Here is a 112388-nt window from a genome sequence, read left to right on the forward strand (position 1 = left end):
ATACGGGAGTCCTTGACATGGGGCCGCATAAGAAAAGCCCCCGGACAACTCCGTCCGAGGGCTTTTTTTCTTCTGGCCGGGCCGCCTAGAGCGGTTTGAGCTCGGTCAGGACGGGCTCGTCGTGATGGTCGCAGTCGTGGTGGTCGCAGGTGATCTGGTTGTCCTTGAGTTCGCCGGAAAGCCATTTCTCCAGGACTTTTTCGATGGGGCCTGAGCAGCCGCGGACCACTTCAATGCCTGCGTTTTTGAGGATGTTCAGTGCGCCCTGGCCCATATTGCCGGCGAGCATGACTTTGACGCCACGCTCGGCCAGGACCGGGGCTATGTCGGACTTGCAGCCGCATCCCTGGGGGGAATCCATGCGTTCGCTGAAAGTGATTCGATTGTCCTCTACCGTCACCAGGGTGTAGTGGTCGCAATGGCCGAAATGGTCGTCGATGAGGCCTTCGCGGGTGGGCAGTGCGATGATCATAAATCTCTCCTGAATGATAGGGTCTGAATACAAGAAAATAATACGGGATCTTTTGTTGTAAAGAGGTGCCGCCTATTTTCTGCGCTCCAGGAAAAATCGCTTGAGCAGGGCCGAGCATTCCTCGCCCATGACGCCTTCCACGGTCCACAGCCGGTGATTGGCGAACGGCAGCGAGCCCCCTTGCATGTTGGAGACCAGGGCCCCGGCGCGTTCGTCCCGGGCCGCGAAGACCACCCCGGCCACTCGGGCATGGAGAAGCGCCCCCGTGCACATCAGGCACGGTTCGAGGGTCACGGCCATGATCGTGTTGGGCAACCGGTAGTTGCTCATGACGCGGGCCGCCTCGCGTAGGCAGAGGATTTCCGCGTGGCCGGTTGGATCATGCGATGCGATGGGCCGGTTGTGGGCGGCCGTGAGCAGAGTGCCTGTAGGCGTGAACAGGGCCGCGCCGATGGGGGCCTCGCCCTCCCGGGCCGCCGTGCATGCTTCGCCGAAGGCCACATCCATGAGATCGCGCCAGGTGGTTCCGGCGGGTGGAGAGGGCGCGATGGGAAGGGCCATGGCCGAGGGTTATCGATCCTTGAGGTAGCGTACCCCGGCTTCGAGCATGGTCAGGCCAAGGGGGATGTCCGGGTCGGTGCCCCGTGTCCAGGACGGATGGTTGGTCTTGTGGTTGTACGCCTCGGGATGAGGCATGAGGCCGAGGATGCGTCCGGAGGGGTCGGTCAGCCCGGCGATGCCCAGCGACGATCCGTTGGGATTGTATGGATATTCCTGGGTGACCTCGCGGGTCTCGGGATGGACGTACTGGACCGCGATGAGATTTTCATCCTGCAAGGCCTGAAAGGTGTCCGCGTCCATGGGAATGATCTTGCCCTCGCCATGACGGATGGGCACGTCGAGAAAGTCGATGCCCTTGGTAAACACGCAAGGCGAGGCCGGATTGGTTTTGAGTCGTACCCAGCGATCTTCAAATCGGCCGGAATCGTTGTAGGACAGGGAGACCTGCCGTTCAAAGTAGCGTCCGCCGATGCCCGGAAGCAGACCGAGTTTGCACAGGAGCTGGAAGCCGTTGCAGATGCCGAGGATAATGCCGCCCTTGTCGAAAAATCCCTTCAACTGATCGAGCACGGGTTTGCCGCCCGCGTCGTTGGACCAGCGCCAGCGCAAGGCCGCTGCCTGGGCCGCGCCCAGATCGTCGCCGTCGAGAAAACCGCCGGGGCAGAGGAAATAGTTATAGTCGTCCATGCGGACATGGCCCGCTGCGAGGTCGGAAAAATAAATGATATCGGCCTGATCCGCACCAGCTTCCCGCAGGGCGTAGGCGGATTCCTTTTCACAGTTGGTGCCGTATCCGGTGATGACAAGTGCGTTGACGCGGGCCATGAAAATCTCCTCTTCGTATTGACTTTGTCGCAGTACCCTGCAAAATTTGGAAAGCAGCGGCGTGCTGGGCAGGAACATACGTGTCCGGCGCACGACAGTCAACATGGCCGGGGGACGACGCCGGCTATGATATATCCTTATAATCCAAGCTTAACGAAGGGGCTTCCTGACGTATGAAAACCAAGTTCATATTTATTACCGGTGGTGTTCTTTCCTCCCTGGGCAAGGGCCTGGCCGCGGCATCTATTGGAGCGCTTCTCCAAGCCCGCGGCCTCAAAGCCACCATCCAAAAACTCGATCCCTACATCAATGTGGATCCTGGGACCATGAACCCCTTTCAGCATGGTGAGGTGTACGTTACCGACGACGGTGCCGAGACCGATCTCGACCTCGGCCATTACGAGCGCTACCTGGGCAAGGCCCTGAGCCAGCAGAACAACTACACCTCCGGTTCCATCTATAACTCCGTCATCCAGAAGGAACGGCGCGGCGACTACCTGGGCGGCNGGCCCTGAGCCAGCAGAACAACTACACCTCCGGTTCCATCTATAACTCCGTCATCCAGAAGGAACGGCGCGGCGACTACCTGGGCGGCACCGTACAGGTCATCCCGCACATCACCGACGCCATCAAGGAAGCGGTCATCAACCTGCCCAACGGCGAGGACGTGGCCCTGATCGAGATCGGCGGCACGGTGGGCGACATCGAGGGCCAGCCGTTCCTGGAGGCCATCCGCCAGCTCAAGAACGACCTGGGCAAGGAAAACGTCCTGTTCATCCACCTGACCCTGGTGCCGTACATCAAAGCCGCGGGCGAATTGAAGACCAAACCGACCCAGCATTCGGTCAAGGAACTGCGCTCTGTGGGCATCCAGCCCGACATCATCATCGCTCGTTCCGAAGTGCAGTTGCCCGAGGACCTCAAGAAGAAAATCGCCCTGTTCTGCGACGTGGATCAGGATGCCGTGTTCACCGGCGTGGACGTGGACAATATTTACAAGGTCCCCCTGGAGTTCTACAATGAGGGCGTTGACCAAAAGATCGCCATCCTGCTCAAGCTGCCGGCCAAGAACGCCGAGCTCGCCCCCTGGGAGAATCTCGTTTACGCCCTGGACCACCCCGGGGGCGTGGTCAAGATAGGTATCGTCGGCAAGTACGTGGACCTGACCGAGGCCTACAAAAGCTTGCACGAGGCGTTGATTCACGGCGGCGTGGCCAATGAGGTCAAGGTGGAGCTGGAATACGTCAATTCCGAGAAGGTCACCCCGGCCAACGTGGAAAAGAAACTCAAGGGGCTGGACGGCATCCTGGTGCCCGGCGGGTTCGGCTCACGCGGCATCGAGGGCAAGATCCTGTCCATCAAGTATGCCCGTGAAAACAAAATCCCCTTTTTCGGCATCTGTCTGGGCATGCAGTGCGCCTGCATCGAGTTCGCCCGCAATGTCATCGGCCTGGAAGGGGCCAATTCCGAGGAATTCGACAAGGTCACCCCGCACAACATCATTTACCTGATGAAGGAGTGGTTCGATTTTCGGACCAAGAAGACCGAGACCCGCTGCGAGGACTCCGAGAAGGGCGGCACCATGCGGCTCGGCTCCTACCCGTGCAAACTCAAGAAGGACACCAAGGCCTTCGAGGCCTACAAGGTCGTGAACATCGACGAGCGGCATCGCCATCGTTTCGAATACAATAACAAGTACATCGAGCAGTTCGAGCAGAACGGCATGGTCCTGTCCGGCACCGCTCCGGACGAATCTCTGGTGGAAATCGTGGAGTTGCCCGGCCATCCCTGGTTCCTGGGCTGCCAGTTCCACCCGGAATTCAAGTCCAATCCCATGCACCCGCACCCGCTGTTCCGGGAGTTCATCAAGGCCGCCAAGGACGAAAAGGCCAAGAAGTAGCAGCCCATGGCAGATCTTTATCAACTCAGCAGGTCCGGCCCGTTCATTCTGGCCGGCCCCTGCGCCATTGAAAGCCGGGAGACCGCGCTTGCGACCGCCGACGTGCTCGCCGGACTGGCCGCAAAGCTGAACATCCCCATCGTCTATAAGAGTTCCTTCGACAAGGCCAACCGGACTTCGCTGACCAGTTTTCGGGGCCCCGGCCTGGAAAAGGGGCTCGAAATACTGGCCGAGGTCAAGTGCACTTCGGGGTTGCCCGTGGTCACGGATATTCACCACCCCGAACAGGCCGCGCCCGTGGCCGAGGTGGCCGACGTCCTCCAGATTCCGGCCTTCCTCTGCCGCCAGACCGACCTGCTGGTGGCCGCCGCAGAAACGGGCAGGGTGGTCAACGTCAAGAAAGGGCAGTTTCTCGCCCCCTGGGACATGAAAAACGTGGTCGACAAACTGCGTTCGGCGGGCAGTGAGCGCATCTGGCTGACCGAGCGCGGCTCCACCTACGGCTACAACAACCTGGTGGTGGACATGCGCTCCATTCCGCAGATGCGGGCTTTCGGCGTGCCGGTAATCATGGATGCGACCCATTCGGTGCAGTTGCCCGGCGGACTGGGCGGCGCTTCGGGCGGGCAGCGGGAATACGTCCCGGTCCTGGCCGCCGCCGCCGTGGCCGCGGGCGCGGACGGCGTCTTCATGGAGGTTCATCCCGACCCCGACAAGGCGCTGTGCGACGGTCCCAATTCCCTGCCTTTGGCCAAAGTGGAAGAGCTGCTCCGGCGGCTTCTGGCCCTCTGGGAGATCAGCCGTGGCTGATGCGACTGCGCTGGCGCGGAAGATCAAACTGCTGGTGCTCGACGTGGACGGCGTGCTCACCGACGGCGGCCTGTACTATGGCGACGAGGGGCTCCTCGTGAAGCGGTTCAATGTGCAGGACGGGCTCGGCATCAAGGTGGCCCAGGCAATGGGCCTTGAGGTCGGAGTCATCACGGGGCTGAATCAGAAACCGGTGGAGAACCGCGTTCGGGAACTGGGCATCCAGCATTATTACGCAGGGCATCACCGCAAGGTGCCGTTGTTCGAAGAGATGTGCGAAAAGGCGGGGGTCGATCCCCAGGAGGCCGCCTACATGGGCGACGACTGGATCGACCTGGCCGTAATGCGCCGCGCCGGGCTGGCCCTGTGCGTGCCCAACGCGGTGCCCGAGGTGATCGAGGCCGCGGATTGGATATCCGCCCGGCAAGGCGGACACGGCGCGGTCCGTGAAGCTATCGCCTTCATCCTGGAGGCCCGCGGCCTCAAGGAGCAGGCTCTGCAACACTGGGTGGACTAGATGAAAGGGCGCCCGGCTCTGATTCTTCTCGTCATTTTCGCCCTGGGGTTGCTTATCGGCCTGGGGGTGAATTCCCTTTTCTTTTCCGAGCCCATTCTGGAGGAAACCGGTACAGCCGAGCGGCCAAGGGCGTCGCGCGAGGAGATGTTCGCCGACGCCGACGTCTCGGCCGAGGACATCGAACTCGTCCAGGGCAAGCAGGGGGCCATGGCCTGGAAGTTGTTAGCCCGGAGTGCCAAGTACAACCAGGAACTCGGCATCATCGCCATGGATTTCCCCCAACTGACCGCCTTTTTCGGCGAGGATCGCCGGGAGGTCTACGTCCAGGCGGACCGTGGCGAGGTGGATCAGGAAAACGACAATCTGTCGTTGTACGACGGTGTCAGCGGGCGATTCGGCAACTTGGCCCTGGACGCCCAACATCTTGATTATGTGGGCGCAATAGGTAAGGTGTACCTCAAGGGCGGCGTCACTATGCGCCGACCGGACATGATTGTTCAGGCCAAGGCCATGGAACTCGACTTAGCCACGAACCAATTGGTGGCCGCGGGCGGCGTGGAAGCGTTGTTGGCCCCGGAAGGACTGGGAAGGAATCCTTTGCATGAAAACAAGGAATAAGACGTTGCGGAAAACGGTTCGACGTATGGGAATGCTGCTGCTGCTGGCCCTGTTGCTGGTTCCGGTCAGAGCCCTGGCCCAGGACTGGGGCGAAGTGCGCGAGGCCACGGTCAACCTCAACGTGCGCAAGGCGCCCAATCCAGGGGCCGCGCATGTGGTCACCCTGGCCAAGGGCCAGCGGGTGCGCACCGACTTCCCCGAAAACGGCTGGGTGGCCGTCTTCGAGTTGAGCGAAAAGGATCGCGACCCGGCCAAGGCCGTCGGGTACGCCAACGCGAAATTCCTCAAGGCTGTTGAGATGAAGAAGGCCGCGTCCACGCCCACTCCGGCGGCCCCCAAGATCGATTCCGGAGAAGGGCAGGTCACGGGTGCTGTGGCTGAAACACCGCCGCCCGCCCCCATTCCGGTGGGCATGGATCCGAACCGTCTGCCGGTGAAGATCACTTCCGATCGCATGACCTACAATGAAACCGGCAAGGTCATTTCCTTCGTGGGTAACGTGGTCGCTACCCATGGCGAACTGACCCTCTGGGCCGACAGGCTTTCGGCCTTTCTCGCGTCCAGCTCCGACAAGAAATTTTCCGCCGATAGCGTTGACCGCATCGTGGCCGAAGGCAAAGTCCGGGCACGGAAGGGGACCACCGAAGGAACCTGCGGCAAGCTGACCTACTTGGTGGGGCCGCAACTCCTCAAGATGGAGCAGAATCCCAAACTCCAGGATGGCCCCAACTCCTTGACCGGCGAAGTCATCAATTTCCACATCAAAGACGATCGATCCGAGGTCATCGGCGGCGAACAGCGCGTCAAGGCCGTCTTCATGACTCCCGGCAATCTCAAGGTGCAGTAGATGGCGGAAGGTCTGCGCGCAACGAACCTGTCCAAGCGGTACGGACAGAAAGAGGTCGTCCACGGCATCAACATAGAGGTCAACACGCGCGAGGTGGTCGGCCTGCTCGGTCCCAATGGCGCGGGCAAGACGACCACGTTCTACATGCTCGTGGGCATTGTTCAGCCCAACACCGGCGAGGTGTCGCTGAACGGCCAGCCGCTCACGGACAAGCCCCTGCACGAGCGCGCCCGCCTCGGCGTCAGCTATCTGCCCCAGGAAAGCTCCATCTTCAAAAAGCTTACCGTGCGCCAGAATCTCCAGATCATCCTGGAGCAGACCAACCTGACTTCACGGCAGCAGCGGGCCCGGGCCGAGGAACTCATGGAGATGTTCACCATCACCAAGCTGGCGGACCAGGCGGCCATGTTCCTGTCCGGCGGCGAGCGGCGCAGGCTTGAGATCGCCCGGGCGCTCATCCTCGATCCGCAGTTCATTCTTCTGGACGAACCGTTCGCGGGCATCGACCCCATTGCGGTCATCGACATCCAGGAAATAATCTCCGTGCTCAAGTCCATGGAGATCGGCATCCTCATTTCCGACCACAATGTCCGGGAGACCCTGAACATTTGCGATCGTGCCTACCTTGTCTACGAAGGGACGGTCATTCTGGAGGGAGCCCCGTCTGAAATCGTCACATCCAGCCGCGCCCGGCAGATCTATCTGGGCGAAGATTTTCATCTCTGATCTCCTTGCCCTTATCTTTTTTTCGCTTTCCCGATTTACACCGTACCCAAAGGTTGGTACACTTTTTTCATACCATCAATGTGCCCTGTGTATTTACAATAGAAACAGGATGTTATCACTATTGTGTTGCATCCTTAAATTCTCTGTGGCATAGTTGGTTTGAAAAAAATGGTGGGCGGGCGAAAAAAATTTTCGTTATCCAGCAGCCGATAAATACAACTTCAAGCGAGTGACGAATCATGGGATTGGAACTTCGGCAACAGCTCAAGCTCTCTCAGCAACTGGTCATGACGCCCCAGTTGCAGCAGGCCATCAAGCTGCTGCAGTTATCGCGTCTTGAACTACTGGAGACGGTGCAGCAGGAATTGTTGGAGAATCCCTTTCTTGATGAGACCGAAACCGACACCGAGGTCCCAGACAAAGCGGAGGCCCTGACCGAATCCCAGGCCGAGGAGGAGTTGGTCCGCAACGCCGACTGGGAAAACTATCTCGGCGAATTTTCCTCCACCTCCAAGCAGGCCATGTCCCGCGACATGGAAATGCCGGAAGAGGGTATGTCCTTCGAGGCGCGGCTGGCCTCCAAGCCTTCCTTGGAAGGGCATCTCAACTGGCAGATGCGTCTGTCCAGCTTTTCGGAGCAGGAATTGGCCATCGGGGACGTCATCATCGGCAATCTCGATTCAAACGGCTACCTGCAGGCGTCCATGGCGGAGTTGGGTGCCATGGTCCAGGCCTCCGAGGAGGAGATCGAATCCGTCCTGTTGCGCATCCAGCATTTGGACCCTGTGGGCGTGGGTGCCCGCAGCCCGCAGGAATGCCTGCTGGTCCAGATGGAAGTCCTGGGCTACGACGACCCGACTCTGGTCTCCCTGGTGCGCGACCATCTGGAGGATCTGGAAAAGAATCGCTACAAGCCGTTGGCGCGCAAATTCAAAATCTCCATGGACGAGCTCAAGGCATACCTGGACCTGCTCCAGACGCTCGATCCCATGCCCGGCGCCAATTTCTCCAGCACCGAGCCGCATTACGTCAGCCCGGACGTGTTCGTCTACAAGTACGGCGAGGACTTCGTCATCATCCTCAACGAGGACGGCATGCCCCGGTTGCAGATGAATACCTTCTACGTGGATTCCATGAAGGGCGCGGCCGACAAGGAGAAGGAATATTTTCAGGAAAAGATGCGTTCCGCCGCATGGTTGATGAAAAGTCTGTACCAGCGGCAGCGAACCCTGTATAAAGTGGTTGAAAGCATCGTCGGTTTTCAAAGAGCCTTCTTCGAAGAAGGCGTGACAAAGCTCAAACCCTTGATCCTCAAGGAGGTAGCGGAAGATATCGAAATGCACGAATCCACCGTGAGCCGGATCACGACGAACAAGTATGTTTCGACTCCCCACGGCATTTTCGAGCTGAAGTTTTTCTTCAACTCGGCCTTGGATCTGAACGACGGTTCCCAGGTGGGCTCGGAGAGCGTCAAGGCGCTCATCAAGCAAATGATCGCAGACGAAGACACGAAGAAACCGCTCAGTGACGAGCGCATCGGCGAGATCCTCCAGGAAAAACTGGAAGTGAATATCGCCCGGCGTACGGTCGCCAAGTACCGCTCGGCCATGGGCATTCCTTCATCTTCAAAACGCAAGCAGTACTTCTAGAACTGTTTGGCACTCTCAACCAGGAGGCGGCGTATGAACATCAGCTTCACTTTCAAGAACTTCGAGCCTTCCGATCACCTCAAGGGGTATGCGGAAAAGCGTTTTGAAAAGGTAGCAAAATACGTTTCCGATGCGGAGGCAGATCTCCAAGTCAATCTGCTGGTCGATAAGTTCCGCCACAAGGCGGACGTGATCCTGAACTCGGATCGCATTCATATCTCGGCCTATGAAGACTCGGAAGACATGTATTCCACCATTGACATGGTCCTGGACAAGCTGGAAGCCCAGCTCCGCAAGATGCGGGAAAAGATGAAGAACCGCCCCAGACAGGCGCGTCCGAATAAAATGGTGCAGATGAACTACCTGTCCTATGAGGACCTCGCTGCCGGTTCATCCCCCACCATCGTAGGCACCGATGCATACGAGCCCAAGCCCATGTCCGTGGACGAGGCCGCCATGCAGCTCGATGCCCTTGACAATGAATTCCTGGTCTTCCGCAATGCGGAAACCGAAGGCGTTAACGTAATATACAAGAGGAAGAACGGCGATTACGGCCTGATCGACCCTGGTAACTAAGCATGAAACTCAGTGATTACCTGGCGAAGGAGCTGATCCTTCCCGAACTCGCGTCCGAGACCAAATCGGACGTTCTGCAAGAACTCGTCGCCCCCTTGGGCGAACAATATCCAGAGATGGACACGGACCATGCGGTCCGTGTCCTTCTCGATCGTGAACGGCTCGGCTCCACTGGCATTGGGGACGGTATCGCCATTCCCCACGGCAAGCTCGAAGACCTGGAAAAGGTCATCGTGGTCGTGGGCCGCAGCCACAAGGGTGTGGAATTCGAGGCCCTGGACCATAGTCCCTGCACCATCTTTTTTTTGGTGCTGGCCCCGGAGCAGGTAGCGGGCATGCACCTGCGCGTCCTGGCGCAGATCTCCCGTCTTCTCAAGGACGAGGAATTCCGCAAGGCGTTTCTGGCGGCCGAAGACCTTGAGGCCCTCTGGGCCCTGCTCAAGAGCGTATAACCCCGGGACGGACACCGTTGACCGCGACCAATCCTTTTCCCGTGGTGATCGTCACCGGGCTCTCCGGGTCCGGCAAGAGCACCGCCCTCAAGGTCTTTGAAGATCTGGGCTTCTTCTGTATCGACGGACTGCCGTCCGAGATATCGCCCAAGCTGGCCGACCTCATCCTCAAATTCGATACCAAGTATCGCGGCCTGGCGCTGGGCATGGACCTGCGCCAGTTCGAGTTCGTGGACGGATGGGGACAGGCCCTGAAGGGGTTCGCCGAGCTCGGCATAACCCCGCAGGTCCTCTTTCTTGAAGCCAAGATGAGCGAACTGGTCCGGCGTTATGCGACCACCCGCCGGCCGCATCCGCTGGAGAGCCGCAACCTGGGCCTGGAAGCGGCGTTGGAAATGGAAAAAAAGCTGCTGGAGCCGGTCCGTTCCGGCGCGGCCCTGGTCCTGGACACCACGGACTACTCCATCCACGACCTGCGCCGGGTCATTCAGGCGAAGTGGTCATCCCTGGAAACGGTGGGTATGGGCATGCGGGTGCACATCATCACCTTCGGCTTCAAGTACGGCGTGCCGTCCGAGGCGGATCTGGTCTTCGATCTCCGTTTTCTGCCCAATCCTTATTTCGACAAATCCCTGCGGTCCTTGTCCGGCCTGGACAAGGCCGTGTCCACCTACGTCCTGGACAATCCCACGGGGCAAGGGTTCATTCAACGTTTCAAAGATTTTCTGCTTTATATCCTGCCGCTTTACGCTGAAGAAGGACGCTACAGGATCACCCTGGCCTTAGGCTGCACCGGCGGCCGGCATCGGTCGGTTTCCGTGGCCGAGTCGGTGCTGGCAACCCTGAAGGAAAAAGGGTATACGGTTTCGATCGAACATCGACATATGGAACTCGGTTAGACATGGTTGCAAAGACTGACAAAAAAGACGGCGTGATCGGCGTGGTGCTGGTTACCCACGGCAGCTTCGGCGAGACCCTGCTCGGGGCGGCCGAGATGGTTCTGGGCCCCCAGGACAATTGTCTGGCCGTGGGCATCGACGTGAACAAGGGCGTGGACGAAGCCCTGGAAGGCGTGCGCAAGGCGATCCAGTCCGTGGAGCAGGGCAAGGGCGTCCTGGCCCTGACCGATCTGTTCGGCGGTTCGCCCACGACCATGTCCCTTTCCCTGATGAAGTCGGAAAACCTTGAAGTCATCACCGGCGTCAACCTGCCCATGCTCGTGGCCACCCTGCAATCCCGTTCCCTGAAACTCCACGACCTGGCCGAAAAGGCCATGGAAGCAGGGCAGCAAGGGATCAAGGTCGCTGGGGCTATGCTGCGCAAGAAAGCGAAAAAGTAGGGACCGCGCCGTGACGTTTGTTCGTATAGACAACCGCTTGATTCACGGCCAGATCATTGAGACGTGGCTGCCCTATACCGGCGCCAAGACGGTCATCGTGGCCAACGACGAATTGGCTCACGACATCCTCCAGCAGGAAATCATGTCCCTGGCCATCCCCCAGGCGGTGAAGAGTTCCTTCGTTACCGTGGACGAGGTGCCCTCGGCCATTGCCCGACTCGGCTCCAACGTCGGCGACGACGGGGCCATCATTCTTTTTTCCAACTGCGCCGATGCCCGCCGGGCCTTTGATTCCGGCTTCGGCTTCCATGTGCTTAACGTCGGCAACATCCACTACAGCCCGGGCAAGCGACAGATATCCCCAAGCGTGGCCTTGTCCGACGAGGACGAGACCTGCCTGCGTCAGTTGAACCGCCAGGGCGTGGAACTCGATTTCCGCTGCGTGCCCAACGACCCCGTACAGGTGAGGTTCTAGGCCATGCTCATGCAACACTCCCTCGCTTGGTTCGCCCTGGTCGCTTTTTTTTTGCCCTCTTTTCCCAATTCCGTTCGTCGCTGACCATCGGTCTGCTTGAACGGCCCCTGGTGGTCGGCTTCTTCTGGGGCGCAGCCACCGGTGAATACACCACCAGCCTGTATATCGCCATATTCTTCGAACTGTTTTGGCTCGACCTCATCCCGGCCGGTACGTATATTCCACCACAACTCACGGCGGCCACCTTTGCGGCCCTGACCCTGACCACATGGTTCGGCCTCGAGCAGCCGTCCAGGATCATGCTCGTGCTTTTCGCCAGTATGCCGCTGGCCTGGATCGGCACCAAGGTGGAAGGGTGGCTCCGCGAGCGGGAGCAGGGCAGTTACAACGCACTGCTCAACTGGGCGCGCAATCCCGATTCCAAGCATCTGCCCGGTGCCCTGGTCCTGCGCTCCATGGCGCGCGGGCTGGTCATGAGCTGGGTGACTTTTCTAGCGGCGGTCCTCATTCTCAAGGAAGCGTTCGAGCTTTTTTTCGCCCTGTACCCATCCCTCTTCACTCATCTGGATGTAACCTGGGCCCACCTTTGGGTGGCCGCCTCCCTGGGCGGACTCATGGCCCTGCGCCTGAAGCGGGCCTACGTCATCCTGGCCACGGGCATCATCCTTGTTGCCTTGTTCCTGCTTCTGCCCAATCTGTGGGCGTGATCCCGTCCCATCCCCCGACGCTTTTTCCCATTTGTCAGGCTTGTCCTTTCTTTGCGATCATATTCACATGGTTGGTGAGGACTCGGCCGCGTTCAAACATTTCCACCGGGCGAAACGGCAGGGTGGGAAATCCGCCGGAAGGCCTTGTGCCCCATGGTTTGCGGGAGGATTGTGCCGTTCCCGCAACGGACGCAAATCTTTTCGCGCTTTTCTCACTTTGGCTGCGCTTTTAGCTTGGCAGTTTGGAGTGTTTGTGATATCTGTCACATTCTGTTTTTGATGCTCAATTTCCTTATACAGGATAATTCAATTTAGGAGGACTTAATATGGCTATTTTGGTTGTTGGACACAAGAACCCTGACACCGACACCGTCGCTTCCGCGATTGGTGCCGCCGACCTGTACAGCAAACGTGGTATGGAAGCCAAGGCCGTGACTCAGGGAGAGATCGCTCCCGAGACCGCCTTCGTGCTCGAAAAGTTCGGTTTCGCCGCTCCTGAGATCGTCACCGACGCCACCGATCAGAAGATCATCCTGGTGGACCACACCGACATTTCCCAGACCATCGACAATCTGGACAAGGGTGAGCTTCTTGCCGTCGTTGATCACCACAAGCTGGGTGACATCACCACCGCCGGTCCGCTGGAGATGTGGGTCTGGCCCGTGGGCTGTTCCGCCACCGTGTTGAAGTCCATGTACGACTTCTACAATGTCGAGATTCCGGCCAATATCGCCGGTATCCTGCGGTGCGCCATCCTGAGCGACACCGTCATGTTCAAGTCCGTCACCTGTACCGATGCCGACAAGGCCGCCGTCGAAGCCCTGGCCAAGATTGCCGGTGTCAATGACATCATGGCCCTGGGCATGGAGATGTTCAAGGTCAAGTCCGCCGTTGACGGCACCTCCGCCAGCGAGCTGGTTTTCCGCGACTACAAGGACTTCGACATGTCCGGCAACAAGGTTGGCATCGGCCAGTTGGAAGTCGTGGATCTGTCCATGCTGGACGCCCACAAGGATGCTCTGCAGGCCGAGATTGAGAAGGTCAAGGCCGATGGCCGTCATTCCGTCTTCCTGCTCTTGACCGATATCATGAAGGAAGGCTCCGAGATGCTCATAGCCTCCGACGATCCGGCTGTGGTCGAAAAGGCCTTCGGTATCGCCACCAAGGGCGAGCCCGTCTGGCTGGAAGGCGTCATGAGCCGCAAAAAGCAGGTCGCCCCCAACTTCATCAAGGCCTTCGAAGGCTAGTAGCTCAAGACTACTGTTAGTGCGCAAAGTCGGGCCCGCCAGCATTGTGCTGGCGGGCCTTTGCTTTTGGCCGATACCCCGTAGCGACCGTCCGGACGGATCGCGGGGGCGATTGCCGTGCCGGGCCGGAGATGGGTTGAATCACGCCCGACAAAGCACGCCTTAGCTGAGGGAGGGGGCTCTCGATCCCGCCGCACCTGGGCTTTCAACATCTTGATTTTCATTCATAAGCCCTAAAAAAAAGGACGGCTTGTGGCCGTCCCTTTCGAGGAGATGACGATAAAAGGCCCCGGCATATGCCGGGGCCTTTTTAAATATCACAAAAGACCGGCGGTTTTCAGCACGGCTTTCAATTTGGGTTTGTTCTCGTCCTGCAAGGGAACTATAGGCAGGCGGAACTCCGCATCCTTGAAGATGCCCATCATGGCCAGGGCGGTCTTGACCGGGATGGGATTGGTCTCCAGGAACATGGCCCGATTGACCGGGGCCAGCTTGAGATTCAGTTCCAGGGCCTTTTCATGATCCTTGTCGAAGAACGCCTTGCACATGGCGCTCATGGCCTTGGGCATGATGTTGGAGGTGACGGAGATCACGCCGACGCCGCCCACGGCGAGCAGGGGCAGGGCCGTGAAATCGTCTCCGGACAACAGCTTGAAATCGCGACCGCAGAATTCCACGACCTCGGCGCACTGGCAGAGGTTGCCGGTGGCCTCCTTTACGGCGATGGCTTCGGGAACCGCGTCCTTGATCATCTTCAGCGTGGAGGGCAGACAGTTCAGGCCGGTCCGTCCGGGCACGTTGTAGATGACCATGGGCATGGACGTCGCGTCAGCGATGGCCTTGAAGTGGGCCACCAAGCCGCCGGGAGTCGGTTTGTTGTAGTAGGGCGTGATTTGCAGGGTGGCGTCGGCTCCGGCGTCCCGGGCCATCTTGGTCAGTTCGATGGCCTCTCTGGTGGAGTTGGACCCGGCACCGGCGATGACGGGCACGCGGCCTTTGGTCTGATCCACGCAAATTTTAATGACCCGTCCCTGTTCTTCATGGGACATGGTCGCAGCTTCGCCGGTAGTGCCGCAGGGCACCAGCCCGTCGATACCCTGCTCGATCTGCCATTCAATGAAATCGCGGTAGGTCGATTCATCAACCTCGCCATCCTTGAAGGGCGTCGAGAGAGCGGTGAAGGCTCCTCGTAATTCCATCGTCATCTCCTCCTAGAGTATAGCTAGCCATCCGAAAAAAATGTCCATTTTATTGAAACAGGGCATCTATCTCCGGATTATCCTTGATCGCGTCATTCATGCCTATGGAAGACGATGTATAATTCTTCGTTTCTTCCCAGGCAAATAAATTTTCACGTTTTGGCCATTCCAGAATGTTGACCTCGACCAGACTGCGGCCCTTGTCGTAGGGCCTGGCCCAGAGGCAGCGTCCGTCGGCCTGGACGCGTCCGTTGATGCCTGACCCGCCACCGCTACCCAGAAGTATGTCCGGGACCTGGGCCGGATTCGACTTGAGATAGTCGCTTTCGGCCACCCAGCCCCAGTCGCACAGGCCGATGAGCAAATCCACCTTGGCCCGCTCCGTCTTGATCTGCCGGGAAATCCGGTCGATCTGTTCCGGCGATGGCCCGTCGGCCCCATCGGGCAGGGACGGGTAGCGCAGGAAGCCGACCTTGCGGCCGCCCGGGATGTCCCGCACGGTGAACGGTTCTTCCTCGGCCATTTTCTGCCATGGCCAGCGGGGCACGTCATCCTCGGCCAAGGCTTTGCCTTCCCGCGCCGAGAGCAGTCCCACGTCGTAGTGCAAGGCGTTGTAGGCCTTGCTCAGGGCGACCATGGTCGTGGCCAGTCCTGGGTTGCCGTTCGGACGCAAAAATTCCCAGGCGCCGGAGACCAGCAGCCGGGGAGCGTCCGTTTGACGGGCGTTCATAAAATACGTGGCCCGACGGGCCACCCCTCCGAGGGTTTTGCCGCCTCAGGTCGGGCATGGCCGCACCGTGCCATACGTATTTGCCGAGTAAAGGATGGTCAAAACAGAACCCTGCGCGCGGGCGTCGCCGCACACAAGGAACAGGACCGCCAGAAACAGGCAGTATGAGAGTCGTCGCATCCTACTGGTTGATGTATTCCTTCAACTCTTTGCCAGGACGGAAGAAGGGAAGTTTCTTGGGTCGAACCTGGACAACCGTCCCGGTCTTGGGATTGCGTCCGGTGTACCCTTCGTAATCTTTGATCTTGAAGCTGCCAAAACCGCGAATTTCCACTCGGTCGCCTTTGAGCAGGGCTTCCTTGACGGAGTCCACGAAGGCGCCGACCACTTTGGTGGCCTCGTCAACGTGCATTTTCTTCTGTTCGGACAGAGCCTTGATCAATTCGCTCTTGTTCATGATGTTCCCCCTGAAACATATGTTTCCCGCAGGTTCCGAAATTGGCCCTGGGAGGTAACAAAAAAATATTCAGTCCATAAATTCTTACTAACTATGCCGAAAAATGGCTCTTTTCGTCAACCATTATTTCTCGAATTTCATTCCGAAGGAAAATCTTTCAAAATGGGACGGCCGCCGATGCGTTCGCGGTTGTCCTCGCGGTAGCGGACGAGCTTCTTGGCAATGCCGACAATATCCTTGCTGGCCGTGGCTTGCGGGGCGAATTTGAGGAGCGGCGTCTGGCGGCGGACCGACTCGACCAGGGTGCGGTCCTGGTGCACGAAGCCAAGGTAACGCAACTCGATGTTCAGGAAATTCAAGCAGGCCGCATTGAGGCGTTCGAAGGTCTGCTTGGCCTCTTTGGCGCTGGTGGCCTGGTTGATCAGGACCAGGAAATCCTTGATGTCATGCTGGGTGGTCAGGACCTTGATCATGGCGTAGCTGTCGGTCAGGGAAGTGGGCTCCGGGGTGACCACCACCACGCGCAATTGGGTCAGGGAGGCCAGGGAAAGGACCGTATGACTGATGCCCGCCCCGAGATCAAGCATGAGAAAGTCATATTTCCCGGCGATGTCGATGAGCTTCTTGAACAGGATGTCCTGCAGGTCTTCGTCCATCTCCACCAGTTCGGGCACGCCGCTGGTGGCCGGGAGCATGTCGAAGCCGTCCTCGATGGACACCAGGACGTCCTCCGTCTCCACGCCGGTCTGCAACAGGTCGTGCAGGTTGCGGTCAGGGGAGATGCCGAGCAGCACGTCGAGATTGGCCAGCCCAAGGTCGCAGTCCATGAGCATGGACGTGATGTGCATGGCATGCAGGGCATAGCCGAGGTTGAGCACGATATTGGTCTTGCCGACTCCGCCCTTGCCGCTCATGATCGAGAGACTGAGTGTATTGTTGTGATTCATTGTCCGTCTCCGTTATTTCCCGCCGAACAGGAACTGTTTTTCGTTGGCGTGCACCAGGGTCTCGTTGGGGACGTTGTCTGCGAAGGGGAGGCTGGATACCTTGATCTGATTTTTGCCTGCGGCCTTGGCTTCGTAGAGTGCGCTGTCGGCCAGTTCGATCAGTTCCTTGTCCGAAATTTTCACGCTCCCCTTGTAGCAGGTCAGGCCGACGGAACAGGTGACGTGAAAGGTCCCGTTTCCGTCCGGGGCGGTGAATTCTATCTGTCTGAATTCCTGAAGCAGCCTGTTCAGGAGCCGCTGAGCCTTGACCAGGCCGGATCCCGCCATGATCAGGGCGAATTCCTCGCCGCCGAAGCGGGCCGCCAGGTCATAGCGCCGGGTGGTCGCCTTCAGGTGTCCGGCAAAGGTGCTCAGCACCTCGTCCCCCTTCTGGTGCCCGTAGGTGTCGTTGACCCGCTTGAAGTCGTCCAGATCGAAGATGGCTAGGGAGAGGGGGGAGCGGGCGCGCTTGGAACGCTCAATCTCGATGTCCAGGATGCGGTCGAAGGCCCGACGGTTGGCCAGCCCGGTGAGCGGGTCGTGGTCGGTTTGGTAGGCCAGCCGCTCCAGGGTTTCCTGGAACCGCTTCAACTGTGGATAGGCGCCGCCGTCGATGGGCAGGGAGAGCCATTGCCCGAGGTCGCGTCGGGCGGCAATGGATTCCCACTCCTCGCAGGAGATCCCATGGATAAGCCGGAAGACCCAGACCGATCGGTCCATTTTTTCTCCGGCCTCCCGGGTGTAGGCGCACAGCTCCTCCTGAAGGGCGGAGAGTTCCGAGGCCAATTCGTTCGCGGGGAATTTAATTTTTTTGTCCGTGGGCATGGATGAATAATAGGTAGTTTCGAATCATTTCGTCCAGATCGCCGTCCAGGAATGCGTCTACGTTGCCGCTTTCGCTGTTGGATCGGTGGTCCTTGACCAAACGATACGGTTGTAGGGTATAGGTCCGTATCTGGCTGCCCCAGGCAATGGCGTCCTTGGCCTGGTAGTCCTGCCTACGGCTCTCTTCGATCTTCTTCAGTTCCCGCTCATACAGCCGCGCCTTGACCAAGCGCAGGGCCGTGGCCTTGTTGCGGTGCTGGGACTTTTCGTTCTGGCACTGGGCCACGATGCCGGTGGGAATGTGGGTAATGCGCACGGCCGAACTGGTCTTGTTCACGGACTGGCCGCCGGGGCCGCTGGACCGGAAGGTATCGATCCGCAGATCTTCGTCCTTGACCTCGATCTCGATGTCCTCGTCCATGTCCGGATAGACGTCCACCGAAGCGAACGAAGTGTGCCGTCGGCCCGAGGAATCGAAGGGTGAGATGCGGATGAGCCGGTGCACGCCGGTTTCGCCCTTGAGCAGGCCGTAGGCGAACAGCCCCTCGATTTGCAGGGTCACGGACTTCAGTCCCGCTTCCTCGCCCGCCTGATAGTCCAGTTGGGTGACTTTGAACCCCTTGCGCTCGGCGTAGCGGTTGTACATGCGGAGCAGCATCTCGGCCCAGTCCTGGGATTCGACGCCGCCCGCCCCGGGGTGGATTTCAAGGATGGCGTTGCTCTTGTCGTGCTCAAAGGCGAACATGGTCGCCAGCTCGGTTCCGGCCAGCCTCTCGCGGAGCAGTCGCACCTGGGCGTCGAGGGCGGACAGGGATTCCTCTTCCCCGGGATCCTCCTGGGCCAGCTCAAGCCAGGCATCCAGGTCGTCCTTGGCCTCGGACAGGCCGTCGTACATCTCAAGCTTGGTGGCAAGCTGGCTCTTTTCCTTGAGCAGCGGAGTCAGGGCCTCGGGATTGTCCCAGGCCCCGGGCTTGGAGAGTTCCTTTTCTATCTCGTCGAGGCGCGTTTTGGTCTCGGCGTAGTCAAAGACGCCCCCAGAGAGATTCGTATTGGTCGAGGAGGTCCGCCGAAGCGGCTTTGAGTTCGGGATATTCCAGCATTATTGAGCTATTCCTTTATTTCGTCGGGATGCATACAGGATGAAGCCGAAGGCGGCCGCGGTCATCACGTAGATGAACGATTCAAGCCAGTCACAGATGCGATGATACACGGTATCGACCGTAAGAGCAGCGATTTTCATGCTCAGGCTCTCGGCCCGGAACTGGCTGGACACGGCGGCTCGGCGGCCCACCGGATCAATGAAGGCGGAAATGCCCGTGTTGGTGCAGCGGACCAGCCAGCGGCCCTGTTCCACGGCCCGCATGGTTGCCAGGTCGAGGTGCTGCCCCGGCGCGGAGGTGTTGCCGAACCAGGCGTCGTTGCTGATGTTCACCAGCACGTTGGCGCCGCGTTCCACCTGTTGCTGAGCAAGTTCCGGAAAGATGGCTTCATAACAGATGAGCATGCCCAACGCAACGCCGTTCAGCTTGAGTGGCCGGTTGTCCACGCCCGGCTTGAAGTCGCCCGCGGCCTGGACCAGTTTCTTGAAGGGCACCCATTCCTCGAAGGGCATGTATTCGCCGAAGGGCACCAGATGCTCCTTGTCGTAGGACTGGAGGGTCAACCCCATGGAGTCCATGAGCCAGGCCCGGTTATGGAGCACGTAGGCATTGGTCTTCATGTCGGTCACGCGGTAGGCGGGCGAGCCGGTGATGATCGGGGTGTCGGTCTTGCGGGCCAAGGTCTCCAGAGCCTTGCGGTAGGGAGACTGGTCCTGGAGATAGAAAGGCATGGCCGTTTCGGGCCAGATGACCACCTTGGGATGGTTTGCGGCGATGGCTGTGGCGCTCAGTTCGGCGTATTTCCGGACGGTCGCCATTTGGTAGGAGGGGTCCCATTTCTGGCCCTGGTCCACGTTGCCCTGGACCAGGGTGACCATGTAATCGGGCTTGCCCGTGTCGAAGGTTGCGGCGCGGTAAAGGCCGAAGCCGGTGATCATTGCGGCCAGCGTCACGGCCAGGACCAGGGCGCCGCGATAGGTCGCGCAGAGTAGCAGCGCCACGGCCAGGGCCGCGAACAGTCCGGACAGGCCGAAGGCCCCAATGACCGACGCGCCCTGTACGGCAAAGGGCCAGTCGGCAAAGGCCGAGGACAGGTTCATCCACGGGAAGCCCGAGAACAGGGTCTCCATGAGCATTTCCATGCTCGCCCAGGCGAACCCGGCCAACAGGCAGAGGGGGATGCCGTCGATGCCCTTGCCCGCAATGTGCATGGCATAGGAAAACAGGCCGAAATACAGACCGATGAATGCGGCCAGCAGCACCGGGCAGGGCAGGGCGATGAACCACGGCAGTCCGCCGTATATCTGCACCGGGATGACCATCCAGTAGAAGCAGCCCGTGGCCGCCAGGGTCCCGGCCAGCCAACCGAAGCGGAAGGCCTTGCCGCCGGACACGGCGCGCAGGCCGATCCAGGCCAGCCCCAGGGGGAAGGCAAGCGCCGCCGGAGGGAAGTGAAGGAGCGGGTTGGCGAACCCGATCCAGGCCCCCAGCGTTGCGAGAAGTACCAGCTTGAGCACGCCTACGCGATCCCCAGGGGTTCGACCTTGATGGTCCAGATCTGGCGCTCGTCGGCCTCCATGACCGTGAACCGCCAGCCCGAGAACGTGTACAGTGTCCCCTGATCCGGGATGCGCCCGGCCAAGTCGGCCAGGAAACCGCCGATGGAGTCCACCTCGTCGCTTTCCAGGGTCAGGCCGAACTTGCGGTTGACGTCTTCCAGCGGGGCGCGCCCCGAGACGATAAAGGTGCCGTCGGAATAATCCTGGATTTCGTCTGGGCGTTGCTCGTCGTATTCGTCCGAGATTTCGCCGACGATCTCTTCGAGAACGTCCTCCATGGTAACCATGCCCGAGGTCCCGCCGTATTCGTCCTGGACGACGGCCATATGCAGCTTTTCTTTTTTGAAATAGGCCAGGACCTCGTCCAGCGGCTTGTCCTCGGCAACAAAGAAGGCCGGCCGCAGGAGTTCCACCACGGGCCGGTCAATCTGGCCGTTGAGCAACGGCTCCAGGAGATCCTTGGCGTGGACCAGGCCGAAGATATGGTCCTTGTTGTCCTGATAGATGGGAATGCGCGAGTGGGCGCCCTGATTGACGATGAGCTCGGCCACATCCTTGACGGTGCTGGAGGCGTCGGCGCAGACCATGTCCGTGCGCGGGACCATGATCTCCTCCACGAGCTTCTGGTCAAGGCCGAGCACGTTCAGGAGCATGGAGACTTCATGACTTTCCAGCTCGCCGTCGGCTTTGGCTTCGAGGATGTGCTCCTCTATCTGATGGTCGTTGTTGCCGAATAGTTTTTTAAAAATATGGCGGAATCGACTGTCGGGTTCTTCGTCCAAGACCAGGCTCCTTGGGAGGGGTTCAGAAACATTGCGCTGGGGCGCGGGCCTTTCGTGCGAATGTCGCAGCGATGTTCATATATTTAGACAGACTGTGACACCCTGTCAACATACGAAGAAGAAAGGACTGTTACGATAAGCCGAGTTTCTTGAGATGGATCTCCAGACAGGACAGGGCCGCCGGGGTGACCCCGGAAATACGGCCCGCCTGGCCCAGGGTCCGGGGCTGAATGCGGGACAGCTTCTCGACCACTTCGCGGGTCAGGCCGGAGACTTTGGCATAGTCCAGGTCCTCGGGCAGGACCCGATCCTCCAGGGATTTGAACTTGGCCACCAGCTCGGCCTGCTTGACCAGGTAGCCTTCATAGCGCACTTGCACCTCGGCTTCGCGCAGGACGTCCTCGTCCAGCTCCGCCAGTTCCGGGTGAAACACGGCCAGTCGGTCGATGTCCATCTGTGGTTGGCGGAGCAGAGAGGCCAGCTCCACGGCCTTGCCCGGCACTGACGCCCCAATGCGCTCCAGGATCTCGCGAGTGGCGGCATCCGGGCGGATGCGGATGGAATGCATGGCCCCAAGCACCGCTTGAAGTTTTTCCCGTTTGGCGGAGAACAGCCGCCACTGATCGTCGTCCACCAGACCCATTTCGCGACCGGCCGGGGTCAGCCGTTCGTCCGCATTGCCTTCGCGCAGGAGCAGCCGGTGCTCGGCGCGGGAGGTGAACATGCGGTAAGGTTCCTCGGTTCCTTTGGTCACCAGGTCATCCACCAGCACGGCCATGTACGCCTGATCGCGGGAAGGCAGGAACGGTTCGCGTCCCTTCAGCTTGCAGGCCGCGTTCAAAGCGGCCCACAGTCCCTGGGCCGCGGCTTCCTCGTAGCCCGAGGTGCCGTTGATCTGGCCCGCACAGTACAGGCCGGGCACGGCCTTGGTTTCCAAGGTGGGCCGGAGCTGGGTGGGCGGAATAAAATCGTATTCGATGGCGTAGCCCGGTCGGACAATCTGGGCGTTTTCGAGCCCCCGGATGGCCCGGATCATCTTTTTCTGCACATCAAAGGGCAGACTGGTGGGAATGCCGCTGGGATACATCTCCGGGCTGTCCAACCCCTCGGGCTCCACGAATATTTGGTGGCGGTCCTTTTCCGGGAATCGGGCCACTTTGTCCTCGATGGACGGGCAGTAGCGCGCGCCGGTGCCTTCGATGATTCCGGTGAACATGGGCGAGCGGTCGAACCCCGAACGGATGGCTTCGTGGGCTTGCTCGTTGGTGTAGGTCAGCCAGCAGGACACCTGGGGCAGGGGCACGGTCCGATTACGAAAGCTGAACGGTACGGGATGGGCATCGCCGGGCTGTTCCTGCATGGCCGAGAAGTCGATGGAATCGCGCAGCAGGCGCGGAGTGGTGCCGGTCTTGAGACGGCCCAGCTTGAATCCCAGCTCACGGAGGTTCGCGGACAGGGAGTTGGCCGCCGGATCGCCCATGCGCCCGCCGCTGAAGTGCTCCAGGCCGATGTGCATGAGCCCGCGCAGGAAGGTCCCCGTGGTCAGGAGGACGGCCCGGGCCGGGAAGACTTCGCCCAGTTCGGTGCGCAGGCCGGAAACCATGCCGTTTTCCACCTGCACGGCCGCGCCCATGTCCTGGAAGACCCAGAGGTTCTTCTGGTTGAACACGGAACGCTGGACCGCCCGCATGTACCGAGCGCGGTCGATCTGGGCGCGGCTGGAACGGACCGCAGGCCCCTTGCGGGTATTCAGGATGCGGAACTGGATGCCCGCCGCATCGGCCCACAAGCCCATCATGCCGCCCAGAGCGTCGATCTCCTTGACCATATGGCCCTTGGCCAGGCCACCGATGGCCGGGTTGCAGGAGAGATGCCCGATGCGGTCCACGTTGATGGTCAGCAACAGGGTCGCAAGGCCCAACCGGGCCGAGGCCATGGCGGCCTCGCAACCGGCATGGCCCGCGCCGACCACGATGAGGTCGAACTCGGCCGGGAAGGGATCCTTGCGCTGCATGGTCCGACTACTTGGTCATGAGCATGTCGGCGATGACTTTGGCGTCGCCGATGGTGCTCTTGATGGAGGCCCACTCGTTGGGCTGGTGCGCGTTGTGGTTCAGGGTGGACCAGACCACGGCGTTGTAGCCCTTCCGCCGCAGGAACGCGGCCACGGTGCCGCCGCCCACGCCCACGGTACGGGGATTGTTATTATAGATCTTGCGCACGGAGGCCATGGTCCGGACCGCGATCTCGCTGTCCGCCGGAGTGACCGGGGCGGCCTGTTCCAGCATAACCGGTTCGCACTCGACGGCCACACCGTATTTGGACGCGACCTCGGCGCCGATGGCCTTGATGGCCTCGAGCACCTCGCCCAGTTCGTACTGGGGCATGACCCGGCAGTCCACGTAGAACACGTCTCGGCCGGGGATGGTGTTCACGTTGGCCACGTTGGCTTCGCGCATGGTCGGCTGGAAGGTGGAGCGGGGCGGATCGAACAGGGCGTCCTCGGCCGGATACAGGTCCTCCAGTTCCTTGATGCGCAGGATGAACTCGGCGGACGGAAACATGGTGTTGATGCCCTGGTCCGGGGTGGAGGCATGGCACTGCTTGCCGATAACCGTAACCTTGAGCCAGAACATGGACTTCTCGGCCACCTCGACCATCTCGGAGCGGGGTTCGCCGGAATCCGGCACCAGGAAAAGGTCGTCCTTGCGGAAAAGGGACTCGTGCTCGCGGACGATGTAGTCCAGGCCGAAGCCGGAACCGGTCTCCTCGTCGGACACGAGGATCAGGCCGTAGTTCAGCTCCGGGGTGATCTTCAGGTCGAGCAGGGCCCGGGCGGTCAGCAGGGACGAAACCATGCCCTGTTGGTTGTCCTCCACGCCCCGGCCGATCAGGATGTCGCCGTTGCGCTGTACCTCGTAGGGATCGGAGTTCCACAGTCCGAGATCTCCCGGGGGGACGATGTCCATATGGGAGATGACCCACAGGGTTTTTCCCGTATTCTTGCCGGGGATGAGGGCTGCGATGTTGGGCCGGTAGCCGCAGGGCACGTCGGGGTCGGGAGCGTTGAATTCGAGAATGTCGCCGATGCCGATGGCTTGAAGGTGGGTGAGCAGAAAATCGGCCTTGGCCTTTTCACCCGTGCCCCCGTTGCGGGGGCCAAGAGCCGGAATGGCGGTGAGTTTGGTTTGTAGCTCGACGACCGCCTCGGTCTGGCGATCCAGTTCGGAAAAGAGCTTGTCCATGGGACCTCCGATGTCGTTTTCTTAGAAACTAGTCCAAAAACCGGATCTTACAAACAAAAAAAAGGCGGGGACATGCCCCGCCTTTCCTGCTTGCAATGGTCTAGCGACCGCGCGCGGCGCGCTTGGAAGCCTTCAGCGGGTTGACCTTGACCTTGCCGGTCTTGTCCACCTCGGCGCGCACGTGCGTGGCGAAATTGCACACGCCGGTAGCCCATTTGCGGGCGGGCTGGGCGTAGGTCGGGCAGTACTGCGTGTCCTCGAAGGAAACGCTCCGCTCACAACCTTCACATTTTTCCACGACGGGTTCCAGAATGACGCCCTTGTAGCTCAGACCCTCGTCGGTCTTGACGGCGCCGTCCAGGGTAACGATTCCTTTTTTCTTGGTCATGTAGTGCCTTCCTCCTAAAAATAATGCGGCTCACGGGATGCCAGCGGCATACGGATTTTCATATTGGTGCAAGAGCAGACTTCGATATGCACCCAGGGTGGGTGTTGTCAAGTTATTTGCGGTTCTTTTTCATTTTCCGGAAGCGCGTCGAACCCATTTTGCGGCCCGGTCGGCCTCGCGGCGCAACCCCTGGACGTCCAAGGTTCGAAATTCACCGTATAGGTAAAGCACCTCGCCCGCCACCATGGTCATGCAGACTTCCATGCCCGTGGCCGCGTAGACCGCATGGGACACGTGATTGAAGACCGGCATGAGGTTGGGCGAGGAAAGGTCCAGGGCGATCATGTCCGCCGGGCGTCCGGCTTCGATGCGGCCCAGTTCGGGCCAGCCCAGGCAGCTGGCTGAATTGCGGGTCGCCATGTCCAGGGCGGTCTGGGCGTTCACGGCCGAAGCGTCGCCATGACGGACCTTGCCGACCAACGCGGCCAGCCCCATGTCGCGAAACATGTTCAATTGATTGTTGCTTGACGCGCCATCCGTGCCCAGGCCCACGTTGACGCCAGCATCGAGCAGGGACTGCACCGGAGACATGCCCGAGCACAGCTTCAGGTTGGACGCCGGGTTGTGGACCACATTGGTTCCCGATGCGGCGAGTTGGGCGATCTCCATCTCCTCCACGTCCACGCAGTGGTGCAGGGTGACGCGCGGGGAGAGCAATCCGCAGGAGCGCAGGATCTCCACCGGGCGCATGCCGTACTTGCCCAGGCAGACAGAAGTCTCGGTGGGCGATTCGGCCAGGTGCGTCTGCCATGGAATATCCAGTGATTCAGCAAGCTCATAGCTTGTTTCGAGCAGCTTGGGCGGTACGGTGAAGGCCGCATGCGGGGTGACCGCCGTGCGCACCAGCGGGTCGTCGGCGAAACGCTCCTCCAGCCTGCGAATGGTGTCCCAACAGGCCTCGGCCGTTGGGAAGAAGGGAGAGGGAAAGGCGAAGAAGCCTTCCCCCAGGACCGCCCGCAGGCCGCAGGCTGAGGCGGCCTCGCCGGTGACGTGCTCGTGGAAATAGCCGTTCAGGAAGGCCGTGCACCCGGTGCGGATGAGTTCCGCGCAGCCGAGCCGCGCGCCGATGCCGAGCAACTCCTCGTCCAGTTGCGCCTCCACGGGCCAAATGTGATCCTGAAGCCAATCCATGAGCGGCAGGTCGTCGGCAAAGCCGCGCAACAGGGTCATGGGCAGGTGGGTATGGCCGTTGACCAGACCGGGCATGAGCATCCTGCCCGCCATGTCCAGCCGCTGCGCGGGCTCATAACGGGCGTCGAGGTCGGCGTAGTCGCCCACCTCAAGCACCAGTCCGCCACCCACGGCCACCCCGGCGTCGGTCAGGATGCGCCGGTCGTCATCCTGGGTGATCACCGCGTCGGCCCGGACCAGCAGGTCGCAGGGCAGGGGCGCGGCGTTGTCGAAAAGGGATTCGGCCATGGATTAATCCAACCCTTTGACGACTTCGATCAGCAGGGAAGTGACCTTTTCCACGTTACGCTTGAAGACTTCGAGAATCTCTTCCCAGGTCACCGGGGCCTCGTCGGTCTTCCAACAGTCGTAATCCGTGCTCATGGCCACGGCCGCGTAGGGAATGCCCGCCTCGTTGGCCAGGAGGCACTCCGGGGCCACGCTCATGTTGATGACGTCCGCGCCCCACATGCGAAACATGTTGGACTCTGCCCTGGTTGAAAAGCGCGACCCCTCGATGGTGACGACCGTGCCTGTTTTGTGGTGGGCCAAGCCGAGTTTGCCGCAGGCCGCGTTGAGCAGCCCGCGCAGAGTCGCGTCGAACGGATCGGCCATGGCCGTGTGCACCGCGCCGTGAGGTTCGAATTCGTCGAAGAACGAGACCTGCCTGCGCCGGGTGAAGTCGATGAACTGGTCCAGGATGACCAGGTGCCCCCGGCCGATCTCTTCACGCAGGGAGCCGCAGGCCGTGGTGGCCAGGATGCGGGTACAACCGATGTCCTTGAGGGCCTTGATGTTGGCCCGGTAGTTGACGAAGGTAGGCGGAATGGTGTGTTCGCGGCCGTGCCGGGCCAGCAGGACCACCTCGCGTCCCGCGATGGTTCCTTCCTTGAGGAGGGCGGACGGCTTGCCGTAAGGGGTGCCCATTTCCACGTCACGGGCGTCCTGCAACAGATCAGGGTCGTCCAGGCCGCTCCCGCCGATGATGCCGATCTTACTCATGGCTGTTCTCCGCTAGTCTATTTCAAGAAGGAAATCGTGCTTCACGCCTGCCGCGCGCATGACCTCGTCGCCATCCAGAAAGGAGAGCTGGATGACAAAGCCCGCGCCCACAATCTCGCCGCCGGCCTCGCGGATCAGCTTGACCATGCCCTCGGCCGTGCCACCCGTGGCCAGCAGGTCGTCGATCATCAGAACCTTGTCGCCCGTCTCGACGGCGTCCACGTGCATGCACAGGGTGTCGGAACCGTATTCCAGGTCGTAGGTTACGCAACGATTCTTGTACGGAAGCTTGCCAGGCTTGCGGATGGGTATGAAGGGGATGTCCATCTCCAGCGCCAAGGGTGCGCCGAAGATAAATCCCCGGGCATCGGCGGCCACGATCTTGTCCGCGCCGCAGTCCTTGTACTTCTCGTGCAGCTGGTCGATGACATAGCGGAAGGCCTTGGGCGTGCTCAATATGGGCGTGATGTCGTAAAAGGTAATACCTTTTTTAGGATAGTCCGGGATGTCCCGCACGTAATGGCGTAGGTTCATGGATCCTCCTCATGGAATGAATACCGGGGATTCATACGTTTTCCGGGGAGAAGGTGTCAATGCTGTTGCCACCCGGACCGGGTTCCGTTATCCCCTGGTCAACGGAGAACACGCATGGCGCATCAAGACCAGCCGCACAGGGCCAAGAAAAGCCTGGGTCAGAATTTTCTGACCGACCAGAACATCTGCCGCAAGATCGTGGACGCCCTCGCGCCCTCGCCTGATGATACTATTATAGAAATAGGTCCAGGCCGGGGGGCGTTGACCGAGTACCTGGTCGAGACCGGGGCGAAGCTGCGCGTGGTGGAGATGGACGACTACCTGGCCGACCGACTCGAAGCACGCTGGCCGGGACTGGACGTGATCCGGGCCGACGCGCTCAAATTCCCCTGGATGGACCTGAACGGAGCGGGGCCGTGCAAGATCATCGGGAACCTCCCGTACAATGTGGGGTCCAAGCTCATTTGGGACATTGTCAGCCAAGTGACGACCCTGGAGCGGGCCGTATTCATGGTCCAGCACGAGGTGGCTTTGCGCCTGACCGCCGAGCCCGGCGTCAAAGCATACGGCGGGCTGACCGCCTGGGTGCGAAATTTCAGTGATACACGCTATCTCTTCAAGGTGCCGCCCACGGTTTTCCGGCCACAGCCCAAAGTCGATTCCGCCGTGGTCCGTTTCGACCCGCTTCCGGAGAATGCCCGGCCCGAAGACCCGGACCGGCTGGCCGGGCTGGTCAAGCTGCTCTTCCAGCAGCGGCGCAAGCAGATATCGACCATCCTGAAGAAACGCATGACCCCGGCGGTGGAGCTGTGGTTTCAGGAAGAGGGCGTCAGTCCGGCGTTGCGGCCGGAAAATCTTACTCCGGCACAATTTCGTGCGCTTTCTTTAATATATTAGTCCATATTTTCACAAAGATATTTAAAATCCCAAGTTCATAACCGATTAAAAGAAGGGTTCGACTCCCGAAATCCAGATGGCGAAAAGCCTCGGAAGCGCCATATGGCGTAGGTTTTTTCGCTTTTTTAGGTGCTCGGGCTGGACACGGCGCAAAAGTTCATTTAAAGGCCAAGAGGTGAGTTGGTGACGGAAACAAAGTGCAAGCGCATTTTGTGCTCTGGCTGCACTTTAACAAATACCATCAGGTAATTATTTCACCGAGGAGGAAGGACTGATGACGAAGGCTGAATTGGTTGTCAAAATCGCGGAAAAGGCCAATCTGACCAAAGCGAATGCCGAACGCGCCCTGAATGCGTTCCTTGAGACCGTGGAAAGCACCCTGGTCTCCGACGGAAAGCTCACTCTGACCGGGTTCGGCACTTTCATGGTGGAACTCCGCAAAGCCCGCGTCGGCCGCAACCCCCGCACCGGCCTCGAGCTCAAAATCCCCGAGACCAAGGTTGTCAAATTCCGCCCCGGCAAGATCCTCAAGGACGCCGTCAAATAAGTTGGAGAGAATACCATGATTCACGGTGAAACCGTTCACAGCCCGCTGCCCATGGATCTTCCTTGGTGGATGCCCGACCATTTTGTCTTTTTCGGCGTCCTGTACATCGTTCTCGGCGTCATTGTCGCCGCATTGACGGTTACGGTCCTGCAGTCCCTGCGCGACGCGAAAAAGGCTGAGCACTAGTCGGTTGAATAGCATCGTATCGAAAGGGCCTGTCCGGGTACTGCCGGACGGGCCTTTTTTCGCTCCCCCTGGTCTTTTCGTTTTTCGGCCACATTAGGGGTTGCCTTTTGGTTTTTTTGCATATATGTAGTGTCTCTTATTTCGCTGGCCCGCCAAAGAGCGGGCGGTTCACCGAGGAGGTGATTTTCATTGCCCGGAGTGTACTTTGATGACAACGACAATTTCGACGTTTCTCTGCGTCGCTTCAAAAAGCAGGTGGAGAAGGCCGGAATTCTGTCCGAGCTGAAGAAACGCCAGCATTACGAGAAGCCCAGCGTGCAGAAGAAGAAGAAGAAAGCTGCCGCCAAGAAAAGGCTTGCAAAAAAGATGCGTAAAATACGCAGCATGTAAATTATGAGTCTGTCAAAGCAAATAGACAAAGACTACATAGAGGCCTATAAGGCCAAAGCTACGGTAAAAGTGGCCGTCTTGAGACATCTCAAGACGGCCATTAAAAACCGTATGGTCGAGGACAAAAGCCAGGACCTGTCCGACGAGATCGTCCTTGATCTCATCGCCAAGCAGGTCAAGCAGCGCAAGGACTCCTTCGACCAGTACTCCAAGGCGGGCAGGGACGACCTGGCCCGGGTCGAAGCCGACGAGCTGACCGCCCTTGAAGTCTATCTCCCCAAACCGTTGTCTGACGAAGAGCTTTCCTCGGCCATCGACAAGGCCATCGCCGACGTCGGGGCCTCCTCCATGGCGGACATGGGCAAGGTCATGCAGGCCGTGCTCGGCGCGCATCAGGGGCAGGTTGACGGCAAGAAGGCCAGCGGCCTGGTCAGGGCCAAGCTTTCCTAACTCTCCAACCCCCCGGCTCACCCATGGAGTCCAGAACATTCCAGGTATTGGAGTTCCCCAAGATCCTTGGGGCCTTATCCGGTTTCGCCGTGTCGGAACCCGGGGCTTCCGCGTGTCTTGCCATCCACCCCTATGACACCCTCACGGCCGTGCGCCGCGCCGGTACCCTGTTCGACCAGGGAGCGGCCTGGGTGGGCGAATCCGGTTTCTCCATGCGCGCCTTTCCCGAAGTGGGCGGCATCTTTCCGCATCTGGATAGCGAACTGGCCGTGCTCGACCAGGATGCGCTCTTCGCCCTGAAGGTTATTCTGGATTTGGCCCGCGACGTCCGCGATTCCCTCGCAGGCTTTGAAGAACGCGGCTGGGACGTGCTCCGAGCCGAGCTTTTCGCCTACGACTGGCCGCAACGGACCGTTTCCGGCATCACCCGCTGCCTGGACGCCGAGGGACAGATCAGGGACGAAAGTTCCCCGGACTTGCAAGCCGTGCGCCAGGAAATTCGGGCCATCCACCAGCGCTGCACCAAGCGGGTCAAGGACTTCATCCTCCAGGAAAACCTGGGCGCAGCCATGCAGGACGAATTCATGACCGTCTCGTCCGACCGTTACGTGCTGCCCATCAAAGCGAATTTCAAGAACAAGACCAAGGGCATCATCCACGACTATTCGCAGACCGGCGAAACCTGCTACTTCGAACCGATTTTCCTGGTGGAGACCAACAACAAGCTCCAGGAACTCAAGCGAGAGGAGCGGGCCGAGGAATATAAGGTCCTGCAATACCTGACCTCCCTGGTACGCCAGGAACAAGATGCGATCCACGGGGCCTATGACGGGCTGGTCACCCTGGACGTGCTCTCGGCCAAAGTCCGCCTGGCCGCCGCCTATGGAGGCCGAACCATCGAAGTGGCGGAGGAGGGGGCGCCCAAGCTCCTCAAGGCCCGCCATCCGCTTCTGGCCCTGTCGGACGAGTCGGTCCATGCCGTGAACATTGAGCTGTTGGACGGCCAGCGGGCCATGATCGTCAGCGGCGGCAACGCGGGCGGCAAGACCGTCTGCCTCAAGACCGTGGGACTCATCGGCCTGATGGCTTTTTCCGGCCTGCCGGTCCCGGCCGCCGAAGGCAGCCGCCTGCCCCTGTGGGACGACATCTTCGTCATCATGGGCGACGAGCAGTCTCTGGAGGAGAATGTTTCCACCTTTACCGCCCAGATCAAATATTTGCGGCGGGTCTGGGATAAGGTGGACGATCGCTCCCTGTTCATCCTCGACGAATTCGGTGCGGGCACGGACCCCACCCAGGGTGCGGCCCTGGCCCAGGCGGTCATCGACTCCTTGCTGGAAAAAGGGGCCACCGCTTTCACGGCCACACATTTCCCCGCGCTCAAAGCCTACGCCATGGCCACCAAAGGCGTGCGTGCGGCCAGCGTGCTCTTTGATCCGAGCACCAAGAAGCCGCTGTTCCGGCTGGCCTACGATCAGGTGGGCGCGTCCATCGCCCTGGATGTGGCCCGAGAACACGGCTTGCCCTCCGTCATTCTGGAACGAGCTGAAAAATATCTCCTGTTGGACGGTTCGGACACCTCCGCCGTACTGGACCGCCTCAATGCCATGGCCGTGAAGAAAGAGGCCGAACTGGACGCCATCGAGGAGGAGCGCACCCGTATTGAAAAGAAGCGGGCCACTCTCGAAAAGAAGTTCGAGAAGGAGCGCACCAAGATTCTCAAGGACGTTCAGTCCAAGGCCCAGGAAGTGGTCAAGCAGTGGAAGACCGAGCGTATCGGCCAGAAAGAGGCGCGCAAGAAGCTTCATCAGGCGCGGTTGCGCATCGAGGACATCGTCCCGGAACGCAAAAAAGACTCCACCTTTTCCTTCTCAGATATTGTCCCGGGCGGAAAAGTATCGTATCCGGCATGGAACAAGTCGGGTACCGTGCTGGAAATCAATGAGAAAAAGAAGCAGGCCAAGGTGGACATCGGCGGCGTGGCCATGTGGGTCAAGGCCGAACATCTCGGCCCGGCCAACACCGTCCCCGGCGGGCAGTCCAAGCCTGCCGCGACCAAGGCTCCGGTCCCGAGCGACCTCGTGGTCGAGGTGGACCTGCGCGGACATCGGGCCGATGAGGCCCTGAGCGAATTGGAACGGGCCCTGGACAGCGCCCTGCGCAAAGGCGCGGGCAGGATGGAGATCGTGCATGGCCGGGGAACCGGAGCGCTCAGGCGCGAGGTGCACGAGTTCCTCAAGTATTATCCGGCGGTGGAGAGTTTCACCCTGGCCCCGGAAGACCGGGGCGGGGATGGTATGACCGAGGTAACGCTCAAGTAGCGGCTTTGCCGGAGGCTTTTGGTGGATAGAAGTGGTATCGAGGCCGTCAAGGCCCGGATCAATATCTCGGATGTAGTACGCCGGTATGTTGACCTGAAACCGGTTTCCGGCCGGTGGATGGGGGCATGCCCCTTCCATCAGGAGACCAAGCCTTCCATGTCCGTAAACGACGAGGAAGGGTTCTTCTATTGTTTCGGCTGTCAGGCCTCGGGTGACGTCATTGATTTTTACGGACGCATCAACGGGCTGGATTTCAAGGAATCCCTGGAACAGTTGGCCGCGGAATGCGGGGTGGAGTTGAGCCATGTGCCGCCCGACCCGCATGCCGCTGAACGCAAGGCCCGGAAGCAGGTGCTTCTGGACATGCACGACGAGGCCAACCTGTTCTTTCAGCGCAATCTGTCCCTGGCCTCCGGTGACCTGTGCCGCCGTTATCTGACCGATCGGGGCATGACCCCGGAGATGATCGCCAAATTCGGCCTGGGATATTCCCCGGAAGACTGGCATGGCCTGGACAATTTTCTGCGCACCAAGGGGCGGAATCCCGAGGACGGGGTCGAAGCCGGCCTTTTGTCGAAAAACGAAAAGAACAATATTTACGACCGTTTTCGGGGGAGATTGATTTTTCCCATCCAAAATTTGTCCGGTCGGGTCATTGCTTTTGGCGGCAGAATAATTACTGAAGGAGAACCCAAGTATCTGAACAGCTCGGATACGCCGATATACAAGAAGGGCGACCACTTGTATGGGCTCAATCTGGCCCGGTCCACCATGACCCGCACCAAGCGGGCCATTCTGACCGAAGGATACATGGATGTCATATCGCTCCACCAGTTTGGCTACACCGACTCCTGTGGTGTTCTGGGCACGGCCCTGACGGCCGATCAGGTGAAGCGGCTGGCCGGTTTCTGTTCGCGCGTCGATCTGGTCTTCGACGGCGACGGAGCGGGACGCAAGGCGGCCATGAAGTCCAGCAGGATGATCCTGCTTCAGGGCGTGGCCTGCCGGGCGATTCTCCTGCCCGACGGCGAGGACGTGGACAGTCTGCTCCAGACCAGGGGAGCGGAAGGGTTCGAGGCGTGCATGAGCACGGCTCCGGACGGTTTGACGTTTTGCATGAACACCCTGCGGGAGGAATACGCCCCCAGGGATATTATGGCTTGGGCCAAGAGTTTTTTGTCGGAATTGGCCGACGCGTCCTTGCGGGCGTACTACCTGCCCCGGTTGGCGACCGGGCTCGGCTTGTCGGAGGCTGACTTCAGGCGCGACGCGGGTGCGACAGCACCGCAACAGCGCAATCCACGGCATCAACCTCGACAAAAGCAACGAGTCGAACAGCAACCGGCCATGGGGGTCGGCAAGGATTTTGCGGATGATCGGTATTTTTTACGGTTTTCGATCCAGTATCCGGACTACGTGACGGAGCTGGCCAAAAGGGGAATGACCCAGGTTCTTCGTACCGAATGGGCGAGGGCACTGTGGGAGAAGCTCGAAAGAACGCAGCAAGGCCACGTCGCAAGCCTGCTGAACGAACAGGAAAAAGGCTTCTACTTCCGGTGCCGCGAAGAACTGCATGAGAACGTCCTCTCCGGCCGGGAACTGCAGGAAGAATGGAATCATATTTGTCACGCGATCGCGCTTGAGCAGCAAAAGCTGGACAAGCGCCAGCTCACAGAGGCCATACGCCAGGCACAGCAGAGCGGGGACACTGAACGGGCCATGCAGTTGCTGGCCCTGAAGGACTCCCGCAGGAGGGATGATGAGCAACATTAAGGAAATCCAACAGATCAAAGCTCTTATCGCCGAAGGTAAGAAAAAGGGATTCCTGACATACGAAGAGTTGAGCAAGGCGCTGCCTTCCGACTACAACAGCCCGGATCAACTTGAGGAAATCCACGCCATTTTCGACCAGATGGATATCGCCCTGGTGGATTCTGACGATTCCGATAAGAAGCTGACCGAGGATGACGACGACAAGGAATTGGAGTTCGACGACAACGACGATGATTCCACGGAGTACGCCTCGCGCAGCACCGACCCCGTGCGCATGTACCTGCGCGAGATGGGCGCCGTGCCGCTTCTCGACCGTGAGGGCGAGGTGGTCATCGCCAAGAAGATTGAAAACGGCGAAATGGACGTCCTCTACTCGTTGGTGGAAGTCCCCGTGGCCGTGGAAGAGCTTATTTCCGTGGGCGAGGATCTGGAAGACGGCCGCATCAAGCTCAAGGACGTGGTCAAGACCATTGAGGAAGACGATCCGTCCGAAGACGAGATGAACCAGCGCCAGCGGGTCATTTTCCTGCTTGCCGAGGTCAAGAAGCTCTACAACAAGAAAAAGAAAATCTACGACAAGCTCGATTACTGCGCCTGCCTGGACAAGCGCGTATACGGCGTGCAGCAGGAAATCCTCAGTTACAAGGAGGAGATCGTCACCCGGCTGCGTGACATCAAGCTCGAAAAGACCCTGATCGACCGCATCATTGAGACGGTCAACGACTACGTGCGCCAAATGCACAACTGCCAGCGGGACCTGTCCGCCTATGTCCTGTCCGTGGGCAAGACCAAGGCCGAGATCGAAGAGCTCTTCAAACAGGTGGACGACCGGACCCTCAACCCGGTGGCCGCCTCAACCGAGCTCAACATGACCGTGGAGGAGTTCTTCTCATTCAAGGAGATGCTCGCGGGCAAGCTGGAGATCATGCACCGGCTTCAGGACAAGTGCCGCCATTCCGTGCATGACCTCGAAGAGGTTCTCTGGCGCATCAAGTCCGGCAACCGAACCGCCATGCAGGCCAAGCAGGAACTCATCCGCGCCAACTTGCGTCTGGTGGTCTCCATCGCCAAGAAGTACACGAACCGCGGCCTGCAATTCCTGGATCTGATCCAGGAAGGCAACATCGGCCTGATGAAGGCCGTGGACAAGTTTGAATACCAGCGCGGCTACAAGTTCTCGACCTACGCAACGTGGTGGATTCGCCAAGCCATCACCCGCGCCATCGCGGACCAGGCCCGGACCATCCGCATCCCGGTGCATATGATCGAGACCATCAACAAGCTCATCCGCACCTCGCGCTACCTGGTGCAGGAACTCGGCCGCGACCCGTCGCCCGAAGAGATCGCCGAGCGCATGGACTATCCGCTGGAGAAGGTCAAGAAGGTCTTGAAAATCGCCAAGGAGCCCATTTCCCTCGAAACCCCCATCGGCGACGAGGAAGATTCCAGCCTGGGCGATTTCATCGAGGACAAGAAGGCTACCGCTCCCGCCGAAGAGGTGGTTTCCACCAAGCTCGGCGAGCAGATAGCCTCGGTCCTGTCCGACCTGACTCCGCGCGAGGAGCAGGTTCTGCGCAAGCGGTTCGGCATCGGCGAGAAATCCGACCACACCCTTGAGGAAGTGGGCAAGCTCTTCAACGTCACCCGTGAACGCATCCGCCAGATCGAGGCCAAGGCGTTGCGCAAGCTTCGCCATCCCGTGCGCAGCGCGCTGCTTAGGTCCTACTTCGAGAACTAAACTCCAAGGGCCGGGAAGCACATCGCTTCCCGGCCCTTTTTTTTGCCATGGAACATCCACTCGGCGTCTTCATCATCCCCGCCCTGGCCGTCATCCTCGACGCGTGGCTCGGCGACCCGGCCGCCTGGCCGCATCCGGTCCGACTCATCGGCAAGGGGCTCGACCTCTACGAATCTGCCGCCCGAAAAATCGATATTAATCTTCGCTTGGCGGGTTGGCTGGCCGTACTCCTGTTCGCCTGGGCCGCCTGGTTCATCGTGACGAAACTCACGGCCATCCCATATCTCGGCCCACTTCTGGCTGTGTACTTCGCTTACGCGGGACTGGCTCTGGGCTGCCTGTTGCGTGACGCCCGCAAGGTGGTCGAACGTCTCGACGCCGGGGATCTGCCGGGAGCACGCACGGCCCTGTCCATGCTCGTCAGCCGCGAAACCGCAGGGCTCGACGCACCCGCCATCCGCCGCTCCCTGGCCGAAACGGTCAGCGAAAATCTCAATGATGGCTTCACCGCGCCGCTGTTCTATCTCGCGCTCTTCGGCCCCGGCGGCATGTGGGCCTACAAGACCGTATCCACCATGGACTCCATGTGGGGCTACCGAACGGACCGCTATGTTGCGCTGGGGCAGGGCGGGGCCAGAACCGACGACCTTCTGGCCTGGCTCCCGGCCCGGTTGACCGCCTTGTTTTTGTTTGTCGCAGCCAGGCGGCTCGGCTTGAAGTCAACCACGGCCCGGGCCCGCTTTCGCGCGGATGCTCGCAAGATGGAAAGTCCCAACGCGGGCTGGCCCATGGCCGCCGCGGCATGGCTCATGGAAGGGCGGATGGGCGGCCCCACCATCTATTTCGGGAAAGTGAAGGACAAGCCCGTGCTCGGGCCGGAAGGAACGTCGTGGGATCGCGCAAAGCTCCACCGGTTATTTCGCCTGGTGCGCGGCACCGGCACTCTGGCGGCCTGTGCGCTCATCCCCCTGCTGGGATTGGTTCGGCTCGCCCTGTAGGCGTTTTGGGCATGTCGAAAAAAAGGGCTTCGCGTGAAGCCCTTTTTTTGTCTTATTTCTCGCCCAACTCTATGCTTCGATAATAGGATTCGAAGACGCCGTCGATGATGTCGCCTTTCATGGCCTGCCGGTCAAAGTGCATGAGCGCGCGGATGGTCGTGCCACCGGGAGAGGTGACCATTTCGCGCAGTTCGGACACCGAGTGTTCGCTCTGGTCGGCCATGACAGCCGAGCCGAGGAAGAGGCCCTTGACCATCTCCACGCTTTGCGGTCGGGTCAGCCCCAAGGCCACGCCGGATTCGATCATGGCTTCCATGAAGTAGAACACATAGGCCGGGCCGGAGCCGATGACCCCGGTAAAGGCGTCGAAGAGCTTCTCCGGCAGTACATGCACCTGGCCGATGGAGGCGAACAGCTCCGGAACCAGCGCCTTGATCTCGTCGGTCAGATTGTGGTTATCCAGGCAGATCGCCGACACGCCATGCCCCACCAGGGCCGGAGTGTTGGGCATGATGCGCACCACGGGGCAGCAGTCCTTGGTCCAGTCCTCGTAGGTGGACAGGGGAATGCCCGCGCAGATGGCGACGAGGCATTTGGTGCTGTCCAGCGAGGGCGTCAGTTCCTTGACCACGGGTTCGGCGTGCTGCGGCTTGACGGCCAGGACAATGTAGTCGCACGCCTTGGCGAGGTCGGTCGCGCTCTCGTGAATGATGAGCCCGTGTTCCCTGTTCAGCCGTTCCAAGTTGGCCTTGTTGAAGTCCATCCCGTGCAGCTCGATGTCGTCGCGCGAGGCCAGACCATTGGCAATGGCCGCCCCCATGTTCCCTACGCCTATGAACCCGATTTTCTTAGTCATTATCCCACCAGCTCGTCGTCGTTGAAGAAGTATGCCACCTCGGTCTTGGCGGTTTCAGGACCGTCGGAACCGTGGCAGGAGTTGTTCTGGATGTTCTGGCCGTAGGTGGCCCGGATGGTGCCGGGAGCGGCCTCGGCCGGGTTGGTCGCGCCCATGAGCGCGCGGTATTTCTCGATGGCGTTTTCGCCTTCGAGGCAGGAGACCACTACCGGTCCGGAAATCATGTAGTCCACCAGCTCACCGAAGAAGGGACGCTCCTTATGCACCGCGTAAAAGCCCTCGGCCTTGGCGCGATCCATGTGGATCATCTTCATGCCTTTGATCTTGAGGCCGGAGTCGGTGATCATTTTCAGGATCTCGGCGATGAGACCGCGCTCGACCGCATCGGGCTTGATGATGGAAAAGGTTCGTTCGATTGCCATGGAAGCCTCCGTTTGTCTGTTACTGTCCTTATACTTGTCGGCAAAGATTTGCCAGCATCAGGATTGCGGCCCGCACCGGCCTCAACCCAACAACATGCGGTCGGAAACCCCTTCGTCCCCACGCAGGCGCGAGAAGCGTTCCAGGAGATCTTCGACCTTGAGATTCCTTTTCTCCCCGCCCTCTATGTCCAAAACCACCTGGCCGCGATGGAACATGATCAGCCGGTTGCCCAGGGCGATGGCCTGCTTCATGTTGTGAGTGACCATGAGGGTGGTCAGGTTGAGCGAGCTGACGATTTCCTCGGTCAGGTCCAGAACCATGCCCGCAGTCTTGGGGTCCAGGGCGGCAGTATGTTCGTCGAGCAACAGCAGCCTGGGGCGGACCAGGGTGGCCATGAGCATGGTCAGCGCTTGGCGTTGGCCGCCGGAAAGCAGCCCCGTGTGGGTCTTGAGGCGATTTTCCAGGCCGAGCCCGAGGATGGCGAGTTTTTCCCGAAAATAGTCGCGGTCCTTGCTCTTGACGCCCCAGGACAGCCCCCGGACCATGCCGCGCTTGTTGGCCATGGCCAGATTCTGTTCGATGGTCGCCCCGGCGCAAGTCCCGAGCAGAGGGTCCTGGAAGACCCTGCCGATCAACGAGGCTCGCTTGTGTTCCGGCCACTTGGTGATGTCCAGCTCGTCGAGCACGATGCGCCCGGAATCCACCGGGAAGGAACCGGCCAGGGCGTTCAGGAAGGTGGACTTGCCCGCGCCGTTGGAACCGATGATGGTGATGAAATCGCCGTCCTTGACCTCAAGATCCACGCCGTTCAGAGCGGTGACCTCGTTGACGTCGCCTCGATTGAAGGCCTTGGTGATGTGGGAGATGGAAATCATTTGGACCTCCCGGCCAGGAACTGGCGCTTCATCTTGGGCATGACCAGGGCGAAGACCACCAGGATGGCGGTGATCAGGTTCAGGTCGCTGGGAGTGATGGCGAAGGAGCCGAGCTTGAGGCCCAGGGCCAGGCCGATGGCGATACGGTAGAGCACCGAGCCGAGCAGGGCAGCGATGAGCGCACGGGTGATGGTCTTGTCCCCGAACACGGTCTCGCCGATGATGACCGAGGCCAGGCCCGCCACGATGGACCCCACACCCATGTTTACGTCCGCCGCACCTTGATTCTGGGCCACCAGAGCGCCGGAGGCGGCGACCAGGGCGTTGGACAGCCCCACGCCGAAGATAATGATGTTGTCGGTGTTCACGCCTTGGCTGGTGATCATCTGCGCGTTATCGCCCGTGGCCAGAAAGGCCAGGCCGAGTTCGGTGTGCAGGAACCAGATAAGCACGAAGACGACGGCGAAGCAGATCAGCCCGAAGAGCAGGGGAGTGGAATGCTGGGGCAGCATCCCGGTAAAACCGTTGAACCAATCCACCACGGTATCCTGCCCGAGCAGGGCCATGTTCGGCCGTCCCATGATGCGCAGGTTGATGGAGTAGAGCGCGATCATGGTCAGGATGGAGGCGAGCAGGTGGAGAATTTTGAATTTCGTGTTCAGGACGCCGGTGACCATGCCCGCCAGGAATCCGGCCCCCGCGGCCATGAAAATGGACAGGAGCGGAGAGTAGCCCGAGGTGATGGCCACGGCCGAAACTGCGGCGCCCAGCGGCAGACTGCCGTCCACGGTGAGGTCCGGAAAATCGAGCACCCGAAAGGTCAGGTATACGCCGATGACCATGAGGCCGTAGGCGAAACCCTGCTCGATGGCGCCGAAGAATGCGTAGAGAGTCATAAACAATCCTAGTGGTTGCCGGGCCGGAACGTCGCGGACGGGCACGGTGGAAAATAAAAAAGGCGCGTTGTTGAAGCAACGCGCCTTGTATCTTTTCTGAGCCCGATTGGCAAATGCGTTTCGTGTCTAGCGAATGACCTTGACCGCCCGATCGACGACCGATTGGGGCAGGGTTACCCCCATGGCCTGCGCGGCCTTGAGGTTGACGTGCAGGTTGAGGTCGTTGAGAAATTCCACGGGCATGTCGCCGGGCTTTGCGCCGTCCACCAGAATGCGGGCGACCATGTCGCCGGTTTGCAGCCCCATCTTGTAGTAGTCCACGGCCACGGCCGCGATAGCGCCGCGGGCCACGGAGTCCACGTCGGCGACGATGAGCGGCAGCCGGTTGTCCTCGCAAACCTTGACGGCGGACTCGATGGCCGAAACCACGGTGTTGTCCGTGCCCACGTAGATTACGTCACAGCGGCCCACCAGGCTCTTGGCGGCCTGGTACACGCCGCTGGAGTTGGAGATGGTCGCTTCTTCCACGTTGATGCCTAACTTGGCGGCCTCTTCCTTGAGGGCCTTCAGGTTGGGCACGGAATTGGGTTCGCCGGAGTTGTAGATGATGCCGATGGTCTTGACGTTCGGTACGATCTCGCGGATCAGGGCCACCTGTTTGTCCAAGGGGCTGAAGTCGGACATGCCGGTGATATTCCTGCCGCCGGAGTTCTTGAGATCCTTGACCAGTCCGGCGGTGACGGGGTCGGTCACGCCGGTAAAAACGATGGGCCGGTCATGGATCTTCTGGGCGCAGGCCTGGGCGCCGGGGGTGGCGATGGCCACGATCACATCGGGCTGTTCGCCGATGATCTGGCTGACGATCTGGGTATTATTGGCCATGTTGTTCTGTGCGTTGTGCACGTTGTAGGTGAAGTCAATGCCCTTTTCCTTAAGTCGGTCGGCCACGCCGTCACGCATGGCGTCCAGGGCGGGATGCTCCACGATCTGAGTCACGGAGACCACGTACTTCTTGCCGGCGAAGGCGGTGGAGGCGACCAGCAGGACGGCCACCATGAGCAACAGTATTTTTTTCATCGGGAAACTCCTCCTCGAAGTGCTTTTCAAGGAGGAACTTTGACCGCCTGACGGGCTTTTCGTCAAGGTATTTCCCTTTGGGGAGCCAGGGGGAGGGGCCCAAGAAAAGGGCCGCTCGCGGCGGCCCTTGAAACTCGTCGGAACCAGAAGGATCAGAAACGGATTTCCTCTTCCTTGATGACCTTGAAGGACTTGTTGCCCTTGACCCGGCCGGGAAGGCCCTGGAATTTGCGCACGCCTTCGACTTCGGCTTCGAGAAGCTCGTCCTCGTCGGTGTCGAGCAGGATGATGTCGCCCTCCTGGAGATAAAGCAACTGGCGGCCGGAGATGCTGGTCCGGCCCAGGCGAATGACCATTTCCACGGGCGTCTCCATGAGCCGCTCCTTGAAGCGGTTGATCCAGACGTGGTCCACTTCCAGGCGCTCAGATTGAAAGGAGGCGTGCAATTTCGAGCGGATGGGCTCCATTGTGGCATAGGGCAGGCAGACGATGAGCGAGCCGATGGCGTTTTCCAACTCCACTTCGAAGGTGACAACGATGACCACGTCCGAAGGCGGTACGATGGCCGCGAACTGAGGGTTCACCTCGGTACGGACCAACTCGACGTGGACCTCATGCACCGGCTTCCATGATTCCTCCATGTTGGCCAGGGCGATTTTGACCACGCGCTCGACAATGGCTTGTTCGATAGGCGTGAAGTCGCGGCCCTCGACCTTGGGCTGACTGCCCGCGCCGCCGAAAAAGTTTTCGACCAGGGCGAAAACCAGGCGGGAATCGACCACGAGCAGGGCGTTGCCGCGCAGGGGGTCCATCTTGAAGATGGAGATGGAGGTCGGCACCGGCAGGGAACGCATGAAATCGCCGAACTTGGACATGTCGATGGAGATGGGGTTGATGTCCACCCGCTTGCGCATGGTGTTGGCCAGGGCGTTGGTGCACAGGCGCGCGAAACGGTCGTTGACGATTTCGAGCACGGGCATGCGGCCGCGAATGATCCTGTCCTGATTGGCCAGGTCAAAGGAGACCACACCGGTATCGTCCTCCGGTATCTCGGTCTCGGTCTCGACATCCCCGCCGGAAAGGCCCCGGAGCAGGGCATCAACTTCATCTTGTTCGAGGATTTTGCTCATCTGGAGAAAGCCCCATGTTCGCCGATCTTACGGCCCGTTTGACCGGCACGCGCCGGAAAATTGAACGTCATTGGAACAATTAGCAAAAAACGGGCCGTACCGTGAATTTCCTATCGACGGATTTCTCAAATTCCTTATGTCCCTGCATATCGCTTCGCCCCCTTCCTGGCAACGAAATCGCGCTTTTTTCGGCCCATTTTGCACGAGATTGTTTAGATAAAGACATGATTTAGTCAAATAGCAATATTCGCATGTTTCAATATTCCAGTGAATTAAAGCAGATGGAGTCTCTCGGAACGGGCATTGCCCCAACGTGTCGAAAACCGTACGCGGAAGGGAGGGAAGCGTCTTCGGCAACGGGAGATACGCGGGCGTGGCCTATTCCGGAGACAATTTCGACAGGGTGATAACCTGGATGGCCGGATTCCGGCTGTCCTGCCAGGCCCTCAACGCCTCCAGGGTCTGGCGGTAGGGATGGCCGATGGCGATGGCCCGACCCTGTCGTTGGGCCACCCGCTCGGTCTTGCGCAACTGGAGCAGAATGGCGTTCACATCCTTGACGTTGTCCAGAAAGGTGTCCCGCTCGTAGAAGGGGATGCCCACGTCCTTGGCTGTAGCACGGCCCACGCTCTTGCCCGAGGTAAGGCTGTCCAGGAAAAACAGGCCATGGCGCTTGAACTCGGTCAGGGCGACCTTCATGCCCGCCTTGTCGGCCGTGAATCGCGAGCCCATGTGGTTGTTCACCCCAATGGCTTCGGGGATGCAGGCGAGGTTTTCCTCCACACGCTGCCGGACCTGGTCCGCGGTCATGGACGCGAACAGGGCGTCGTCCCCGGGTTTGACTTGAGGGTAGCCCATGGGTTCCATGGGAAAGTGGACGAGCAGGTCGTGTTGCGTCCGGGTTATCAACTTTACGCACTCGCGGGTGTGGCTGGCGTGGGGCCAGACCGCGAAGGTCAAGGGCAGGTCGAGTCCGGCCAGCCCTTTGAGCACACCGTAATTCTCGCCTACGTCGTCGATGACCACCACCAGCTTGGGCCCTTTGGCCTCGGGCCGGGCGAGGATTTGCGGCGTGGCTTCGAGGAGCAGCCTGTGGGTGCGCCTGCCGTTGATTTCAATGACCGCCTCGGTATCGCCGTTGTCCAGCAGGACCGCCTCGGGCAGACGGTCGAAGAGGCGCTTGCGCAGAGTGACCAGGAAATGATTACGGTCTTTGACCTTGGGGAATTGGAGGACCTGATAGTGGTAGCCGCTGTCCTCGAAGCGGCGCATTTCCACATCCACGAGGTCGAGGTCATGCATCTTGAGGCCCAGGTCCCGCATGGTCTCGATGATGGCGAGGTCGGCTTGCTTGACCTTGTCTTCCATATCCGAGGTGGCTTCCTCGAAGACCTTGTCGCGCCGGGGCTCCTCGCGGCGTGCCTCGGCCACGGGCGTGATCACCTGGGGCGGCGGAGTCTCCTTGGTCAGGAGCATCCAGCCAAGCCCGGCCAAGGCCAGGAAAGCGAGGGTAAAGAGCAGAATGAGAGGACCGGGCCGATAGATCCTCTTCAAGAATCCATCGAGCCCGGTCTGTTCTTCAACATTGTTGTCTGGAGCGCGGTCATCCATGGGCGCGGCCCGGTCTGCCTACTGAAGTTCCTTCATGCGGGGCAGGCTCTTGACCAGCTCCAGGGACATCCGCAACTGGTTGTCGCGGGCAAGCATGTCCTTGGCCTTTTCGGCATCTTCGTCCTGCTTGCGCTTGGCGGTCTTCTGGCCGTTTTCCAGGTGGCCGCTCAGGTCCTTCTCGCGGACCGTGAACCGATCACGCATGGCCATTTCGTCTTCCCGGGGCGCCTCAAAGGGAATGCGCAGGTCGGGCTCGATGCCCTTGGCCTGAATGGAGCGGCCGCTGGGGGTGTAATAGAGCGAAGTGGTCAGCTTGATGCCCGAACCGTCGGACAGTGGGATGATCTGCTGGACCGACCCCTTGCCGAAGGAGCGTTCGCCAACGATGAGCGAACGCTTGCGGTCCTGCAGGGCGCCGGCCACGATCTCCGAGGCCGAGGCCGACCCTGCGTTGATCAGAGTGACCATGGGCACCTGGACGTCGTCGGCGCTCTTGGAAGCGAAGAAATCCTTGCGGTCAGCGGGATTCCGGCCCTGGATGTAGACGATGGTGCCGTCCGCCAGGAAGGTGTCCGCTACGGAGACAGCCTGATTCAACAAGCCTCCGGGATTGTTGCGCAGGTCGAAGACGATGCCCTTGAGCTCGTGCGATTTGCGGTACAGATCGATGGCCTCGCGCAGGTTCTTGGTAGAGGACTCCTGGAACTTGGTCAGGCGCAGGTACAGATAGCCGTCTTCCAAGGACTGGGTCTTGACGTTGACGATGGGAATGGTCCCGCGAACGATGGCCACTTCCTGAGGCTTGTTGGAATCCTTGTGCAGGATGAGCAGGGAGACGGAGGTGCCCTTTTCGCCGCGAATAAGCTTGACCGCGTCCATGAGGGTCATGTCCTGGGTGGACTCGCCGTCGATTTCAAGGATGAAGTCGCCCGCCAGCAGGCCCGCCTTGTAGGCCGGGGTATCCTCGATGGGCGAGACGACCACGATGCGCCCCTGGTCCATGCTGATCTCGATGCCGATACCGCTGAACTTGCCGGCGGTGTCCACCTGCATGTCCTTGAAGTCCTCGGGCGAGAGATAGGTGGAGTGGGGGTCAAGCTCTTCCAGCATGCCCTTGATGGAATTATCGATGAGCTCCTTCTTGGTCACGGGCTTGACGTAGTTGCTTTCAACCAGGTCGAGCACCTGCGAGAAGGTCTTGAGTGCTTCAAATTGATCGCCCTTGGCCGCAATGGTCTGGCCCGGAGCGACGGTCAGGGTAAAAAGAAGCAGAAAAGTGACTATCCAAAGCGTAACACGCATGAATGCCTCCCGAATAACGGAGTCCTAATGTGTTGGGTTAACGACAATTCATCTCAGGGCTGTTAACCAAGTTTCTGGGTTAATTGGTTTTTGATGAAAACGCAATTCAAAATACAGCCCGGGCCCGTCCAGCTTGGGGAAATACCCCACAGTGCCGAGCGGCTCATTCTTCTCAACTTCCTGCCCGTTGCGCACAAATGTATCCGACAAGTATGCGTAAAGGCTATAATAATTGTAACCGTGGTAGATGATGACCACATGCCCGAAGCCACGTAACGTATCGTTGTGGACCACCTTGCCCCAAAAAATCGACTGTACCGTACTTCCGTCCGCCGCACCGATGGCCAGTCCGCGTTCCGGAGGACTGGCCTTGAGGTTGAAACCCGCGACCACGCGCCCCCGGACCGGCCAGGGCAGGGCGCGTTTATACAGGGCGAACCGCTTGGTCTTCTGGGACTGCAACTGGTATTTGAGATTCTCGATGGAGGCCAGGATGTCGGTCAGCTCGGTCTCGGCGTTTTCCTTTTGGCGATTGATCTTCCTGAGGTTCCGGCGCAGCGCGTACTGGTTGTTCAGGAGCCGGTCCTTGCTGCCGTTCACCTGAGCCAACTGCTTTTCGGCCTCTTCGGCCAGTTGACGCTGGTTCTCCAGGTTCAGGGCTATCTTCCGCGAATTGGCCCGGGCTTCGTCCAGCTTGCGGCTGGTGGCCGCATAGATATCCGCCAGCCAGTGAAAACGCCGGTCGAACGTGGCCCAGTCCTCCACGCCCTCAAAACGGGAGCGGACGTTCTGGAGATGCACCGGCCACAGGGTGCGCATGAGCCCGGACAACTCCATGGTGATGCGCTCCTTCTCCTTTTCCAGGGTGAAATGGTCCTGCTGGGCCTGACGCTCGTTCTCACGGATGTCGGCGAGGACTTTTTCCTGCTCCCGGATACGTCCTTTGAGCATCGTGACGTCGTGTTCGATGTCTGACAGCCGGGTGGAGATCCGGCCTGCCTTCTTTGTCAGTTCGCGGACCTTCCGCTCGTTCTCGTCCGCCTTCTGATGTTCCTTTTGCAGCGATTCGCTCAGGACCTCGTCCTGGGCCTGGGCACGAGCCAAGACCGGGAGCAGCAGAAGGCAACAGGCTGTCAGGACAAGAAATTTATGCATGCCGTTCTATTGTTCAAGGAAAGGTTGAAGGGGGCAATCATCGCACAGGCCCGCTTTTTTCCGGCACCAGTTCGCCCCAACTCGGACGATGAGGGCATGGTATTCGTTATACAGTGCCACATCCGCAGGCAGAGCGTCCATGAAAATGGCTTGCAGGCCATGGTAGTCGATGTCTTCCCAAGCCAGCCCGTGGCGGCCCATGAGCCGGGCCGTGTAGGTATCCACCACGAAGGTCGGGAAGTCCAGGGCGTAGAGCAGGATGCAGTCACCGGTTTCGGGCCCGATGCCGTTGATGGAGAGCACTTGGGGCCGCAGCTCGGCCAGATTGCGGTTCTTGAGGGAGAGTAGATCAAACTCCGCCTCGTCCTTGAGAAATTGCAGGAAATTGTGAATCCGCTTGGCTTTGATGTTGTAGTACCCGGCGGGACGGATGAGTTCGGCCAGTGCGGACAGAGGCAGCCCATGCAGGACTTCGGCGTCGAGCACGCTCGCGTCCTTGAGGTTGGAAAGGGCCTTTTCCACGTTCTTCCAGTTGGTGTTCTGGGTCAGAATGGCGCCGATGGCGATTTCGAACGGGGTCTCGCCCGGCCACCAACGGCTGGAGCCGAGCACCGCCAGCATGGCGCCGTACATGTCCATCAAGGTGCCGGACAGGGACATGCTAATCTCCCAGATCTTTCCAGACCAGGCAGATCCATTCGCCCTCGACGAAACGCCGGGGCTCGCCCAGGCCGCGCCTGCCGTAGGCCTCGGCCACGGCGTCCGACTGTTTGTCGGCCAGGATGCCGGACAGGACCAAGGTGCCGCCGGGCGCAACGCGGGCCAAGATATCCCCGGCCATCTCGATAAGCGGACCGGACAGGATATTGGCCACCACCAGGTTGAATGTCCGGCCAGGCTCCACGCAGTCGATGGAGCCTACGGCCAGGCGCATGGATTCGCTAACGCCGTTGGCGGCGAGATTTTCCACGGCGCAAACCACGGCCTGGGGGTCGATATCCAGCCCCACGCCGGTCAGGCCGAGCTTGGACAGGCCGATGCCGAGAATACCGGATCCGGTGCCCAGGTCCAGGAAGGTGTCGCCCTCGGCGATGGTCCCGGCCTTGGCCAGCCTGCCGATGGTCGCCAGGCAAAGCGATGTAGTAGGGTGATGCCCGGTGCCGAAAGCCATCTTGGGCTCAATGACGATATGGGTGGTTCCGTTCTTCTCCTCGTCGTTCAGCCACGGCGGGTAGATGCGAAAAGACTCACCGCAGTTGACCGGGACGAAGAAATCCTTCCAGGTCATGGCCCAATTCTCGGATTCCTGTTCCGACCAGGTCACATCCGCCTCGGGGAAGCGGGCCTGGAATTCCTTGACCATTTCATGCCCCAGAGGGTGGTCCTCCAGATACAGGGTAAATTTGCGACCGTTTCCGGCGGGCGTTTCCTCCCACCCGTGAGGGACTTTGGACGCGATGAAAACACCGGCCTCGTCGGCGGCCTGTTCGGGAATGGTGAATTGGATCTTGAGCAGGGTGGGCATGGGAGCGTCCTTTTTGGAATATGACAAGGCCGGGAACGTGCCCCGGCCTTGAATGGTTGCGTCATCAATAAGCCAAACTAGAATACCTTGTCGATGAACGAGCCTTTGCCCGTGTACCGGAAGTCGTAAAGGGTGGTCCGCTCGGCCTGCCCGGCCGCCTCGGATTTGACTTCGGCCAAGGTCTTGACCTCGTCGGTCGTCCGTTCGGCGGGGGAAACCCGTTTCGGTTCCTCTTCGCGGCCGGACGTATACTCCGGCGTGGACCCTATGGGGGCGACGGCGCTCATGACACGATACCTCACGTCACAGAATACGCTTTCGCCTCCGGGCGGTCAAGCCGACCTCCTCCGACTAGCCCTTCATCGAAGCCAGGACTTCGTCCAGGGCCTGCACAAAGGCCAGGATGTCGTCCTCGGTGACAGTCAGGGGCGGCACCAGCCGCAGGACCGTGCCCTGGGCCAGGTTACAAACCACCTTGTGCTCCAGCAGCCCCTTCCAGATCTCCGGGCCGTTCTTGGCCAGTTCGATGCCGAAGAGCAGGCCCAGGCCACGCGTTCCGGCGATGGTCTCGGGATGCTTCTTCTGAAGTTCGAGGACCCGTTCCCTGGTGAACTCGCCCATCTTCCGGGCGCGGTCGGCCATATTTTCCCCGAGCATGATGTCGATGACTTTGGCGGCCACGGCCGAGACCACGGCTCCGCCGCCGAAGGTGGTGGCGTGAGAGCCGGGCGTGAAGCCCCGGGCCACTTCGTCGGAGCACAAGACCGCACCCATGGGCAGGCCGTTGGCCAGCGCCTTGGCCGAGGTGAAGATGTCCGGGACAAGGCCGTAGTGCTGGTGCGCCCAGAACCGACCCGTGCGGCAGACGCCGGTCTGGACCTCGTCCACGATCAGCAGAATGCCGTTTTCCTTGCACAGCGCCGCAATGTCGTTGGCATATTCGGAGGGCAGGGGGCGTACGCCGCCCTCGCCCTGGACCATTTCGATCATGATCGCGGCGGTGTGGGCGTTGATGGCCCCACGCAGGGCGTTGACGTTGCCGAAAGGCACGGTCACGAATCCCTCGGGCAGAGGCGCGAACCCGTCCTTGATGGGACCGTACTGGCCGGTGGCGGTCAGCGTGGACAGGGTCCGTCCGTGAAAGGATTTCTCCAGGGTGATGATTTCGTAACGGTCCTCGTTCCGAATAGTGCGCATATATTTGCGGGCCAGCTTGATGGCCCCTTCGTTGGCCTCGGCCCCGGAGTTGCAGAAGAAAACCTTGCCCGCCGCACAGGTGGACAGCAGCTTCTCCGCCAGATCAAGCTGGGGTTCCTGGTAGAAGAGGTTGGAGACGTGGACCATCTTGCGGGCCTGCTCGGCCATGACCTCGGCCAGGTCTTCACGGCTGTGGCCCAGGGAGCACACGGCGATGCCCGCCAGGAAGTCGAGGTATTCGTTGCCGTCAAGGTCGTACAGGCGGCAATCCTTGGCCCGGGAAATCGCCAGGGGGTAGCGGCCGTAGGTCTGGCACAACAATTGCGATTCCCGTTCTTTTATGGCTTCGAATTTTGTAGACATATTCATTCTCTCTATTAGTGTTTCCCGGTGGACCCGAATCCTCCCGCGCCGCGCGCGGTGGAGCCCAATTCGTCCACGGGGGTGATTATCGCTTGAAATACGGGCATGAAGACGAGTTGTGCAATGCGCTGTCCGCGCCTTATTCGTCGTACTTCGCCAGAGGTATTGAGCAGTGAGACCTTGATCTCCCCGCGATAGTCCGGATCGATGACGCCGACGCCCTGGCTGACGGTCAGCCCTTCCTTGGTGCCCAGGCCGCTGCGCGAAAAGACGTATCCGGCCACGCTGGGCTCACGGATCTCGATGGCCACGCCCGCCGGGACGGCAACCTTTTCGCCGGGACCGATTTCGATCTCCTGGGCGTCGATGCAGGCTCTCAGGTCCAGCCCCGCCGAATGTTCGGTGGCGTAGGCCAGTTCGTTTTCTTGCCAAACCTCATGCAGGAACTTCACGTTCACGTCGATCTTGTTCATGGTGCGTCTCTATCCTTGTGTTGAACGAATGGTTGTTTATGTTCGCTTCAAAAGCAACTGTCAATAAATGGTCTTTGGCCCGCGCCGCATAAGGGCAAAGGAGAGGCGAGGCCTCCCGGCATGGCCGTCCGGCGGTATCCGCGCCCTCGGGGTAATAAAAAGGGCGCCGTTCCTCCGGAACGACGCCCTGACGGTTCGTCGAAACAACGGACGGATCAGCAGAGTCCTTCCCAGCAGAGCTCCAGGTGTTTTTCCTCGATTCGTCGAGTGGCCAGGCTGACGCCCACGGCCAGGACCAGGGAAACGGGCAGGGCGACCACGTTGGGATCGACCCATTGCATAAGCCACACCCAGGAGCCGGGCACGGCGTCGGCCACCAGGGTGGCCTTGCCGAACAGGGCCTGGCACAGCCCGATGAAGCCTGCTTCCTTAAGGTGGATGAAGAGCAGCCAGAACATGGAGAAGCAGAATCCGCCGACCATGGAAATCTTGGCGCCGGTCTTGGTCATGCCCTTCCAATACAGGCCGAGCACGTAGATGGGCAGAAACGAAGCCGCGCACAAGCCGAAGAAAAAGGCGGTGGCCCGGGCGATGACTCCGCCGGGCAGCAGCCAGGCCCAGACCAGGGTGGCGGCGATGGCCACGGTCACGCCAAGGCGATTGAGCTTCATGGACGAGCCGTTGTCGCCCACATTGACGTATTGTTCCAGGAAATCACGGGAAAGGGAGGTGCCGCCCACGTGGTATTGGGAGCTCATGGTGGACATGGCTGCCGCAAACATGGCCACGAGGAACAGGCCGGAGAACCAGCCGGGCATGACCTTGTCGATGTACAGGGGAATGATGCTGTCGAAATTGCCCCCGGCCATGGCGATGGCGATCTTGCCGAATTTCTGGAAGAAGACCACGTTGGACAGAGCTCCGGCGACAAAGGCCACGCCGGTCATGAGCAGGATGAAAACGCCGCCGATGGCCACGGCCCGGTTAAGCTCGCGGTCCGAAGGCACGGTCATGTAGCGGATGGCCAATTGCGGCTGCGCCAGTACGCCGATGCCCACGCCGTAAATGATGGTCGTGTACACGGTCAGACCGATGGGCGACTGGACATGCGGCCCGGTGGTCCAACCGGTCAGGCCGCCCTGGACCAGTTTGGCCGGAATCATGGCGGCCATGTTCGTCAGCGCCTGATGCGCCTGGGGCACTCCTCCGAGCATGGCATAGGTGGTGACGATGAGGATGAGCATCATAACGGCCATGATGGTCCCCTGAAAAGCATCGGTGTACATGACCGCTTTGAGCCCTCCGGTGATCACGTACAGGGCCACGATGGCGGTAACTACAAGCAGCCAGACGCCGTAGGAAATGGCCGGGAAGGCCACTTCGAGCATGCGGCAGATGCCGATCAGCACGGCCGCCGCATAGACCGGGATGAACACGAAGATGACCACGCCCGAGAACTGCTGGATGAATCTGGAGCCGTAGCGCCTGCCCAGGAATTCGGGAAAGGTATGCGAATCGAGCGCCAACCCCATACGTCGGGTGCGCTTTCCGAAAAAGACCATGGCCACGAAAATGCCCACAAAGATGGTCAGGAAGGTCAGCCAAAGCAAGGACATGCCAAACATGCCCGAGACGCCGCCGAAACCGACGATGGCCGAGGTGGAGACAAAGGTCGCCCCGTAGGACATGGCCAGGACGAACGGGTTCATGGCCCGTCCGGCAAGCATGTAATCCGTGGATTCCCGGGTTTTGAGCCAGGCCCGGTAGCCGAGGTAGAATATGACGCCGAGATAAAGGAGAACGCCGATGATCTTGCCGGTCATGACGCCCCTCCGCCGTTTTTGTCGGTTCCCCTGTTATTCCAATTCACAATTCCGTAAACGACACACAGAACCGTCGCCGCAACGGACAGCCAGAAGGCCAGCGCGATCTCTACACTCCCCAGTCCAAGCATCATGATGTCGCCCCTTGATTGCGGGCCGGAAGCGCGCCTTTGGCCAAACAAAAGGGCCGCAGACTTGTCGCCTGCGGCCCTGGTTGTGGATGAAACTACTGATCAGCTACACGCACACCTCGAAACCGCAGGCGCTTCTAAAAAAGCGAAAGCTAAAAAAGGAACGGGTGCGGTTGAGGTATGATTGCATATATTTTTCCTAGCCGCCAATCCGGTAAAAGTCAAGGGGGGCGGGGGAAGAGGGCGGGGCAGGGCGGCCAAAGGGGTGGGGTGGGACGATCAATACGTTTGACGTCTTGGTTGAGACGATTTCCAAATATATACATTACATGTAAATTCAGACAGTTAAAACTATCCTTGACAGGGAATGGAGTGATGTGTTTTGGTGACTCCCCTTTGCTATTCGGTATTATTGCCTGAATTGTGAAAGTTTCGGAGACATGCTCCGAGCGGTCTGTCCGCAAGATGACTTTTTTGGCAACTAACGAGAGAGGATACCTGTCTTGCTTTTTCAGCCCATCAACAAGAATTACCATGAGTTCTGTATTCAACGGGACCCGGAGCTGTGCATTAACTGCAAGGTCTGCGTCCGCCAGTGTTCATACGAGGCTCACTATTGGGATGAAGCCCGGCAAAAAGTCATGCACGACAATTCCAAGTGCATCGGCTGTCACCGTTGCGAGGCCCTGTGCCCCACCGCGGCCCTGAACATCATCAAGAAGCCGTCGGATTTCAGGACGAACAGCCTGTGGCGTCCTGTGTTCCTGCAAAACATCTACAAACAGGCGGACACCGGCGGCGTACTCCTGGCGGGCATGGGTTCCCCGGTGGATATCCCGGTCTACTGGGACCGCATGCTGCTTGATGCCAGCCAGGTGACCAACCCGTCCATCGACCCCTTACGCGAGCCCATGGAGCTGAAGACTTTCCTGGGCGCCAAGCCGCGCAAAGTGGAGATAGAAACGGACCGGAAGACCGGCAGGACGACCCTCAAAACCAAACTGACCCCGCAGCTCGAACTGGACGTGCCGATCATGTTCGCGGCCATGAGCTTTGGGGCCATCAACTTCAATCTCCACCGGGCCATGGCCCGTGCGGCCACCGAGTGCGGAACCTATTACAACACCGGCGAAGGCGGCCTGCACAAGACCTTATATAAATACGGCGAGCACACCATCGTCCAGGTGGCCTCGGGGCGCTTCGGCGTGCACCGTGACTACCTCCGGGCGGGCGCGGCCATTGAAATCAAGGTGGGGCAGGGCGCCAAGCCCGGCATCGGCGGGCACCTGCCCGGCGGCAAGGTCAACGACAAGGTTTCCGAGACCCGCATGATCCCCATCGGGTCCGACGCCATCTCCCCGGCCCCGCACCATGACATCTACTCCATCGAGGATCTGCTTCAGCTCATCTACGCCCTGAAGGAAGCCTCGGAATACAAGGCCCCGGTCTCGGTAAAGATCGCGGCCGTGCACAATGTCGCCGCCATCGCCTCGGGCATCGCCCGGGCGGGTGCCGACATCATCACCATCGACGGCATGCGCGGCGGCACGGGCGCGGCCCCGGCCATGATCCGCGACAACGTGGGCATCCCCATTGAGCTGGCCCTGGCCCAAGTGGATCAGAGGCTGCGCGACGAGGGCATCCGCAACAAGGTCTCGGTGGTGGCGGCTGGCGGCATCCGCTGTTCCGGCGACGTCATCAAGGCCATCGCGCTGGGCGCGGACGCCGTGTATATCGGCACGGCCACACTCATCGCCGTGGGCTGCACCATCTGCGGCCGCTGCTACACCGGCAAATGCCCATGGGGTATCGCCACCAACGACCCCAAGCTGTCCAAGCGCCAAAACCCGGACATCGCGGCCAGGAAGCTGGCCAACCTGATCCGTGCCTGGGGGCACGAGATCGAGGAGATGCTCGGCGGCATGGGGCTCAACTCCATCGAGTCCCTGCGCGGCAACCGTGACAAGCTCAGGGGCGTCGGCCTTTCCGACACCGAACTCGACATCCTCGGCATCAAGCATGCCGGGCGTTAAGCGGAGGACGTCATGAAGAGAGTCTATCCGGACAAGGAATACTGTATCGGCTGCCACCTCTGCGAAGTGGCCTGCATCACCGCCCACTCCAGATCCAAGGACGCGATCATCGCCTTTCGCGAGGAACGGACCAAGGACGGACTGACCGCCTGCAAAAAGGTCTTTGAAAAGGGCGACATCTGCGTAGCCATCTCCTGCCGTCATTGCGACGAACCGTCCTGTGTGGCCGCCTGCATCTCCGGCGGCCTGCATAAGGACCCGGAGACGGGCCGCACCGTCTATGATCGCGACAAATGCGTGGGCTGCTGGTCTTGCCTGATGGCCTGTCCTTACGGAGCCATAAAGCGGCACCCGACCGAGAACAAGATCGTCAAGTGCGACCTGTGCGAAGGGCGCGAGGGCGGACCGGCCTGCGTGGCCGCGTGCCCGAACCAGGCCCTGAAATTCGAGGAAAGATAGGGAGCGACCATGAAATATGTCATCATCGGCAACGGCATCGCCTCCATCGGAGCCATCGAGGGCATCCGCAAGGTCGATACTGAAAACGAGATCCTGATCATCGGGGCCGAGGACGCCCCGGCTTACGGCCGCCCGCTCATTTCCTACCTGCTGGCGGGCAAGATCGGCCCGGACCGCCTTGCGCTTCGACCCCGGGAATTCTACGAGAAAAGCAATGTCTCCCTGATGCTCGGCACCAAGGTCACGGCCATCGACGCCGGGGCCAAGACCGTGACCACGGACAAGGGCGACACCGTGGAATTCGAAAACCTGCTTATCGCTACCGGCGGCATTCCGTTCACCCCGCCCATTCCGGGCTCCGACGGCGCCGACGTGTACAACTTTACCAACTTGGCCCACGCCCATACGCTCATCTCCAAGGCCAAGGAGATAAAGCGGGCGGTGGTCATCGGCGGCGGGCTCATCGGGCTGAAGGCCGGCGAGTCCCTGTTCGACCGGGGTGTGGACGTGACCATCCTGGAGCTTTCGCCGCGCATCCTGAGTCTGGCCTTTGACGAAAACGCGGCCTCTCTGGCGAGCTCCCGCCTGGCCGAGGTCGGCCTGAACGTGCGTTGCGGCGTGTCCGCCAAGGAGATCCAACGCGATCAGGAGGGCAACCTCAAGGGAGTGCATCTGACCGACGGCGATTTCCTGCAATGCGACGTGGTGGTCATCGCCATCGGCGTGGTGCCCAACTACAACCTGGCCAAGGAAGCCGGGATCGCCGTGGACCGGGGCATCAAGGTGGACGAGCACATGCGCACCGGCGCGGACGGCGTGTTCGCGGCGGGCGACGTGGCCCAGGCCAAGGACCTCCTGTTCGGCGAGGACCGCGTCATCCCCATCTGGACCAACGCCTACAACCAGGGGTTCTGCGCGGGCAAGAACATGGCGGGCAAAGCCACTCCGTTCACCGGCTCCCTGTCCATGAACTCCATTTCCTTCTACGGCCTGCCGACCATCTCCGTGGGCACGGTCAATCCGCCCGAGGGCGACGACACCTACGATGTGGCCGTCTCCCTGGACGAAAAGAAGAAAAGCTACCGTAAGCTCGTCTTCCACAACGACCGTCTGGTCGGCTACGTGCTGGTGGGCGACATTGACATGGCGGGCATGTACACCGCCTTCGTCAAGTTCCAGTTGGCCGTGCCCGAGGACGCCAAGAAGCAAATCCTGGCCGGAGCGCCCGACGTGCTCATGTGGCCGGACGATTTCTTCAAGGAAACCTGGAACCCCGGCGTAGTCGAGCCCGATTAAAGGATTAGGCAATGAAAGCACCTGAAAGATATTACGATTTCCAGAAGGATATCTCCGGCTGCGGGATATTCGGCGTCATCAACAAGAAGCGGGGCCTGATCCCGGGCGACATTCCCATCCAGGCCATGACCTGCATGCATGACCGGGGCAACGGCCTGGGCGGCGGCTTCGCGGCCTACGGCATCTATCCCGAACACGCCGAAAAATACTGCTTCCACATGATGTGCGACGACGACGCGGCCATCAAGGGCTCCGAGGAAATGATCAAGCAGTACTTCGACCTGCATTTCTACGAACCCATTCCCACCCGGCGGACCCTGGCCATCCCGCGCCCTCCCAAGTTCAACCGCTATTTCGTGACCGTGCCCGAAAAACCGGAAAACGAGTTCCGCGAATTGCCGGAAGAGGATTACGTGGTGGCCGTGGTCATGAAGATCAACACCACCGTGGGCGGGGCCTTTGTGGTTTCTTCGGGCAAAAATATGGGCGCCTTCAAGGGCGTGGGCTTTCCCGAGGACATCGCCGACTTCTTCCGCCTGGAGGAATACAGCGCCTACATCTGGACCGGCCACAACCGCTTTCCGACCAACACCCCGGGCTGGTGGGGCGGGGCGCATCCGTTCACCATCCTGAACTGGTCCATCGTACATAACGGCGAGATATCCTCTTACGGAATCAACCGCCGTTACCTGTGCGAACACGACTATCTCTGCACCATGATGACCGACACCGAAGTCGTGGCCTACGAGTTGGACATGCTTATTCGCAAGCACGGCCTGTCCTGGGAACTGGCCGCCAAGGTCTTCGCCCCGCCGTTCTGGGACGAGATCAAGCACATGGATGCGGAGGACAGGGAACTTTACACCACCTTGCGCGCCACTTACGGCCCGGCCATGCTCAACGGTCCCTTCGCCATTCTGGTGGCCGACAACACCCGGCTCATGGGCCTCAACGATCGCATCAAGCTCCGGCCTCTGCTGGTGGCCGAAAAGGACGACATGGTCTTCATGTCGAGCGAGGAATCGGCCGTGCGTGACGTTTGTCCCGAACTGGACCGAGTCTGGATGCCCAAGGCGGGCGAACCCGTCATCGTGGATCTGGAGGATTAGATGGCAGCCAAGAGAAAACAGAAGACCCTCACGGCAGGGCGGACATACTACAGGCAGTTCAACGAAGAGATTCGAGCCCTGGTCAGGGAAGGCGTGACTGACTTCACCATCAAGGAATGCAACGGCCAGCGTTACCTGGCCACCGCGCTCGACGGCGATTTCAACTTCGACATCTACGGAGTTCCCGGCCAGGACCTGGGCGCGTTCATGCGCGGCCCGCACATCCGGGTGCACAACAACGCCCAGGACGGCGTGGGCAACACCATGGACAACGGCCGGATCATCATCGAGGGCATGGCGGGCGACGTCATCGGTTACGCCATGCGCGGGGGCGAAATCTTCATCAAGGGCGACGTGGGATACCGCGTTGGCATCCACATGAAGGCCTACCTCGAACACCAGCCCAGGATCGTAGTCGGCGGCAAGGCGGGCGACTTCCTCGGTGAATACATGGCCGGTGGAATTATTTTGCTCTTGGGTATGTTTTCTGATAAGCCTGATGCGCCCGTTGCGGGACGAAGTCTTGGAACGGGCATGCATGGTGGCGTGATCTATGTCCGCGGCCCCGTTCCCGAAGACCAGCTTGGTCCCGGACTTACGGCCACCCCCGTGGACGCCGACGACCTCAACGTCATTGAAGGTCTGGTCAATGAATACGCCAAGGAATTGAAGCTGGACAGCAAGGCGATTTTAAGCGAGAACTTCGTGAAAATTCGTCCGTTTTCGCACAGGCCGTACGGTAACCTGTACGTCCCTTGCTAGACGGCGGGGAAGATACAACACTCATTACCTCTGGAGGAACCAATGTTCTTCGATTCCGTAGCCTACGCCATGGCTCCGCCCGCGGGCGGCGATGGTGGCGCCGCAGGCGGCCTCGGCGGCATCCTGGGCGGCCCGCTGCCCATGCTGATCCTGATGTTCGCCATCTTCTACTTCCTGCTCATTCGTCCGCAGCAGAAGAAGCAAAAGGCCCATCGGGCCATGCTCGACGCTCTCAAGAAGGGTGACAAGGTCTGGACCAATGGCGGCATCCTCGGAACCATTACCGATATCGATGGCGACAATATGACCATCGAGATCGCTTCCGGCGTCCACGTCGTCATCAAGCGCGGCTTTGTCGCCGACAAGGACGGCGGCGCGGTGCCCGCAACGGACAAAAAGAAGAAGTAGGTTCTTGCGCCAGTACCTGAGACTTCCGTGCGGATCGGACCACACCCGTAAGGTGGCCCGATCCGCGCTTGCGTTTGTCGCCGATTCTCTCAGGTGGGTAGCAACTAGTTTGTATTACAGGGAGATTTCATGCAAAGTTTGCGTTTGAGAGCCGCCATCGCTCTCTTAGTCGTGCTCCTGGGGCTGGCATTCATGCTGCCGTCCCTGCCCGGCGTCAAGGATTCGTCCCTCGGCAATATCCTGCCGGGCAATGGGATCAACCTCGGCCTCGACCTCAAGGGCGGCATCTATCTGACCCTCGGCGTGGACATGAAGACGGCCATGGACAACAACCTGGCCCGCCTCGGCGACGACCTCAAGGCGTCCGCCCGCGAGCAGGACGTCTATATCCTGCGCCCGACCGTCCTGAACGAGAGCGCCATCACGGTCACGCTGATCAAGGCCGAGCAGAAGGACGCGTTCGAAAGCGTCATTAAGGATTACACCCCATTCGCCATCGAACAGGCCACGCCGCTCGACGGCGACAAGGTCAAGTATGTCTTGTCCGTACCGCCCAAGTACCGTAGCGAGATCGAAAAGCTGACCATGGACCAGGCCATCAAGACCATCCGCAACAGGATCGACCAATTCGGCGTGGCCGAGCCGGATATCCGCAAGCAGCAGGACAATCGCATCCAGGTCCAACTGCCCGGCTTGGAAGACCCCGAACGGGCCATCAAGATCATCGGCCAGACCGCGCACCTCGAATTCAAGATGGTTGACGATTCCGCCGATCTGAAAAAAGCCCAGCAGGGCATCCTGGCCCCCGGTCGCGAAATGTCCGTGCTCCTGCACCGTCAAGCCAACGGCTCTTATGCCGAATCGCCCATTGTCCTCAAAAGGGACGCGGTCCTGACCGGCGAATACGTGTCCGATGCCCAGGTCCGCCTGGACCAGTGGAACAACGCCTATGTCGCACTGACTTTCAATGCGCGCGGAGCCAAGATCTTTACCGATCTGACCGCCGAAAACGTCAACAAGCGCATGGCCATCGTCCTGGACGGCAAGGTCTATTCTGCACCGGTAATCCGGGAACGCATCTCGGGCGGCAAGGCTTCCATCACCGGCAACTTCACCCGAGAAGAAGCCCGCGACCTGGCGGTCGTGCTTCGCGCCGGTTCCCTGCCCGCGCCCGTGACGATCCTCGAACAGCGCTCCGTGGGCCCGTCCCTGGGGCAGGAGTCCATCGACAGCGGCGTCATGTCCGCCATGGTGGGCATGGCCCTCGTTCTCCTCTGCATGGTTGTCTACTACGGCTTCGGCGGCGTGGTGGCCGACATCGTCCTTCTCCTGAACATCATGCTCATCATGGGCGGCCTGGCCGCGTTCGGCGCGACCCTGACCCTGCCGGGCATAGCGGGCATCATCCTGACCATTGGTATGGCCGTTGACGCCAACGTCATCATCTACGAGCGCATCCGCGAGGAACTCAGGCGCGGCCTGTCCGCCAAACAGTCCGTGGCGGAAGGATATGGCAGGGCCACCCTGACCATCCTCGACGCCAACGTGACCACGGTCATTGCGGCCATCATCCTGTACCAGTTCGGTACCGGCCCCATCCGCGGCTTCGCCGTCACGCTGACGCTCGGTATCATCACCTCCATGTTCACCGCCATCTTCGTGTCGCGCATCCTGTTCGACCTGTACCTGAAAAACCGCGCCGACAACGCCAAGCTGAGCGTCTAGGGGGACGATAATGGGACTTCAAATAATTAAACCCAATACTAATCTTGACTTCATCGGCATCAGGAAAGTCGCCTTCATTCTGTCGGCGATCCTCATCCTGGCCGGCCTGGGCTCGCTGCTGATCAAGGGCGGCCCCAAATACGGCATCGACTTCGCGGGCGGCATGATCGTCCAGGTGAAGATCGACAAGGCCACCGATGTAAACGCCATCAAGGACGCCGTGGACGAACTCAAGCTGCCCGGCCTGATTGTCCAGTCCCTCGGCCTTGAGGGAGACCACGAATACCTGATCCGCACCTCCTCCTCGGCCATATCCTCCGAAGAGGTCCGGGCCAAGATCAACACGGCCCTGAGCGATAATCTCGGCACGAGCTTCGAAATTCAGCGGCTGGAAATGGTCGGCCCCAAGGTCGGTGCGGACCTCCGCTCCCAAGCCCTTGAGGCCCTGTTCTACGCGGTCCTGCTCATCGCCGTGTACATCTCCGGGCGCTTCGAACAGCGCTGGACCGCAGCCGCGGTCATGGCCGCTGGCCTGGCGGGCGGCGTGTACGGCATCGGCCTGCTCGGCCTGGACATGGGGTGGCTCATCCTGGTCGCCCTGGTCATCACGGTCGGCCTGTGCTGGTACCTTAAACTCAACTACGCCCTGGGCGCGGTGGCGGCCCTCATACACGACGTGATCATCACGGTCGGCCTGTTCTCCATCATGAACAAGGAATTTGACCTGACCATCATCGCCGCGTTGTTGACCATCGTCGGTTATTCGCTCAACGACACCATCATCGTCTTTGACCGCATCCGCGAAAACACCATCGCCAAACAGGGCAAGATGTCCTTTGGCAGCATCATCAACCTGTCCGTCAACCAAACCCTGTCGCGCACCATCATGACCTCGGCCACCACGCTTCTCGTCGTGCTCTGCCTGTTTGTCATGGGCGGCTCGGTCATCCACGACTTCGCCCTGGCGCTGCTCATCGGCATCACCGTGGGTACCTATTCCTCCATCTTCGTGGCCAGCCCCGTCCTCTACGGATTCGGCCCCAGCGAACATCCGGAGGCGGAAGCCGAAGCCTAACCGGCGCGTCATACGCAAATCAAAAGAGGAGGGCCGCACGGTCCTCCTCTTTTTTTGTTCCGTCGAGGCGTTAGCCATGGCTTCCATTGCGGCTGCGAACATATCGGTTTACTTCATGGGACGGAGAAACACAGATGAAAGATTTAAAGAACACAGCCCACGGGACCCACGGTGTATACGAGCGCAATGCCTCGCAATTCGACCAGGACCGAATCAAGACGTTGTTCGAACGGAGCTGGCTGGAAAAATTCGAGGGCTTGCTGTCTGAAAACGCTTCCATCCTGGATGTCGGTTGCGGGACGGGCGAGCCGATCGCGCGATATTTCATCGAGAAAGGATACGAGCTGACCGGCGTGGATTACGCGCAAGCCATGATCAGGCTGGTCAAGCGGCGCTTTCCGGAACAACATTGGCACCTGGCCGACATGCGTAACCTGGACCTGGGACGAGAATTCGACGGCCTGCTGGGTTGGCACAGCTTCTTTCATTTGACTCGCGAGGAACAACGGGCGGTGCTTCCTCTCTTTGCCCGTCACCTCACCCCAGGCGGAGTGATGATGCTCACCGTCGGCCCGGAAGAGGGGGAGTGTAGCGGGCACATCGCCGGAGAAGACGTCTATCATGCCAGCTTGTCGCCGGAAGAATACCAAACCGTACTGGACGGCCTGGATTTCGAGATTATGGATTTCGTTGTGGAAGACCCTGAATGCGGTTTCGCAACCATTCTCCTGGCACGGAAAAGGATCTGAAGCTTCCACTAAGCCCCGGTTTCCTTTACTCAGCCCCAGAAAAAAGCCCCTTCGGCGCAAGGCCAAAGGGGCTTTTCATTGTCATGCGGCCAGACTTAGGCAAGCTGGCTGATGAGGTATTCCTTGATCTCGTTGATGGACTTTTCGCCGTCAAGTTCAACGTACTTGAAATTGGCGTCCTTGAGATTCTTGAAGTAGTTGCAGGCGGCCATGGTGCCGGTTTTGTCGTCATAGTAGATGTCGTGGCGCTTGTTGATGGCGGCCTCGTCCTGGTCATCCTCGCGGGCGGACAGGGCGCCGCCGCAGACGCGGCACTTGTCGCCGTCAGGGGCGATGGCCGGGATGCCGACGTTGTTGGGATGGTTCGGATTGTTGGCACAGAGGCGACGCCCCATGATGCGGGCTTTGGCGATCTCGCGGGGCAGCTTGATCTCGATGACGTAATCGAGATTCACGCCGTCCTTCTGCAGGGCTTCCCAAAGTTTTTCGCCCTGCACCAGGGAGCGGGGGAAGCCGTCCAGGAGCCAGCCGTTTTTGGAATTGGACAGCACGTCCAGAACCATGGGGATGGTGATATCATCAGGAACCAATTCGCCCTTGTTGATGTATTCCTTGGCCTTCATGCCCAGTTCGGTGCCGCCGCCGATGTGCTTGCGGAAGATGGCGCCGGACTCAATGTGGTCCAGTTTGTACTTGTCCTTGGCGATGTCGCCCTGGGTGCCTTTACCGGAGCCGTTGGGGCCGAAAATCAGAATATTCATAATTCCTCCTGATGATAGAAAAGCGAAATGCCGACTGGCCATTCCGATACATTGTGCAAAAGATCACATGCTCTTATACCGGGGAGACCCGGAAGTCAATGCTTGGCGGTGAAAACCACGCCCGATGCGGCGATGCGCGCGGTCTTTCGGCCGGGGAACTGGAAGTCCGCTCCTACGCGGCGTTCCTGCCAGGCGCTGTCGAGTTTGAAGAGGGTATCGGCCAGGGCCTGGCCGCTTCCGAGACGGTCCAGACAGGCCTTGTAGAGATGCAACCGCTGGGCTTTGTGCAGGGCTTCAAGACGGGAATTATCCAGGATTTCACAAGCCCCGGATTCAAGTTCGGCCCAAAAATCCCGCTCCACGCGGCCAATGCGCCACAGCCTGGCCACGGACTGCCAAAAGGCCGGATTTTCCTTTTCGATGAGCGGCAAAATTTCGTTGCGGACACGATTGCGGGTCATGGCCGGGTCGGCGTTGGACGCATCTTCGCGCCAGACGATCCCCAGGCTGCTCACAAAGGCCGCGAGCGTGGATTTGGGCAGGAGCAGCAGGGGGCGGACCAAAGCGCGTCCGGGGTCGTATCCGGCCATGCCGGACAGGCCGGGCCAACCTGTGCCGCGGATCAGCCGCATGAGCACGTCCTCGCTCAGATCGTCCAACTGGTGGCCCAGGGCGACAAAGTCCCATCCGCCGGATTCACGCAATTGCGCATAGAGCTTGTAGCGGGCTTCGCGCCCGGCCTCCTCGATCCCCAGGCCGCGCTCTTCGGCCAAACGGGCCACGTCGCGGGACTCGACCGTGCAGTCGATGCCGAGCCGTTCGCACAGGGAGCGGGCAAAGGCGGCATCTCCGCCGGATTCCGGACGCAACCCGTGGTCCAGATGCACGGCCCCCACGGTAAAGTCACCCCGTTGGGAGAGATAGTGCAGAAGCAACAGCAGGCAGGTGGAGTCCACGCCGCCGGAAAGCCCCACCAGAACGCGGCGTCCGGTCAGGTCGATTCTCAGTTCCTCTTCGACGAAACGGCCCGCGTAGAGGCAGAAATGCGCCCATTTGGGCAGAAGGTCCTGCAGGGTTTGCGGAATGTCGGCGGGCAGGGCGGGCATGCTATACCGAGACTTCCAGCTCCTCAATGAACTGGTCGAGATATTCGATCATGTGCCGGCGCTGGGGGGAAGTGGCGTAGGACACGCAGGAACAGCGGATCTTGTTGCGCGCGCGGACGAGCAATTCCATGCGCAGACTATTCCGGTCGGGAGATTCCACGGCCTCCAGAGCCATGAAGTAGGGGCCGCATTCGGCAAGGTGCTCCTTTTGTTCGGGCTGAAGCAGGTCCTCGGGCAGGGGCAGATAGTAGATGCCCTCGATGGAGCCGCTCAAACCGAGTTCGTCAAAGGCGTTGATGACGGTTTGGTAATCCTTGTCGGTCAGGTCGTCTACAAGATAGGTGCGCATTATTGTTCCTTTTTCGATACTTCGATGTACTGCTCGATGTCCTCGGGCGCGCAGGTGGCCGACTTGCGGTCCAGATGCGCGTTTTTCGGCACGGATTCCTCGTCCAGGTTGAATATGCGCCGGGCCAGGTCGATGAATCGTTCGGCGGACCCTTCTTCCTGAGTGCGCCGCTTGAGGAAACAGATGGGCTCGTGCAGGGATTTGTGAGCGATGGACAGGACCAGCCGTTCCAGGGCGTTGTGGGTCCGCTCGTCCACCGGGCCGATCTTTTTGAGCGTCTTGGCCAACTCGCGCATGGCCACATCCTCGGATTTGCCGACCAAATCCACAATGGTCGGCTGAATATTCAGGGAATTAAGCCAGTTGCCAAATGTTTCGGTCTCAAGATCTACCACGGCTCGGGCCTTGGTGGCTTCGCCCTGGCGCTGGGCCATGTTCTCGTCCACCACTTCCTTGAGGTCGTCGATGTCGTAGAGATAGACGTTGTCCAGGGCGTTGACGTCCGGGTCGATGTCGCGCGGCACGGCGATGTCGATGAAGAACATGGGCTTGTTCTTGCGTTTGCGCAGCACGGCCTTGACGTCCTTGGCCTTGATCACGGCCACGGGCGATCCGGTGGAGGAAATGACGATATCCACCTCGTGCAGCCGGTCCGGCATGGCTTCGATCTGGATCGGTTCGCCACCCAGGCTCTCGGCCAGCTCCTTGGCCCGGGACAGGGTCCGGTTGGCGATGATGATCTCTTTGACGCCGTTGCGGAGCAGGTGCGTGGCGGCCAGTTCGGCCATCTCGCCCGCACCGACAAGCATAGCCCTGGTGGGCTTGAGGTCGCCGAAGATCTTACGCGCCAGTTCCACGGCGGCGTAACTGATGGACACCGCGCTGGAGGCGATGGCCGTCTCGGTGCGGATACGCTTGGCCACGGAAAAAGACTTGTGCAGCAGGCGGTTGACGATGGTCTTGGCCGTGCCCTTGTCCACGGCGGAACGGTAGGCGTCCTTGAGCTGGCCGAGAATCTGCGGCTCGCCCATGACCATGGAGTCCAAGGACGAGGCCACGGAGAAAATGTGCCGGACCGCTTCCAAGTCCGCGTACCGGTAGATATTCTCCGTGAGCAATTCGACGGAGCCGCCGCAGGCCATGGCCCAATACTCGGCAACGGCGTCCATGACCGCGGGCACGGGAATCTTCTTGGCCACGGCCACGATTTCCACCCGGTTGCAGGTGGACAGCGCCAGACATTCCTGCACGGGACAGTGGGCCATGAGGCCCTGTTCGAAATTCTCGATGTCGGTCAGGGCGAATTTTTCGCGCACATCCACGCCCGCAGTGCGGTGGTTGAGACCTATGAGGATTATCTGCTTGTTCATGGCATGGCCTTGAAGGTGATGGTGTGGTGAATGAGGGAAACGCACATCCCGGCAAAGACCCAAAGGGCCAGGATGGCGGGCTTGCGTCCACGCCAGCCGAGCACCACACGCTGGTGGAAGAGAAAGGCGAAGAGGAACCAGACCGCCAGGGAGCCGATCTTCATGATATCCCAGGCGAACGGCTTGAACGGCGCGATCAGGTACCAACTGAAGGTGGAAAAGAGGCCCAGGGTGTAGAGCGGGAAGCCGATAAGCACGGCCCAACGATTGACTGTGTCGAACTTGTCCAGGGACGGAATGCTCTGCCCCATGGCCTTCAGCCCTTCCTTGGTCTTGAGCTTGCGGTTGTAGTAGAGAAAGGCCACTCCCGCGCCAAAGGCCATGATCAGCGCGCCCAGCGTCAGGACCAGGGAGCCGATGTGCAGGCCGAAGAACAGGGCGGTCAACTGTGGGGGCATGATCACTCGAATACCGCCCAGGGCCAGGGAAGCCACGAAGAGCAGCAGGGCGAAGGGCAGGGCGGTGATGGCCAGGTATTCCAGGCGCAGCCGCCACCACAGGAAGAAATACAGGGCCAGGGCACACCAGCCGATGATGTTGAAATAAAAGGTGCCGCCGCTCAGGGCCGCAGGGTCACGGCTCAAGGTCAGTCCCAGGTCCACGGTGTTGAAGGTGAAGCCCAAGACGGCCAGCCAGATGGCGGTACGCTTGAGCCTGTCGTTTTCCGTGAACACGGAGGTCAGAAACAGCACGGTGCCGAGCGCGTAGAGCGCGATGATCACGATATGAAGCGTTTCAAACAAGCCCATCAAGCAACTCCGGGATGTTGTCGTGCAACGGTTCGGGCAACGATTCTTTAAGAATTTCCGTGGCCGCGTCAAGGTCGCGCGTTTTGAAGGCGTCGAGCAGGGCGGAGTTGACCAGGGTCCGGAAGACCATAGTATTATCGGCGGTGGTCGAGCCGAGGGAGAGCATGAGCGGTCGAATGCGTCCCATGGCAGCCAGGAGACCGGCGTACTCGTCACCGAAACTTTCCTGCAATTCCTTGCGAATGCGTTTGGCCATGGCCGGGCTGCGGCCCGCCGTGGAAATGGCCACGGTCAGGTCCCCGCGCTTGACCGTGGCGGGCACGATGAAGCTGCATTTCTCGGGCTGGTCCACGATGTTGCACAAAACGCCCCGGTCGCGGCACAGGTTGCTGATGCGCCAGTTGACGTCTTCGGACGAGGTGCAGGCGATGACCAGAAACTGGCCGTCCAGGTCGTCGTCCGCAAACTCGCGGCAAAGGAATCTCACATTGGGCAGCGCCAGGAGGGGAGCCATGTCCGGGTCCGCCTCGCGGGTATCGATGATGGTCACGCTACCGGCCCCGGAATCAATCAGGGACTGGATCTTGCGCTTGCCGACCTCGCCCGCGCCGACCACCAGACAACCCTTGTTTTCCAAGTTCACGAAGATGGGATAATATCGCATGGGTCTTGATAACCAATGCGCGCAAACAAGTAAAATGAGAAATTGCTCGGTTCTTGCAAGAATCACTGGAATTACGCTAGGGTTTTGACACGCGCGACACAACATGAAAAATTACCTCGTCATACAACTGGCCCGATTCGGGGACCTCATCCAGACCAAGCGGCTGTTGGCGACCCTTGCGGCCCGCCCGGAAAGCGCCGTCCACCTGTGCCTGGACGTCTCCCTGGCCCCCCTGGCGCGACTGGTCTATCCCGACGTCATCCTGCATCCGATCACGGCCCATGGCACGGGGCTGGATTCCCATGCGGCGGCGCTCAAGATGCTCGTGGACAACCGGCGCGCCTTTGCCGAATTGGCGGCCATCGACTTCACGTCCGTCTACAACCTCAATTTTTCCGGCCTGAACTTTCGCCTGGCCGCCCTGTTCGACCCGGAACGGGTGGCGGGGTACGCCTGGCGCAGCGGCCAGGAAATCACCGGCCCTTGGCCTGCCATGGCCATGCGCTGGTCCGGGTTCCGCCGACTGGGCATGAACCTGGTGGACTTCTGGGGCGCATACTGCCCGGACATGCTCCCGCCGAAACAGGTCAACCCCGAGGCGGCGCCCAAGGGCGGCGGCATCGGCGTAGTCCTGGCCGGACGCGAATCCCGGCGTTCCCTACCCGCGCCGTTGCTGGCCGGGATTACCGCCACCCTGGCCGGGGCGCGCAAGGCCCGGTCCATAACGCTTCTCGGCGGACTGGCCGAACGCGCGGCAGGGCAGGCCGTGTTCAAGGAATTGCCCGCGAACTTGCAATCCGCGACCCGGAACCTGGCCGGACAAACCGACTGGGCCCAGCTTGTGGAAACCGTCAACACCCTGGATTTGCTGATCACCCCGGACACCGGGACCATGCACCTGGCCGCCCACCTGGGCACGCCCGTGGCCGCTTTTTTCCTGTCCTCGGCATGGTGCTTCGAAACTGGCCCCTACGGGCTCGGCCACACGGTCTACCAGGCCGTGACCGATTGCCTGCCATGCCTGGAGACCGCGCCCTGCCCGGAAGACGTCAAATGCCTGGACGGCTTCGCGGCCCCGGGGTTCCGACGATTTCTGGTCACGGGCAAGACCGAGCACGCCCCGGAAGGCGTCCTGGCCCTACGTTCGGAATTCGACGATCTGGGCCAGACCTATGCGCCCTTTGCCGGAATCGATACGGACGCACGGCAAAGGGCCGTGCTACGTAATTTCCTTTTGCACCATCTGCGCGGCGGACAACCGCGCTTCGATGAAATGGAATCGGCCTTTGCCCGCCAACTGTACCGGGAAAAGGACTGGATGACCGCGGACAAGCCCTGCAAGGCACAAGGATAGCTTTCATGAACACGTTGCGTATTCTCGTCATCCTGCCGCTGTATGGCGGCTCCCTGCCCATCGGCCGGTACGCGGCCTCGGCCCTGCGCCAGGAAGGGCATCTGACCGAGGTTTTCGAGGCCCCGGAGTTCTACTCGGCCTACAACGCCCTGAACGACCTCAAGGTGACCACGGATCGATTGGATTATTTACAGAATTCCTTTCTGAACGTGATCGCCCAATCCATCCTGGCCAAGGTTGAAACCTTCGAACCGGACCTGGTTTTGGCCATGGCCCAGGCCCCGTTGACCCAACAGGCCCTGAAGCGGCTCAGACGCGATGGAGTGACCACGGCCATGTGGTTTGTGGAGGATCACGACCTGTTCACCTATTGGAAAGCATTCGCGCCCCTGTACGATGTCTTTGCCGTGATCCAGAAAGGAACGTTTTTCGAAAATCTTGAGGCCATCGGCCAGTCCAATGCCCTATATCTCCCCTTGGCCGCCCAGCCCGACTTCCACAAGCCCGTAGAGTTGAGCTCGGTGGAACGGCGCAAGTTCGGCTCCGAGATTTCGTTCATGGGCGCGGGTTACCCCAACCGACGCAAGGCCTTCCGAGAGCTGATCAATTCCGATTTCAAGATATGGGGCACGGAGTGGGAAGGCGACCACGTGCTGGAACCACTGGTCCAACTCAAGGGAGCACGCGTAACTCCTGAAGAATGCGTGAAAATATTCAACGCCACCAAGATCAATCTCAATCTCCATTCCTCGATCCAGGCCGACGAGTTGGTCACCTTGGGCGACTTCGTCAACCCGCGCACCTTCGAGTTGGCCGCCTGCGGGGCGTTCCAGTTGGTGGACCGACGCGGCCTCATGGGCGAAGCCTTTGCGGAAGATGAATTGGCGACCTTTGCATCCATGGAGGAGCTTGTCGAAAAAATCGCGTATTTCTCCTCGCGCACCGAGGAACGGCAAGCCTTCGCCGACCGGGCGCGGGCGCGGGTGCTTGCCGACCACACCTATGCGCAACGCATGCGCACGCTCCTTGCGTTCACCGCCGAACGCATCCCTGGCTGGCCCAAACGGCACGAAGACTCCCCGATCTTTGCCGAGGATTATCCGGCGGAACTTCAGGCGGACATCCATGCCCTCCTGGGTCGGCTCGGCCTGCCTGGGGACGTGTCCTTCGAAGACCTGGTCTGGGCGGTCCGGCAGCAGCGGGGCAGGCTGGATGACCTGGACACGGCCGTTCTCTTCTTGGATGAATGGCGGAAACTATATCGCAAACAAGCTTGAGGAAGTTCAAGCTCTCCATGAAGGAAAAGCCGGGTGAATTTCCAACCCGGCTTTTTATTTGAAAAAACTATCGTTGTTTCTTGAACTGACGCAACCATGCGTTGAGCCGGGATTCCTCGCCCTGATCCTTGGCATGGTAAAACTTGCGTCCCGTCAGTTCGCTCGGCAGGTAGTCCTGGTCCGCCCAGCCCCGGGGGAAATTATGCGGGTAGAGATAGCCCCGGCCATACCCCCATTCGCGTTGCAGGGAGCTGGTGGCGTTGCGCAGGTGCAGCGGTACCGGCTTGGGACCGTTCTCGCGGACCTCCTTCTGGGCCGTGCGATAGGCAGCATAGGTGGAATTGCTTTTGGGGGCCAGGGCGAGATACACGGCGGTCTGGGCCATGGGGATGAACCCCTCGGGCATGCCGATGGCCTCCACGGCCTGATGACAAGCCATGGCCTGATTCAGGGCGAAGGGATCACCGAGCCCTATGTCCTCCGAGGCCGAGATGATCAGCCGTCGGGTAATGAAGCGCGGGTCCTCGCCGCTTTCCAAAAGGCAGGCCAGGTAGTAGAGGGCCGCATCCGGGTCCGACCCCCGGATGGATTTGATCATGGCGGAGACCAGCTCATAATGCGAATCCCCGTCGCGATCTCCCCGGACTACGATTTCCGGAAGGGATTCGCGCAAGCATTCCGGGCAGCGCTTCTCCTTGGGCAATTCGGCAGTGTATTCCAATAAATTCAACAAAGTCCGTGCATCACCACCGGCCATGGCCGCGAGCATTCGGTGGCTTTCCTCCTCCAGTTCCACGCCGAGTTCCTTGGCGCCGCGATGGGATACGCCCATCAGCTCCTCGCGGCTGAGTTGGCGTAACCGCAGAACATGCAACCGGGACAGGAGTTGCCGGGTGACGCTGAAAGAGGGATTCTCCGTGGTGGTGGCCAGCAGGATGATCTCGCCGCTTTCCAGGATGGGCAGGAAAAAGTCCTGTTGAGCCTTGGAAAAACGATGCAGCTCGTCAAGAATGAGAACTTCCTGGCCGGGCAGGAGCTTGCGCAGAGCGGCGAGGCCCGCCTCGGGCGCGCTGACGCGCAGGTACTTTTTGCCCGTCAACTGGGCCAGCAGCAAGGCCAGGGTGGACTTGCCGCAGCCCGGCGGGCCGAAAAGCAGAAGACTGGGCATACGCTTGGACTGGGCAAAGGCCTCGATCCGGTTGCGGATGTGCCCTTGGCCCACGAAATCGTCCATGGTAACGGGACGAATTCTGTCGGCAAGCGGTTGGCTTTCTTCAATTTCAAGTTTCATGACTGATCCTGTGCGCCAAACATGGCGAGACTCAAGCAATACACGGCGGCGGTCTCCCAGCGCAGAATGGAGGGGCCGAGGGTCACCGGAACGAACCCGGCCTTGAGCAGCTTGTCCGCTTCCATGGCATCAAAGCCGCCTTCGGGCCCGATTACTACAAGAGTGTCCCCCTTGGAAAGCATGTCGGGCGAAAGGGAGGTTGTGGCCGTTTCGGCCTCCCAAGCCAGATAACGACGGTCAAATTTCCCGGCCAGGGAAACGAGCCCGTCCACGCCGCCGGAAACGGTGTCCAACGAAGGTAGTCGGACGGCCCCGCATTGCTTGGCCGCCTGGACGAACTTTTCGGTCCAGGTCGATTTGGGATCGTCGGGGAGGGCTCCCTGGCTGCGCACGGCCTGCCAGAAGAGGATTCCGCGCCCCTGCAACTCCACGGTTTTTTCGAGAAGATAATCCCGCCGCTTGGACTTGCCCCAACCAATGGCCAGGGTCAGGCCGCCTTCGGGTTCCCGGTGTTCCGCCAATTCCACGGCTACAAGATCCGCCCGGTTCCGGGCGATGGCGCGCACCGTGAACAGCCCATCGCGCCCCTGCCCGTCGAAGAGCCGGACAGTCTGCGCCGTCTCCGTGCGCAGGATAGTGCCCATGTGCCGAGCCTCGGGACCGCTTAGAACGACATCGTCGCCGATGGCGGCGGGCCATTGTTCCGGGGGCAGAAAAAAAGTGTTCAATCGCGCCATGGGCAAATCCGAAAAAAAAGGCCGGAGGCGAGCCCCCGGCCTTTGGAGCTAAAGTTCGTTCGCTATGAGATCATCATACGTTTCCCGCTTACGGGCGACAATGACCTTGTCGCCGTCCACGAGCAGTTCACAGGCCCGGGGCCTGGAATTATAGTTGGAGGACATGGTGAAGCCGTAGGCCCCGGCGGAATAAACAACCAGCCGCTCGCCCCGCTTGACTTCGGGCAACTCCCGGTCGCGGGCCAGGAAGTCCCCGGATTCGCAGATGGGGCCGACCACATCGACGACCTTGGACTCGCGACCCTGGGGCTCCACCTCGGCGATGCGGTGGTAGGAACCATACAGACTCGGGCGGATCAGGTCATTCATGGCCGCGTCCACAATGAGAAAGTTCTTGGTCGGATTGGACTTGGTGTAGACCACCTCGGTGACCAGGATACCCGCGTTGCCCGCGATGACCCGGCCCGGCTCCAGGATAACCTTCAACGGCAGGCCTCGGAGCTTCTCGCTCAATGCCTTTCCGAATTCGGCGGGGTGGGGCGGTTCCTCCTCGTTGTAGGGAATACCCAGGCCGCCGCCCAAGTCCAGGTACCGAATCTCGATGCCCAGGTCCCTGAGCTTGGCGTAGAAGGCCAGGAGCTTATCCAGGGCTTCGAGGAACGGGTCGAGGCTGGTCAACTGGGAACCGATGTGGCAGTCCATGCCAACGGGCTTGACGTGCTGGAGCTCGGCGGCCCGCTTGTAGGCCTCCAGGGACAGATCGATGTCCAGGCCGAATTTGTTCTTCTGCATGCCTGTGGAAATGTACGGGTGGGTCTGGGGGTCCACGTCCGGATTGATGCGGAAGCCGACGCACGCGGTGGTGCCCATTTCCCCGGCCACCTGGTCGATGCGTTCCAGCTCGGCCAGAGACTCCACGTTAAACATGAGGATGCGCGCTTCCAGGGCCTCGCGGATCTCGGAATCCCGCTTGCCCACGCCGGAATAGACGATGCGACTCGGGTCCACACCCGCGTGCAGGGCACGGTAGAGTTCGCCGCCGGAAACGATGTCCATGCCCGCGCCTTCCCGGGCCAGCATCTTGAGCACGGCCAGATTGGAGTTGGCCTTGACCGAAAAGCAGGTCAGATGGTCCACGGTGTCGAAGGCGGAGTCAAAGGCGTGAAAATGCCGCTTGAAGGTCGCTGCGGAGTAGATATAGAGTGGGGTGCCATATTGCTTGGCCAAGTCGGCGACGTTCACCTCTTCGGCAAACAATACGCCGTCCCGATGTTGAAAATGATGCATGTTATTCGATCTCCTGATAAAGATGTATGGGGATCAATACGCCGTCTGAAACGATATCATCCAATACTTTTCCGATATAAAACGGATCACGCGGCTCAAGGCTCGGCCATGTACACGTCGGTGTACTGCAGGCCCATGGTCGGGATCTCGCTCTTGCCGGACACTTTAAAGCGGTATTCCACACCCGGCTCAAGACCGCAAATGCTCAATTTCAGGATATTGCCCGCGAGATCGAACCCTTCCTGACCGCGGGTGAAATGTTGTGCCTTGCGCGGCACGAACGGGCAACCGGCGCACCCCTGGCCCTCGCCGTCGCCCACGGCTTCATAGAGCACGCTGGCCCGCCACAGGCGGTCCACCGAGCCGTTCACAGCCACTTGCAGGACCAGGCAATCATCAACGCGCTCACCGTCCATGAGTTTCAGGGTAAAACGATTCTCGCTTCGAGAGGCCTCGGGCCATTGTTTGTGGCCCAACGCACACCCGGCCAGCAGGCTCAGGCAGAGGAGCAGGGCGGTGGTGGAGACGACGGTTTTGCGCATGGCTCAGTCCTTGATCATGTCCTTCCATTGATTGAGGAGCATCAGCGCCTGAATGGGCGTCATGCCGTCCACATCCAGGTCCGTAAGTTGAGTGATTATCGGATGCTCGCACAGCTCGCGGTCCACTTTGATGGGCGGCGCGCCGAAGCCGGGCAGCAGGGTCTGGGACGCCCGGTCCACGGCCCCTTTTGCCTGGTTATCCTGCGATTTTTCTTCCAATTCCGCAAGGATTTCCCGGGCACGCTCCACCACTGGGCGGGGCACACCGGCCAACCGCGCCACTTCGATGCCGTAGCTGCGATCGGCCGGACCGGGGACAAGCCTGCGTAAAAAAACGATATCCCCTTTCCACTCCTTGACCGCGATATTCAGATTGCGCAACCCCTCGATCTTGCCTTCCAGGGAGGTCAGTTCGTGGTAGTGGGTGGCAAACAGCGTGCGCACCGAACCGCCCGCGCGGGTGGACAACTCCTCGACCACGGCCCAGGCCAGCGACAGGCCGTCATAGGTGCTGGTGCCGCGCCCGATCTCGTCAAGAATAACCAGGCTGCGCTTGGTGGCCTGGCGAAGAATGCGGGCGGTTTCGGTCATTTCGACCATGAAGGTGGAATGCCCCTGGGCCAGGTTGTCCGAGGCCCCTACCCTGGAAAAAACGCGATCCGCCAGACCGATACGCGCGCTGCGGGCTGGGACGAAGGAGCCGATTTGGGCCATGATGGCCATTATGGCCACCTGTCGGAGCACCGTGGACTTGCCCGCCATGTTCGGGCCGGTGATGAGCAGGATACGACGGGACTGATCCATGCGCAGATCGCCGGGAATATAGTTGGCCGCGCCCATGGCCGCCTCGACCACGGGATGACGGCCCTGCTCGATCTCGATTTCAAGGCCGTCGTGCAGGGTGGGGCGGGTCCACTCGTTGACCCGAGCGGCTTCGGCCAATCCCTGCCAATAATCCAGGGAAGCTATCACGTCGGCCATGAACAGGAACCGCGACCGGGCACGGGCCAGCTGTTCCCGCAATTCCTGAAAAAGTTTATATTCCAAGCTCTTGCGCTCTTCGGACGCGGAAATGATCCGGTCTTCCAACTCCTTGAGCTCGGGCGTGATGTAGCGTTCGCTGTTAACGAGCGTCTGGCGGCGTATGAAATGCTCCGGAACTTGTCCCTTGTAGGCCTTGGAGACTTCGAAATAATACCCGAAGACCTTGTTGAAGCCGAGCTTGAGCTTGGGGATGTCGTTTTTGGCCAACTCGGCCTGATGCAACGCCTTCAGTCGATCTTCGCCGTGCTCGTTAAGCTCGATGAGTTCGTCAAGTACCGGATCATACCCCTTGCGGAACAGGCCGCCGTCCGTGATCACGGGAGGAGGGCTGTCCAGCAGGGCCTTGTCAAGCAGAGCGCAAAGGTCATCCATAGCGTCCCACTTGGAGATGATGCGCTTCAGTTCGGGAGCCGCATCCAGATTTTCCTCGGCCAAAAGCGAGTCTATCCGGGGCAGCATGGACAGACTGCGGCGCAAGGCGATGAAATCCTTGGGGTTGGCCCGACCCAAGAAGATACGTGTGGACAACCGCTCAAGGTCGTAGATCGAATCCAAGGCATGGCGGACGTCGCCGCGCAAGCGATCGCGTTCAAACAGAAAGGCCACGCACTCCTGGGTCTTCTCAATGGGCGCCAAGTTACGCCAAGGCTGACGCAAGCGCGCCTCAAGCAGACGGCCGCCCATGGGCGTCATGGTCCGGTCCACGACCTGCCACAGGGTGCCAAGCCCGGCCCTGCCGTCAAGACGCCGAAAAATTTCAAGATTGCGCTCTGTTACCTCGTCCAGCAGGAGATGCTTGCCGAGATTGAGCGGCTTGAACTCGCCCAAGTGGCCAAATTGCCCCATCTGGGTCTGATCCAGATAGGTGAGCAGCGCCCCGCACGACCGGATCAGTTCGTCCTTGCCCGCCAGACCAAGGCTATCCAGATCGGCGGCGTGCTGGGCCTCCAGGATACGATTGCGCGCCCCGGCCAAGTCGAAGAAAACGCCGGGGGCCACGGATGTGACCTGGCCCGACAGGTCGCCAAATTGTGGCGGGACCTTGACGCCCTGGGGCAGGAGCAGTTCGCTTGGGTTGATCTTGACCATCCATTGCCACAGCTCGGGTTCCTTGCGGCTGAAAAGCCCGGACCATTGACCCGTGGAAAAGTCAAGCCAGGCGATGCCGCCCGCATCCTTGGCGCTGTCCCAGTAGAGTGCGCCAAGATAGTTATTGGCCTTGGACTTCAGGTTGGAGTCCTCGACCACGGTGCCGGGCGTGAGCACGCGGGTTACGTCGCGCTTGACCAACCCCTTGGCTTCCTTGGGATCTTCGACCTGATCACAGATGGCGATCTTGTAGCCTTTGTCGAGCAGCTGACTGAGGTACGGCTCTACCGAATGATGGGGCATGCCGCACATGGGAATGGGATTTTCGTCGTTGGGATTGCGGCTTGTCAGGGCGATCTGGACCGCCCGTGAGACGATCTCCGCATCCTCGAAAAAGAGTTCGTAGAAATCCCCCATACGGAAGAAAAGCAGGCAGCCTGGGTGTTCCTCCTTGAAACGGAGGTACTGCTCAAGCATGGGAGTCAGTTTTCTTTGTACCACGAGAACGTCGATATCGGATTATTCGGTGATGTCGGTCCGGAAGGCGATGGAATGCCAGCTATGACAGCGCGGGCAATTGAAGAAGAGCTGATCGCGCTTCAGGCCGCAGTGCCGGCAGAAGAACCGCCGCACCCGCCGGGCCCGGCCGATGAAAAAGGAAAGCTGTTCCTTGAAGAAGGGCGTCAGGGTCTGGTCCGCCCGGGACAGGTCGAAAAGTTCCAACCGGGCCTGCCAGAAGTCGGCGTCGAGCATGAGCGCCTTTTCGAACCAGGACCGGGCGTCGTCCGTGTTCTCCACGCGCAACAATAGCATGGCCCCGTAATAGAGCAGCAAAACGTCCGGCTCCTGGGTCTCGATGATGGGCACGACCACCTCGACGACTTTTTCGTCCGGACAGGTTCTGGACCACGCGGTCTCCTCGCCGAAGGCGTTGATCCGGGCCTTCTCAGCCTGGTTGAGCGCCAAAAGCAACCCTTCGAACAGGACGAAACGCAATTCCGGGGCTACCCGTTCCAGGGCTTGCGCCAGGACGTCGCCGATCTTGTTTGCATTGCCAGCCTTGTAGGCCTGTTTCATCTGCTCCAGCCATGCCTCCACCGCGCCGGGATAGGCCCGGATGGCGTGGCGCAGGGCTCTGTTTCCCTGGGAGGCATTGCCTTCGACGAAACAATCCCTGGCCAGCCGGACCAGGAAATGCGCCTGAGGCAAAGGCAGGTCGAGTTGCCCATAGGACTCGGCGGCTTTTTCGAAGTCGCCGCGTTCGGCCGTGAGCCGGGCCATTTCCCTATGGATGGAAATGGGGTCCTGTCCCAGGGAGCGGGCCTCGTGGAAGGCCTTTTCCGCCCGGTCCAGAAAGCCTGCCCGGCGGAAGTCCCGGCCCAGTTCGAACCAGGCGCGGGCCTTGAACTCACGGTCCAGGCCCGGCCTGACGATAAGGCTGTTTCTGATCTGAATGGCGCGTTCGATCTCGCCCTGGGATCGGTAGAGGCTGCCGAGCGCGAGGTAAATTTCAACCGCTTCCGGGTCATTCTGGACGACCTTGCTGAGTTCCTCGATGGCCGCGCGGGTATCCTGCACGGGCAAAGACTCGCCGTTGTTCACGGCGCTGGCTTTGTCGCGAAGGGAGCTCGGCGTCTTTTTGCGGTTGAATATGTTCCAGCCCATGACGATTCCTAGGCGTTATCCTCTTCCTTGGTCTCGGGAGAGACGTAGGAGGGCTCTTCGCTGATGGGCAGATTGCGCAGGGAATTGAGTTCCTGTTCCAGGCTGGCCATGCGGGTGCGGCATTCCTTGAGCTTGGCGGCACCACGGAACTTGTCGATGGCGAAATAGATCATGGTCAGCAGGGAGCCGGCCACGAACGCGGCCAGGATCAGGACGCCGAAGGGCAGGGGGATGGAGTGCAGAGTGGCCACGTAGGGAATATCGAGGACCAGCGTCAGTCCCTGAAGCAGAACGTCGTTGTTCTGGCTGAAGAACAAAATTGAAAAGACGAAAAGTGCCAACAGAAACAGGACCTTGATAAAACGCATGCGGTTCTCCTTACGCTATTGCATCGAACAGCGGCTTGAGGCGGCTGTAGGTTGAATTCAGGTGTTCGGGGATGACCGTGGTCTCGCCGAAGACGGCCATAAACGAGGCGTCCCCGTTCCAGCGGGGGACAATCTGAAAATGCATGTGTTGGGCAATGCCGGAACCGGCCGCCTCGCCCAGGTTGAGGCCCATGTTGACGCCCTGCGGATGGAAGGCGCTTTCCAGCACCTCGATGGAACGCCGGATCCACAGCATGCAGTCGTTGGCCTCCGCCACCGTCAGGTCCGTCAGATGGGCCACATGGCGGTAAGGGGTGACCATGAGGTGCCCGTTGTTGTACGGGAATTTGTTCATGATCACGAAACAATGTTCGCCCCGGGCGAGGATATACCGTTCCCCGTCCTCGTCCGTACCTTCCGGGATGCAGAAAACGCATTCCTCGGGCTTGGGGCCGAGTATATAATCAAGACGCCACGGCGCCCACAAAACATCCATGATCCACTTCCGTCAGATTTTCAAACCGGTTGCGACTCGTTCCCGACCCTTTGTCCGAAACAGCCGTAGGCTAACCAACATCTTGAATTTCTACACGGCTTGTCTGCCGAGGGCAAGTGGGGAAAGCGTTTAGTCTCCGCTCTCGTCCTCAAGTTTCGCCGTCAGTTCCTTATTCAATTTTTTCGCCAGATTCAATTGCTCATGTCGGGTTTCGGCGCGGCCGTCTATCTTGGCCGTCATCAGCCGATCCAGGATGATCGTGTAGAGAGGCCCCGGCTCAATGCCGATATTCTTGAGATCCTTACCGTTTACTTCGATGGCGATATATTGCAGCCGGGCGAGATATTGGGAAATATTTCGCCGGATATACTCCTTGCGACTGCGCGCCATGAGAAACAGGATGCCCTCCACCGGAATGGGATGGAGTATCTTGTACAACCGGCTCAGGCGCGAACGGCCTTCCTTCCAGCCCATGAGCTTCATGAGGGCTTCGCCGATCATGTCACGCAACTGGAAGAAGTCACGCTCCTCTTTCTTGGTGAAATGCAGCCGCGTGGTCACCTGCTCGATTTGGTCCCGCTTGATGCCCATGGTCATGCCCAGGATGTAAAGCTTCCAGGGAACGACCTCGGGGCCCAGGTAGAGGAGCTTGTACCAGTTATGGACCTTGACCAGCTCAGTCAGGATCTGGATGCGCTCCTTGTCCAGGGAGAGCAGGGGGTGGATGGCCTCCATGATGCCCAGCTCCTGCATGCGCAGCAGGCAGGCCAGGGGGTCTTCTTCATTCGTGATCAGTTGCAGTTCGTGCATGACCCGGGTCCCGGACAGCTTGCTGAAGAGCTTGAGATTGAGCGCATTCTTGATCAACCGCATGGTCTGGCCGCCAATCTGGAAACCAAAGCGTTTCTCGAAACGGATGGCCCGGAGGATACGGGTGGGGTCTTCCACGAAGCTCAGGGAATGGAGCACGCGGATGGTCCGGTTGCGAATGTCCCGCTCGGCCCCGAAAAAATCCACCAACTGGCCGAAGCGCCCGGGATTGATGCGCAGGGCCAAGGCGTTGACCGTGAAATCACGCCGGTACAGGTCCATTTTGATGGAGGAAAGCTCCACCGTAGGCAGGGCGGCGGGATATTCATAGTATTCCAACCGGGCCGTGGCCACGTCCACGCGCTGGCCGTCGTCAAGGATGACCACGGCGGTCTTGAACTTGGAATGCGCCTTGATCCGGCCGCCGAGATTGGCCGCGAACCGCCGGGCGAAGGCGATGCCGTCGCCTTCGACCACCAGGTCCAGGTCCAGATTGGGCCGACCGAGCAGAATATCGCGCACGAAACCGCCTACGGCATAGACTTCCCACCCCATATCCGCGCCCAGTTCACCCGCCTCCTTAAGCAAATCCAGCATGCGCTGGGGCAGCCGGTTTTTGACCTGGGAGGCGATGTTCCGCTCCCGGCGGTGGTCCGGCATCAGAGAGTCGGGAATGCGGGCCGGCTCCTCGATGAGCATGTTGGTCAGGTCCGTACGGGTGATGACCCCGACCAGTTCGCCGTTCTCCACAACGGGGAGCATACGCTGGCGGTTGCTCAAAATGATTTCCATGACCCGGTAGAGATCGGTCTTGGACTCCACGGTCTCGAAGGCCCTGGTCATGTATTCGGACAACCCTACGTCGCCCAGGTGGTGGGAAAGGGCCTTGTCCGCGATTTTATGGCCGATGATGCCGATGCACTGCATGGTACCCCTGGCCACTACGGGCACGTCCTTGAGTCCGTAACGGGTCATCAACTCCACGGCGTCGGCCATGGTCTTGTCGCCCTCGATGACCACGGGCGGGCGGGACATGAGGGAATCCACCACGATCTGCGGGTTGATCTGGGAGTAGAACAGAGCGAACAAGTCGTCGCGCAGTTCGGCCAGAGTGCGGTCCTTGACCGTGGCCGAGGCAGCGGCGTCGTGCCCGCCGCCGCCCAGGGAGGCGCAGATGCGACCCACGTTGACGTCCGGGCTCTTTGACCGGGCCACCAGATGGATGCGGTCGGCCATGCGGCCCATGGCGAAGACCACCTTGATCTTTTCCATGTCCATAAGCTTGTGGACCAGCAAGGCAAAGTCCGGCACAAACTTGTCCGTGGACATCTCGGTAACGACCACGTCCACGCCGTGTATGTCGTAGTTCTTGGCGTTCTTGAACAATTCGCCAAGGTAGGTGACCTGTTCGGCGGACAACTCATGGGACAGCAAATCGGAGATGACCTCGATGTCCATGCCCTGGGACTTGAGCCAGCCGGCGGCTTCGAAATCCTGCGGGGTGGTGGTATTGAAGCCGAAGGAGCCGGTGTCCTCGTAGATGCCGATGCCGAGCAAGGTGGCCTCTTCGGTATTCAAGGCCAGCCCCCGTTCCCGGATCTCGGCCACGATGATGGCCGTGGTGGAGCCCCAGTCCCGGACGACACTCTTCTCGGCGGGCAGATCGTCTTCGCTGTCCGGATGGTGGTCGTAGAGATGGATGCGCAGCCCCTCGTTATCCAGTAACGGACGCACATGAGGAATGCGCGAGCGCTGGCGGGTGTCCACGACCACCAAAAGCTCCACGGATTCCGGTTCGATGTCCTTGAACGCCTTGAAGTTGAAGAGGTAGGTGGTGCTCTCGATGAAGAAATTGCGCAGGTTGGATTCCTGGCTGCCCGGGAAGATGAGCACCGCGCCGGGGTAGAGCTTGCTGGCCGCGACCATGGCGGCCAGGGCGTCGAAGTCCGCGTTGGCGTGGGCCGTGATCACGATCGGGGCCTGTATCTTTTCCGGTTTATTTTTCATTTCATATTCTGCGTTGTTACGGTGATCACATGGTTGATCGCGGATGGAACTTCCGGTGCAGGGCCTTGAGCCGGTTGGCCTCGACATGGGTATATATCTCGGTGGCGCTGATGTCCGCATGTCCCAGAAGTATTTGCACGGTGCGCAGGTCCGCGCCTCCTTCGAGAAGATGGGTGGCGAAAGAGTGACGGAAGGTGTGCGGCGAGATGGACCGTTTGATGCCCGCCGCTTCGGCGTATTTCTTGATCAGCTTCCACACGCCCTGGCGGGTCAGCCCCTTGCCCGAACGGTTCAGGAACATGTATTCCTCGCGCGGCTTGAACCCGGGCCGGGTGAATTCCAGGTAGCGGTTGAGATAGTCCTGGGCCGTGTAATGGATGGGAATAAGCCGGTCCTTGGCACCCTTGCCAAAGACCTTGAGCATGCCCACCTGAGGATCGTAGTCCAGAACCTTCATACCGATGAGTTCGGATACCCGCAGACCCGCCGCGTAGAGCAGCTCCAGCATAACCTTGTCCCGCATGCCGAGCGGCGTGGACGTGTCGGGCAAGGCGAGAACGCGCGCAACCTCCTCGCGGCTGAGAAATTCCGGCAACTTGCGCGGCAGCTTGGGGTTTTCGAGGAGCTGGCCGGGGTCCTCCTTGTACCATTTCTCCCCCACGGCGAAGGCGAAGAACCCACGCAGAGAGGAGAGGTGCCGGGCCAGGGAGCGGCTCTTCAACCCCCGGGCCCGGAGATGGGTCAAATAGAGGAACAGGGTCCTGTCGGTCAGATCCTTGATGTCGAAGGACCGGTCTTCCAGGAAGGCGAGCAGGGACCCGAGGTCGTTGGCGTAGCCGGTCAGGCTGTTCTCGGACAACCCCTTTTCGATCAGCAGGTGCTCAAGATACCTGTCCACCCACGGATGGCTGTACTCATTGATGTTCTTTTCTTTGTCTGGACGCGCCATGATCACTGCCGGACCGTTTTGATACTATTAAAGTATTGGATGATATCCACGGGAAAAGGGTATCTGCCGCACTGTATGGAAACCAAGCACGGCCGCCAACATCCTTGCTACCAAGGTGAGGGTCAAAGCGCAATGGTTCGCATTGACACAGGGTCATGCCCCCATTATGAAAGTGCTTCAATATCGGATTGCAAGGAGAAATCATACATGTCTGAATTCAAGTTGGCCAATCGCCTCTCGGCATTGCCTCCGTATCTGTTCGCCGCCATCGACAAGGCCAAGGCGGAAGTCGCCAAGAAGGGCATGGATATTATCAGCCTGGGCATCGGCGACCCCGACCTGCCCACCCCGGAATTTATCATCGAGGCCCTGTACGAGAGCGCCAGGAAGCCCAAGAATCACCGGTACCCTGATTATATCGGCATGCTGACCTATCGTCAGGCCGTGGCCGACTGGTACAAGCAGCGGTTCAACGTGGACCTCGATCCCGAGACCGAGATCGTCAGCCTGATCGGCTCCAAGGAAGGCATCGCCCATTTCCCGCTGGCCTACGTCAATCCCGGCGACACGGTCCTGGTGGCCACTCCCAACTACCCGGTCTACGGTGTGGCCACCGAGTTCGCCGGCGGCAGGGTGGAATATCTGCCCCTGATCGAGGAAAACGACTTCCTCGTGGATCTGGACGCCATCTCCGACGAGACCTGGGCCAAGGCCAAGATGATCTTCGTCTGCTACCCGAACAACCCGACCGCGGCCACGGCGACCAAGCCTTTCTACGAGAAACTCATCGAGAAGGCCAAGGAATTCAACGTAATCGTCGTTTCGGACGCGGCCTACACCGAAATTTACTACGATCCCGACAACAAGCCCCTCTCCATTCTGGAGTGCGAGGGTGCCAAGGACGTCTGCATCGAATTCCATTCCCTGTCCAAGACCTACAACATGACTGGCTGGCGCATCGGCATGGCCGTGGGCAACAAGAGTCTCGTCGCGGGCCTGGGCAAGATCAAGGAAAACGTGGACTCCGGCATCTTCCAAGCCGTGCAGGAAGCGGGCATCGCCGCCCTGCGGCAGGGGGAACCCTTTGCCGAGAGCTTCCGGGCCATCTACAAGGAGCGCCGGGACGTGGTCAGCGCCGCCCTGACGAAGATCGGCATCAAGCACCGTGTGCCGGATGCTTCCTTCTACCTGTGGTGCAACGTGCCGGAAGGGCACAAGTCCGCCGAGTTCGTGACCAACGTGCTCATGAAGACCGGCGTCGTCCTGACTCCCGGCAACGGTTTCGGCACGCCCGGGGAAGGGTACTTTCGCATTTCCCTGACCGTGAACAATGACAAACTCGAGGAGGCCGTATCCAGAATTTCGAAACTGTGATCTGCTACGTGAGCCTCGGCTCCAACGTGGGAGACACCGAAGACAATCTTCAGGAGGCCCTGATCCTGCTTGAAGACTACGGCGACGACATCCGTCTGAGGAAGGTCTCGGAATATTACGAAACCGAGCCCCAGGGGGAGGTCAAGGATCAGCCGTGGTTCCTCAACCAGGTGGTCGAGCTTGAAATCGACGCCGAGATTTGGTCGCCGGCGGGATTTTTGTCCACGTGCACGGCCATTGAAGCCAAGATGGGGCGCACTCGCGCCGTGCCCGGCGGCCCCAGGCCGTTGGACATGGACATCATCGCCTGGGGCGATACCGTCATGGACATGGACTTCCTGACCCTGCCGCATCCACGCGCCAAGGACAGGGCGTTCGTGCTTGTGCCGCTCAAGGAGATAGCCCCGGATTACGTCTTTCCGGACGGGACCACCGTGGACGAGGCGCTTTCCGCCATCGAGTACCGGCAGGAAGGGCGCAAGATCTGGCAGGACTCCTAACCCAACCAACCAACGAGGCAACCCAATGCTGAAATTCCTGGTTATCGCCGCGGCCCTGTTTTTGGTCTACAAGCTCTTCATGGGCGACAAGCAAAAGAAAGACAAGCAAAAGGACAAGGCCTTCAAACAGAAGGTAGCCTCGGGCGAAATGGTCAAGGATCCGTCCTGTGGGACCTACGTGGACAAGGATGGCGACATCCGCGTCCGGGAAGGGGAGAAAGTCCACGTTTTCTGTTCCTATGAATGCCGAGACAAATACCTAAAGCGCATCGGCGCGGCAGCCCCGAAAAAAGAAGCAACGGCTTCCGGCGACGAAGAAGAATAGATCTCTCACCCAATCCGACAAGACAAAGGCCCGACTCCGGGCCTTTTTTTGTGCCCTCGTTTCGAGCGGAAGTTGTTTCCGATGCACGGACGAGTTCACATCACAACATTACACACAGTATTTACCCGGCAATCCGCCTGTAAGCATCGGTGGCCCTAGGGGACTTGGCGCCCTGAAGGAATTCTCCTCACTCTTCCTGCGGACCAACAGTTGGCAGGGGGACCAACCATGCCTCATGTCGAAAGGGTGCAAGTGCCTGCCTGCGGATGGGGGAAAATTATGCAGTCCGTCGCGCATGCTACGCCTGGCGAAAAGCCGGCTGAAGGACCCGGATTTGCGCTCGGTGTGAGTTCACGTTTCCGGGCGATGAAAACAGGTAGTCGACGAATTCAAGAAGCAATCGTGGCCACGTGCAGTTTGTACGACTGTAGCCACCTTCAAGAGCATGGTCAGGTCCGGGGACTGCCCAGACCTATGAAGAATTCCATTTCGAGGACCAAGGGGGCAGGCTTTTTTTGCGTCCTGGATTCAAGCGTGAGCCGTTTTCCGTCCCGAGGCGGGCTCGTCATCGCAAAACCCCATAAAACACGGCACAACGGATTTTCCGGCGAGCGGCCATCGGCAAGCCATCAATAGGCGACGATAGTTGTTAGCTACTTTGGCAACTTTAAGAAATTTATTTCACTCTTCCAGGCACTTATATATTTGTCTCATAATGTAAATTATGTAAACTTTTAACAAATAGGCACCAAAACAGAGCTGATCGTAACCGTTGAATTTTGCCCTTCCCAATTTGCGGCCCACGACTTGGCCCGCTGCACGGACCTGAGAAGAAACGCCCACACTGCCCATTGAGCATTTTGGGGACGGCTGGTAATGATGGCCCATCACAAACGGACAAAAAGGCGCTATGGCCGCATTCGAGGAACAATGACAGCACGCATCGCGTTTTCGCTTCTGACGGTCTTTCTGGTTCTGACCGGACTGAATCCCGCCCTGGCCGAGGAAAAGCAATCCTTTCAACAATGGCTTGAGCACTACCGCGCCTGGGACCGCCTGGAACAGGAATATTCCCAGGAATCCGCCGCCGACACCCCCGAGGCGGTGCTCAAGCGCGCCCAGGTCTACCTGAATCTCAATTCTCCCGCCAAAGCACTTGAAATAGTTGAGATGACCCCGGCCTTCACCGGCAAGAACGAGGCGGATCGCCTTTGGATCGGGGGCCAGGCCCACCGCGGCCTGGGAGACCTGACCAAGGCCGTGCTCTGGTATACCCAGGCCACCAAGTTCCTGTCCGACGACGAGATCAAGGCCCGTTTCAAGGCAGAACCCGACCTGGCCGCCATCTGGCACGATGTCTGGCTCAAAATGTACTGGTCCTGGCTGGCCAACCATACCCTTTCCCGGGACTCGCAAAAAGAGGCCTTGGACGCGATCATGGCTGCGGGCCGCAAGGTTTGGGAAAACAATTTTTGGAACGGGGTCAATTCCCTCATGCAGCCCAATGCGCCGAAAGCGAAAGTTCCGGCCGCATCCCCAGCCGCCCCGGCTTCGCCCCTGGTCCAGCCCGCCGACACACAGTTGATCGCCCGCGCCATGGCCGCTGTTTCCCTGGAAAAATTCGAAGAGGCCTCGGGGTACGTGTCCGCATTGTCCAACGAGACGGTACGCGCCTTCTGGACCTCGGTCATGTCCTTCCTCAATAACGGCAACCCACCGAAAGATCTTGAAGTATTTCTTAAGGACAACTATCTCAAAGCCCACGCATTCTGGGCAGGCAACGTTCTTGCCCCCTATTCCAAGTCACGGACCGAATGGTTCCTGGGCAATCCGGATTCGGCGGCCTGGACCAAATTCCGCAACAATATCCTAACCATGACCCCTGAGGAAGCGGAAAAGGCCATCGACAACGAGCTCGGCTCCATGCTCATCTCCGAGCAGACCACGACCTTGCTGCGCAACTTCAAGCTTGCCCTGTCACTGTCCAACGGCAATCAGCAAGTCGCTGCAACAAGCTGGAATTCAATAGATAAAAAGACACTGCCCATCTGCTTGCGGCTGGCCGGAGTGTTGGCCTTCAAGGATGACTTGAACAAAGTGCTGCCCAATAATCCGGCCAAGGCCTTTGCCCTGTATCCGGTGTTGACCACTCTTTCCGGCGCGGCGGGCGTGGACGTCCATCCCGAGACCGAGGCCCCCTTCTGGACCACAGCCCCGGCCGACCGGCTGCAAGCCTTGTCCGAGGGGCAATATCCTCTGGACCGGCTGCTCCGCATGGCTTGGTGGCAACAACGTTTTGCGGCCGAGCCGTCCACCGATCTAGCCAAACGCGCCGCCTACCTCTTCGACGATTCGTCCTTCGGCATCCGCAGCCTGATCTTCCTGGCCGATGACGCGGTCAAGGCCAAGAACCTGCAACTCGGGGCCTTTTACCTGAACCGCATTGACGAACCCGCCCTGCCGCCCGAACTGCGCATGGCCTGGCTGGACATCAAGACCCGCCTGGAGCTGGATGCCGGACATCAGGGCAAGGCGCTGGAAACCTATCAGGAGATGACCAAGACCGGGGAGCCCATTCCGGTCATGACCCGGCTGCGCATGGCCCTGCTCTATCAGCAGCGCCGGGATTACGAGACCGCCCAAAAAGAACTGCTGGTCATGTGGGACCAGCGGGCGTCCATGACCACCGCCTTGCAGGCCGAGACCCTGTTCTGGCTCGGCGAGGGAGAACAGGCCATGCGCAACCCGGACAAGGCGCTGGATTATTACCTCAAACTCGCCTGGCAATATCCCCAGGAGAACATCTGGTGCCTGACCGCCATGTACCGCGCCTCTCTGATTTATGAAAAGCGGGGCAAATACGAAACCGCCAAACGGCTGCTCGGCACCGTGGTGCGCAATGCCTCCCGCAAGGAGCAACGCGTGGCCGCCCAGGCCCGCATCGACGCCATAGACAAAAAGATGGGCACGGAAAACGGCAAGGGGGAAAGCTCCCTGGCGTATCCCTTCTAGGCAATGAGCGCCCGATTCACAACGGAATCTGTCCGGCAGGGGGCCCTGCTCACCCTGCCGGTGGCCCTCAGCGTTTTTGTCTATGGGCTGGTCTATGGGCTGCTCACCCGCCAGGCCGGGCTGACCCTGGCGGAATCAGCACTGTCCAGCGGCCTGATTTTCGCCGGATCGTCCCAATTCGTGGTCCTGGATATGTGGTCGCATCCTCTGCCTATAACCACTCTTGTTTTCACTGCATTCATAGTCAACCTTCGCCAAGTGCTCATGGGCGCGTCCCTGGCGCCCTGGATGCGGGGACTGCCTCCGCGCACCACCCTCCCCTTGTTCTTCCTGCTGACCGACGAGAGTTGGGCCATGACCTACGGGGCCGTAAGCCGGGGGAAAGCGGACATGGGCTTCCTGCTGGGCAGCGGCCTGCTTATCTGGGCCGCCTGGATGGGAGCCACCGTTACCGGCAGGCTGGCCGGGGCCGCCATCCCAGATCCCGAAACCTGGGGGCTTGACTTCGCTTTCACCGCCGTTTTCATTTCCCTCTTGGCCGGGCTGTGGAAGGGCAAGGGCGACATCCCGCCTTGGCTCGTGGCCGCAGTGGCCGCCCTTGCGGCCCATCATTTCCTGCCCGGCAAATGGTATATCGTGATCGGCGGATTGGCCGGAAGCCTGACGGGTCTCTGGGGGAACAATGCGGACCGATAGCCTCGTCGCCATCCTCGCCATGGCCGCCGTGACCTATCTGACCCGGATAGGCGGGCCGTGGATGGTGCGCCTGGTCCAGGGCAACCGGCGGGTCGAGGCCTGCCTGTCACGGCTGCCGGGCTCCATTCTGGCCTCCCTGCTTGCGCCCCTAGTCTTTGCGGCCGGGTCTCCCGAAGTCGTGGCCTCGGCCGTGACCCTGTTGGTGTCCGCGCGCGTCAAGAGCATGCCCCTGGCCCTGATCGCGGGCGTAGGCACCCTGGCCATTCTCCGCCGCCTGATGTAAACCGCTTGTGCGGGCCATCGTCCTTTCTTTGAAATCAAGACAATTGATTACAGGATGTTGACCGTATTACTAAGCAAGCTATACACACCCGAAACCGACCTGCTCCCGGTCAGAAAAAACCGCATGCACATAGAATCCGTCAAAAAATCCGAGTACCCCGAACTGCTCGTCGTATGGGAGGCTTCAGTCCGCGCTACCCACCATTTCCTCGAAGAGGCGGACATCGACGCCCTGCGTCCGCTCATCCTTGAACAATATTTCGATGCCGTTGAACTGCACTGCGTGCGCGACGGAGATGGAACCATCATCGGTTTCAGCGGCACCGCCAACAACAACTTGGAGATGCTCTTTGTCTCCCCTGCCCATCGGGGACAGGGGGTGGGAACCGCCTTGTGCGGCCACGCCATCCGTCACGGCGTGACCCGGGTGGACGTCAATGAACAGAACCCCCAGGCCCTTGGCTTTTACGAACACCTTGGCTTTGAGGTGGTCGCCCGTTCCCCCCAGGACCAACAGGGCCGCCCCTTCCCCCTGCTCCACCTGACGCTACGCCGGCCCTGATTCGGTCCATCCCCATAACGCCAGGCGCGCCCCTATCGCACGATCCGGATGCCCTTTCCGCCTGTCGTCCCTTTCGCCTGATAACCTTGCGATCAGGCCGACGAAAAAAACAAAGGGGCGCAACCGGTTGGCTGCGCCCCTTTGTGATCATCCATAACCGAAATCAGGAATAAAGGCGGCTCTGCTCACTGGCTGCACGAATGGTTTCGCTCAGGACTGCGGCATTAACGGGTTTGCTCAGGGAGGCGAAGGCCCCCATGTTCAGACAGGTCTGGCACTCCTGCTCGGCCCCCTGCTCGGCGAGCACCAGAACCTGAGTTCTGGGATGATCGCGTCTAATCCGACGCAGCACTTCGGCCCCGTCAAGGCTGGGCAGATCGAGCATAAGTACCTCGGGTTCGTTGTCGCGAACCGCGAAAAAGGCGGCCTTGCCGTCGTACACGGCAAAGGAACCTGGCTCGGCAGCCTGCAACCGCTCGGACAGGGTCTGGAAAAACTTGCGTTTCTTATTGTCGAGCAGCGTCCGGGTCTGCTTGCGGCGCATGCGCGCATAGGCCTCGGCCTGATGGTATTCCTTGCCCAGTCCGATCTCCACGCTGCCCACGCCCTCGAAGCCGGAGACCAATTCACACAGGGTCCGTGAAATCTGCTCGAGCATGCTCCGGTGGTCGTTGACCGCCAGGGAAACGAACCCCTTGCGCACGTATATTGAAATATCCAGTTCATCCCGGGGCAACGCCTTGCGTACCGCGAGGGCCAGTTCGCGGTCGGACTCGCTGACGCCGATGCAATCGGCCGCGCGGGCCATGCCCGGGTGACGCTGACATGGAATCACCTGATAGACGTCGGTCGAATTGTAGCGGCGGCCCACACCGATCTCCACGCCCCGCACCCCTTCGACGGCGGACACGGCGTCGTACAGGCGATGGGTGGCGTTGCGCAAGGTCCGCTCATGGCTGTCGAAACGCAGGGTCAGCGCCCGTTTGAAAGCGGAGACAGTAAGGTCGTGGCCCCGCCGCGCAAGCTGCGCCTGGACCGAGGCGGCCAGCAGAAAATCCTCTAAAGCCTGGCGCGAGGCCGGACTGTCCTGAACCGCGCGATTGGCCAATTGTTCCACGATCAGGCAGGCGCTCTCCTTGATCCCGACGGCCCCCACCGGGACGACGACATCGTGCAGGTCCCGGCACCACGGATCGTTGCATTCTGTAACACTCAGCACCCACGCGCCCCGGATCTCGTCGTCGGCGTGAATCAGCTCCCTGGCTGCGGCTTCGGACAGCCTCTGCTCACGGCGGGCGGTCCACAGCCGGTCGCTCATCTCGGAGATGAGGCAAACCCGCAGGAGGCTGTCTATGCCGGGCGGCGGCAGGAGCGAGGCATAGCCCCAGAGGACCAGGTTCTCTTCACCGGCCAGCTTTTCCGCCACGGCCAGACGCAACCAACTGACGGCCTGCTCACGGCCGCATTCCGCGTCGTCAACGGCGGACATCCCACCGGGCAACGCTTCGGCTATACGCGCTTGACTCAGGCCGGACAGCCGTGCCGCGTCGGCAATGATCTCGCGGTCGTCGACCAGCCGGTATCCCGCGATCTTCAGAACTTGTTCCACCACGGGTTCGGCATTACAGAAAAGACCGTTGAATACTGTAATGGCAGTCATATTTCGCTCTCTACTCCCACCTGACGGGCTCAGGCGTTGATGTGCGGCCAGCGGCGAAATGTTGCGATTCGCAAAGATGTTGCTTTCTGCAACGTCTCGTGGATCAAAAACGGTTCCCCCGGTGCGCCTTGCCGTTGCCGCCCTTTAAACTTTACCATTTTAACCAATTATTAAAATGGATTATACTTTTGAGCTCTCGCAAAAGCTGTTTTTTTAAAGCACGAAACGTTCCAACCTGATAAAATATCCTGTCCCCCTTTCTACCGCGCCCCCCCCTGTTCGGTTTCAGATCGGCCGCTCCCATGACAACCTGATGATCGAACCAGACAATCTACTGGAGAAAAAAGGTATTATACCCATGCACGGAATTGTCCGGCCAAATTCCGCACACGCCGTCTCCCCTCGCCGATATGGCTGGCAACGAAAAGAGGGAACTGCTACATCTCCCGGACAAGCGAACAGCAAGGAGCATGACATGATTGACGCGCCCATCTGGATCTCCGGCATCCTCCCCCGTTTGCAGGATGCCTTCGGCCCCCGATTGCAATATTTCGGTCTTCAGGGCAGCTATCGCCGAGGAGAAGCCACCGAAACCAGCGACATCGACCTCGTCGTCCTGCTGGATGAAGTCGGGCTGGACGATCTCGACGCCTATCGAGCCCTCGTTTATGCCATGCCCGAGGGGAACAAGGCCTGCGGCTTTCTCTGCGGCCTTCGGGAATTCGCCGCCTGGCCGCCCCACGAGCTCTTCCCCTTCCGCATGGATACGGCCGATCATTTCGGCAAACTGGACGACTTTCTGCCGCCCGTCACCCGGGACGACATCCGGCGCGGGGTCGCGATCAGCGCCTCGCCCCTTCTACATCTGCTGACACACAGCTATCTCTATGCCGAGGCCGAGACGAGGCCGGACATCCTCAAGGAAGCCTGCAAATCCGCATTCTTCCTCATGCTTGTAGTCGAATATCTTGATTCAGGCCGGTACTGCGAAAACAAGCGGGAGCTGCTCTCCCGCCTGGACGGCATTCCCAGGGAAATAATTCTGGCAAGCATGGATTTCCCGGCCCGGCTTGCCTTCCATTCGGGACGGGAGATATTCAATATGCTTCTGGACTGGACCCGAAATGTGCTCACATCAGCCTGATCCGCATTGTCAAAGAAAATTCAAGATTGCAGTCTGTTGAATACGACCCTGCTGTTCTCGTGGATCCGAAGGGCGGAGTCGGAATTTTACCTCGAAAAGAGGTGGCCTGCCATTTGAATTTGAAACCCCACTCTTTGGCTTACTTCGATTTTCCCGTTTATTGAGGGCCGCCAGCCAATGCCAGCGGTTCTCTCATTATGACGAAACCGGGACGACCAATCTCTCGCCGCCAGCATCCTCTTCAATTTCATCCTCCTGTTAATCCAATTCGTCCTTGTCGCGTTCGACGGAACGGGGCTTGTCGCCCTCCAGTGAGAAGATGTGAGGATCCCATAGTCAAAACTGGTCAGAAGCAGGTCCGATTCAGCCCTGAACAGCCTGGTCCGTCTTTTGACTCTTTTCATCGGATTCGTCCCGAACAGCTACAACGCAGCCCAATTTCCCTCGGGCCTTCCATCAGCAATATAGGACATCAAAATCAAGGACCAGTCGGTTGGACGACGCTCCGCCAGGCACCAACCCTACCGGCCTGTTCGCGGCCACCAATAAAGACCGCCCCCCCCCAGCCGGTCTTTTCCTTTTACTGTCCTCCATCAGGCCCTGTCCCAAGCAGGAATATGAATATCCCGTTAAATTCCCTGTCAAAGAATGAAAAGGGGACGATGTGAGAGGATCGACGCACACCGATGGATTGCGACATTCTCGAATCAAAACAGGAGGCAGTGAACTGAACGTTCAAGGTCGGAAATATGGCGAGATCAAATTCGGTGGCCCGGGTCACAAGGAGGACTGTGCGTGGCAGACGATCGGAAGCGTGAAAAGCGTTGCACGGAGTGGTCCTCCCGTTGCCAGCCTCCGCCAGTATCTCGGGCATTCCGGGAGAAACGAGGGCGCCCCGGCGGCATTCCGCATCTGCATTCGAGCAGACGATTAGGACGACGACGCCTGGACAGCCAAGGTCGCCGACATGACGCAACTCCTGGCAAAAGTTGGAACGCCCCGCAGCTTCCAACCTGGCTGCATCTCTCGACGGTTATCCAGCAATTTCTGTCTTCGATATCCCCACATGGCGGGATGAGTCCCGTGGCGCATGGAACTCACTGTGCGAGACCGGTCCCTTCGGCCATACATACGACTATCGCACAGATTGAGCTATGAAGACGATCGTTTGTCCCGCTGGGCAGATCTGGAAATGTTGTCTCGGTCGGAATCATTGGTAATGATGCCGAGAGATATCAATGGCGTTAGATGCCTGTAGAAACAGCCCCACAGCCCCTGGGTTTTCGCCTGTCAAAAAAGAGGAAGGGTTGCAGCCTGTTAGCTGCAACCCTTTTGAGTTCATGGTGCCGGGGGGGGGATTCGAACCCCCACGGAATTTCTTCCACTGCCCCCTCAAGACAGCGTGTCTACCAATTCCACCACCTCGGCACGATATGCTTTGAGCATTATTTGCTCTTGGCGTCGTCTCCGGTATCCTTGAAAGTCACTCCGGGCTTGGCTGGCGCGGCCGGAGCCGTGGTTTCCGCCGCAGGCACGTTCTGCTGCAGCATAATGGAATCCACGCTGGACACCTTGTTGCCGGTCAGGATGTTATATCCGAGGGAAGTGACCAGGAAAACCGTTGCAAGTCCGGCGGTTACCTTGACCAGGAGACCGCCTGCGCCGGTGCTGCCGAACATCGTGCTGCTCCCGCCGCCGAAGATGACTCCCATCCCCTCGTGACCGGACTGAAGCATTACAGCGCCGATCAAAAAGATGCAAGCCAAAACATGGATGACTATGACTATGGTTTCCACAATTAATCCCTTTTCTTAAAACTTTTTTCCGCTTGCAAAATCAAGCCAGTACGATCTGACTGAAGCTTTCTCCCTGCAAGCTCGCGCCTCCTACCAATACTCCATCGACGTTGTCAAGCGCAATAATTTCCGCGCAGTTGCCCGGCTTGACGCTTCCACCGTACAATATCCTAATTTCATTAGCTTTTTTTCCAAAAACAGAAACGAGAATTTTCCGGGTGAAAGCATGCGCTTCAATAATTTCGACAGGACCGGCCACTTCGCCGGTGCCGATGGCCCAGACGGGTTCATAAGCCACGGACAAACGCTCGGAGTCGATGTCCATGGGTACGTCTGCGAGCCCGGCCCGCAATTGGCGTTCGAGCACTTCATGTACCCGGCCCGCCCTACGCTCTTCGATAAGCTCGCCGATGCACAGGATGACCTTAAGCCCCTGCGACAGGCCATAAGCGGTCTTGCGCCCCACCAAGGCGTCATCTTCACCAAGCACGTGCCGACGCTCGGAATGGCCGGTCAGACCGAAGGAAGCGCCCGCGTCCTTGAGCATCCTCGGAGAGATTTCACCGGTGAAGGCGCCCTCCTCCTCCGTATAAAAATCCTGGCCTCCGACCGAAAAACCGGCCTTTGGACCCAACACGTCTCCCACGGCCTTGATCGCTGTAAAAGGCGGGAATATGAGCACTTCCCTGTCCGCCGAAAGTTTACTCGCGGCCAGCTCGACCAGTTCCTCCGCCGTGGATGCGGCCTCGTCCCAGGTCTTGTACATCTTCCAGTTGGCTGCCATCAACTTCTTCATTAGTTCATGCACTCCTTTAAAGCTCTGAAGGCCGGAAGTTCCTTGCCTTCGAGGAATTCCAGGAACGAACCGCCGCCCGTGGAAATGAAACTGAACTTGTCGGCCAGGCCGAGCAGGTGGACCACGGCGTCCGTGTCCCCGCCGCCGACAATGGTCAGGCTGTCGTCCAGCCCGGCGATGGCCTCGCAGACCGCCAGCGACCCCTTGGCAAAGGCCGTGGTTTCAAAGAGTCCCATAGGCCCGTTCCAGACCACGGTCCTGGCCAATTTGAGAATGGAAACGAAATGGGTGATGGTTTCGGGTCCGATGTCCAGGACCAGGGCGTCCGGCGGAATGGTCTTGGCCGTGCACACTCCCTCCGCCTGTTTGGCCTTGGGCGTCTTGGCATAAAGGAAATCCACCGGCAGATGGAGCACCGACCCCATGGATTTGGCCTTGGCCATGATCTCGGCGGCGGCATCCACCAAATCCGGCTCCACCAGGGACAGGCCCACGTCATACCCCTGGGCCAGAAGAAAGGTATTGGCCATGGCACCGCCGATGATGATGTCGTCCACTTTGCCGAGCAGATTATGCAATATTCCCAGCTTGGTGGAAACCTTGGCACCGCCCGAGACGCAGACATAGGGGCGCTTTGGAGATTGCAGGGCCTCGCCGAGGTATTCGTATTCCCGCTTAAGCAGGAACCCGGCGCAGCAGACCTTGGCGAACCGGGGAACGTCCACCACCGAGGCGTTCTCGCGATGAGCCACGCCGAAAGCATCGTTGACGTACACATCGGCCAGGGAGGCGAGCAGCTTGCCGAAATCGCCTCGTTCCTCGGGAGTCTTGCCGGTTTCCTCGGGGTTGAAGCGCAGGTTGTCGAGCATGATCACCTGCCCGGGGACGAGGTCGGCTGCCATCTTCACGGCCTGGTCGCCAATACGACCCGGCACCAAGGCCACGCCCTTGCCGAGCAGTTCGCCGGTGCGCTTGGCCACCGGTCCCAGGGAAAGCTCGGGCACGACCTTGCCCTTGGGCTTGCCCAGATGCGCACAGAGAATGACCGCAGCCCCTTGGTCCAAGGCGTACCGGATGGTCGGCAGGGCCGCTCTAATGCGGTTGTCGTCGGTGATGACTCCATCCTCGATGGGGACATTGAAATCCACCCTGAACAGCACCTTTTTTCCAGCGATATCAACCTGATCAATACACAACATACGTCAAAACCTCATGCGTCGTTTTGTTGAAAGTCATACCGGAACAGGAGAGCGTCTTCCCTGGTATCCGGGTAGTATTTCTTCCTTACGCCGATCTTCTTGTATCCGAACTTGCGATACAAAGCCAAGGCCGGGTCGTTAGAGACCTTTACATCCAAAAAACTTTTTGTCACGCCGCGGGCCGCGCACATTTCGAAACTCCGGCCAAGCAGGGCTTCGCCAATCCCCTGACGCCGGTAACCGGGATGGACGGCCAGATTGAGAATCTCCATCTCGTCCGCAATGAGGGAAAAGGCCATATAGCCCACAAGCCCCCCGTCCCGGCGCACGCCGATCACCTTGTAGGCGCCGCCCTCAAGGCCGAGCAGGAACTGTTCCCTGGTCCAATGGTACTCGAAACATAATTTTTCCAGGTCCATGAGATCCCGGATATCCGGCTCTCCCAGTTCAACTACCTCGTCATTCATCTCGCCTCCACACCCTTGAGGGGCTGGATATATTGCAACATTCCGTGTACACAGGGTTTACGAGCCAAACAAGAGAACGCCCATGATCACACATCAAGAAGCCCAAGAGCGCGACACGGATCACCTAGTTGAAGTCATTGACGGGAACAACCGCCCCCTGGCCGTTCTTTCCAAACGCAGCGTGCATCGACAGCTTTTGATGCACCGTTCGGTCCAGGTGCTCGTCTTCAACCCGGAAAAAAAGATATTCTTGCAAAAGCGCAACCAGAACAAGCCATTCTTCCCCGGCCGCTGGGACATTTCCGCCCGAACCCACCCCCGGGCGGGCGAGTCCGCCTTCGACGCCGCCGTCCGCGCCCTCAAGGAAGAGTTGAACTTGGAGATCGAGCATCCCCAATTGGTCCGGGAACTTCCCGCCGGGCCCGAGACCGGCTTCGAGCATGTCTCCCTGTTCGAGGTGACCAAAAACACCCTGCCCGTAGTTCCCAACGACGAGGCCGCCTCAGAAGGGTTCTATTATTCACCCGAGGAATTGACCTGCATGGTCAAGGAATTCCGGGAACTGCTCACGCCCAACCTTGTCATCCTCTGGGAATCCGGCCTGCTCGTCCCGGCCTAGTCCCCGGCCAAAAGGCCGCTCAATGCCTCATGAATCCTGCCGTTGGTGGCCAGGATGCAGCGCGACCCGAAGGTATACGGCACGGTCGTCTCGTATTCGCTCACCCGGCCGCCCGCCTCGGTAACCAACAGCATTCCGGCCGCGGTGTCCCAAGGATTCAGGGCGCGTTCGTAAAAACCGTCCAGCCGACCGCAGGCCACAAAGGCCAGGTCCACGGCCGCCGCTCCGCCCCGGCGAATCCCCTGGGCAACGGGCAGCAGCGTCCTGAGATTTTTGAGAATATCTTCAAGATGCGCGTCAATGTCGTAGGGAAATCCCGTGGCCAGGACGCACTGCTCCAAATCAGCCTCTCCAGTCACGCCAATCCGTTTGCCGTTCAAAAATGCGCCCTGTCCCTCCACGGCGGTGAAGCGCTCGCCCAGAAGCGGCATGTTGACCATGCCCAGGACCACCCGGTCGCGGTGCCACAGGGCTATGGAATTGGCCACGTAAGGCAGGCCGTGCGCGAAATTCGTAGTTCCGTCCACCGGGTCGATGATCCAGGTCAGTTCGCCGGGCTCGGTGTCCTTGGCCGTTTCCTCGGCCAGGAAATCCGAACCGGGCAGGAGCGAGGCCAACTCGGCCTTGAGCATGGTTTCCACGGCCATGTCGGTCTCGGTGACCAGGTCTATGCGCCCCTTGTGCAGGATCTTCCGGCTTCGGCTCGCGCCCTCACGGACGATCTCTCCGGCCTTATCCGCGACAAGGTCCAGCCCTTTCATGATGCGTACAGCGTCGAAATCATCCGTCATGTGGCCTTCCTCTCAAAGAAAAGGGCGGTCTGGGCCGCCCTGCATGAATGTCTCGATAACGCGGGCCTAGGACCTGCGCTGGATGAAAAATTCCACGGACCGATTGAAGGTTTTTTCTTCTTCCTTGGTGAAATAGCAAGCGGGCAGTTCCCCCCGCTGCCGATGATAATGCAGACATTCACAGCAGATGCCGTGTTTGTCGCAGTTGTCGGTACAGGTACAGTATTGCTCGTTGATTTTCGATCGCGGGCATTGATCCTTCTTCTTCATGACGATCCCTCTGGTCGCGGAAACATTGCGGTTCGATTGCGCCTCAAAACCTGTATATACTAGCCAACAGAGGACAGAGAGTCAATAATTCAAGCCCATTGTTTCCCGACGCCCCTCGGATGACGCCTTGATCAACCCGTGGCCGGGAAGAGGTCGTCACGATGCGATTATAATGCGCTAATCATTGTATTTCACGGCAGATAGGTATAAAGATTTATGATGATCATATGAGGCCCGACCCTCTCCGCCTTTGACTTGACCCGGAACCGCTCCCAATGTGGAAGAAAGCATTCAGCCAGGCTCCTGGCTACAAGAAGAAAGGGAAAAAGAAGTCCCCCGTCCGACTCGAAACCCTTGAGGAACTCAAGGAGTTCATCGATTACGAGCATATCAAGCACTGTCTGCTCCGGCCCTACTTCGAGGAACCCGACTATCCCCTGGTGGAGGCCCGGGAGTTGCTGCCCTCTTTCGAGGTCGATCTCTACGAGCATAAGAACCTGCCGGGATTTTCCTTGGTCGCCTTCGAACGACAGCTCAACTCCTTTCAGGAGATATTCCAGTTCGACGCCCTGCACTCGCTCTCGGACTGGGAGGAGATGCTGACGCAGGACTCCTGCTCGGTGGAAGAAAACGCCCGGGCGACCAACATTCGCACCTTCCTCAGCCGCCTGCCCAAACGATACCGTCAGGAATTTTTGAACAAATTCGAAACCAGCGACATCTGTGACATCCGGGACTACGACAAGATCCTGCCCTTTCTCCTACAATTGGAGCGGGCCCATGTCCTGGCCCTGAACTCGACGGGCGAGTTCACCCTGCAAGGCATGTACGCTTCCCTGCCGTCGAATCTGGACAGCGAGCTCAAACAATTCGGGCTCAAGATCGGCAAGTTCAAGCCGGGCAACAACCTGCTCTACGAGTGCAACCGGCTATTCGTCTACCAGTTCATGATGGAACTGTACGGTTTCCCCATCGTCTCGGAGCGACGCACCTCCTCGGCCATGTTCGCCATCCGCCTGTTGCGCCAGCACGAACGGTTCATCGTCCGCGTGCTCGGCCAGAGCGACCGGACCATCACCACGCTGATGTCGCCGCCCAAGGGCACGCCCAGACGGTCCATGAAATACCCCCGGGTAGAAAAGATCGCCCTGATCCAGGTCAACGAAAACCAGAAGGAACTGGCTGAAGTCCTCAAGGACCAGGGATTTTTCATCGATCCGAAAAAACGCGTGGTCATCCTCCGGGTAACCTACCAGCAGCACGACTACAATCCCAAAAACGTGCGGGAGGACCGCGCCCTGTCCGTGCTCCGGCAGGAGATCATCCATCCGATCACCGGACGGATCATCGAGGGCATGAACATCATTCAGAATGTACGCAACATGCTCCTGCGCCTGAACGACATCGTACGCGGCGAATACCGCATCCCGGTGAACTACAAGCGCCAGGAGCTCATCGACAACACCGAAACCCACGAGAACCGGCTCAAGGTGCTCTATGTCTGGCTGTCCAAGCACATGCACCGCATCGTGGACTACTCCGACGATTACTATGCGCAATTGGTCCGCGTTCTGGACGCCTACCTCCTGGCCCCGGACAACTATAAGATTTTTAATGAATTTCATGATTTGCACCAGGAAGTCTGGTCCCGCTACGGACAGATCCAGCAAGCCAGGAAAATCCGGGTCCTTGAAGATTTGCGCTATCGCAAGTACAAGGGAGAAGCCATCTCGTACAAACGCATGCTGGAGCTCATGACCGAGATCCTGAATGATCTCAAATTCGAGATCGTCAATTATTTCGACAGGCTTGTGATCAAGATCCTGATCATCGGCAACGATGTGGTGTCCGATTCCTACCTGTTGCGCAAATACGTGCGCCAGGACGACAAAGACCTCTCGCCCTATGGGCGGGACATCAAGAAACTGTACCAGCAACTGGTCATGCTGCTCGACGAGTTCCGGTCCATTCGGAAATCCCGCGTGTCGAGCCAAGCCGGTTCGGGACAATAGCAACACCGCAAGGAGCATACATTGGAAAACCTGCAAACCACCCCGCTCACCCCGTGGCACCGGGAAAACGGCGCCAAGATGGCCCCGTTCGCCGGTTTCGACATGCCGGTGCAATACAAAGGCATCATCATCGAACACAAACACACCCGCGAAAAGGCGGGCATCTTCGACATCTGCCACATGGGCGAATTCAAGCTTTCGGGCGCGGGAGCCAAGGACGCCTTGAACAAGATCGTCAGCCACGACCTGAACACGCTCGCGCCCGGCAAGTGCCGCTACGGCTTTCTGCTCAACGCTTCCGGCGGCATCAACGACGACCTGATCATCTACTGCCTGGCCGATGACGAGTACATGCTCGTGGTCAACGGCGCGTGCCGCCAAAAGGACTTCGATCACATCGCGGCCAACCTGCCCGGTGGCCTAAACTTCACGGACATCAGCGACGAGACCGGCAAAATCGACGTGCAGGGCCCGGAAAGCCTGAAGGTCATCAACGACCTTTTCGGATCAACATGGAATCATTTGAAGTATTTCAACTTCGAACAGACGGACGCACTCGGTTTCCCGATGATCGTCAGCCGTACAGGATATACGGGCGAGCTGGGGTTCGAGCTGTACCTGCCTGCGGACAAGGCTTTGGAAATATGGGAAAAGCTGGCAGCGGACGAGCTCGTGGAACCGATTGGCCTGGGCGCACGCGACACTCTGCGCCTGGAGATCGGCTACCCCCTCTACGGCCAGGACCTGGACGAGCAACGTACCCCGGTGGAGGCAGGAGCCGGCTTCTTCCTCAAAAAGGAATCCGAATACATCGGCAAGTCCGGCCTGAACCGGATAGACGAGAGCCTTATCCCCCTGTCCATCGAAGGCCGCCGCACGGCCCGGCACAATGACGAAGTCCGGCTGCCCAACGGTGAGAAGACCGGCGTGGTCACCAGCGGATCCTTTGCCCCAAGCCTGGGCCACTGCATCGCCTTGGCCTATGTCCGGGCCGAAGACGCGGACAAGGATACCTTCATCATCAAAACCGCCCGCGCCGAATTGGAAGCGAAGAGAGTGAAGCTCCCCTTCTACACGGAAGGCACGGCCCGCATGAAGACGGAATAATCCGCCTTCCACCGACGAGAGAACAAAGCCCCCGGCTCCATCGAGCCGGGGGCTTTATTGCGCCGCCGTTACCTCGGCGGCGGGATACGAGACGCCGCCAGCCGTCGAAGGCCGGGGTATTTCTACTTCGGCCCCAAGGCGAGCATACGGGATTCGAGACGGGCGGTCTCGCGTTCGAGAACCTCCCTGGTCAACTTCTCGCTGGTCACGGTCATGGGTTCGCCGATGTAGACAGGACAACGGGTAAAGGGAAACGGCAGAACGAAATGATCCCAGGATTTGGTGAAGATCTTCCGGCGCACGGGATAGGCGCGCAGGGGCAAAATTTTGGCCCCGGCCCGCTGGGCCAGGAAGATAATCCCGTCCTTGGCCTTGTAGCGCGGCCCCGTGGGCCCATCGACGGTGAAGACGGCCATGCGGTTTTCCTGTTCCATGATCCGCTTGGCCTGAAGCAAAGCCTTGACTCCGCCCCGCGTGCTTGAGCCGCGTACCGTGGTGTGGCCGAGCCGTTCCAGGACCCGGGCGATGACCTCTCCATCCTTGGATTGGCTGACAAAGGTCACCAGATGCGACGTCGCGGTATGGCCGAACGCGGTCACCGGAAAAATTTCACCGTGCCACAGAGCGATGACCTTGGCCTCGCCCGACTTGTTGGAAGCGATGAAATCAAGATTGCCCACCGGCTCAAACCGGATGGTCCATCCCCAAAGCTTGAACAGCCAGGCAATGAAGGGCGCGAACGCGGCTGGGTCGATCGGTATTTTCATGCGGGAACGCTCAGTTATGGATTTTCCTCTCTCTACCGGCTCGGCGTGCGAAGGGCAAGAGGGACGATTGATCGAATTCACCTTTTAAAGTTGTCTTTCAGATGTGTCTTATCAATTTGACCAGCGGGCACAATCTGTGCAGCATCCAATAATCAAGGAGTAAATATGACTGACATTTCCATTGATTGCAAAGGCCTTCCCTGCCCCCAGCCCGTGCTCCGCTGTAAGGAAACCATTGAAAAAGATGGTCCCGCCAAACTGGTGGTCATCGTGGACAACGATGCGGCCCGGGAAAACGTCACCCGGTTCATGACCATGCAGGGCTACACCGTACAGGCAGAGAAGTCCGGATCCGACCACATTGTCACCGGCCTGCGCGCGGACGGGGCCGGAAGCGAAGATGATTGCACGGAATGCGCGGTCATGACCGAAGCCGAGATATCAGCCACGGTCAAGGAGAAGATTTTGGTCTTCGTGCCCACCGAGGTCGTCGGCTCGGGCGACGACGAACTGGGCGCCGGCCTGATGTACAATTTCATGGTCACCCTGAAGGAATTGGGCGACGAGTTGTGGCGCGTGGTCCTGGTCAACGGCGGGGTCAAGCTGGCAGTGCCCGGGCACCGTTGTTTCGAAGAGTTGAAAAAACTCGAGGAAAACGGCGTCTCCGTCCTGGTATGCGGCACTTGCCTCGAATTTTTCGGCCTGACCGATCAGCGCGGACTGGGCGACGTGACCAACATGCTTGACGTGGTCACCAGCTTCCAGCTTGCCACCAAGACCATTCGGGTCTAGAAGACGGGGCATGACCACTGCCCCTTCCGATACCCTGCGGCTGAACAAATTCATCGCCCAATGCGGCATCGCGTCCCGACGCGGCGCCGACGATATGGTTTTTGCCGGACGGGTGACCGTCAATGGCGAGCCCGCCGACTCCCCCGGTCTCCAGGTCGATCCAGACCGGGACGAGGTCGCGGTGGACGGCAAAATCATCGGCCTGAAAGTGAGCGCCGGGGACCTGACCCTCATGCTGCACAAGCCCGTGGAAACCGTGACCACGGCCCGGGACCCGCAGGGCCGCAAGACCGTCCTCGATCTCCTGCCCCCGGAAATCCGCAAGAAACGCCCCTTCCCCGTGGGCAGACTGGATTTCTTCTCCGAAGGATTGCTCCTGCTGACCACGGACGGCGACCTCTGCTACCGGCTGACCCACCCAAAATATCACCTGCCCAAAGTCTACGTCGTGACCATCCGGGGCTCGGTGCCGCAACGCGCCGTGCAGACCATGCGCCAGGGCATGACCCTCAGGGAGGGGGATAAACTCGCCCCCGCCACGGTTCGCGTGAAGAAGCCGGTCGCCGGGACGCAGCAACTGGAGATCACGCTCATTCAAGGGGTGAACCGGCAAATTCGCCGGATGTGCGAGGAACTCGGATTGACCATCCTGCGTCTCGCGCGCGTGCGCCAAGGGCCGATTTCCCTGGGCGACCTCAAGCGCGGCGCGTGGCGCGAATTGACCGCCGAAGAGACGGCGGCCCTGAAGAAGGACGTGGGGCTTTAGAACCCCTGGGTGTTGTCCTCCACCTGCGTACCCTTGGGCGGAGTGAAGGTGAACATGGCCGGGGCCAGGTCCACATCGGTTTCCACGTTGGACAGCTTGACCTCATTCCCGTTGCCGTAAAAATCCACTATCATGACCTGCTTGAGCAGACCGGTGTCCGGCGCCACGCCGACAAAGGCCAGGACCATGCCCGGCTCGGCCTCCTTGGGCACCAGTTGCAGCACGGTCAAATCCTTGCCCCACTTGGCCCGAACCTCGTCCGCGCCCGGCCACTCGGTCTTGACTACGAAATCTTCCTTGATATTGGCCTGCCCCGAGAGGAAACGCAGGATCGTCTTGGAATCCAGCAGAGTCGAGACTCCGTACTTGATGGCCAGCTCCTCGTCCGGAATATAATCCCAGGCGAATTTCGCCCCGACCACGAGGAGTTCCTTTTCCGGGGCCGAGGTCTCCCAGCGAACCTGAGAAGGCTGGCGGAACCAGATCTTGCCCTCGCGCTTGTCCACCTCGCCGCTGGCCACGTTGGTCAGCTCCTGGGTGAAGTCGGCCTGAAAGGTTTTAAGGGTCTCGTATCGCTTCTGAATCAAGTCCGGCAAGTCCTGCGCGGGAATGGGATCGGCCGCTCCGGCCAGGACAGGCAGCAGCAGGCACGAGACCATGACGAAAACGGTAACGGAAATTCTAGACATATCGCTTACTCCAATTATTCAGGCTTGATGACCTTGCGCGGCTTGCTCCCCTCCTGGGGACCGAGAATGCCGTCCATTTCCATCTGTTCGATGAAACGGGCCGCGCGGTTAAACCCGATGCGCAGTCTGCGCTGCAACAGCGAAATGGACGCCTTGCCCTGGGAAAGCACGAACTGTACCGCTTCGTCGTACACCGGGTCGCCCGTGGACCCGACGCCGCCAGGAGCCGCGTCGCTCCCGCCTCCCGGGCTCCAGTCGCTGAAGTCGAGTTCGAATTCCTGGGGTACGGCTTCCTTCCAAAAATCGACCACGTGCGCAATTTCCGTCTCGTCCACGTACGCCCCGTGCATGCGCTTGAGCTTGCCGCCGCTCGGCTTGAAAAGCATGTCGCCCTTGCCCAACAGCCGTTCCGCGCCCACGCCGTCGAGGATGGTCCGGGAGTCGAACTTGGAGGTCACGAAAAAGGATATGCGCGTGGGGAAGTTGGCCTTGATCAGGCCGGTGACCACGTCCACGCTGGGCCGCTGGGTCGCCAGTATCATGTGGATGCCCGCGGCGCGGGCCAGTTGCGCCAGCCGCACGATGCACTGCTCCACTTCCTTGGCTGCGGTCATCATCAGGTCGGCCAACTCGTCGATGATGATGACCAGGTACGGCATGTGCTTCATGTTCTCGAATTCCTCGGGAACATTGTCACCCATTTCCTCAAGTTTCTTGTTGTACCCCTCGATGTTGCGCACTCCAAGCTGAGCCATCTTCTCATAGCGGCAGTCCATCTCGAAGACCGCCCACTCCAGGGCGCTCTTGGCCATGTTCATATCCGTGACCACCGGGTGGACCAGATGCGGCAGATCGGCATATGGAGCCAGTTCGATACGTTTTGGGTCCACCAGCAGAAGCTTCACATCATCGGGTCCGGCCTTGTACAACAGGGAAAGCAGGAAGCCGTTGATGCCCACGGACTTGCCCGCGCCGGTGGCGCCCGCCACCAGCAGGTGCGGCATGCGCGCCAGGTCGGCCACTTTGAAGCCACCCTGAATATCTTTGCCCAAGGCCAGGGTCAGCGGCGACTTCGATCCGGTGAATTCCTTGGATTCCAGGACCTCGCGCAGGTAGACCATCTCCCGTTCGATGTTCGGGATCTCGACGCCGACACTGTCCTTGCCCGGAATGGGAGCCTCGATACGCACGGATTCGGCGCGTAGGGCCAAGGCGATATCGTCGGTCAGGTTCTCGATCTTGGAAACCTTGATCCCGGGTGCGGGCTTGAACTCGAACATGGTCACCACCGGGCCGGGTACCACCCGCTGGATCTCGCCCTGAACGTTGAAATCGTTGAGACACTCCTTCAACCGGTCAGCCAGGGGCTGCAACACGGCCGGAGTCTGTGAGGTATGCTGGGCCGGAGGTGCGGTGAGCAATTCCACGCTGGGCAAGCCGCCGGGAGCCGCCGGGGCCTTGGCGGCTGCGGGTTTGACCGGGGCGGGTTTGGGCTTGGGTTGCTTGACCGGCTGAACGGGCTTGGCCGGGCGATCAGCCTCTCCGGCGTCGAGGTCCACGAACTGAAGGCCCATGTCCTCCTCGACCGGTTCGGCGGCCCGCTCCTTGTCCAGGGCTTTGGCTTCACGGCGCTCGGCCCTTTTTCCGGCGCGGCGTGCGGCACCTTCGCGGTAAATCTCCCACCAGCGGACCAACAGCGCCCAGACCGAGGCCCAGGTAAAGCCGACAACCGCCTGCAGGGAAACGATGGTCACGAACAGCCAGAGCAGAAACGTGCCCACGGGCCGCAGATACGGCAGCGTGTATTTGGTGATGATGGACCGGCCGAAGAAACCGCTGCCGATGAGACCGTAAGCATCCTCGGGAACATTGAAAAACCACGGGTGCATGGCCCAGGCCTCGAAGGCCACGAACAGGCCGACCAGACCGAGCCAACGCAGAGGCGAGAGCTTGAGCCGGGCCACGAATCGAGCCAGCCCGAGATAAAGGAAATACAGAGGCCAGACAACGGCTCCCATGCCGAATATTTCAACAAGGAAACCAGCGCAATAGGATCCGGCATACCCAACCACGTTCTGGACCTTCCCCCCGGCGGTGACGGCTTGGTTGAAGCTCGGATCACCGGGGTTGAAGGAAAGAATGCTTAGGAAAAGAAACGCGGAGAGAAACAGGAAAAAGAGCCCCACGGCCTCATTGCCGCGCCCTTTTCGTTCCTCCGTTTGAACCGTGGTTTTCCGTCGTCTCGCCATTGAGCCTCACTTGATGAAAAAGGTCCTGGGCGGCAACCCGCCCACGACCTTTTTACGCAATTTACACAAGGTGTTGCAAGTCCGCTTTATTCGCGTCCAAGGTACTCTCCACTTCGGGTGTCCACCTTGATGACGTCGCCCTCATTGACAAAGAGCGGGACGTTGACCTTAAGGCCCGTCTCCATGGTGGCGGGCTTGGTGGCGTTGGACACGCGGTCACCCTGGATGCCGGGGTCGGTCTGGGAAACCTTCAGGCTGACGTTGGCGGGCAAATCCACGCCAATGAGTTCGCCGTTGTACAGGAGGACCTTGACGGTGTCACCTTCCTTGATAAATCCGCCCTTCTCGCCCACATTGGCGGCGGGCACATGCATCTGCTCGTAGGTTTCGAGGTCCATGAACACGAAGTGCTCGCCGTCCTTGAAGATGTACTGCATCTCGGTGACGGCCATGTCCGGCTTGTCCACTTTTTCGCCGGAGCGGAAGGTCTTGTCCAGCACCTGGCCAGTCATCATCTGGCGCAACTTGGTGCGCACCATGGCCCCGCCCTTGCCGGGCTTGAAATGCTGAAATTCGACGATTTCGAAGGGCTTGCCGTCGATTTCGATTTTCAGGCCGGTCCTGAAATCCTTGGTTTGAATCATATATTGTCTCCAAATGGTTTCCGGGGTGGCCCCGGGTATTTTTCCGTCTGCTATGCCCGAAGCCGCTGGTACAGCGCTTGGACACCGAGGGCATAACCCAGAATCCCGAATCCGGCAATAACGCCGACGCACCGTTCGCCCATAAGGGATTTCTGGCGCAGGGGCTGGTCCGTGCGCGCCCAGATGTTGCTGATGTGCACCTCCACGCAGGGAATACCGATCCAGGCCAGGCAATCGGCCAGGGCCAGCGAGGTGTGGGTGTACGCTCCAGCGTTGAAGACCACGCCGTCCACCCCTTCTTCCCGGGCCTGTTCCAGCCGATCTATGAGCGCGCCTTCGGAATTGGACTGAAAATGCGCCAGTTCCACGTCGGTCGCCTTGTCGCCCATGACCTGGGCCAACAGTTCTGGCATGTCGTCCATGGTCCGTGAGCCGTAGATTTCGGGCTGACGGGTGCCTATGTGGCCGAGGTTGGGGCCGTTCAGGAGCAAAATCTTGAATGCTGCCATGCGTCTTTCCTTGTGCGGCGGGATGGTGTATTGCCCGCTCTCCTTGACGCGCCCCCAGGAAAAAAGGACATTAGGGGCGTTCGATAACCAATTGCCGAGACGGTACCTCTTTATGAACCGAACCATTGAGTTAGTCAAAACAATATACGAAATCAAGCAGCTTGAGGACATCGACGCCCCGCAGATCGCCCTGGCGGGACGATCCAACGTGGGCAAGTCCTCTCTGGTCAACCGGCTGGCCGGGCGCAAGGCGCTGGCCAAAATCAGCTCCAAGCCGGGCAAGACGCGCAGCCTCAACTACTATCGGGTGGACCCGGACGGCTACTACCTTGTGGATCTGCCCGGCTACGGCTACGCCAAATGCTCCAAGCAGGAGCGCCTCAAATGGGCCAAGCTCATTGAGGCGTACATGACCGGCAACCGGCGCCTCAAGGCCGTGGCCGTACTCTTGGACGCCCGACTCTCGCCGCAAAAACTCGACATGGAATTGACCGGCTACGTGCGTAGCCTGTCCCTTCCGGTCATCCCCATCCTGACCAAGGCCGACAAGCCCAAGCAGCGGGAACTGGCGCAGCTTCAGCAGCAGTGGCAGGACATCCTGCAGCAGGACCGCCTTCCCCTGCTCTTTTCGAGCAAGACCGGCAAAGGCGAGGAAAAGTTGTGGGACCGGCTCGGCGAGTACGCCGGACTGTAATTACGTCCGCCGGGGGATGAGCCCCGCAACGGCGGTTTGGATCATGGACTTGAAGCCCGGCATGGTCACCCAGGCCAGGCGCAGGCAGGCCACAGCGCCCATGATTCCATTGCCGAGCCAGGCCGCGACGATCGGTGGCAGGACGCCCTTTTCCCCGGCCGTTTCCCCGACCACGTGCGTCCCGTATTGAATGAAAATGAGTATGAGCGACAGGCCGATGTTGGCGTAGACGTTCTCGGAGAAGGTCACCAACATCAGGGCCAGCAAGGCCATGACCACCATGGAAAAGGCGTAGGCCAGCTTGCCGTGCCAGATGGTCAGCAGCATCTCCACGTTGGACCCCGATTCCTGAAGGCGTTGTATGGCCTTGGACAATGCGGGCAGAGGCAACTGCGCGGTATCGCCCTTAAGCTCCACGGCCGCATACGCCTTGAGATTCTGGCGCACGGACAGGAACTGCGACGCCCGGTCCACGGTGACGAACGTTCTGGTGTCCAATTCGTGGACGTCCAAAAGCCCCCATCCATGATCATCGACGAGCGCCTTCTTGGCGGTCAGGATGCGGATCAATTGCTGATTGTCCGTGGTAAATTCGTAAACCGTGATGCCGGTCGCCCGACTTTTGCTCGGCTGAGCCTCTCTGGCCTCGACGATAAACGGTCCGTCCCGAAACCACAGGTTGTGGATGGTCAACTCGTCCAACTGCTTCTTGCGCACATCCTCTTTCCAGATGCGGTTGGCCTCCTGCTCACCGAACGCTCCGAGGAACTGGGAAAAAACAAGTTGTCCGCAGCCCCAGATCAGGGCGTAGACGACGAAAAAGCGAATGAACCAGCCAAACGAAACACCACCGGCGCGCAGGGCCAACATCTCCCGTGAACGGGTCAGCACGCCCAGTTGGACGACCATGGCCAGAAGAAAGACCGCGGGCATGAGCTGCGACACGATGAGCGGTATCTTGACGGCGAAATAAAAGAGGATGGTTTGCGCGCCCAGCCCCGCCCGGATGAAGTCGTCCAGTCGGTCGAAAATGTCCGACAGGAGATAGAGGGAGGTGCCCACGACCAGGCAGATGGCCATGAGATAGAGATTCTGCCGAATGAGATATCGGTTCAGGACGCCGAGGATCATGCTTCGGCCTCCCCGCCCCTCCGGCGCAGCCGCAGGTGCGTCAACCAGTGAACGATCGAGGGTGTGCGCTCAAGGTTGGCGTAACGCATGCCCGCCAGGGCCACGAAGACGAACAGCACGTCCGGAGCCCACAAGCCATATTCGGGGGCGATGATACCCGATTCGCCCATGCTCACGCCGATGGAAAACATGGTGTAATAAACCATGAACAGCCCCATGGCCAAAAGCAGGCCGAACTGCTGTTTGAGCCCCCGGAAGACCGAGGCGATGGGGATGGCGAACATGCCCAGGATGAAACAACCCAACGGCAGGGTCAGCCGTTTGTAGAATTCGGTGTCCACCTTGCGGAAAAAGCGGCCGTCTTCGTGAGGCATGAGACTGTGGTCCTTGCGGATGTCCCACAATCGAAAAAACGCCATGTCCTTGGCCTTCTGCTCGGCGAAATTGAAGCCCGTCAGCAGTCTGCCCAGATCGAGCTTGATGGAATACTTGCCGAACTTGAGGATATTCAACTCGTTGCCGTTCTGGCGAAAAATGCGGCCGTTGTGGAAGACCACGTGGATCTTGGCTTCCTTGGGATTGGAGACCACCTCGGCCTCGGGAGCGACCACGACCACCGAAGTCCCCTTGATGGAATCATCGCGGACAAAGGCGAACTTCAACTCGCCCGTCTCGTTGTCCACCTGGTGGGCATAGAAGGTGATGCCCGGGAATTCCTTATTGAACACACCTGGTTGCAAAGCGAATTTCGAGTTGGTCTTGGCGAAGTAGTAAAGTTTCGTCTTGAACATGTCCATGCCCCACGCCAGCCCCCAAAAGGAAATGAAGAAGGCGAACAGCGTGCACAAGCTGCAAAAAAGCACCGGGGCGGGGAGCATGCGATACAGGCTGACCCCACTCGCCTTGAGGGCCACCAGCTCATTGTCCGTGCTCATGCGCAGGAAGGTCAGGAAGACGCTGAGCATGGTGGCGATGGGCGTGATCAGCAGCAGGAAGAACGGCGTCAGGTAGAAAAAGAGCTGAAAAATGTTCAGGACGCCGATGTCCTGGGAGAGGAACAACGAACGCAACTGAAGCATCCGGCCCACCAGGATGAGCCCCAGGAGACAGGATACGGTCAAGCCGAAGAGCTTGAGCAGTTCCAGAAAGATCTGACGCTGAAGAAGCTTCACCGCAGGAAATCAGCCCTTGTTTTCCTTGAAGAAACGAATAACCAGAGCCATGTCCTTGGGACTAAGGTTGAAGCGCCCGCCCGCCTCTTCGATGAGCGCGGAAAGCGGCCGTTCGTCGCCATTGTCCCGCATCTCGCAGATCCAGGCCACGGCTTTGCGGGTCAATTCGCCTTGAGGCATTATGGTCGTCATGAAGCGCTCCTGTGGTTGAACATCCATTCCGCGAAAGGAAGTACACCAGCTTCCAAGGGGTTGCAAGACGGTGCCGGTTGGTCTAGACCCTAGCGGAATGCGCGTCCGAACTCCACCTAAATTCTGAGGATCACATGGCACCTTGGTACGTTGCAATCATTCTCGGCATTGTTGAAGGGCTGACCGAATTCCTGCCCGTCTCAAGCACCGGTCACCTGATCATCGCCGGGCACCTTCTGAACTTCACCGGCCCCAAGGCCGAAACCTTCGAGATCGTCATTCAGCTCGGGGCCATCCTGGCCGTCGTGGTCCTGTACTGGGACCGCTTTGTGGGCCTGATCTTTCCGGTAGGAAATCGCAAATTCTCGGGCATGCACGGCCTGTGGCTCCTGTTCTTGACTTCCCTGCCCGCCTCGGTGGTCGGCCTGCTGACCCATCATTACATCAAGGCATACCTCTTTTCGCCCTTTACCGTGGCCCTGGCTCTGGCTGCGGGCGCGGTGCTCATTTTCGTGGTCGAAGCCATGGATCTCAAAAAAACCACCCAGACGGTGGATGAAATCACCCCGAAGATCGCGCTCGGCATCGGCTTGTTCCAGTGCCTGGCCCTGTGGCCGGGCTTTTCCCGCTCGGCGTCCACCATCATGGGCGGCATGCTTCTGGGGGCCAAGCGCACCGTGGCCGCCGAATATTCCTTCATTGCGGCCGTGCCCATCATGTTTGCCGCCACGGGCTACGATTTTCTGAAGAACTACGCGCTGTTTGAAAACAGCGACCTAATCTTCCTGCTCATCGGCTTTGTGGTCTCCTTCATCGCAGCCTGGCTGGCCATAAAAGGATTCATCGTCCTCCTCGGCCGCCTGACCCTGCGCCCCTTCGCCGTATACCGCCTGGCCCTGGCCGCCTTGATTCTCCTGTTTTTGTAATGTGTTCCATTTTTTCGGTTCAACCCGGAATTTCCACTTGCCAAGCACAAAAAGACGGTCTATAGACTGTGACCGCTTCGGCGAAACAAACGTGGCGAGGTAGCTCAGTTGGTTAGAGCATGCGGCTCATATCCGCAGCGTCGGAGGTTCAAGTCCTCTCCTCGCTACCACGAATGAAATCGGAAGTCCGTGAAATCACACCAGATTTCGCGGACTTCCTCTTTTGGATTTCAGGAGTTTTAGAACGTCCCTCGCGAACTGTACCCAATCGGTGTACCAATCAACGCCGATTCGGGACCAAGAGGAGACTAGAACATGGGCCGAAGCCCCCTCCCTTCCAACCTCATGCGACGGTGGGCAGTTTACTACTTCCGACAGGCTGTCCCTGCCGACCAGAGGCCTGTTTTCAACCGTCACGCCCCCTGTTACTCCCTCCGCGCGTGACCGACTGCCCCCCCCCTCGAAGACCTCCTGACCCTTCACAAAGACCTGACAAGCCATAGCGTCGCCCTGGAGTTCCACAAGGAGAATCTGACGTTCACCGGAGAGGACAAACCCTTTCAGGTGCTACAGCTTCAAATCATCGGAGCTGTTGCTCAGTTTGAGCGTGAGATCATCAAGGAGAGACAACGCGCGGGCATCGCCAAGGCTCAGGCTATGGGGAAACACTGCGGCAGAAAGGCCAAGCTCACTGAAGAACAGGTTCAGGAAATCAAGAACCGAATCGAAAAAGGCGAGGAAAAGAAGGGACTGTCCAAAGAGTTTGGTCTCAGCCGCCAGACGCTGTATCGGGTGATTAAGCTGTGACAACATTTATCCAACACTAATCGTAGGCCTTGATGGACAGAGCGTCTATCAAGGCCTTTTCTTATGCCAAATGGACCCACAATACATCTCATGGCTTTGTCGAGTTGAGGCATACTCTATTGAGACAAATTCAGCGAAGGGAAAAGATAGGGCAAGGAAGCAACTCAAACGTGCCTTGAAAGCCCCCCTGTAAGAATAAACTCAGAGCGTAGACGCATCCTAGGAGCAAAAAGGTACCCACCTACCAGAACAGACCTAAAACGCCTTAAATTTATTTGAGAGATTTAATATATAGCACTTTTTGAGTAACTGACTGAATTTATTGAAACGAGAAAAAATCCGAGGTCCACCATGCCCCCCCTCGCTTGAATCTTTGAGTACCCGGTGTGTTCTATGCGCTCGGGGACTTGGGCACAGATTTTTCAAGGCATTGAAGAGTACCACCAAACTTGGTTTACACATTATGCAGATAGCGATATGAAATGCTAAAATCCTGATTTCCGACGAATTGGAGAAACCGCAAGTCCATTGCGATTGGTCATAATATACGTGGCATTCTGGCAATACAAATTTTTCAGATATCATATAGCAAATTGAGGGACGTAATGGAATTTAGAAACCCTACAAATGGTTACGTAGAGGAAGTTAATCCAGCGGAAACATTTATATTAACCCTTTTTTTCGGGCCAATTTATTTTGCAATCAATGGAATTTGGACTCACTTCGTAGGTGGGATAATAATAGCCACTATAACATTTGGAATATCTTGGCTAGTGTACCCTTTTTTTGCGTTCTCAATTGTAAAAGAAAGCTACTTAAAAAAGGGGTGGATAGAATTTGATGAAAAAAATGAATCTTATATTAAGAAACCAGGCAAGATTGAATTACCAGAAAAAAATATTAAATGCCCTCACTGTGGAGCTTTAATGAACGAATCTTTCACTTGGTGTAG

General features: G+C 59.6%; 115 protein-coding genes, 2 tRNA genes and 1 pseudogene (1 of these 118 running past the window's edge). 53 read left to right on the forward strand and 65 right to left on the reverse strand.

The features are described 5' to 3' along the window. Positions 1-85: 85 nt before the first annotated feature. The 3 genes from J0909_RS12820 to J0909_RS12830 all read right to left on the reverse strand — a co-directional run bounded on the left by J0909_RS12820 (position 86) and on the right by J0909_RS12830 (position 1858). Positions 86-472 carry a NifB/NifX family molybdenum-iron cluster-binding protein gene (locus J0909_RS12820; protein ID WP_207263391.1) on the reverse strand — a complete coding sequence of 129 codons (387 nt, stop codon included), beginning with the start codon at positions 470-472 and terminating at the stop codon, positions 86-88. Between the two features lie 72 nt (positions 473-544). Beyond that, positions 545-1033: a nucleoside deaminase gene (locus J0909_RS12825; RefSeq protein ID WP_286182008.1), complete on the reverse strand. Its 489-nt coding sequence runs from the start codon at positions 1031-1033 to the stop codon at positions 545-547. 9 nt (positions 1034-1042) lie between these two features. After that, positions 1043-1858 (reverse strand): phosphoribosylformylglycinamidine synthase subunit PurQ, encoded by an 816-nt coding sequence (locus tag J0909_RS12830; protein WP_207263392.1) that lies wholly within the window; start codon positions 1856-1858, stop codon positions 1043-1045. A gap of 173 nt (positions 1859-2031) precedes the next feature. Here J0909_RS12830 and pyrG point away from each other — a divergent pair. The 14 genes and pseudogenes from pyrG to J0909_RS12900 all read left to right on the forward strand — a co-directional run bounded on the left by pyrG (position 2032) and on the right by J0909_RS12900 (position 13721). After that, positions 2032-3758: pseudogene (gene pyrG / locus J0909_RS12835) on the forward strand (CTP synthase). Positions 3759-3764: 6 nt separating this feature from the next. Next, complete coding sequence (gene kdsA / locus J0909_RS12840; protein ID WP_207263393.1) at positions 3765-4568, forward strand: 3-deoxy-8-phosphooctulonate synthase; 804 nt, start codon at positions 3765-3767, stop codon at positions 4566-4568. Next, positions 4561-5085 (forward strand): KdsC family phosphatase, encoded by a 525-nt coding sequence (locus J0909_RS12845; protein ID WP_207263394.1) that lies wholly within the window; start codon positions 4561-4563, stop codon positions 5083-5085. The genes kdsA and J0909_RS12845 overlap by 8 nt, the downstream gene beginning before the upstream one ends. Beyond that, a complete protein-coding gene (lptC, locus tag J0909_RS12850; protein ID WP_207263395.1) occupies positions 5086-5703 on the forward strand; it encodes an LPS export ABC transporter periplasmic protein LptC in 618 nt (205 codons plus the stop codon). It abuts the gene before it with no gap. Positions 5704-5728: 25 nt separating this feature from the next. Then, positions 5729-6550 (forward strand): LptA/OstA family protein, encoded by an 822-nt coding sequence (locus tag J0909_RS12855; RefSeq protein WP_286182009.1) that lies wholly within the window; start codon positions 5729-5731, stop codon positions 6548-6550. After that, positions 6551-7276: an LPS export ABC transporter ATP-binding protein gene (gene lptB / locus J0909_RS12860; protein WP_207263396.1), complete on the forward strand. Its 726-nt coding sequence runs from the start codon at positions 6551-6553 to the stop codon at positions 7274-7276. A 239-nt stretch (positions 7277-7515) separates the two neighbouring features. Continuing rightward, the gene (gene rpoN / locus J0909_RS12865) at positions 7516-8925 is read left to right on the forward strand and encodes an RNA polymerase factor sigma-54 (RefSeq protein WP_207263397.1); all 1410 of its coding nucleotides are present in this window, start codon (positions 7516-7518) and stop codon (positions 8923-8925) included. Between the two features lie 33 nt (positions 8926-8958). Continuing rightward, positions 8959-9501, forward strand: a complete 543-nt coding sequence (gene hpf / locus J0909_RS12870) for a ribosome hibernation-promoting factor, HPF/YfiA family (protein ID WP_207263398.1) — start codon at positions 8959-8961, stop codon at positions 9499-9501. A 2-nt stretch (positions 9502-9503) separates the two neighbouring features. Further along, on the forward strand, positions 9504-9953 hold the full coding sequence (locus tag J0909_RS12875) for a PTS sugar transporter subunit IIA (protein WP_207263400.1): 450 nt from the start codon (positions 9504-9506) through the stop codon (positions 9951-9953). Between the two features lie 17 nt (positions 9954-9970). Continuing rightward, positions 9971-10852: an RNase adapter RapZ gene (rapZ, locus tag J0909_RS12880; protein WP_207263401.1), complete on the forward strand. Its 882-nt coding sequence runs from the start codon at positions 9971-9973 to the stop codon at positions 10850-10852. Positions 10853-10854: 2 nt separating this feature from the next. After that, positions 10855-11292: a PTS sugar transporter subunit IIA gene (locus J0909_RS12885; RefSeq protein ID WP_207263403.1), complete on the forward strand. Its 438-nt coding sequence runs from the start codon at positions 10855-10857 to the stop codon at positions 11290-11292. Between the two features lie 10 nt (positions 11293-11302). Continuing rightward, positions 11303-11767 carry a PTS sugar transporter subunit IIB gene (locus tag J0909_RS12890; RefSeq protein WP_207263405.1) on the forward strand — a complete coding sequence of 155 codons (465 nt, stop codon included), beginning with the start codon at positions 11303-11305 and terminating at the stop codon, positions 11765-11767. A gap of 26 nt (positions 11768-11793) precedes the next feature. Then, positions 11794-12474 carry a PTS sugar transporter subunit IIC gene (locus J0909_RS12895; RefSeq protein ID WP_207263407.1) on the forward strand — a complete coding sequence of 227 codons (681 nt, stop codon included), beginning with the start codon at positions 11794-11796 and terminating at the stop codon, positions 12472-12474. A 326-nt stretch (positions 12475-12800) separates the two neighbouring features. Further along, positions 12801-13721, forward strand: a complete 921-nt coding sequence (locus tag J0909_RS12900; protein ID WP_207263408.1) for a manganese-dependent inorganic pyrophosphatase — start codon at positions 12801-12803, stop codon at positions 13719-13721. A gap of 317 nt (positions 13722-14038) precedes the next feature. Here J0909_RS12900 and dapA read toward each other — a convergent pair whose 3' ends face one another. The 14 genes from dapA to J0909_RS12970 all read right to left on the reverse strand — a co-directional run bounded on the left by dapA (position 14039) and on the right by J0909_RS12970 (position 27758). Beyond that, a complete protein-coding gene (gene dapA / locus J0909_RS12905; RefSeq protein ID WP_207263410.1) occupies positions 14039-14920 on the reverse strand; it encodes a 4-hydroxy-tetrahydrodipicolinate synthase in 882 nt (293 codons plus the stop codon). A gap of 49 nt (positions 14921-14969) precedes the next feature. Then, positions 14970-15830 (reverse strand): UshA-like (seleno)protein family 2, encoded by an 861-nt coding sequence (locus J0909_RS12910; protein WP_502757444.1) that lies wholly within the window; start codon positions 15828-15830, stop codon positions 14970-14972. 1 nt (position 15831) lies between these two features. Next, a complete protein-coding gene (locus J0909_RS12915) occupies positions 15832-16107 on the reverse strand; it encodes an HU family DNA-binding protein (protein WP_207263414.1) in 276 nt (91 codons plus the stop codon). Between the two features lie 137 nt (positions 16108-16244). Continuing rightward, positions 16245-17054, reverse strand: a complete 810-nt coding sequence (locus tag J0909_RS12920) for a MinD/ParA family protein (RefSeq protein WP_207263416.1) — start codon at positions 17052-17054, stop codon at positions 16245-16247. A gap of 12 nt (positions 17055-17066) precedes the next feature. Continuing rightward, positions 17067-17918, reverse strand: coding sequence for a GGDEF domain-containing protein (locus J0909_RS12925; RefSeq protein ID WP_207263418.1), 852 nt, complete (start codon positions 17916-17918; stop codon positions 17067-17069). Beyond that, positions 17896-19018, reverse strand: a protein-coding gene (prfB, locus tag J0909_RS12930; protein ID WP_286182010.1) for a peptide chain release factor 2 whose coding sequence is annotated in 2 segments (ribosomal slippage) — positions 17896-18942 and positions 18944-19018 — 1122 coding nt in all. Because the reading frame shifts where the segments join, the coding sequence is not laid out codon by codon here. Before prfB ends, J0909_RS12925 begins: the two co-directional genes overlap by 23 nt. After that, on the reverse strand, positions 19018-20535 hold the full coding sequence (gene lnt / locus J0909_RS12935) for an apolipoprotein N-acyltransferase (protein ID WP_207263420.1): 1518 nt from the start codon (positions 20533-20535) through the stop codon (positions 19018-19020). Before lnt ends, prfB begins: the two co-directional genes overlap by 1 nt. Positions 20536-20537: 2 nt before the next feature. Then, the gene (locus J0909_RS12940; protein ID WP_207263422.1) at positions 20538-21359 is read right to left on the reverse strand and encodes a hemolysin family protein; all 822 of its coding nucleotides are present in this window, start codon (positions 21357-21359) and stop codon (positions 20538-20540) included. Positions 21360-21489: 130 nt separating this feature from the next. After that, complete coding sequence (mnmG, locus tag J0909_RS12945) at positions 21490-23373, reverse strand: tRNA uridine-5-carboxymethylaminomethyl(34) synthesis enzyme MnmG (protein ID WP_207263424.1); 1884 nt, start codon at positions 23371-23373, stop codon at positions 21490-21492. 7 nt (positions 23374-23380) lie between these two features. Beyond that, complete coding sequence (locus J0909_RS12950) at positions 23381-24604, reverse strand: M20 family metallo-hydrolase (RefSeq protein WP_207263426.1); 1224 nt, start codon at positions 24602-24604, stop codon at positions 23381-23383. Between the two features lie 100 nt (positions 24605-24704). Next, complete coding sequence (locus J0909_RS12955) at positions 24705-24992, reverse strand: PxxKW family cysteine-rich protein (protein WP_207263428.1); 288 nt, start codon at positions 24990-24992, stop codon at positions 24705-24707. Positions 24993-25121: 129 nt separating this feature from the next. Further along, the gene (locus tag J0909_RS12960; protein WP_207263430.1) at positions 25122-26471 is read right to left on the reverse strand and encodes an amidohydrolase; all 1350 of its coding nucleotides are present in this window, start codon (positions 26469-26471) and stop codon (positions 25122-25124) included. Positions 26472-26474: 3 nt separating this feature from the next. After that, on the reverse strand, positions 26475-27224 hold the full coding sequence (gene mtnP / locus J0909_RS12965; RefSeq protein ID WP_207263431.1) for an S-methyl-5'-thioadenosine phosphorylase: 750 nt from the start codon (positions 27222-27224) through the stop codon (positions 26475-26477). Positions 27225-27236: 12 nt separating this feature from the next. Further along, positions 27237-27758, reverse strand: a complete 522-nt coding sequence (locus J0909_RS12970; protein ID WP_207263433.1) for an adenine phosphoribosyltransferase — start codon at positions 27756-27758, stop codon at positions 27237-27239. Positions 27759-27872: 114 nt separating this feature from the next. Here J0909_RS12970 and rsmA point away from each other — a divergent pair, with 114 nt between their 5' ends. From rsmA to cbiB, 9 genes are all read left to right on the forward strand, one after another. Then, the gene (gene rsmA / locus J0909_RS12975; RefSeq protein ID WP_207263435.1) at positions 27873-28655 is read left to right on the forward strand and encodes a 16S rRNA (adenine(1518)-N(6)/adenine(1519)-N(6))-dimethyltransferase RsmA; all 783 of its coding nucleotides are present in this window, start codon (positions 27873-27875) and stop codon (positions 28653-28655) included. A gap of 274 nt (positions 28656-28929) precedes the next feature. Then, positions 28930-29202, forward strand: coding sequence for an HU family DNA-binding protein (locus J0909_RS12980; RefSeq protein ID WP_207263436.1), 273 nt, complete (start codon positions 28930-28932; stop codon positions 29200-29202). A 15-nt stretch (positions 29203-29217) separates the two neighbouring features. Next, positions 29218-29388, forward strand: a complete 171-nt coding sequence (locus tag J0909_RS12985; protein ID WP_207263437.1) for a hypothetical protein — start codon at positions 29218-29220, stop codon at positions 29386-29388. A 189-nt stretch (positions 29389-29577) separates the two neighbouring features. Next, the gene (gene rpsU, locus J0909_RS12990; protein WP_207263438.1) at positions 29578-29778 is read left to right on the forward strand and encodes a 30S ribosomal protein S21; all 201 of its coding nucleotides are present in this window, start codon (positions 29578-29580) and stop codon (positions 29776-29778) included. A gap of 3 nt (positions 29779-29781) precedes the next feature. Continuing rightward, entirely contained in the window at positions 29782-30228 is a 447-nt protein-coding gene (locus J0909_RS12995; RefSeq protein WP_207263439.1) for a GatB/YqeY domain-containing protein, read from the forward strand. Between the two features lie 23 nt (positions 30229-30251). Next, on the forward strand, positions 30252-32549 hold the full coding sequence (locus tag J0909_RS13000; RefSeq protein ID WP_207263440.1) for an endonuclease MutS2: 2298 nt from the start codon (positions 30252-30254) through the stop codon (positions 32547-32549). Between the two features lie 21 nt (positions 32550-32570). Further along, positions 32571-34322 carry a DNA primase gene (gene dnaG, locus J0909_RS13005; RefSeq protein WP_207263441.1) on the forward strand — a complete coding sequence of 584 codons (1752 nt, stop codon included), beginning with the start codon at positions 32571-32573 and terminating at the stop codon, positions 34320-34322. Beyond that, entirely contained in the window at positions 34309-36060 is a 1752-nt protein-coding gene (gene rpoD, locus J0909_RS13010; protein ID WP_207263442.1) for an RNA polymerase sigma factor RpoD, read from the forward strand. The genes dnaG and rpoD overlap by 14 nt, the downstream gene beginning before the upstream one ends. Before the next feature lie 47 nt (positions 36061-36107). After that, positions 36108-37058: an adenosylcobinamide-phosphate synthase CbiB gene (cbiB, locus tag J0909_RS13015; protein WP_207263443.1), complete on the forward strand. Its 951-nt coding sequence runs from the start codon at positions 36108-36110 to the stop codon at positions 37056-37058. Between the two features lie 52 nt (positions 37059-37110). Here the strand turns inward: cbiB and proC are convergent, their stop codons facing one another. From proC to J0909_RS18570, 16 genes are all read right to left on the reverse strand, one after another. Continuing rightward, positions 37111-37914 (reverse strand): pyrroline-5-carboxylate reductase, encoded by an 804-nt coding sequence (gene proC, locus J0909_RS13020; RefSeq protein ID WP_207263445.1) that lies wholly within the window; start codon positions 37912-37914, stop codon positions 37111-37113. Further along, positions 37914-38336 carry a nucleoside-diphosphate kinase gene (ndk, locus tag J0909_RS13025; RefSeq protein ID WP_207263447.1) on the reverse strand — a complete coding sequence of 141 codons (423 nt, stop codon included), beginning with the start codon at positions 38334-38336 and terminating at the stop codon, positions 37914-37916. Before ndk ends, proC begins: the two co-directional genes overlap by 1 nt. An 81-nt stretch (positions 38337-38417) precedes the next feature. After that, positions 38418-39212 (reverse strand): ABC transporter ATP-binding protein, encoded by a 795-nt coding sequence (locus tag J0909_RS13030; RefSeq protein WP_207263450.1) that lies wholly within the window; start codon positions 39210-39212, stop codon positions 38418-38420. Beyond that, positions 39209-40108 carry an ABC transporter permease gene (locus J0909_RS13035; protein WP_207263452.1) on the reverse strand — a complete coding sequence of 300 codons (900 nt, stop codon included), beginning with the start codon at positions 40106-40108 and terminating at the stop codon, positions 39209-39211. The genes J0909_RS13030 and J0909_RS13035 overlap by 4 nt, the downstream gene beginning before the upstream one ends. Before the next feature lie 126 nt (positions 40109-40234). After that, entirely contained in the window at positions 40235-41185 is a 951-nt protein-coding gene (locus J0909_RS13040; protein ID WP_207263454.1) for an ABC transporter substrate-binding protein, read from the reverse strand. 152 nt (positions 41186-41337) lie between these two features. Next, positions 41338-42315 carry a flagellar motor switch protein FliM gene (fliM, locus tag J0909_RS13045; protein WP_207263455.1) on the reverse strand — a complete coding sequence of 326 codons (978 nt, stop codon included), beginning with the start codon at positions 42313-42315 and terminating at the stop codon, positions 41338-41340. A gap of 378 nt (positions 42316-42693) precedes the next feature. Beyond that, a complete protein-coding gene (locus J0909_RS13050; protein WP_286182013.1) occupies positions 42694-43869 on the reverse strand; it encodes a divergent polysaccharide deacetylase family protein in 1176 nt (391 codons plus the stop codon). Positions 43870-43944: 75 nt separating this feature from the next. Next, positions 43945-45228 (reverse strand): S41 family peptidase, encoded by a 1284-nt coding sequence (locus tag J0909_RS13055; protein ID WP_207263459.1) that lies wholly within the window; start codon positions 45226-45228, stop codon positions 43945-43947. Positions 45229-45276: 48 nt separating this feature from the next. Further along, on the reverse strand, positions 45277-46383 hold the full coding sequence (locus J0909_RS13060) for a murein hydrolase activator EnvC family protein (protein ID WP_207263461.1): 1107 nt from the start codon (positions 46381-46383) through the stop codon (positions 45277-45279). 6 nt (positions 46384-46389) lie between these two features. Beyond that, positions 46390-47043, reverse strand: a complete 654-nt coding sequence (locus tag J0909_RS13065) for an endonuclease III domain-containing protein (protein ID WP_207263463.1) — start codon at positions 47041-47043, stop codon at positions 46390-46392. A gap of 1 nt (position 47044) precedes the next feature. Beyond that, positions 47045-47908, reverse strand: a complete 864-nt coding sequence (locus J0909_RS13070) for a 50S ribosomal protein L11 methyltransferase (protein ID WP_207263465.1) — start codon at positions 47906-47908, stop codon at positions 47045-47047. Positions 47909-47985: 77 nt separating this feature from the next. After that, complete coding sequence (locus J0909_RS13075) at positions 47986-48195, reverse strand: hypothetical protein (RefSeq protein ID WP_207263466.1); 210 nt, start codon at positions 48193-48195, stop codon at positions 47986-47988. A gap of 64 nt (positions 48196-48259) precedes the next feature. Then, positions 48260-49468 carry an aspartate aminotransferase family protein gene (locus J0909_RS13080; RefSeq protein ID WP_207263468.1) on the reverse strand — a complete coding sequence of 403 codons (1209 nt, stop codon included), beginning with the start codon at positions 49466-49468 and terminating at the stop codon, positions 48260-48262. Between the two features lie 14 nt (positions 49469-49482). Beyond that, positions 49483-49941 (reverse strand): dUTP diphosphatase, encoded by a 459-nt coding sequence (dut, locus tag J0909_RS13085; protein WP_207263470.1) that lies wholly within the window; start codon positions 49939-49941, stop codon positions 49483-49485. Between the two features lie 215 nt (positions 49942-50156). Then, positions 50157-51764 carry a sodium:solute symporter family protein gene (locus tag J0909_RS13090; protein ID WP_207263472.1) on the reverse strand — a complete coding sequence of 536 codons (1608 nt, stop codon included), beginning with the start codon at positions 51762-51764 and terminating at the stop codon, positions 50157-50159. Further along, complete coding sequence (locus J0909_RS18570) at positions 51761-51898, reverse strand: symporter small accessory protein (protein ID WP_353616776.1); 138 nt, start codon at positions 51896-51898, stop codon at positions 51761-51763. Before J0909_RS18570 ends, J0909_RS13090 begins: the two co-directional genes overlap by 4 nt. Before the next feature lie 500 nt (positions 51899-52398). On the opposite strand from J0909_RS18570, the gene J0909_RS13095 reads away from it, so the two are divergent. From J0909_RS13095 to J0909_RS13135, 9 genes are all read left to right on the forward strand, one after another. Next, complete coding sequence (locus J0909_RS13095) at positions 52399-53928, forward strand: glutamate synthase-related protein (protein WP_207263474.1); 1530 nt, start codon at positions 52399-52401, stop codon at positions 53926-53928. 12 nt (positions 53929-53940) lie between these two features. After that, a complete protein-coding gene (locus J0909_RS13100) occupies positions 53941-54387 on the forward strand; it encodes a 4Fe-4S dicluster domain-containing protein (protein WP_207263476.1) in 447 nt (148 codons plus the stop codon). 9 nt (positions 54388-54396) lie between these two features. Further along, positions 54397-55683 carry an NAD(P)/FAD-dependent oxidoreductase gene (locus tag J0909_RS13105; RefSeq protein WP_207263478.1) on the forward strand — a complete coding sequence of 429 codons (1287 nt, stop codon included), beginning with the start codon at positions 54397-54399 and terminating at the stop codon, positions 55681-55683. An 11-nt stretch (positions 55684-55694) separates the two neighbouring features. Beyond that, positions 55695-56792 (forward strand): class II glutamine amidotransferase, encoded by a 1098-nt coding sequence (locus J0909_RS13110; protein WP_207263481.1) that lies wholly within the window; start codon positions 55695-55697, stop codon positions 56790-56792. Continuing rightward, on the forward strand, positions 56793-57554 hold the full coding sequence (locus J0909_RS13115) for a GltB/FmdC/FwdC-like GXGXG domain-containing protein (RefSeq protein ID WP_207263483.1): 762 nt from the start codon (positions 56793-56795) through the stop codon (positions 57552-57554). It abuts the gene before it with no gap. Between the two features lie 42 nt (positions 57555-57596). Next, on the forward strand, positions 57597-57962 hold the full coding sequence (gene yajC, locus J0909_RS13120; protein ID WP_207263485.1) for a preprotein translocase subunit YajC: 366 nt from the start codon (positions 57597-57599) through the stop codon (positions 57960-57962). 129 nt (positions 57963-58091) lie between these two features. After that, complete coding sequence (gene secD, locus J0909_RS13125) at positions 58092-59687, forward strand: protein translocase subunit SecD (protein ID WP_207263487.1); 1596 nt, start codon at positions 58092-58094, stop codon at positions 59685-59687. A gap of 10 nt (positions 59688-59697) precedes the next feature. Next, on the forward strand, positions 59698-60762 hold the full coding sequence (gene secF / locus J0909_RS13130; RefSeq protein ID WP_207263489.1) for a protein translocase subunit SecF: 1065 nt from the start codon (positions 59698-59700) through the stop codon (positions 60760-60762). Between the two features lie 134 nt (positions 60763-60896). Then, complete coding sequence (locus J0909_RS13135) at positions 60897-61511, forward strand: class I SAM-dependent methyltransferase (protein ID WP_207263491.1); 615 nt, start codon at positions 60897-60899, stop codon at positions 61509-61511. 95 nt (positions 61512-61606) lie between these two features. Here J0909_RS13135 and J0909_RS13140 read toward each other — a convergent pair whose 3' ends face one another. The 6 genes from J0909_RS13140 to J0909_RS13165 all read right to left on the reverse strand — a co-directional run bounded on the left by J0909_RS13140 (position 61607) and on the right by J0909_RS13165 (position 66570). After that, complete coding sequence (locus J0909_RS13140) at positions 61607-62272, reverse strand: adenylate kinase (protein WP_207263493.1); 666 nt, start codon at positions 62270-62272, stop codon at positions 61607-61609. 95 nt (positions 62273-62367) lie between these two features. Beyond that, positions 62368-63378 carry a tRNA lysidine(34) synthetase TilS gene (gene tilS, locus J0909_RS13145; protein ID WP_207263495.1) on the reverse strand — a complete coding sequence of 337 codons (1011 nt, stop codon included), beginning with the start codon at positions 63376-63378 and terminating at the stop codon, positions 62368-62370. 1 nt (position 63379) lies between these two features. Beyond that, positions 63380-63727 (reverse strand): hypothetical protein, encoded by a 348-nt coding sequence (locus J0909_RS13150; protein WP_207263497.1) that lies wholly within the window; start codon positions 63725-63727, stop codon positions 63380-63382. Then, positions 63727-65097, reverse strand: coding sequence for a glutamyl-tRNA reductase (gene hemA, locus J0909_RS13155; RefSeq protein ID WP_207263499.1), 1371 nt, complete (start codon positions 65095-65097; stop codon positions 63727-63729). Before hemA ends, J0909_RS13150 begins: the two co-directional genes overlap by 1 nt. Beyond that, complete coding sequence (locus J0909_RS13160; RefSeq protein WP_207263501.1) at positions 65094-65906, reverse strand: cytochrome C assembly family protein; 813 nt, start codon at positions 65904-65906, stop codon at positions 65094-65096. Before J0909_RS13160 ends, hemA begins: the two co-directional genes overlap by 4 nt. Continuing rightward, positions 65893-66570: a precorrin-2 dehydrogenase/sirohydrochlorin ferrochelatase family protein gene (locus J0909_RS13165; protein WP_207263503.1), complete on the reverse strand. Its 678-nt coding sequence runs from the start codon at positions 66568-66570 to the stop codon at positions 65893-65895. The genes J0909_RS13160 and J0909_RS13165 overlap by 14 nt, the downstream gene beginning before the upstream one ends. A 103-nt stretch (positions 66571-66673) precedes the next feature. Between J0909_RS13165 and J0909_RS13170 the strand changes: the two genes are divergently transcribed. After that, complete coding sequence (locus J0909_RS13170) at positions 66674-67924, forward strand: glycosyltransferase family 9 protein (protein WP_207263505.1); 1251 nt, start codon at positions 66674-66676, stop codon at positions 67922-67924. Positions 67925-67929: 5 nt separating this feature from the next. Continuing rightward, a complete protein-coding gene (locus J0909_RS13175) occupies positions 67930-69201 on the forward strand; it encodes a CgeB family protein (protein ID WP_207263507.1) in 1272 nt (423 codons plus the stop codon). 67 nt (positions 69202-69268) lie between these two features. On the opposite strand, the gene J0909_RS13180 is transcribed toward J0909_RS13175, so the two are convergent. The 10 genes from J0909_RS13180 to xerD form a co-directional block, all read right to left on the reverse strand. Then, positions 69269-70492 carry a replication-associated recombination protein A gene (locus tag J0909_RS13180; RefSeq protein ID WP_207263509.1) on the reverse strand — a complete coding sequence of 408 codons (1224 nt, stop codon included), beginning with the start codon at positions 70490-70492 and terminating at the stop codon, positions 69269-69271. Then, positions 70489-71229, reverse strand: coding sequence for an RsmE family RNA methyltransferase (locus J0909_RS13185; protein WP_207263511.1), 741 nt, complete (start codon positions 71227-71229; stop codon positions 70489-70491). Before J0909_RS13185 ends, J0909_RS13180 begins: the two co-directional genes overlap by 4 nt. 48 nt (positions 71230-71277) lie before the next feature. Continuing rightward, positions 71278-72516, reverse strand: a complete 1239-nt coding sequence (lysA, locus tag J0909_RS13190) for a diaminopimelate decarboxylase (RefSeq protein ID WP_207263512.1) — start codon at positions 72514-72516, stop codon at positions 71278-71280. Between the two features lie 95 nt (positions 72517-72611). Further along, positions 72612-73058 (reverse strand): hypothetical protein, encoded by a 447-nt coding sequence (locus J0909_RS13195; RefSeq protein ID WP_207263514.1) that lies wholly within the window; start codon positions 73056-73058, stop codon positions 72612-72614. Positions 73059-73061: 3 nt separating this feature from the next. Beyond that, on the reverse strand, positions 73062-75668 hold the full coding sequence (gene mutS, locus J0909_RS13200) for a DNA mismatch repair protein MutS (RefSeq protein ID WP_207263626.1): 2607 nt from the start codon (positions 75666-75668) through the stop codon (positions 73062-73064). Positions 75669-75710: 42 nt separating this feature from the next. Then, the gene (locus tag J0909_RS13205; protein WP_207263516.1) at positions 75711-76856 is read right to left on the reverse strand and encodes a tetratricopeptide repeat protein; all 1146 of its coding nucleotides are present in this window, start codon (positions 76854-76856) and stop codon (positions 75711-75713) included. A gap of 8 nt (positions 76857-76864) precedes the next feature. After that, the gene (locus J0909_RS13210; RefSeq protein WP_207263519.1) at positions 76865-77224 is read right to left on the reverse strand and encodes a LapA family protein; all 360 of its coding nucleotides are present in this window, start codon (positions 77222-77224) and stop codon (positions 76865-76867) included. A gap of 10 nt (positions 77225-77234) precedes the next feature. Beyond that, entirely contained in the window at positions 77235-77720 is a 486-nt protein-coding gene (locus J0909_RS13215) for an HIT family protein (protein WP_207263521.1), read from the reverse strand. Positions 77721-77849: 129 nt separating this feature from the next. Next, on the reverse strand, positions 77850-80537 hold the full coding sequence (locus tag J0909_RS13220; protein ID WP_207263523.1) for a CBS domain-containing protein: 2688 nt from the start codon (positions 80535-80537) through the stop codon (positions 77850-77852). Between the two features lie 25 nt (positions 80538-80562). Continuing rightward, the gene (xerD, locus tag J0909_RS13225) at positions 80563-81486 is read right to left on the reverse strand and encodes a site-specific tyrosine recombinase XerD (protein ID WP_207263525.1); all 924 of its coding nucleotides are present in this window, start codon (positions 81484-81486) and stop codon (positions 80563-80565) included. A gap of 207 nt (positions 81487-81693) precedes the next feature. On the opposite strand from xerD, the gene J0909_RS13230 reads away from it, so the two are divergent. The 7 genes from J0909_RS13230 to J0909_RS13260 all read left to right on the forward strand — a co-directional run bounded on the left by J0909_RS13230 (position 81694) and on the right by J0909_RS13260 (position 88237). Further along, complete coding sequence (locus J0909_RS13230) at positions 81694-82860, forward strand: LL-diaminopimelate aminotransferase (RefSeq protein ID WP_207263527.1); 1167 nt, start codon at positions 81694-81696, stop codon at positions 82858-82860. Continuing rightward, entirely contained in the window at positions 82857-83360 is a 504-nt protein-coding gene (gene folK, locus J0909_RS13235; RefSeq protein WP_207263529.1) for a 2-amino-4-hydroxy-6-hydroxymethyldihydropteridine diphosphokinase, read from the forward strand. The genes J0909_RS13230 and folK overlap by 4 nt, the downstream gene beginning before the upstream one ends. A gap of 25 nt (positions 83361-83385) precedes the next feature. Beyond that, on the forward strand, positions 83386-83685 hold the full coding sequence (locus J0909_RS13240) for a transcriptional regulator (protein WP_207263531.1): 300 nt from the start codon (positions 83386-83388) through the stop codon (positions 83683-83685). Positions 83686-84615: 930 nt separating this feature from the next. After that, the gene (locus J0909_RS13245; protein ID WP_207263532.1) at positions 84616-86697 is read left to right on the forward strand and encodes a tetratricopeptide repeat protein; all 2082 of its coding nucleotides are present in this window, start codon (positions 84616-84618) and stop codon (positions 86695-86697) included. Between the two features lie 3 nt (positions 86698-86700). Next, positions 86701-87393, forward strand: coding sequence for an AzlC family ABC transporter permease (locus tag J0909_RS13250; protein ID WP_207263533.1), 693 nt, complete (start codon positions 86701-86703; stop codon positions 87391-87393). Continuing rightward, a complete protein-coding gene (locus J0909_RS13255) occupies positions 87380-87676 on the forward strand; it encodes an AzlD family protein (RefSeq protein WP_207263534.1) in 297 nt (98 codons plus the stop codon). Before J0909_RS13250 ends, J0909_RS13255 begins: the two co-directional genes overlap by 14 nt. A gap of 123 nt (positions 87677-87799) precedes the next feature. Further along, positions 87800-88237 carry a GNAT family N-acetyltransferase gene (locus J0909_RS13260; protein WP_207263535.1) on the forward strand — a complete coding sequence of 146 codons (438 nt, stop codon included), beginning with the start codon at positions 87800-87802 and terminating at the stop codon, positions 88235-88237. Positions 88238-88400: 163 nt separating this feature from the next. Here the strand turns inward: J0909_RS13260 and J0909_RS13265 are convergent, their stop codons facing one another. Next, complete coding sequence (locus J0909_RS13265) at positions 88401-89897, reverse strand: response regulator (protein WP_207263536.1); 1497 nt, start codon at positions 89895-89897, stop codon at positions 88401-88403. Positions 89898-90372: 475 nt separating this feature from the next. Here J0909_RS13265 and J0909_RS13270 point away from each other — a divergent pair, with 475 nt between their 5' ends. Next, positions 90373-91041 (forward strand): nucleotidyltransferase domain-containing protein, encoded by a 669-nt coding sequence (locus J0909_RS13270; RefSeq protein ID WP_207263537.1) that lies wholly within the window; start codon positions 90373-90375, stop codon positions 91039-91041. Between the two features lie 1341 nt (positions 91042-92382). Here J0909_RS13270 and J0909_RS13275 read toward each other — a convergent pair. From J0909_RS13275 to rimI, 5 genes are all read right to left on the reverse strand, one after another. After that, positions 92383-92469: transfer RNA gene (locus J0909_RS13275), tRNA-Leu, on the reverse strand. Between the two features lie 17 nt (positions 92470-92486). Further along, positions 92487-92837 carry a preprotein translocase subunit SecG gene (gene secG, locus J0909_RS13280; protein ID WP_207263539.1) on the reverse strand — a complete coding sequence of 117 codons (351 nt, stop codon included), beginning with the start codon at positions 92835-92837 and terminating at the stop codon, positions 92487-92489. Between the two features lie 40 nt (positions 92838-92877). Further along, on the reverse strand, positions 92878-93633 hold the full coding sequence (tpiA, locus tag J0909_RS13285; protein WP_207263541.1) for a triose-phosphate isomerase: 756 nt from the start codon (positions 93631-93633) through the stop codon (positions 92878-92880). After that, entirely contained in the window at positions 93633-94832 is a 1200-nt protein-coding gene (locus J0909_RS13290) for a phosphoglycerate kinase (RefSeq protein ID WP_207263543.1), read from the reverse strand. The genes tpiA and J0909_RS13290 overlap by 1 nt, the downstream gene beginning before the upstream one ends. An 11-nt stretch (positions 94833-94843) precedes the next feature. After that, positions 94844-95299 carry a ribosomal protein S18-alanine N-acetyltransferase gene (gene rimI, locus J0909_RS13295; RefSeq protein ID WP_207263545.1) on the reverse strand — a complete coding sequence of 152 codons (456 nt, stop codon included), beginning with the start codon at positions 95297-95299 and terminating at the stop codon, positions 94844-94846. An 82-nt stretch (positions 95300-95381) separates the two neighbouring features. On the opposite strand from rimI, the gene J0909_RS13300 reads away from it, so the two are divergent. After that, positions 95382-95918 (forward strand): NUDIX hydrolase, encoded by a 537-nt coding sequence (locus J0909_RS13300; protein ID WP_207263547.1) that lies wholly within the window; start codon positions 95382-95384, stop codon positions 95916-95918. Here J0909_RS13300 and J0909_RS13305 read toward each other — a convergent pair. Both J0909_RS13305 and J0909_RS13310 read right to left on the reverse strand, forming a co-directional pair. Then, positions 95915-96709 (reverse strand): inositol monophosphatase family protein, encoded by a 795-nt coding sequence (locus J0909_RS13305; RefSeq protein ID WP_207263549.1) that lies wholly within the window; start codon positions 96707-96709, stop codon positions 95915-95917. The two genes, J0909_RS13300 and J0909_RS13305, sit on opposite strands and share 4 nt — an antisense overlap. Positions 96710-96775: 66 nt before the next feature. Continuing rightward, positions 96776-96979 (reverse strand): DUF6485 family protein, encoded by a 204-nt coding sequence (locus tag J0909_RS13310; RefSeq protein ID WP_207263551.1) that lies wholly within the window; start codon positions 96977-96979, stop codon positions 96776-96778. 275 nt (positions 96980-97254) lie between these two features. Here J0909_RS13310 and J0909_RS13315 point away from each other — a divergent pair, with 275 nt between their 5' ends. After that, complete coding sequence (locus tag J0909_RS13315) at positions 97255-98991, forward strand: hypothetical protein (protein WP_207263553.1); 1737 nt, start codon at positions 97255-97257, stop codon at positions 98989-98991. 21 nt (positions 98992-99012) lie between these two features. After that, positions 99013-100098, forward strand: a complete 1086-nt coding sequence (gcvT, locus tag J0909_RS13320) for a glycine cleavage system aminomethyltransferase GcvT (RefSeq protein ID WP_207263555.1) — start codon at positions 99013-99015, stop codon at positions 100096-100098. A 122-nt stretch (positions 100099-100220) separates the two neighbouring features. Here gcvT and J0909_RS13325 read toward each other — a convergent pair whose 3' ends face one another. Then, positions 100221-100865 (reverse strand): lysophospholipid acyltransferase family protein, encoded by a 645-nt coding sequence (locus tag J0909_RS13325; RefSeq protein WP_207263556.1) that lies wholly within the window; start codon positions 100863-100865, stop codon positions 100221-100223. A 165-nt stretch (positions 100866-101030) separates the two neighbouring features. On the opposite strand from J0909_RS13325, the gene yedF reads away from it, so the two are divergent. Both yedF and J0909_RS13335 read left to right on the forward strand, forming a co-directional pair. Then, a complete protein-coding gene (gene yedF, locus J0909_RS13330; RefSeq protein ID WP_207263558.1) occupies positions 101031-101657 on the forward strand; it encodes a sulfurtransferase-like selenium metabolism protein YedF in 627 nt (208 codons plus the stop codon). A gap of 10 nt (positions 101658-101667) precedes the next feature. Then, positions 101668-102423, forward strand: a complete 756-nt coding sequence (locus tag J0909_RS13335) for a pseudouridine synthase (protein ID WP_207263560.1) — start codon at positions 101668-101670, stop codon at positions 102421-102423. Here the strand turns inward: J0909_RS13335 and lolA are convergent. The 4 genes from lolA to J0909_RS13355 form a co-directional block, all read right to left on the reverse strand. Then, positions 102420-103112 carry an outer membrane lipoprotein periplasmic chaperone LolA gene (gene lolA / locus J0909_RS13340; RefSeq protein WP_207263562.1) on the reverse strand — a complete coding sequence of 231 codons (693 nt, stop codon included), beginning with the start codon at positions 103110-103112 and terminating at the stop codon, positions 102420-102422. The two genes, J0909_RS13335 and lolA, sit on opposite strands and share 4 nt — an antisense overlap. Before the next feature lie 14 nt (positions 103113-103126). Beyond that, complete coding sequence (locus J0909_RS13345) at positions 103127-105361, reverse strand: DNA translocase FtsK (RefSeq protein ID WP_207263564.1); 2235 nt, start codon at positions 105359-105361, stop codon at positions 103127-103129. 86 nt (positions 105362-105447) lie between these two features. After that, positions 105448-106005 carry an elongation factor P gene (gene efp, locus J0909_RS13350; protein WP_207263566.1) on the reverse strand — a complete coding sequence of 186 codons (558 nt, stop codon included), beginning with the start codon at positions 106003-106005 and terminating at the stop codon, positions 105448-105450. Positions 106006-106055: 50 nt separating this feature from the next. After that, on the reverse strand, positions 106056-106514 hold the full coding sequence (locus J0909_RS13355; protein ID WP_207263568.1) for a type II 3-dehydroquinate dehydratase: 459 nt from the start codon (positions 106512-106514) through the stop codon (positions 106056-106058). A 112-nt stretch (positions 106515-106626) separates the two neighbouring features. Between J0909_RS13355 and yihA the strand changes: the two genes are divergently transcribed. Continuing rightward, positions 106627-107208 (forward strand): ribosome biogenesis GTP-binding protein YihA/YsxC, encoded by a 582-nt coding sequence (gene yihA / locus J0909_RS13360; RefSeq protein WP_207263570.1) that lies wholly within the window; start codon positions 106627-106629, stop codon positions 107206-107208. On the opposite strand, the gene J0909_RS13365 is transcribed toward yihA, so the two are convergent. From J0909_RS13365 to J0909_RS13375, 3 genes are read right to left on the reverse strand one after another with little or no spacing between them, the layout of a single operon-like run. Beyond that, on the reverse strand, positions 107209-108339 hold the full coding sequence (locus J0909_RS13365; RefSeq protein WP_207263572.1) for an LptF/LptG family permease: 1131 nt from the start codon (positions 108337-108339) through the stop codon (positions 107209-107211). Next, complete coding sequence (lptF, locus tag J0909_RS13370) at positions 108336-109511, reverse strand: LPS export ABC transporter permease LptF (protein WP_207263574.1); 1176 nt, start codon at positions 109509-109511, stop codon at positions 108336-108338. The genes J0909_RS13365 and lptF overlap by 4 nt, the downstream gene beginning before the upstream one ends. Positions 109512-109520: 9 nt before the next feature. Further along, positions 109521-109703, reverse strand: coding sequence for a hypothetical protein (locus tag J0909_RS13375; RefSeq protein ID WP_207263576.1), 183 nt, complete (start codon positions 109701-109703; stop codon positions 109521-109523). A 134-nt stretch (positions 109704-109837) separates the two neighbouring features. Between J0909_RS13375 and J0909_RS13380 the strand changes: the two genes are divergently transcribed. From J0909_RS13380 to J0909_RS13395, 5 genes are all read left to right on the forward strand, one after another. Further along, a complete protein-coding gene (locus J0909_RS13380) occupies positions 109838-110629 on the forward strand; it encodes an undecaprenyl-diphosphate phosphatase (RefSeq protein ID WP_207263578.1) in 792 nt (263 codons plus the stop codon). 93 nt (positions 110630-110722) lie between these two features. Next, a tRNA-Met gene (locus tag J0909_RS13385) sits at positions 110723-110799 on the forward strand. A gap of 175 nt (positions 110800-110974) precedes the next feature. Then, positions 110975-111073: a DUF6538 domain-containing protein gene (locus J0909_RS18575; protein ID WP_353616777.1), complete on the forward strand. Its 99-nt coding sequence runs from the start codon at positions 110975-110977 to the stop codon at positions 111071-111073. Between the two features lie 27 nt (positions 111074-111100). Continuing rightward, complete coding sequence (locus tag J0909_RS13390; RefSeq protein ID WP_207263628.1) at positions 111101-111436, forward strand: recombinase family protein; 336 nt, start codon at positions 111101-111103, stop codon at positions 111434-111436. A gap of 605 nt (positions 111437-112041) precedes the next feature. Continuing rightward, positions 112042-112388, forward strand: partial view of a zinc ribbon domain-containing protein gene (locus J0909_RS13395; RefSeq protein WP_207263580.1) — the 5' end (the start) only. The gene runs 1021 nt beyond the window's last position; only the first 347 of its 1368 coding nucleotides appear in the window; it begins with the start codon at positions 112042-112044; its stop codon lies off the right edge, out of view.

Source organism: Desulfovibrio sp. Huiquan2017, from assembly GCF_017351175.1.
Classification (GTDB): domain Bacteria; phylum Desulfobacterota; class Desulfovibrionia; order Desulfovibrionales; family Desulfovibrionaceae; genus Pseudodesulfovibrio.

Excerpts from the sequence above, each read along its gene's own strand:
- tpiA (WP_207263541.1), bottom strand. The coding sequence starts at position 93,633 with ATGAAGAAGTTGATGGCAGCCAACTGGAAGATGTACAAGACCTGGGAC.
- J0909_RS13090 (WP_207263472.1), bottom strand. The coding sequence starts at position 51,764 with ATGACCGGCAAGATCATCGGCGTTCTCCTTTATCTCGGCGTCATATTC.
- J0909_RS13105 (WP_207263478.1), top strand. The coding sequence starts at position 54,397 with ATGAAATATGTCATCATCGGCAACGGCATCGCCTCCATCGGAGCCATC.
- J0909_RS13205 (WP_207263516.1), bottom strand. The coding sequence starts at position 76,856 with ATGGGCTGGAACATATTCAACCGCAAAAAGACGCCGAGCTCCCTTCGC.
- yedF (WP_207263558.1), top strand. The coding sequence starts at position 101,031 with ATGACTGACATTTCCATTGATTGCAAAGGCCTTCCCTGCCCCCAGCCC.
- J0909_RS13345 (WP_207263564.1), bottom strand. The coding sequence starts at position 105,361 with ATGGCGAGACGACGGAAAACCACGGTTCAAACGGAGGAACGAAAAGGG.
- J0909_RS12885 (WP_207263403.1), top strand. The coding sequence starts at position 10,855 with ATGGTTGCAAAGACTGACAAAAAAGACGGCGTGATCGGCGTGGTGCTG.
- J0909_RS13075 (WP_207263466.1), bottom strand. The coding sequence starts at position 48,195 with ATGAGCGCCGTCGCCCCCATAGGGTCCACGCCGGAGTATACGTCCGGC.
- J0909_RS13210 (WP_207263519.1), bottom strand. The coding sequence starts at position 77,224 with ATGCGTTTTATCAAGGTCCTGTTTCTGTTGGCACTTTTCGTCTTTTCA.
- J0909_RS13255 (WP_207263534.1), top strand. The coding sequence starts at position 87,380 with ATGCGGACCGATAGCCTCGTCGCCATCCTCGCCATGGCCGCCGTGACC.
- J0909_RS12985 (WP_207263437.1), top strand. The coding sequence starts at position 29,218 with ATGATTCACGGTGAAACCGTTCACAGCCCGCTGCCCATGGATCTTCCT.
- yajC (WP_207263485.1), top strand. The coding sequence starts at position 57,597 with ATGTTCTTCGATTCCGTAGCCTACGCCATGGCTCCGCCCGCGGGCGGC.
- xerD (WP_207263525.1), bottom strand. The coding sequence starts at position 81,486 with ATGGCGCGTCCAGACAAAGAAAAGAACATCAATGAGTACAGCCATCCG.
- J0909_RS12950 (WP_207263426.1), bottom strand. The coding sequence starts at position 24,604 with ATGGACAAGCTCTTTTCCGAACTGGATCGCCAGACCGAGGCGGTCGTC.
- J0909_RS12955 (WP_207263428.1), bottom strand. The coding sequence starts at position 24,992 with ATGACCAAGAAAAAAGGAATCGTTACCCTGGACGGCGCCGTCAAGACC.
- J0909_RS13175 (WP_207263507.1), top strand. The coding sequence starts at position 67,930 with ATGAACACGTTGCGTATTCTCGTCATCCTGCCGCTGTATGGCGGCTCC.
- J0909_RS13380 (WP_207263578.1), top strand. The coding sequence starts at position 109,838 with ATGGCACCTTGGTACGTTGCAATCATTCTCGGCATTGTTGAAGGGCTG.
- J0909_RS13135 (WP_207263491.1), top strand. The coding sequence starts at position 60,897 with ATGAAAGATTTAAAGAACACAGCCCACGGGACCCACGGTGTATACGAG.
- J0909_RS13230 (WP_207263527.1), top strand. The coding sequence starts at position 81,694 with ATGTCTGAATTCAAGTTGGCCAATCGCCTCTCGGCATTGCCTCCGTAT.
- J0909_RS13375 (WP_207263576.1), bottom strand. The coding sequence starts at position 109,703 with ATGACGACCATAATGCCTCAAGGCGAATTGACCCGCAAAGCCGTGGCC.
- rpoN (WP_207263397.1), top strand. The coding sequence starts at position 7,516 with ATGGGATTGGAACTTCGGCAACAGCTCAAGCTCTCTCAGCAACTGGTC.
- J0909_RS13070 (WP_207263465.1), bottom strand. The coding sequence starts at position 47,908 with ATGCCCACCCTGCTCAAGATCCAATTCACCATTCCCGAACAGGCCGCC.
- J0909_RS12875 (WP_207263400.1), top strand. The coding sequence starts at position 9,504 with ATGAAACTCAGTGATTACCTGGCGAAGGAGCTGATCCTTCCCGAACTC.
- J0909_RS13240 (WP_207263531.1), top strand. The coding sequence starts at position 83,386 with ATGCTGAAATTCCTGGTTATCGCCGCGGCCCTGTTTTTGGTCTACAAG.
- J0909_RS13220 (WP_207263523.1), bottom strand. The coding sequence starts at position 80,537 with ATGAAAAATAAACCGGAAAAGATACAGGCCCCGATCGTGATCACGGCC.
- J0909_RS13265 (WP_207263536.1), bottom strand. The coding sequence starts at position 89,897 with ATGACTGCCATTACAGTATTCAACGGTCTTTTCTGTAATGCCGAACCC.
- J0909_RS18575 (WP_353616777.1), top strand. The coding sequence starts at position 110,975 with ATGCGACGGTGGGCAGTTTACTACTTCCGACAGGCTGTCCCTGCCGAC.
- tilS (WP_207263495.1), bottom strand. The coding sequence starts at position 63,378 with ATGCCCGCCCTGCCCGCCGACATTCCGCAAACCCTGCAGGACCTTCTG.
- yihA (WP_207263570.1), top strand. The coding sequence starts at position 106,627 with ATGAACCGAACCATTGAGTTAGTCAAAACAATATACGAAATCAAGCAG.
- J0909_RS13250 (WP_207263533.1), top strand. The coding sequence starts at position 86,701 with ATGAGCGCCCGATTCACAACGGAATCTGTCCGGCAGGGGGCCCTGCTC.
- hemA (WP_207263499.1), bottom strand. The coding sequence starts at position 65,097 with ATGAACAAGCAGATAATCCTCATAGGTCTCAACCACCGCACTGCGGGC.
- hpf (WP_207263398.1), top strand. The coding sequence starts at position 8,959 with ATGAACATCAGCTTCACTTTCAAGAACTTCGAGCCTTCCGATCACCTC.
- J0909_RS13300 (WP_207263547.1), top strand. The coding sequence starts at position 95,382 with ATGATCACACATCAAGAAGCCCAAGAGCGCGACACGGATCACCTAGTT.
- lysA (WP_207263512.1), bottom strand. The coding sequence starts at position 72,516 with ATGCATCATTTTCAACATCGGGACGGCGTATTGTTTGCCGAAGAGGTG.
- J0909_RS12995 (WP_207263439.1), top strand. The coding sequence starts at position 29,782 with ATGAGTCTGTCAAAGCAAATAGACAAAGACTACATAGAGGCCTATAAG.
- J0909_RS13355 (WP_207263568.1), bottom strand. The coding sequence starts at position 106,514 with ATGGCAGCATTCAAGATTTTGCTCCTGAACGGCCCCAACCTCGGCCAC.
- dapA (WP_207263410.1), bottom strand. The coding sequence starts at position 14,920 with ATGGAATTACGAGGAGCCTTCACCGCTCTCTCGACGCCCTTCAAGGAT.
- efp (WP_207263566.1), bottom strand. The coding sequence starts at position 106,005 with ATGATTCAAACCAAGGATTTCAGGACCGGCCTGAAAATCGAAATCGAC.
- J0909_RS12980 (WP_207263436.1), top strand. The coding sequence starts at position 28,930 with ATGACGAAGGCTGAATTGGTTGTCAAAATCGCGGAAAAGGCCAATCTG.
- J0909_RS12970 (WP_207263433.1), bottom strand. The coding sequence starts at position 27,758 with ATGAACCTACGCCATTACGTGCGGGACATCCCGGACTATCCTAAAAAA.
- J0909_RS12920 (WP_207263416.1), bottom strand. The coding sequence starts at position 17,054 with ATGAATCACAACAATACACTCAGTCTCTCGATCATGAGCGGCAAGGGC.
- J0909_RS13110 (WP_207263481.1), top strand. The coding sequence starts at position 55,695 with ATGAAAGCACCTGAAAGATATTACGATTTCCAGAAGGATATCTCCGGC.
- ndk (WP_207263447.1), bottom strand. The coding sequence starts at position 38,336 with ATGGCAATCGAACGAACCTTTTCCATCATCAAGCCCGATGCGGTCGAG.
- J0909_RS13315 (WP_207263553.1), top strand. The coding sequence starts at position 97,255 with ATGTGGAAGAAAGCATTCAGCCAGGCTCCTGGCTACAAGAAGAAAGGG.
- fliM (WP_207263455.1), bottom strand. The coding sequence starts at position 42,315 with ATGAGCAAAATCCTCGAACAAGATGAAGTTGATGCCCTGCTCCGGGGC.
- J0909_RS13160 (WP_207263501.1), bottom strand. The coding sequence starts at position 65,906 with ATGGGCTTGTTTGAAACGCTTCATATCGTGATCATCGCGCTCTACGCG.
- lptB (WP_207263396.1), top strand. The coding sequence starts at position 6,551 with ATGGCGGAAGGTCTGCGCGCAACGAACCTGTCCAAGCGGTACGGACAG.
- J0909_RS13325 (WP_207263556.1), bottom strand. The coding sequence starts at position 100,865 with ATGAAAATACCGATCGACCCAGCCGCGTTCGCGCCCTTCATTGCCTGG.
- J0909_RS18570 (WP_353616776.1), bottom strand. The coding sequence starts at position 51,898 with ATGATGCTTGGACTGGGGAGTGTAGAGATCGCGCTGGCCTTCTGGCTG.
- J0909_RS13180 (WP_207263509.1), bottom strand. The coding sequence starts at position 70,492 with ATGAAACTTGAAATTGAAGAAAGCCAACCGCTTGCCGACAGAATTCGT.
- J0909_RS13115 (WP_207263483.1), top strand. The coding sequence starts at position 56,793 with ATGGCAGCCAAGAGAAAACAGAAGACCCTCACGGCAGGGCGGACATAC.
- J0909_RS13365 (WP_207263572.1), bottom strand. The coding sequence starts at position 108,339 with ATGATCCTCGGCGTCCTGAACCGATATCTCATTCGGCAGAATCTCTAT.
- J0909_RS13215 (WP_207263521.1), bottom strand. The coding sequence starts at position 77,720 with ATGGATGTTTTGTGGGCGCCGTGGCGTCTTGATTATATACTCGGCCCC.
- J0909_RS12900 (WP_207263408.1), top strand. The coding sequence starts at position 12,801 with ATGGCTATTTTGGTTGTTGGACACAAGAACCCTGACACCGACACCGTC.
- secF (WP_207263489.1), top strand. The coding sequence starts at position 59,698 with ATGGGACTTCAAATAATTAAACCCAATACTAATCTTGACTTCATCGGC.
- J0909_RS13000 (WP_207263440.1), top strand. The coding sequence starts at position 30,252 with ATGGAGTCCAGAACATTCCAGGTATTGGAGTTCCCCAAGATCCTTGGG.
- J0909_RS12855 (WP_286182009.1), top strand. The coding sequence starts at position 5,729 with ATGGGAATGCTGCTGCTGCTGGCCCTGTTGCTGGTTCCGGTCAGAGCC.
- J0909_RS13260 (WP_207263535.1), top strand. The coding sequence starts at position 87,800 with ATGCACATAGAATCCGTCAAAAAATCCGAGTACCCCGAACTGCTCGTC.
- rpoD (WP_207263442.1), top strand. The coding sequence starts at position 34,309 with ATGAGCAACATTAAGGAAATCCAACAGATCAAAGCTCTTATCGCCGAA.
- kdsA (WP_207263393.1), top strand. The coding sequence starts at position 3,765 with ATGGCAGATCTTTATCAACTCAGCAGGTCCGGCCCGTTCATTCTGGCC.
- J0909_RS13170 (WP_207263505.1), top strand. The coding sequence starts at position 66,674 with ATGAAAAATTACCTCGTCATACAACTGGCCCGATTCGGGGACCTCATC.
- J0909_RS13035 (WP_207263452.1), bottom strand. The coding sequence starts at position 40,108 with ATGACTCTCTACGCATTCTTCGGCGCCATCGAGCAGGGTTTCGCCTAC.
- J0909_RS13245 (WP_207263532.1), top strand. The coding sequence starts at position 84,616 with ATGACAGCACGCATCGCGTTTTCGCTTCTGACGGTCTTTCTGGTTCTG.
- proC (WP_207263445.1), bottom strand. The coding sequence starts at position 37,914 with ATGACTAAGAAAATCGGGTTCATAGGCGTAGGGAACATGGGGGCGGCC.
- rsmA (WP_207263435.1), top strand. The coding sequence starts at position 27,873 with ATGGCGCATCAAGACCAGCCGCACAGGGCCAAGAAAAGCCTGGGTCAG.
- mnmG (WP_207263424.1), bottom strand. The coding sequence starts at position 23,373 with ATGCAGCGCAAGGATCCCTTCCCGGCCGAGTTCGACCTCATCGTGGTC.
- J0909_RS13195 (WP_207263514.1), bottom strand. The coding sequence starts at position 73,058 with ATGCGCAAAACCGTCGTCTCCACCACCGCCCTGCTCCTCTGCCTGAGC.
- lolA (WP_207263562.1), bottom strand. The coding sequence starts at position 103,112 with ATGTCTAGAATTTCCGTTACCGTTTTCGTCATGGTCTCGTGCCTGCTG.
- J0909_RS13065 (WP_207263463.1), bottom strand. The coding sequence starts at position 47,043 with ATGTCCCTGTCCGGCACCTTGATGGACATGTACGGCGCCATGCTGGCG.
- J0909_RS13270 (WP_207263537.1), top strand. The coding sequence starts at position 90,373 with ATGATTGACGCGCCCATCTGGATCTCCGGCATCCTCCCCCGTTTGCAG.
- J0909_RS13040 (WP_207263454.1), bottom strand. The coding sequence starts at position 41,185 with ATGAAAAAAATACTGTTGCTCATGGTGGCCGTCCTGCTGGTCGCCTCC.
- J0909_RS13055 (WP_207263459.1), bottom strand. The coding sequence starts at position 45,228 with ATGCGTGTTACGCTTTGGATAGTCACTTTTCTGCTTCTTTTTACCCTG.
- J0909_RS13060 (WP_207263461.1), bottom strand. The coding sequence starts at position 46,383 with ATGCATAAATTTCTTGTCCTGACAGCCTGTTGCCTTCTGCTGCTCCCG.
- J0909_RS12820 (WP_207263391.1), bottom strand. The coding sequence starts at position 472 with ATGATCATCGCACTGCCCACCCGCGAAGGCCTCATCGACGACCATTTC.
- J0909_RS12825 (WP_286182008.1), bottom strand. The coding sequence starts at position 1,033 with ATGGCCCTTCCCATCGCGCCCTCTCCACCCGCCGGAACCACCTGGCGC.
- J0909_RS12925 (WP_207263418.1), bottom strand. The coding sequence starts at position 17,918 with ATGCCCACGGACAAAAAAATTAAATTCCCCGCGAACGAATTGGCCTCG.
- J0909_RS13140 (WP_207263493.1), bottom strand. The coding sequence starts at position 62,272 with ATGAATATTCTGATTTTCGGCCCCAACGGCTCCGGTAAAGGCACCCAG.
- J0909_RS12830 (WP_207263392.1), bottom strand. The coding sequence starts at position 1,858 with ATGGCCCGCGTCAACGCACTTGTCATCACCGGATACGGCACCAACTGT.
- mutS (WP_207263626.1), bottom strand. The coding sequence starts at position 75,668 with ATGCTTGAGCAGTACCTCCGTTTCAAGGAGGAACACCCAGGCTGCCTG.
- secD (WP_207263487.1), top strand. The coding sequence starts at position 58,092 with ATGCAAAGTTTGCGTTTGAGAGCCGCCATCGCTCTCTTAGTCGTGCTC.
- J0909_RS13305 (WP_207263549.1), bottom strand. The coding sequence starts at position 96,709 with ATGACGGATGATTTCGACGCTGTACGCATCATGAAAGGGCTGGACCTT.
- J0909_RS13100 (WP_207263476.1), top strand. The coding sequence starts at position 53,941 with ATGAAGAGAGTCTATCCGGACAAGGAATACTGTATCGGCTGCCACCTC.
- J0909_RS12960 (WP_207263430.1), bottom strand. The coding sequence starts at position 26,471 with ATGGCCGAATCCCTTTTCGACAACGCCGCGCCCCTGCCCTGCGACCTG.
- rimI (WP_207263545.1), bottom strand. The coding sequence starts at position 95,299 with ATGAATGACGAGGTAGTTGAACTGGGAGAGCCGGATATCCGGGATCTC.
- J0909_RS13290 (WP_207263543.1), bottom strand. The coding sequence starts at position 94,832 with ATGTTGTGTATTGATCAGGTTGATATCGCTGGAAAAAAGGTGCTGTTC.
- J0909_RS13185 (WP_207263511.1), bottom strand. The coding sequence starts at position 71,229 with ATGGCGCGATTGAACACTTTTTTTCTGCCCCCGGAACAATGGCCCGCC.
- J0909_RS13335 (WP_207263560.1), top strand. The coding sequence starts at position 101,668 with ATGACCACTGCCCCTTCCGATACCCTGCGGCTGAACAAATTCATCGCC.
- J0909_RS13080 (WP_207263468.1), bottom strand. The coding sequence starts at position 49,468 with ATGTCTACAAAATTCGAAGCCATAAAAGAACGGGAATCGCAATTGTTG.
- lptC (WP_207263395.1), top strand. The coding sequence starts at position 5,086 with ATGAAAGGGCGCCCGGCTCTGATTCTTCTCGTCATTTTCGCCCTGGGG.
- dut (WP_207263470.1), bottom strand. The coding sequence starts at position 49,941 with ATGAACAAGATCGACGTGAACGTGAAGTTCCTGCATGAGGTTTGGCAA.
- J0909_RS13030 (WP_207263450.1), bottom strand. The coding sequence starts at position 39,212 with ATGATTTCCATCTCCCACATCACCAAGGCCTTCAATCGAGGCGACGTC.
- mtnP (WP_207263431.1), bottom strand. The coding sequence starts at position 27,224 with ATGAGTAAGATCGGCATCATCGGCGGGAGCGGCCTGGACGACCCTGAT.
- cbiB (WP_207263443.1), top strand. The coding sequence starts at position 36,108 with ATGGAACATCCACTCGGCGTCTTCATCATCCCCGCCCTGGCCGTCATC.
- J0909_RS13165 (WP_207263503.1), bottom strand. The coding sequence starts at position 66,570 with ATGCGATATTATCCCATCTTCGTGAACTTGGAAAACAAGGGTTGTCTG.
- J0909_RS13150 (WP_207263497.1), bottom strand. The coding sequence starts at position 63,727 with ATGCGCACCTATCTTGTAGACGACCTGACCGACAAGGATTACCAAACC.
- J0909_RS12915 (WP_207263414.1), bottom strand. The coding sequence starts at position 16,107 with ATGAACAAGAGCGAATTGATCAAGGCTCTGTCCGAACAGAAGAAAATG.
- J0909_RS13310 (WP_207263551.1), bottom strand. The coding sequence starts at position 96,979 with ATGAAGAAGAAGGATCAATGCCCGCGATCGAAAATCAACGAGCAATAC.